This window comes from Haloechinothrix halophila YIM 93223 (assembly GCF_000504245.1).
GTDB lineage: Bacteria > Actinomycetota > Actinomycetes > Mycobacteriales > Pseudonocardiaceae > Haloechinothrix_A > Haloechinothrix_A halophila.
On sequence record NZ_KI632509.1, the window covers coordinates 371,723 to 485,556 of the forward strand.

Annotated in this window: 106 protein-coding genes, 1 tRNA gene and 1 pseudogene (1 of these 108 cut by a window edge); 57 read left to right on the top strand and 51 right to left on the bottom strand. The window is 67.3% G+C overall.

What is annotated here, in order from left to right; genetic code table 11:
- Positions 1-44: 44 nt before the first annotated feature.
- From AMYHA_RS01820 to AMYHA_RS01845, 6 genes are all read right to left on the bottom strand, one after another.
- Complete coding sequence (locus AMYHA_RS01820) at positions 45-1,607, bottom strand: choice-of-anchor P family protein (RefSeq protein WP_034267315.1); 1,563 nt, start codon at positions 1,605-1,607, stop codon at positions 45-47.
- Between the two features lie 367 nt (positions 1,608-1,974).
- Positions 1,975-2,205, bottom strand: a complete 231-nt coding sequence (locus tag AMYHA_RS01825) for a hypothetical protein (protein WP_034267319.1) — start codon at positions 2,203-2,205, stop codon at positions 1,975-1,977.
- Positions 2,206-2,304: 99 nt separating this feature from the next.
- Positions 2,305-2,694, bottom strand: coding sequence for an STAS domain-containing protein (locus tag AMYHA_RS01830; RefSeq protein ID WP_034267322.1), 390 nt, complete (start codon positions 2,692-2,694; stop codon positions 2,305-2,307).
- A gap of 192 nt (positions 2,695-2,886) precedes the next feature.
- On the bottom strand, positions 2,887-3,630 hold the full coding sequence (locus AMYHA_RS01835) for an ANTAR domain-containing response regulator (protein WP_034267325.1): 744 nt from the start codon (positions 3,628-3,630) through the stop codon (positions 2,887-2,889).
- A gap of 349 nt (positions 3,631-3,979) precedes the next feature.
- A tRNA-Ser gene (locus AMYHA_RS01840) sits at positions 3,980-4,064 on the bottom strand.
- A 680-nt stretch (positions 4,065-4,744) separates the two neighbouring features.
- Positions 4,745-6,298, bottom strand: coding sequence for a M28 family metallopeptidase (locus AMYHA_RS01845; protein ID WP_051399427.1), 1,554 nt, complete (start codon positions 6,296-6,298; stop codon positions 4,745-4,747).
- A 199-nt stretch (positions 6,299-6,497) separates the two neighbouring features.
- On the opposite strand from AMYHA_RS01845, the gene AMYHA_RS01850 reads away from it, so the two are divergent.
- On the top strand, positions 6,498-7,472 hold the full coding sequence (locus AMYHA_RS01850) for an NAD(P)H-quinone oxidoreductase (protein WP_034267328.1): 975 nt from the start codon (positions 6,498-6,500) through the stop codon (positions 7,470-7,472).
- Here the strand turns inward: AMYHA_RS01850 and AMYHA_RS01855 are convergent, their stop codons facing one another.
- Complete coding sequence (locus tag AMYHA_RS01855; protein WP_034267330.1) at positions 7,473-8,672, bottom strand: cysteine desulfurase-like protein; 1,200 nt, start codon at positions 8,670-8,672, stop codon at positions 7,473-7,475. It abuts the gene before it with no gap.
- A 134-nt stretch (positions 8,673-8,806) separates the two neighbouring features.
- Between AMYHA_RS01855 and AMYHA_RS01860 the strand changes: the two genes are divergently transcribed.
- Both AMYHA_RS01860 and AMYHA_RS27490 read left to right on the top strand, forming a co-directional pair.
- Positions 8,807-9,391 carry a bacterial proteasome activator family protein gene (locus AMYHA_RS01860; RefSeq protein WP_034267333.1) on the top strand — a complete coding sequence of 195 codons (585 nt, stop codon included), beginning with the start codon at positions 8,807-8,809 and terminating at the stop codon, positions 9,389-9,391.
- Between the two features lie 341 nt (positions 9,392-9,732).
- A complete protein-coding gene (locus tag AMYHA_RS27490; RefSeq protein WP_196776817.1) occupies positions 9,733-11,454 on the top strand; it encodes a lytic murein transglycosylase in 1,722 nt (573 codons plus the stop codon).
- Between the two features lie 22 nt (positions 11,455-11,476).
- On the opposite strand, the gene AMYHA_RS01870 is transcribed toward AMYHA_RS27490, so the two are convergent.
- From AMYHA_RS01870 to AMYHA_RS26725, 4 genes are all read right to left on the bottom strand, one after another.
- On the bottom strand, positions 11,477-13,219 hold the full coding sequence (locus tag AMYHA_RS01870) for an acyl-CoA dehydrogenase family protein (protein WP_051399429.1): 1,743 nt from the start codon (positions 13,217-13,219) through the stop codon (positions 11,477-11,479).
- Positions 13,220-13,375: 156 nt separating this feature from the next.
- Positions 13,376-14,539: a polysaccharide pyruvyl transferase family protein gene (locus tag AMYHA_RS01875; protein ID WP_051399430.1), complete on the bottom strand. Its 1,164-nt coding sequence runs from the start codon at positions 14,537-14,539 to the stop codon at positions 13,376-13,378.
- A 9-nt stretch (positions 14,540-14,548) separates the two neighbouring features.
- Complete coding sequence (locus AMYHA_RS01880) at positions 14,549-15,751, bottom strand: spore coat protein (RefSeq protein ID WP_330759011.1); 1,203 nt, start codon at positions 15,749-15,751, stop codon at positions 14,549-14,551.
- Positions 15,748-15,885 carry a hypothetical protein gene (locus tag AMYHA_RS26725; RefSeq protein ID WP_157361715.1) on the bottom strand — a complete coding sequence of 46 codons (138 nt, stop codon included), beginning with the start codon at positions 15,883-15,885 and terminating at the stop codon, positions 15,748-15,750. Before AMYHA_RS26725 ends, AMYHA_RS01880 begins: the two co-directional genes overlap by 4 nt.
- A gap of 294 nt (positions 15,886-16,179) precedes the next feature.
- On the opposite strand from AMYHA_RS26725, the gene wzm reads away from it, so the two are divergent.
- The 3 genes and pseudogenes from wzm (at position 16,180) to glfT1 (ending at position 19,100) form a co-directional block, all read left to right on the top strand.
- A complete protein-coding gene (wzm, locus tag AMYHA_RS01885; RefSeq protein ID WP_034267336.1) occupies positions 16,180-17,085 on the top strand; it encodes a galactan export ABC transporter permease subunit Wzm/RfbD in 906 nt (301 codons plus the stop codon).
- A 3-nt stretch (positions 17,086-17,088) separates the two neighbouring features.
- Positions 17,089-17,835, top strand: a pseudogene (gene wzt / locus AMYHA_RS01890) (galactan export ABC transporter ATP-binding subunit Wzt/RfbE); the annotation flags it as partial.
- A 350-nt stretch (positions 17,836-18,185) separates the two neighbouring features.
- Complete coding sequence (gene glfT1 / locus AMYHA_RS01895) at positions 18,186-19,100, top strand: galactofuranosyltransferase GlfT1 (protein ID WP_034267338.1); 915 nt, start codon at positions 18,186-18,188, stop codon at positions 19,098-19,100.
- A gap of 347 nt (positions 19,101-19,447) precedes the next feature.
- On the opposite strand, the gene AMYHA_RS01900 is transcribed toward glfT1, so the two are convergent.
- The 5 genes from AMYHA_RS01900 to AMYHA_RS26730 all read right to left on the bottom strand — a co-directional run bounded on the left by AMYHA_RS01900 (position 19,448) and on the right by AMYHA_RS26730 (position 25,559).
- Positions 19,448-21,451, bottom strand: coding sequence for a glycosyltransferase (locus tag AMYHA_RS01900; protein WP_084036705.1), 2,004 nt, complete (start codon positions 21,449-21,451; stop codon positions 19,448-19,450).
- A gap of 94 nt (positions 21,452-21,545) precedes the next feature.
- On the bottom strand, positions 21,546-22,046 hold the full coding sequence (locus AMYHA_RS01905; RefSeq protein ID WP_084036707.1) for a GtrA family protein: 501 nt from the start codon (positions 22,044-22,046) through the stop codon (positions 21,546-21,548).
- A gap of 182 nt (positions 22,047-22,228) precedes the next feature.
- Positions 22,229-23,455, bottom strand: a complete 1,227-nt coding sequence (locus AMYHA_RS01910) for a hypothetical protein (protein ID WP_034267340.1) — start codon at positions 23,453-23,455, stop codon at positions 22,229-22,231.
- A gap of 230 nt (positions 23,456-23,685) precedes the next feature.
- Positions 23,686-24,024 carry a DUF6752 domain-containing protein gene (locus AMYHA_RS27495; RefSeq protein ID WP_196776818.1) on the bottom strand — a complete coding sequence of 113 codons (339 nt, stop codon included), beginning with the start codon at positions 24,022-24,024 and terminating at the stop codon, positions 23,686-23,688.
- Complete coding sequence (locus AMYHA_RS26730) at positions 24,021-25,559, bottom strand: class I SAM-dependent methyltransferase (RefSeq protein WP_157361719.1); 1,539 nt, start codon at positions 25,557-25,559, stop codon at positions 24,021-24,023. The genes AMYHA_RS27495 and AMYHA_RS26730 overlap by 4 nt, the downstream gene beginning before the upstream one ends.
- 455 nt (positions 25,560-26,014) lie before the next feature.
- Here AMYHA_RS26730 and AMYHA_RS01925 point away from each other — a divergent pair, with 455 nt between their 5' ends.
- From AMYHA_RS01925 to AMYHA_RS01940, 4 genes are all read left to right on the top strand, one after another.
- A complete protein-coding gene (locus tag AMYHA_RS01925) occupies positions 26,015-27,274 on the top strand; it encodes a hypothetical protein (protein WP_034267343.1) in 1,260 nt (419 codons plus the stop codon).
- Between the two features lie 81 nt (positions 27,275-27,355).
- Positions 27,356-28,729 (top strand): FAD-binding oxidoreductase, encoded by a 1,374-nt coding sequence (locus tag AMYHA_RS01930; RefSeq protein ID WP_231104597.1) that lies wholly within the window; start codon positions 27,356-27,358, stop codon positions 28,727-28,729.
- Positions 28,730-28,804: 75 nt separating this feature from the next.
- The gene (locus AMYHA_RS01935) at positions 28,805-30,013 is read left to right on the top strand and encodes a hypothetical protein (protein ID WP_157361721.1); all 1,209 of its coding nucleotides are present in this window, start codon (positions 28,805-28,807) and stop codon (positions 30,011-30,013) included.
- Positions 30,014-30,091: 78 nt separating this feature from the next.
- A complete protein-coding gene (locus AMYHA_RS01940; RefSeq protein WP_034267347.1) occupies positions 30,092-30,847 on the top strand; it encodes a decaprenylphospho-beta-D-erythro-pentofuranosid-2-ulose 2-reductase in 756 nt (251 codons plus the stop codon).
- A 63-nt stretch (positions 30,848-30,910) separates the two neighbouring features.
- Here AMYHA_RS01940 and AMYHA_RS01945 read toward each other — a convergent pair whose 3' ends face one another.
- The 4 genes from AMYHA_RS01945 to glf all read right to left on the bottom strand — a co-directional run bounded on the left by AMYHA_RS01945 (position 30,911) and on the right by glf (position 34,689).
- Positions 30,911-31,825, bottom strand: coding sequence for an SDR family oxidoreductase (locus tag AMYHA_RS01945; RefSeq protein ID WP_157361723.1), 915 nt, complete (start codon positions 31,823-31,825; stop codon positions 30,911-30,913).
- A 77-nt stretch (positions 31,826-31,902) separates the two neighbouring features.
- A complete protein-coding gene (locus tag AMYHA_RS01950) occupies positions 31,903-32,826 on the bottom strand; it encodes a decaprenyl-phosphate phosphoribosyltransferase (protein ID WP_034267350.1) in 924 nt (307 codons plus the stop codon).
- Positions 32,827-32,837: 11 nt separating this feature from the next.
- Positions 32,838-33,467 carry a phosphatase PAP2 family protein gene (locus AMYHA_RS01955; RefSeq protein ID WP_084036711.1) on the bottom strand — a complete coding sequence of 210 codons (630 nt, stop codon included), beginning with the start codon at positions 33,465-33,467 and terminating at the stop codon, positions 32,838-32,840.
- Complete coding sequence (gene glf, locus AMYHA_RS01960) at positions 33,460-34,689, bottom strand: UDP-galactopyranose mutase (RefSeq protein WP_034267353.1); 1,230 nt, start codon at positions 34,687-34,689, stop codon at positions 33,460-33,462. The genes AMYHA_RS01955 and glf overlap by 8 nt, the downstream gene beginning before the upstream one ends.
- Before the next feature lie 142 nt (positions 34,690-34,831).
- Here glf and AMYHA_RS01965 point away from each other — a divergent pair, with 142 nt between their 5' ends.
- Positions 34,832-36,814 carry a DUF6541 family protein gene (locus AMYHA_RS01965; protein WP_034267357.1) on the top strand — a complete coding sequence of 661 codons (1,983 nt, stop codon included), beginning with the start codon at positions 34,832-34,834 and terminating at the stop codon, positions 36,812-36,814.
- 99 nt (positions 36,815-36,913) lie between these two features.
- Here AMYHA_RS01965 and AMYHA_RS01970 read toward each other — a convergent pair whose 3' ends face one another.
- From AMYHA_RS01970 to AMYHA_RS01980, 4 genes are all read right to left on the bottom strand, one after another.
- On the bottom strand, positions 36,914-37,522 hold the full coding sequence (locus AMYHA_RS01970) for a DUF559 domain-containing protein (protein WP_084036713.1): 609 nt from the start codon (positions 37,520-37,522) through the stop codon (positions 36,914-36,916).
- Complete coding sequence (locus AMYHA_RS27740) at positions 37,519-37,812, bottom strand: hypothetical protein (RefSeq protein ID WP_157361725.1); 294 nt, start codon at positions 37,810-37,812, stop codon at positions 37,519-37,521. The genes AMYHA_RS01970 and AMYHA_RS27740 overlap by 4 nt, the downstream gene beginning before the upstream one ends.
- A gap of 213 nt (positions 37,813-38,025) precedes the next feature.
- Positions 38,026-38,772, bottom strand: a complete 747-nt coding sequence (locus tag AMYHA_RS01975; protein ID WP_169732884.1) for an alpha/beta fold hydrolase — start codon at positions 38,770-38,772, stop codon at positions 38,026-38,028.
- 113 nt (positions 38,773-38,885) lie between these two features.
- On the bottom strand, positions 38,886-39,776 hold the full coding sequence (locus AMYHA_RS01980) for an LLM class flavin-dependent oxidoreductase (RefSeq protein WP_034267363.1): 891 nt from the start codon (positions 39,774-39,776) through the stop codon (positions 38,886-38,888).
- Between the two features lie 139 nt (positions 39,777-39,915).
- On the opposite strand from AMYHA_RS01980, the gene AMYHA_RS01985 reads away from it, so the two are divergent.
- Complete coding sequence (locus tag AMYHA_RS01985) at positions 39,916-40,749, top strand: HAD family hydrolase (RefSeq protein WP_034267365.1); 834 nt, start codon at positions 39,916-39,918, stop codon at positions 40,747-40,749.
- Between the two features lie 41 nt (positions 40,750-40,790).
- On the opposite strand, the gene AMYHA_RS01990 is transcribed toward AMYHA_RS01985, so the two are convergent.
- From AMYHA_RS01990 to AMYHA_RS02005, 4 genes are all read right to left on the bottom strand, one after another.
- On the bottom strand, positions 40,791-41,771 hold the full coding sequence (locus AMYHA_RS01990; protein WP_034267367.1) for a Gfo/Idh/MocA family protein: 981 nt from the start codon (positions 41,769-41,771) through the stop codon (positions 40,791-40,793).
- A gap of 1 nt (position 41,772) precedes the next feature.
- Positions 41,773-42,864: a DegT/DnrJ/EryC1/StrS family aminotransferase gene (locus AMYHA_RS01995; protein WP_034267370.1), complete on the bottom strand. Its 1,092-nt coding sequence runs from the start codon at positions 42,862-42,864 to the stop codon at positions 41,773-41,775.
- Between the two features lie 131 nt (positions 42,865-42,995).
- The gene (locus tag AMYHA_RS02000; RefSeq protein WP_034267373.1) at positions 42,996-43,724 is read right to left on the bottom strand and encodes a lysophospholipid acyltransferase family protein; all 729 of its coding nucleotides are present in this window, start codon (positions 43,722-43,724) and stop codon (positions 42,996-42,998) included.
- 55 nt (positions 43,725-43,779) lie between these two features.
- Positions 43,780-44,607, bottom strand: a complete 828-nt coding sequence (locus tag AMYHA_RS02005; protein ID WP_051399436.1) for an SGNH/GDSL hydrolase family protein — start codon at positions 44,605-44,607, stop codon at positions 43,780-43,782.
- Between the two features lie 241 nt (positions 44,608-44,848).
- Between AMYHA_RS02005 and AMYHA_RS02010 the strand changes: the two genes are divergently transcribed.
- On the top strand, positions 44,849-46,948 hold the full coding sequence (locus tag AMYHA_RS02010) for a DUF6541 family protein (protein WP_196776820.1): 2,100 nt from the start codon (positions 44,849-44,851) through the stop codon (positions 46,946-46,948).
- Here the strand turns inward: AMYHA_RS02010 and AMYHA_RS02015 are convergent.
- Genes AMYHA_RS02015 through AMYHA_RS02025 form a run of 3 tightly spaced genes read right to left on the bottom strand, consistent with a single transcriptional unit; the run spans position 46,908 to position 49,803 of the window.
- Positions 46,908-47,888: a lysylphosphatidylglycerol synthase transmembrane domain-containing protein gene (locus AMYHA_RS02015; RefSeq protein WP_034267376.1), complete on the bottom strand. Its 981-nt coding sequence runs from the start codon at positions 47,886-47,888 to the stop codon at positions 46,908-46,910. The genes AMYHA_RS02010 and AMYHA_RS02015 overlap by 41 nt on opposite strands.
- Entirely contained in the window at positions 47,885-48,613 is a 729-nt protein-coding gene (locus AMYHA_RS02020) for an acyl-ACP--UDP-N-acetylglucosamine O-acyltransferase family protein (RefSeq protein WP_034267379.1), read from the bottom strand. The genes AMYHA_RS02015 and AMYHA_RS02020 overlap by 4 nt, the downstream gene beginning before the upstream one ends.
- Before the next feature lie 8 nt (positions 48,614-48,621).
- Positions 48,622-49,803 (bottom strand): glycosyltransferase family 4 protein, encoded by a 1,182-nt coding sequence (locus AMYHA_RS02025; protein ID WP_034267382.1) that lies wholly within the window; start codon positions 49,801-49,803, stop codon positions 48,622-48,624.
- A gap of 57 nt (positions 49,804-49,860) precedes the next feature.
- Here AMYHA_RS02025 and lhgO point away from each other — a divergent pair, with 57 nt between their 5' ends.
- The gene (gene lhgO, locus AMYHA_RS02030) at positions 49,861-51,111 is read left to right on the top strand and encodes an L-2-hydroxyglutarate oxidase (RefSeq protein ID WP_157361728.1); all 1,251 of its coding nucleotides are present in this window, start codon (positions 49,861-49,863) and stop codon (positions 51,109-51,111) included.
- Between the two features lie 116 nt (positions 51,112-51,227).
- On the opposite strand, the gene AMYHA_RS02035 is transcribed toward lhgO, so the two are convergent.
- The 3 genes from AMYHA_RS02035 to AMYHA_RS02045 form a co-directional block, all read right to left on the bottom strand.
- Positions 51,228-51,638 (bottom strand): hypothetical protein, encoded by a 411-nt coding sequence (locus tag AMYHA_RS02035; protein WP_034267388.1) that lies wholly within the window; start codon positions 51,636-51,638, stop codon positions 51,228-51,230.
- Between the two features lie 238 nt (positions 51,639-51,876).
- On the bottom strand, positions 51,877-53,145 hold the full coding sequence (gene serS, locus AMYHA_RS02040; RefSeq protein WP_034267391.1) for a serine--tRNA ligase: 1,269 nt from the start codon (positions 53,143-53,145) through the stop codon (positions 51,877-51,879).
- 97 nt (positions 53,146-53,242) lie between these two features.
- Entirely contained in the window at positions 53,243-54,160 is a 918-nt protein-coding gene (locus AMYHA_RS02045; protein ID WP_034267394.1) for a haloalkane dehalogenase, read from the bottom strand.
- A 163-nt stretch (positions 54,161-54,323) separates the two neighbouring features.
- Here AMYHA_RS02045 and AMYHA_RS02050 point away from each other — a divergent pair, with 163 nt between their 5' ends.
- Entirely contained in the window at positions 54,324-55,478 is a 1,155-nt protein-coding gene (locus AMYHA_RS02050; RefSeq protein WP_051399438.1) for a septum formation family protein, read from the top strand.
- Positions 55,479-55,493: 15 nt separating this feature from the next.
- Positions 55,494-55,844, top strand: coding sequence for a metallopeptidase family protein (locus tag AMYHA_RS02055; protein ID WP_034267397.1), 351 nt, complete (start codon positions 55,494-55,496; stop codon positions 55,842-55,844).
- Positions 55,845-55,874: 30 nt separating this feature from the next.
- On the opposite strand, the gene AMYHA_RS02060 is transcribed toward AMYHA_RS02055, so the two are convergent.
- The 3 genes from AMYHA_RS02060 to pheA form a co-directional block, all read right to left on the bottom strand.
- The gene (locus AMYHA_RS02060) at positions 55,875-56,552 is read right to left on the bottom strand and encodes a DUF4232 domain-containing protein (RefSeq protein ID WP_051399439.1); all 678 of its coding nucleotides are present in this window, start codon (positions 56,550-56,552) and stop codon (positions 55,875-55,877) included.
- An 86-nt stretch (positions 56,553-56,638) separates the two neighbouring features.
- Positions 56,639-57,256 carry a histidine phosphatase family protein gene (locus AMYHA_RS02065; protein ID WP_034267401.1) on the bottom strand — a complete coding sequence of 206 codons (618 nt, stop codon included), beginning with the start codon at positions 57,254-57,256 and terminating at the stop codon, positions 56,639-56,641.
- Between the two features lie 117 nt (positions 57,257-57,373).
- Positions 57,374-58,282: a prephenate dehydratase gene (gene pheA / locus AMYHA_RS02070; RefSeq protein ID WP_034267404.1), complete on the bottom strand. Its 909-nt coding sequence runs from the start codon at positions 58,280-58,282 to the stop codon at positions 57,374-57,376.
- Positions 58,283-58,457: 175 nt separating this feature from the next.
- Here pheA and AMYHA_RS02075 point away from each other — a divergent pair, with 175 nt between their 5' ends.
- From AMYHA_RS02075 to AMYHA_RS02095, 6 genes are all read left to right on the top strand, one after another.
- On the top strand, positions 58,458-59,060 hold the full coding sequence (locus AMYHA_RS02075; protein ID WP_034267407.1) for a macro domain-containing protein: 603 nt from the start codon (positions 58,458-58,460) through the stop codon (positions 59,058-59,060).
- Positions 59,061-59,247: 187 nt separating this feature from the next.
- Positions 59,248-60,180, top strand: coding sequence for a type I pantothenate kinase (gene coaA / locus AMYHA_RS02080; protein WP_034267410.1), 933 nt, complete (start codon positions 59,248-59,250; stop codon positions 60,178-60,180).
- A gap of 42 nt (positions 60,181-60,222) precedes the next feature.
- Entirely contained in the window at positions 60,223-61,056 is an 834-nt protein-coding gene (locus tag AMYHA_RS02085) for an alpha/beta hydrolase (protein ID WP_034267413.1), read from the top strand.
- Between the two features lie 180 nt (positions 61,057-61,236).
- Entirely contained in the window at positions 61,237-61,395 is a 159-nt protein-coding gene (locus tag AMYHA_RS27325; RefSeq protein WP_169732885.1) for a hypothetical protein, read from the top strand.
- Positions 61,396-61,529: 134 nt separating this feature from the next.
- Entirely contained in the window at positions 61,530-62,033 is a 504-nt protein-coding gene (locus AMYHA_RS02090) for a general stress protein (protein WP_034267416.1), read from the top strand.
- Between the two features lie 440 nt (positions 62,034-62,473).
- Entirely contained in the window at positions 62,474-63,358 is an 885-nt protein-coding gene (locus tag AMYHA_RS02095; protein WP_051399440.1) for an SUMF1/EgtB/PvdO family nonheme iron enzyme, read from the top strand.
- A 17-nt stretch (positions 63,359-63,375) separates the two neighbouring features.
- On the opposite strand, the gene AMYHA_RS02100 is transcribed toward AMYHA_RS02095, so the two are convergent.
- Positions 63,376-64,152, bottom strand: a complete 777-nt coding sequence (locus AMYHA_RS02100; RefSeq protein WP_051399441.1) for a crotonase/enoyl-CoA hydratase family protein — start codon at positions 64,150-64,152, stop codon at positions 63,376-63,378.
- A gap of 88 nt (positions 64,153-64,240) precedes the next feature.
- Here AMYHA_RS02100 and AMYHA_RS02105 point away from each other — a divergent pair, with 88 nt between their 5' ends.
- Genes AMYHA_RS02105 through AMYHA_RS02120 form a run of 4 tightly spaced genes read left to right on the top strand, consistent with a single transcriptional unit; the run spans position 64,241 to position 70,252 of the window.
- A complete protein-coding gene (locus AMYHA_RS02105) occupies positions 64,241-64,852 on the top strand; it encodes a TetR/AcrR family transcriptional regulator (protein WP_034267421.1) in 612 nt (203 codons plus the stop codon).
- Positions 64,836-66,470, top strand: a complete 1,635-nt coding sequence (locus AMYHA_RS02110) for an acyl-CoA dehydrogenase family protein (RefSeq protein WP_034267425.1) — start codon at positions 64,836-64,838, stop codon at positions 66,468-66,470. Before AMYHA_RS02105 ends, AMYHA_RS02110 begins: the two co-directional genes overlap by 17 nt.
- On the top strand, positions 66,463-67,314 hold the full coding sequence (locus tag AMYHA_RS02115) for a crotonase/enoyl-CoA hydratase family protein (protein WP_034267428.1): 852 nt from the start codon (positions 66,463-66,465) through the stop codon (positions 67,312-67,314). The genes AMYHA_RS02110 and AMYHA_RS02115 overlap by 8 nt, the downstream gene beginning before the upstream one ends.
- The gene (locus AMYHA_RS02120) at positions 67,307-70,252 is read left to right on the top strand and encodes a type II toxin-antitoxin system Rv0910 family toxin (RefSeq protein WP_084036717.1); all 2,946 of its coding nucleotides are present in this window, start codon (positions 67,307-67,309) and stop codon (positions 70,250-70,252) included. The genes AMYHA_RS02115 and AMYHA_RS02120 overlap by 8 nt, the downstream gene beginning before the upstream one ends.
- A 107-nt stretch (positions 70,253-70,359) precedes the next feature.
- On the opposite strand, the gene AMYHA_RS02125 is transcribed toward AMYHA_RS02120, so the two are convergent.
- Positions 70,360-71,028: a DUF2461 domain-containing protein gene (locus AMYHA_RS02125; protein ID WP_034275438.1), complete on the bottom strand. Its 669-nt coding sequence runs from the start codon at positions 71,026-71,028 to the stop codon at positions 70,360-70,362.
- 152 nt (positions 71,029-71,180) lie between these two features.
- Here AMYHA_RS02125 and AMYHA_RS02130 point away from each other — a divergent pair, with 152 nt between their 5' ends.
- The 5 genes from AMYHA_RS02130 (at position 71,181) to AMYHA_RS02145 (ending at position 75,758) form a co-directional block, all read left to right on the top strand.
- Positions 71,181-71,972: an ESX secretion-associated protein EspG gene (locus AMYHA_RS02130; protein WP_051399442.1), complete on the top strand. Its 792-nt coding sequence runs from the start codon at positions 71,181-71,183 to the stop codon at positions 71,970-71,972.
- A 99-nt stretch (positions 71,973-72,071) separates the two neighbouring features.
- Positions 72,072-72,509 carry a hypothetical protein gene (locus AMYHA_RS02135; RefSeq protein ID WP_034267431.1) on the top strand — a complete coding sequence of 146 codons (438 nt, stop codon included), beginning with the start codon at positions 72,072-72,074 and terminating at the stop codon, positions 72,507-72,509.
- 2 nt (positions 72,510-72,511) lie between these two features.
- Positions 72,512-73,090: a DUF3558 family protein gene (locus tag AMYHA_RS26170; protein WP_084036719.1), complete on the top strand. Its 579-nt coding sequence runs from the start codon at positions 72,512-72,514 to the stop codon at positions 73,088-73,090.
- Between the two features lie 56 nt (positions 73,091-73,146).
- Complete coding sequence (locus AMYHA_RS25455) at positions 73,147-74,694, top strand: T-complex 10 C-terminal domain-containing protein (RefSeq protein WP_051399443.1); 1,548 nt, start codon at positions 73,147-73,149, stop codon at positions 74,692-74,694.
- 59 nt (positions 74,695-74,753) lie between these two features.
- Positions 74,754-75,758 carry a zinc-binding alcohol dehydrogenase family protein gene (locus AMYHA_RS02145; protein ID WP_034267434.1) on the top strand — a complete coding sequence of 335 codons (1,005 nt, stop codon included), beginning with the start codon at positions 74,754-74,756 and terminating at the stop codon, positions 75,756-75,758.
- A 144-nt stretch (positions 75,759-75,902) separates the two neighbouring features.
- On the opposite strand, the gene AMYHA_RS02150 is transcribed toward AMYHA_RS02145, so the two are convergent.
- Positions 75,903-77,624, bottom strand: a complete 1,722-nt coding sequence (locus tag AMYHA_RS02150; RefSeq protein WP_231104598.1) for an SDR family oxidoreductase — start codon at positions 77,622-77,624, stop codon at positions 75,903-75,905.
- Between the two features lie 177 nt (positions 77,625-77,801).
- Between AMYHA_RS02150 and AMYHA_RS02155 the strand changes: the two genes are divergently transcribed.
- The 3 genes from AMYHA_RS02155 to AMYHA_RS02165 all read left to right on the top strand — a co-directional run bounded on the left by AMYHA_RS02155 (position 77,802) and on the right by AMYHA_RS02165 (position 81,117).
- Positions 77,802-79,133, top strand: a complete 1,332-nt coding sequence (locus tag AMYHA_RS02155; protein ID WP_084036721.1) for a molybdopterin-dependent oxidoreductase — start codon at positions 77,802-77,804, stop codon at positions 79,131-79,133.
- Positions 79,133-79,636, top strand: coding sequence for a hypothetical protein (locus AMYHA_RS02160; protein WP_034275444.1), 504 nt, complete (start codon positions 79,133-79,135; stop codon positions 79,634-79,636). The genes AMYHA_RS02155 and AMYHA_RS02160 overlap by 1 nt, the downstream gene beginning before the upstream one ends.
- 257 nt (positions 79,637-79,893) lie before the next feature.
- Positions 79,894-81,117: a lipase family protein gene (locus AMYHA_RS02165; RefSeq protein ID WP_034267443.1), complete on the top strand. Its 1,224-nt coding sequence runs from the start codon at positions 79,894-79,896 to the stop codon at positions 81,115-81,117.
- Positions 81,118-81,176: 59 nt separating this feature from the next.
- On the opposite strand, the gene AMYHA_RS02170 is transcribed toward AMYHA_RS02165, so the two are convergent.
- The gene (locus tag AMYHA_RS02170; protein ID WP_051399444.1) at positions 81,177-82,025 is read right to left on the bottom strand and encodes an alpha/beta fold hydrolase; all 849 of its coding nucleotides are present in this window, start codon (positions 82,023-82,025) and stop codon (positions 81,177-81,179) included.
- A gap of 455 nt (positions 82,026-82,480) precedes the next feature.
- On the opposite strand from AMYHA_RS02170, the gene AMYHA_RS02175 reads away from it, so the two are divergent.
- The gene (locus AMYHA_RS02175) at positions 82,481-82,744 is read left to right on the top strand and encodes a hypothetical protein (RefSeq protein ID WP_157361731.1); all 264 of its coding nucleotides are present in this window, start codon (positions 82,481-82,483) and stop codon (positions 82,742-82,744) included.
- Between the two features lie 152 nt (positions 82,745-82,896).
- Positions 82,897-83,892, top strand: a complete 996-nt coding sequence (locus AMYHA_RS02180; protein WP_034267450.1) for an LLM class flavin-dependent oxidoreductase — start codon at positions 82,897-82,899, stop codon at positions 83,890-83,892.
- Positions 83,893-84,065: 173 nt separating this feature from the next.
- On the opposite strand, the gene AMYHA_RS02185 is transcribed toward AMYHA_RS02180, so the two are convergent.
- From AMYHA_RS02185 to AMYHA_RS02195, 3 genes are all read right to left on the bottom strand, one after another.
- Entirely contained in the window at positions 84,066-87,353 is a 3,288-nt protein-coding gene (locus tag AMYHA_RS02185; RefSeq protein ID WP_034267453.1) for a DEAD/DEAH box helicase, read from the bottom strand.
- Positions 87,354-87,446: 93 nt separating this feature from the next.
- Complete coding sequence (locus AMYHA_RS02190) at positions 87,447-88,067, bottom strand: L-threonylcarbamoyladenylate synthase (RefSeq protein ID WP_034267456.1); 621 nt, start codon at positions 88,065-88,067, stop codon at positions 87,447-87,449.
- 57 nt (positions 88,068-88,124) lie between these two features.
- Positions 88,125-88,787, bottom strand: a complete 663-nt coding sequence (locus AMYHA_RS02195; RefSeq protein ID WP_034267459.1) for an alpha/beta hydrolase — start codon at positions 88,785-88,787, stop codon at positions 88,125-88,127.
- A 141-nt stretch (positions 88,788-88,928) separates the two neighbouring features.
- On the opposite strand from AMYHA_RS02195, the gene AMYHA_RS02200 reads away from it, so the two are divergent.
- The gene (locus AMYHA_RS02200; protein ID WP_034275448.1) at positions 88,929-89,744 is read left to right on the top strand and encodes an alpha/beta fold hydrolase; all 816 of its coding nucleotides are present in this window, start codon (positions 88,929-88,931) and stop codon (positions 89,742-89,744) included.
- 63 nt (positions 89,745-89,807) lie between these two features.
- Here AMYHA_RS02200 and AMYHA_RS02205 read toward each other — a convergent pair whose 3' ends face one another.
- Complete coding sequence (locus AMYHA_RS02205; protein WP_034267462.1) at positions 89,808-90,686, bottom strand: hypothetical protein; 879 nt, start codon at positions 90,684-90,686, stop codon at positions 89,808-89,810.
- Between the two features lie 78 nt (positions 90,687-90,764).
- Entirely contained in the window at positions 90,765-91,031 is a 267-nt protein-coding gene (locus tag AMYHA_RS02210; protein ID WP_157361733.1) for a DUF7715 family protein, read from the bottom strand.
- A gap of 520 nt (positions 91,032-91,551) precedes the next feature.
- Here AMYHA_RS02210 and AMYHA_RS02215 point away from each other — a divergent pair.
- A complete protein-coding gene (locus AMYHA_RS02215) occupies positions 91,552-91,815 on the top strand; it encodes a DUF1905 domain-containing protein (RefSeq protein WP_034267468.1) in 264 nt (87 codons plus the stop codon).
- A 22-nt stretch (positions 91,816-91,837) separates the two neighbouring features.
- On the top strand, positions 91,838-92,257 hold the full coding sequence (locus AMYHA_RS02220; RefSeq protein WP_034267471.1) for a nitroreductase/quinone reductase family protein: 420 nt from the start codon (positions 91,838-91,840) through the stop codon (positions 92,255-92,257).
- A gap of 51 nt (positions 92,258-92,308) precedes the next feature.
- Here the strand turns inward: AMYHA_RS02220 and AMYHA_RS02225 are convergent, their stop codons facing one another.
- Positions 92,309-92,950 (bottom strand): hypothetical protein, encoded by a 642-nt coding sequence (locus AMYHA_RS02225; RefSeq protein ID WP_034267474.1) that lies wholly within the window; start codon positions 92,948-92,950, stop codon positions 92,309-92,311.
- A gap of 17 nt (positions 92,951-92,967) precedes the next feature.
- Between AMYHA_RS02225 and AMYHA_RS27330 the strand changes: the two genes are divergently transcribed.
- On the top strand, positions 92,968-93,138 hold the full coding sequence (locus AMYHA_RS27330) for a hypothetical protein (RefSeq protein WP_169732886.1): 171 nt from the start codon (positions 92,968-92,970) through the stop codon (positions 93,136-93,138).
- Positions 93,139-93,223: 85 nt separating this feature from the next.
- Here the strand turns inward: AMYHA_RS27330 and AMYHA_RS02230 are convergent, their stop codons facing one another.
- Positions 93,224-94,597 (bottom strand): hypothetical protein, encoded by a 1,374-nt coding sequence (locus AMYHA_RS02230; protein WP_034267476.1) that lies wholly within the window; start codon positions 94,595-94,597, stop codon positions 93,224-93,226.
- A gap of 174 nt (positions 94,598-94,771) precedes the next feature.
- Here AMYHA_RS02230 and AMYHA_RS02235 point away from each other — a divergent pair, with 174 nt between their 5' ends.
- From AMYHA_RS02235 to AMYHA_RS02270, 10 genes are all read left to right on the top strand, one after another.
- Positions 94,772-95,257, top strand: coding sequence for a hypothetical protein (locus tag AMYHA_RS02235; RefSeq protein WP_034267479.1), 486 nt, complete (start codon positions 94,772-94,774; stop codon positions 95,255-95,257).
- A gap of 41 nt (positions 95,258-95,298) precedes the next feature.
- A complete protein-coding gene (locus tag AMYHA_RS28150; protein ID WP_269189729.1) occupies positions 95,299-95,421 on the top strand; it encodes a hypothetical protein in 123 nt (40 codons plus the stop codon).
- On the top strand, positions 95,418-95,738 hold the full coding sequence (locus AMYHA_RS02240) for a hypothetical protein (RefSeq protein WP_034267482.1): 321 nt from the start codon (positions 95,418-95,420) through the stop codon (positions 95,736-95,738). The genes AMYHA_RS28150 and AMYHA_RS02240 overlap by 4 nt, the downstream gene beginning before the upstream one ends.
- Positions 95,731-96,024 carry a hypothetical protein gene (locus tag AMYHA_RS02245; protein WP_034267485.1) on the top strand — a complete coding sequence of 98 codons (294 nt, stop codon included), beginning with the start codon at positions 95,731-95,733 and terminating at the stop codon, positions 96,022-96,024. Before AMYHA_RS02240 ends, AMYHA_RS02245 begins: the two co-directional genes overlap by 8 nt.
- 178 nt (positions 96,025-96,202) lie before the next feature.
- A complete protein-coding gene (locus AMYHA_RS02250) occupies positions 96,203-96,712 on the top strand; it encodes a hypothetical protein (protein WP_034267489.1) in 510 nt (169 codons plus the stop codon).
- 262 nt (positions 96,713-96,974) lie between these two features.
- Complete coding sequence (locus tag AMYHA_RS02255) at positions 96,975-97,658, top strand: ERCC4 domain-containing protein (protein ID WP_196776821.1); 684 nt, start codon at positions 96,975-96,977, stop codon at positions 97,656-97,658.
- A 161-nt stretch (positions 97,659-97,819) separates the two neighbouring features.
- Positions 97,820-98,188 carry a hypothetical protein gene (locus AMYHA_RS02260; RefSeq protein WP_034267492.1) on the top strand — a complete coding sequence of 123 codons (369 nt, stop codon included), beginning with the start codon at positions 97,820-97,822 and terminating at the stop codon, positions 98,186-98,188.
- Position 98,189: 1 nt separating this feature from the next.
- Positions 98,190-98,834, top strand: a complete 645-nt coding sequence (locus AMYHA_RS26175; protein WP_084036723.1) for a DUF3558 domain-containing protein — start codon at positions 98,190-98,192, stop codon at positions 98,832-98,834.
- Positions 98,835-99,037: 203 nt separating this feature from the next.
- On the top strand, positions 99,038-100,162 hold the full coding sequence (locus tag AMYHA_RS27335; protein ID WP_169732887.1) for a hypothetical protein: 1,125 nt from the start codon (positions 99,038-99,040) through the stop codon (positions 100,160-100,162).
- A 28-nt stretch (positions 100,163-100,190) separates the two neighbouring features.
- The gene (locus tag AMYHA_RS02270) at positions 100,191-100,937 is read left to right on the top strand and encodes an ESX secretion-associated protein EspG (protein ID WP_034267496.1); all 747 of its coding nucleotides are present in this window, start codon (positions 100,191-100,193) and stop codon (positions 100,935-100,937) included.
- 36 nt (positions 100,938-100,973) lie between these two features.
- Here AMYHA_RS02270 and AMYHA_RS02275 read toward each other — a convergent pair whose 3' ends face one another.
- Positions 100,974-104,003, bottom strand: coding sequence for a DUF3427 domain-containing protein (locus tag AMYHA_RS02275; RefSeq protein WP_034267498.1), 3,030 nt, complete (start codon positions 104,001-104,003; stop codon positions 100,974-100,976).
- 297 nt (positions 104,004-104,300) lie between these two features.
- On the opposite strand from AMYHA_RS02275, the gene AMYHA_RS02280 reads away from it, so the two are divergent.
- Positions 104,301-104,612 carry a hypothetical protein gene (locus tag AMYHA_RS02280; protein ID WP_034267500.1) on the top strand — a complete coding sequence of 104 codons (312 nt, stop codon included), beginning with the start codon at positions 104,301-104,303 and terminating at the stop codon, positions 104,610-104,612.
- A gap of 22 nt (positions 104,613-104,634) precedes the next feature.
- Here the strand turns inward: AMYHA_RS02280 and AMYHA_RS02285 are convergent, their stop codons facing one another.
- Both AMYHA_RS02285 and AMYHA_RS02290 read right to left on the bottom strand, forming a co-directional pair.
- Positions 104,635-105,054 carry a type II toxin-antitoxin system VapC family toxin gene (locus AMYHA_RS02285; RefSeq protein WP_034267503.1) on the bottom strand — a complete coding sequence of 140 codons (420 nt, stop codon included), beginning with the start codon at positions 105,052-105,054 and terminating at the stop codon, positions 104,635-104,637.
- Positions 105,051-105,362, bottom strand: coding sequence for a type II toxin-antitoxin system prevent-host-death family antitoxin (locus AMYHA_RS02290; protein ID WP_034267506.1), 312 nt, complete (start codon positions 105,360-105,362; stop codon positions 105,051-105,053). Before AMYHA_RS02290 ends, AMYHA_RS02285 begins: the two co-directional genes overlap by 4 nt.
- Positions 105,363-105,679: 317 nt before the next feature.
- On the opposite strand from AMYHA_RS02290, the gene AMYHA_RS02295 reads away from it, so the two are divergent.
- From AMYHA_RS02295 to AMYHA_RS02320, 6 genes are all read left to right on the top strand, one after another.
- Complete coding sequence (locus tag AMYHA_RS02295; protein ID WP_051399445.1) at positions 105,680-106,891, top strand: glycine cleavage T C-terminal barrel domain-containing protein; 1,212 nt, start codon at positions 105,680-105,682, stop codon at positions 106,889-106,891.
- A 7-nt stretch (positions 106,892-106,898) separates the two neighbouring features.
- Positions 106,899-107,759 (top strand): methylenetetrahydrofolate reductase, encoded by an 861-nt coding sequence (locus AMYHA_RS02300; RefSeq protein WP_034267509.1) that lies wholly within the window; start codon positions 106,899-106,901, stop codon positions 107,757-107,759.
- A gap of 19 nt (positions 107,760-107,778) precedes the next feature.
- On the top strand, positions 107,779-109,470 hold the full coding sequence (locus AMYHA_RS02305) for a formate--tetrahydrofolate ligase (RefSeq protein ID WP_034275452.1): 1,692 nt from the start codon (positions 107,779-107,781) through the stop codon (positions 109,468-109,470).
- 14 nt (positions 109,471-109,484) lie between these two features.
- Complete coding sequence (locus AMYHA_RS02310) at positions 109,485-112,031, top strand: GcvT family protein (protein ID WP_051399446.1); 2,547 nt, start codon at positions 109,485-109,487, stop codon at positions 112,029-112,031.
- Positions 112,032-112,106: 75 nt separating this feature from the next.
- A complete protein-coding gene (locus AMYHA_RS02315) occupies positions 112,107-112,919 on the top strand; it encodes an electron transfer flavoprotein subunit beta/FixA family protein (RefSeq protein ID WP_034267512.1) in 813 nt (270 codons plus the stop codon).
- Positions 112,916-113,834 carry the 5' portion of an electron transfer flavoprotein subunit alpha/FixB family protein gene (locus AMYHA_RS02320; protein WP_034267516.1) on the top strand. It continues 44 nt past the right edge of the window, so only the first 919 of its 963 coding nucleotides appear in the window; it begins with the start codon at positions 112,916-112,918; the stop codon falls past the right edge of the window. Before AMYHA_RS02315 ends, AMYHA_RS02320 begins: the two co-directional genes overlap by 4 nt.

Genomic DNA, 113,834 nt, shown 5'->3' on the forward strand with positions numbered 1-113,834 from the left:
GGCGGGCCCCTCCGGACCCGCCCCGCCCGTTGTACTACATGGTGTTAGCAGGGGTTTCCGCTGTAGTCGGCGATGGCTTCGCCGATGATCACGTCACCCGTTGCCGGCTCGAGTTCGCCCGCGTCCAGATACAGCGCCCGGAAGGTCGCGACCTCGCCGTCCTCGGTCTGGGTCGTCTCAGTCCAATTGAGGTGCAGCGTTGCCAGCGGCCCGAGCGGGATCTCGACGTGCTCGTTGTCCGGCGGGAGCGCCACCGGGTTGCCGTTGAGATTCAGCGTCGCGACGGTAGACCCACCGCTGAGCACCGGCTGACCACCCTCGCACCGACCCGATGCGTGGGCATCCAGCACGGTGGCCTCGACGAAACCGGGGTCACCTTCGATCAAGACGTGGGCAACGCCCGCGTTGGCGTCAGCGCCCTCGGAGTCGTCGGTCGTGGCGTAGGCGGCCTTCACTGAGCCGCTGCCGAAGTCCTGCTCCGAACCGCCTTGCAGCGGGCTGCTGCCGTCGTCGGTCACGCAGGGATCTTGGTCAGCGTTAGCCACGAACGGCTCGAACGGGTCGCCGATGATTGGAGCCAGCGGGCTACCGTCGATGCGCAGTGCGCTCGCGCGGCAGCTGAAGGCACCATCGCCGGTGCCGCCGTTGGACTCGTCGTCGTCACGCGGGTCGTACGAGTCCGGGTTGGTCGCGTCACCATCGGTGTGGCACTCCGGGTCATCGGCATCGACCTTGTTGTCGCCGTCGTTGTCAACGCCGTCCGAGCACTCCGGGTTCGGGGCCTCGCTGTCGTCCTCAGACGACTCGCAGCCCGGGTCGTCCGGGAAGTCGATCTTCTTGTCGCCGTCGTTGTCAACGCCGTCCGAGCACTCCGGGTCACCGGTGCCGCCGTTGGACTCGTCGTCGTCACGCGGGTCGTACGAGTCCGGGTTGGTCGCGTCACCATCGGTGTGGCACTCCGGGTCGTCCTCGTCGACCTTCTTGTCACCGTCGTTGTCAACGCCGTCCGAGCACTCCGGGTTCGGGGCCTCGCTGTCGTCCTCAGACGACTCGCAGCCCGGGTCGTCCGGGAAGTCGGTCTTCTTGTCGCCATCGTTGTCAACGCCGTCCGAGCACTCCGGCTGCTTCGGGTCATCGGACTCGTCGTTGTCCTCAGGAGAGTCGCAGCCCGGGTCCTCTGGGTGGTCGATCTTCTTGTCGCCGTCGTTGTCAACGCCGTCCGAGCACTCGGGATCGTCGCCACCGTTACCGCCACCGTTGCCGTCGCAGTCGAACCGCTCGGTCGTGGTGCCGGACTTGACGAAGACATGCGTCTTCTCGTCGCCTGGCCCTTCGTCGATCTCGTAGTGCGGACTGTTGACATCCTCGTCCTTCACCACTCGCCCGTCCGCGTAGTGGAGCTCGACATACGAGATGTCCTTAGGCTTGCCGTCTGGCTTCTCGGCATCGGCTTCGAAGTCACGACACTCGTCACTGAACGAGCCGGTGATCACTGCTTCGCTGTTACTCGAACTCGAACCGGGCGGGTCAGCGAAGGCTATGGCACCGGACACGGCCAGCGCGAACGCTGAAAGAAACGCCAGTGCTGCGTAGCGTTTCTTCCTCATGTCAAACGGGGCTTTCATAGTTGTCCCTCCAGAGCTATCTGGTCTGTGGCCCCCCGACAGCCCCTATGACTGGCCACGTTGGTAGGTCGACAACGCGCAGCGGGACGTTACGAGCTTTGGAGTACAAATTTCATTTCTTCTGCCTGCGATCAATGCGACGTCCATACCAGTAACGAAGCGTTAGCGGTTTAGCCTGTTCGTGCCACTGATCGGAATAGAGACTTTAAAGCAAACCACCGACCGTGATGTGGTGCCGCAGCGTCTTCGCCGGGCAAGCCAGCGTCCGGCACGCCGTGTGAGACCCAGCCGTCCGGAACAGTCAGCCGGTCGTCAGCGAAGCAGCCTGCGCGCTCGAACTTTGGTCCAGTTAGGACACCGAATCAGTGGGCTTCCGCCACATCAGCGCCAAGACAGCAAGCAACACGATGGCCGAATGGACGCCGAAGCCAAGCAGGCCCATGCCCACCAGCTGCGTCGTCGTGAATCCGCTGGATGACGAGTCGCCAGCCACGATGGCGAGCACCCCCACGAAAGCCCCCACGATCGACAAGGACATGATGCCCGCGACGTAGGGATTGTGGATCGGCTTCTCGTACATACGCCCCTCCGCTACCCGCTCCCAGCCGCGACGGCGTAGCCGATCGCGCCACGCCAGCCTAGCGAGAACGCGGCGCCGTCGATGCCGTTATGTCGCAGTTCAGTCGGCGTCCAGCGCTTCCGCCACGGTGGCGTAGACCGCGATGGTCTCGGTGAGACCAGTCATCTCGATCGGCCGGAAGGTGTGCTGATCGCTCGCCACCACCCGGATGCGCGTGCCTTCTCGTGACGCCTGCTGCGCGGCGACCAGCAGCTTCAACCCGGCCGATGCGAGGAAGGTAACCCCGGACAAGTCCACCACCAGCACCGGCGGCCGCTCCCGCAAGAGCGGCGTCATCGCCTCCTCGACGCGTGGCGCCGTCAGCAAGTCAATCTCGCCGGTAACCTGCAGAATCACCACGCCATCATGACGTCGCACATCCACAGTCACGTGTGAACCGGACAGCCCATCGGTGTGGGGATAACTACTAACCACGGCACTCGCCTCCATCCCGTCGTGGCGTGGCGGTGCACTTCGGCCAGTACATCGACAGCTCAGCAAACGATCACAAGAGCGCACCTGCCCGCGACGTTTCGTGTCTCGGACCGGCGGCACTTGGGCTGAACCGCGCACCCGATCATAAGCGACAAGGGTGCTCATCGGTCAACTAGCAGCCCCATCGATCGTGTGGCGGATGGATGGTCATGACTCACGCAGGGAGACCAGGAGCTGGCGACTGAGGTCCCGCAGCTTGACGTTGGAGTCTTGCGACAGCTTGACCAGCCGTGCGAAGGCCTCATCAGCGGAGATCTTGTTGAGCGCCATCAAGACCCCCTTAGCCTGTTCGATCTCCGCCCGGGACGTCAGCGCCTCGTCCAGCTGATCGATAACCTCGCGGGCTCGCCGCAACCGATGCCAGGTACTGATGGTCGCCGATGCGGCCAGGGTGAGAATCCGCAATAGAGCGGTGTCGAGCGGATCGAACGCCCCGTCCGTCCACCCGTAGACGTCCAACGCGCCCACGAGTTCGCTGTCGCCTTCCGCATCGATCAACAGCGGCGCGGACAGATAGGAGCGCACGCCGAGTCGTTCCGCGGCGCCGACGAATTCGGGCCACCGTTCACGCGCCTCCCGCACCAGAGCGCGGACTGGTTGCTTCGTTCGAGCGGCCTCAAGGCACGGGCCGTCACCAGCCGCGTACTGCGCCTCGTCGATCTGGACCACCCGCAGGTCGGTAGCGGCCGCGGTGCGCGGCTCATCGCCGTCCAGCGTCGTCACGCTCACCGCGTCCGCGCCGTCGATCGTGTCCCGCGCGGACTCCGCGAACTGCTGTAGAACCGCGTCCAACGACTCCCGGACGTCATGGATCCCGCGCAGCCGTTCCAGCGCACCGGCGACAGCGTCGAACCGGTCAGACTCCGTGTGGCCCACATTCTCGGAGGACATGCGGATGGAGTACCCCGTGCCCGCCTGCGAAAACGAGGTTCACGTGCAGCGGCAGGCCCGATGACCCCCGCATCCGGCAGGTGCCAAGGATTGCGAGAGCCACCGGGTCCCTCCCCGTGGGAGTCCACCCTGCTCCGGCCCCACAGCAGAAGTCGCCGCAGTAGCGCCAGAGGTTACGCCTCCATCGAATCTCCAAGAACTGGCCAGACCATCCCGCAAAGGCTCCAGGCAGACGGGCCAGCCACGACCCTCCTCTGGCGTCGTGGATCAATGACTTCTTAAGGTTCGGATCCTCGCTGCGGTCGCCGCCGTGCCAGCCGATGCTGGCAATGCTGCCTGGTCACAAGAGCGGAGGCGGAGGGATTTGAACCCCCGGTCCCTTGCGGGACGCTCGCTTTCAAGGCGAGTGCATTCGGCCGCTCTGCCACGCCTCCCTGCTGACGTCGAGCCTAGCTGGTCGCCTGAGCGCTGGAGCCGCCTGGTCGGTCCCTTGCCAGTTGCCGACGACAGCCAGGGCCAACGACGCAGCACGGCCGAGGCAGCGAAAGCGCAGAAGAACCCGCCAAGACACTCATAAACACGCCTAGTTCCCAGGAGGAGTGAACGTGCTTGTCAGTGCGGACTTAAGCGCGCATGCTGGAGGGTGAACGGATGGCTCAGCCCGTGCGATGGTGTGCGCCGTTCCGGGGCGCCAGCGGGCTGGTCTTCCCGGGAAAGGCCAGGTGATGCAGTGTCAGGTAATCATCCGCGATTGACTGCCAGCTGTGTACCCGCGCCTGGTACGGGCTAAACGGACCAGACGGGATCGTGAGCAGTTGTTGCGCGGGCGTCCTTTCCGTGCGCCCATCCTCGCGCACTTCGGCGGTGGTCCGGCACTACCTCGGTACGGTCTCTGCACCCATGCCGGCAGTGCCAGCCGTCGGCCCGCCAGCAGTCGATCGCCATAACAACTCGTCAGAACCTGAGTGCGGCTTCCGACCAGACAGCGCGGAGCCGCACTCAGTTATGTGCACCGTTATCCACAATGGTGCGAAGTTATCCACAAGCTAGCTACACCGCAGACAGCACAGTGGGGGTGAGGGCGGATGCCGCCCTCACCCCCACGTGCGCATGACTACCGCGAGTCGCGATTACACGCGTCGTGGTCGGTGTCGTGACCGTGCTGGTTGGTGTGCGTGTGCGAGATCTGCACCCGCTCGTTGGAGCGCTGCTGCGCGACCATCTTCTTGGACTTCTTCTTGCCGGGCTCGACGTTGTTGACGTCCTCAGTGCTCAGCGCGTACGTGCCGATCGTGGCCGCCATCGCGTCGGCGTTGACGTCCAGGGCTTCGTAGTTGACGTTGCCAAGGTTGTCGCACGCCTGGTGGTAGCACTTGTCGTACGCGACGCCTGCTTCGCCGTCCCACTTCTCCGCCTGCGCCTCGGTCATGATGACCTCGGCACCAGTGAACAGACCGCCAGCCGGGATGCCGACCTCGATGAACGGACCGTAGTCGGAGCGGCCGGTGAAGTCCGTGCCCTCCGTCGGGGTGCCGTTGTCCTCGATGTACGAGGCGAATTGCTCCTCGATCGCGGCCGAGCCGTACGGGCCGGGACCAGCGCCGATGCCGTCGGAGTCGTCACCGTCGTAGACGAAGTAGCCCGCGTTCGGCGACGCGATCATGTCGAAGTTCAGGTACATCGAGATGTCGAGCTGCTGCTCGAACGACAGCTGGTCGACGTAGTACGTCGACCCGACGAGACCCAGCTCCTCGGCGCCCCACCAGGCGAACCGCACCGCGTTCTCCACCTTCGGCTTACCGCCGAGCGCGAGCGCGGTCTGCAACAGCGCCGCCGAGCCGCTGCCGTTGTCCTGGATGCCCGCACCAGCGGCAACGCTGTCCAGGTGCGCACCGGCCATAACGACGTTGTCCTTGCGGCCGGTCTTGGTCTCGGCGACCACGTTGTACGTGGTGCGGTCCTCGGTGATGCCCTGGATGTTGAAGGTAGCGTCCTGGCCAGCCATCGAGACCAGTTCCTCACCCTGCGCCTGCGTCAGCCCCGCCGTGGGGATCTGCCCCGGCGCGCCGAGCGTGCCGTTCACCGGACCGGACGAGTGGTTGTAGATCACCGCGCCGACCGCACCGGCCTCACCGGCGAACTTCTGCTTGTCGAAGAACGTGCAGGCGCCGCGCTTGATCAGCGCGATCTTGCCGTCGACGTCGACGCCGTCGTAGTCACTCGCCTCGCAACCCGGCGTGTCATCGACAGGAACCTCGGCGAGCGGCGCGGTGACGCCACCCTCCTGAGTGGACGGGCTGTAGCTCATCCTGATGACGTCGTAGTCGTTCCCGCCACTGGTCAGGCTCTCGGCGATCGTCTCGTCGTAGATGAATGGGAACTCCTGGCGAGTGACCTTGAAGCCTTCCTCGTCCAGCTTCCGCGCGATGTACTCGGCCGAACGGTTGTAGCCTTCCGTGCTCGCGGCGCGGTTGCCGCCGGTCTGATCAGCGAAGCGCTGGAACGCGATCAGATGGCGGTTGATCTTGTCAGCGTTCACCGCCTTCGCCAGATCCTGTGGCAAAGACTCCTTCGGTTTCGCGACCGCGCTCGATCCCATGGTGAGGACAAGGGCGGCGCTCGCACCGACCGCGATGGCAGCGGCGAGCCGGTTCCTAGTTCGTGACATGAAAGGAACTCCCCTGATAACTGGATGCGTGGCAGGTGCGAGGCGCCACCCCGAACGGACACCTCGCACCTGGTAGCCGATCACATTGCATGCGCATGCTCGAATAGGTCAACCGTTCTTTCGTCGGTTGTCTCCGCTTAGCGACACTCCCCATGATTGCCCGAAGCCGCGCGAAACCGGCGATGACACACTGAGGGGCATGCACGCGATCACGATCAGCGAGCCCGGTGGGCCCGAGGTACTGCAGTGGACTGAAGTCCCGGACCCCGCCGCGGGGCCCGGCGAGGTACTCATCGACGTCGCCGCGTCGGCGGTGAACCGCGCCGACCTGCTGCAACGGCAAGGCCTCTACCCGCCCCCTCCCGGCGCGAGTGAGTATCCGGGGCTTGAGTGCTCCGGCACGATCATCGAGGTCGGCGAGGGTGTCGAGGACTGGCAGGAGGGCGACGAGGTATGCGCCCTACTGGCGGGCGGCGGCTACGCGGAGAAGGTCGCGGTGCCCGCTGGTCAGCTACTACCGGTGCCGGGCGAGGTTGAGCTGATCGCCGCGGCTGGCCTGCCCGAAGTGGCGTGCACGGTGTGGTCCAACGTCGTCATCGCCGCCGATCTCGCCGAGGACGAGCTGCTGCTGGTGCACGGCGGCGCGGGCGGCGTCGGCACGCACGCGATCCAGGTCGCCAAGGCACTCGGCGCGCGGGTCGCGGTCACGGCTGGCGATGACGACCGGCTGGAGCGGTGCCGCCAACTCGGTGCCGACGTCACGATCAACTACCGCACCGAGGACTTCGTCGAGCGCGTCAAGGAACACGGCGGGGCTGACGTGATCCTCGATGTCATGGGCGCCAAGTACCTGGAACGCAACGTCAACGCGCTCACCACCGGCGGCAGGCTGGTGGTCATCGGCATGCAGGGCGGCCGCAAGGCGGAGCTGGACATCGCGAAGCTGCTGGTCAAGCGGGCCAGCGTGATGGCGACCAGCCTGCGGGCGCGGCCGGTCGAGGAGAAGGCGGCGATCGTCGCCGACGTCCGCGCCAGGCTGTGGCCGCTGGTCGAGCAGGGTTCGGTCGCCCCGGTCGTCGACGAGGTCATCCCGATGTCGAACGCGGCGGAGGCGCACCGGGCGCTCGATGCGGGTGGCATCTTCGGCAAGATCTTGCTCGCCGCGCACAGCTGATCAGCGCAGCTGATAGAGCGCACGCACCAGCTGGTTGACGTCGAAGTCGTTGCTGTAGTGCGCGAGCCCGATGCGTACCACGCCGCCGACCTCGGCGACGCCGAGCGAACCGAACAAGCCGTCCGTGCCGTCCGCCGTGAACGCGCAGATCCCCTGCGACGCCAGGTGGGCGGTGACCTCGGACGCCTTTCTGCCCCGCACGGTGAACGCCAGCGTTGGGATGCGGCGGATGGCGTCACCGATCACCGTGACGTGCGGCATCGCGCGCAGTTCGGCAAGCATCCTGTCGTGGAGTTCGCTGGTGTAGGCCTTGACCGAGCCCATCGACGTCAGCAACCGGTTCCGCCGGGAGCCCTTCGCGGCGTCGTCCAGGTTGGCGAGGAAGTCGATCGACGCGACGAGTCCGGCCAGCATCGGATACGGGTGCGGGCCGAGCTCCAGCCGCTCCGGACCGACCGCCGAGGAGTCCAGCGCGACCGGACGAAGCTGGTCCAGCATGCCTGGGTCGCGGAAAACGAGCGCGCCGACGGCGGGTCCGCCCCAAGTCAGCGCGGACAACGCGAGAACGTCCGCGCCGGAGGCCGTGATGTCGAGTGGGACGAACGGGGCGGCGTAGGTGGCGTCGACAAACACCATCGCACCGACACGTTTGGCGAACTCCGCCACCGTTGGCAGATCGGGCCGGGTGCCGATGGTGCCAGCGGCGGCCGTGATAGCGACGACCTTGGTGCGCGCGGAGACGAGTCGTTCGTACTGCCATGCGGGCAAATCGCAGGTCTCGATGTCGATCTCGCCCCAGCGCAGAGCGCCTCCGATGCGGCGCATGGCCTGCTGCCACGGGCGTTGGTTGGACACCTCGTCCAGCCGGGACACGATCGCTTCGTCGCCGAGGGTCCAGGTCTCGGCAACGACGTCGGCGAACCGTTTAGTCAGCACCGCGGCATTGGGGCCGAGCACCACGCCGTCTGGGTGGCCGCCGACGAGGTCGGCTACCGCTCGGCGAGCGGCGGCGACGATGCTTTCCGCGCGGTGCGATGCGGGAAACGCCGCGCCAGGGCCGGAGACCGGCGCACGCATGGCCGTGACGACAGCCGACGCGACCTGCTCAGGGACCAGCATCCCGGCCGCGCCGTCGAGGTGAATCCACCCGTCACCCAGTGCGGGGTACAGCCCGCGAATCCGAGCGATGTCGAACGGCATGATGACACCGTACGGACGTCTAGATAGCGCGAGTCTCCGGGTCGACCAATAGATGCAGCCATACGGAGGAGGGCCGACTACCCTCGGAATCAGGTACCGCGACGGCACGGAGGACACAACTCCGACATACCAGGATGGAGCACATGACCGAGGCGAACACCCCGGAGCCCGACCCGACGAACAGCGGCGACCAGGACCAGTCACATCACGTGGTCGTCGTCGGCCCTGACGGCTCGCCGGTCGGCACCGCACGCATCCCGAACGACGCCGAGTCCGACGAGAAGAACGGCGTCGGCGACCTCGTCGAAGAACCGGCGAAGGTCATGCGTATCGGCACCATGATCAAGCAATTGCTCGAAGAAGTCAGGGCCGCGCCGCTCGACGACGCCAGCCGCAACCGCTTGCGGGAGATCCACGAGACGTCGATCAAGGAGCTTGAGCAGGCGCTCGCGCCCGAGCTGCAGGAGGAGATGGAGCGCCTCGTCGCGCCGTTCACGGCCGAGACCACACCGTCAGACGCCGAGCTGCGGATCGCGCAGGCACAGCTGGTCGGCTGGCTGGAGGGACTGTTCCACGGTATCCAGACGGCGCTGTTCGCCCAGCAGATGGCGGCACGGGCACAGCTAGACCAGATGCGCAAGGGCCTTCCCCCTGGCAGCCACGGCATGCAGGCAGGCGAGCACCACCATGGGGTGACGGGCACGGGTCAGTACCTGTAGGACTCCGGCGGGCTGGCGGCGTCTGGGCGCCGCCAGCCGTACCTGGTGTGGTGCCCAGTTGCACCGTCGGAGTGTGCCCGCCTGATAGTTGATCAGCCTCCCTCGCGATGTTGCGCGAGAACGTCCGCTTTGACCGATTCTGCGAACAACACCGCGACGGGGCCTGATCAACGACGCGACGTTACGCCACCCGGCGTAACAGTTGTTCCTGCGCGGCCGTAACGGTGAGCAGCCTGGGCCGAACGGCCCCAGCAGGACTACGCCCCATGACGGGGTGTCCTTGACACGGTTCGTCAACGCTGCGTAACTGTCTCCCGGCTCAGTTCATGGGAGGGGAACGGTTGACGCCACGAAGCGAGCGGGAGCAACGTCGCTCCACCGTCACGACGCTGGCATGTGTGTGCGGACTGGCCGCGACGTCACTCGCGGCAGGCACGCAACCGCACGACGCGGCGGCAGTCCCGCTCGCGCTTCCCGGTTTCGCCGCGCATCCGTCGTCGCCGCAGCGTTACCCGCTGCCCACCGACAGCCAGGACGACGAACCCGCCGACATCAAGACGTCCAGCATCGGCGCGCGGCTCGCCCGGCTCGTCCCACACACGGCGAGCGATGCCCAGCCATCGCACGACATCGTGCTCGACAACGGCACGATTCCGCAGCATGTCCTCGACGCGTATCGACAAGCCGCAGGCACGCTGAGCAGGCGCGATGCGACATGCCAGCTGCACTGGTCGGTACTCGCGGGCATCGGGCGCATCGAGTCAGGGCATGCGCGCGGCGGCGCGCTGCTCAGCGACGGGCGCACGGCGAGTCCCATCCTGGGCCCGCGACTCGACGGTTCGCTCGCGGGCACGGCGACGATCCACGACAGCACCGGCGGCCAGTTCGACGGCGACACGGTGTGGGAGCGCGCCGTCGGGCCGATGCAGTTCCTGCCGTCGACGTGGTTGCAGTACGGGCAGGATGGCAACGGCGACGGTGTGCGCGACCCACACAACATCTACGACGCCACGCTCGGATCGGCGGTCTACCTGTGCGCAGGAGCGCGCGATCTTTCCGATGCGTCGCAACTGAATCAAGCGCTGTTCAGTTACAACCCGTCACTGGATTACGTCCGCGCCGTGCTGGCCTGGGCCGACCACTACGCCGGTCTCGGGCCACGGCCCGGCACCGGCCGCCAGGTTACACACACGCTCGCGGCGTCGCGCGGTCCTGACGAGGCAACGAAGCCCGGCAAGCCAAAGCAGCAGCCTGGCAAGGAACCGGCGCAGGAGCAGCCGCCGAAGCAGGACTCGAAGACGCCGGAGAACCCCGACACAGGTTCGGACGCCGACCACGACAACGGGGAGCGCGCGGGCGACACCGACGACTCGTCGACACCAAACACCAACGAGGACACGAAAACCCCAGGCCCGACTGACGACTCGCAGTCAGAGCCGAACGATGACGCGAGCACGGAAAGCCCGGAGCGCCCAGCGCCTACCAAGCCGTCGGAACCAAGCGAGCCGCCGGAGCCAGCAGAACCGACCGAGCCCTCGGAACCTTCCGAACCAACGGAACCCTCAGAGCCAGCGGAGCCTTCGGAACCGACAGAGCCGTCAGAGCCAGCCGAGCCAACCGACCCGTCAGAGCCAACCGAGCCAACGGAACCTGCGGAACCAGCAGAACCCTCGGAGCCCTCGGAGCCCTCGGAGCCAGCGGAACCCGGCGAGACCGACGACCCGTCGTGCGAACAGCCGGACAACACCGATGACGCTGGCGAAGGCACCGATTCCGAAGACCGCGACAACGACACCGCTGAGGACTCCGAACGCCCGGCTGAGGACTCGAAACGCCCGGCCGACCGTGAAGACTCCGACCGCCCGGATGACAGTGAGGACGGGACGCAGCCGGACGACGGCACGTCCTGCGAACAGCCGGACGACAGCGACGAGAACACCGACCGCAGCGGCGACAGCAGCGCCGATGATGACAACGGCGGCGACCGCACGGATGCCGGAGGCGATACCGGGCCGGACGAGCCCAGCGGCACAACCGAACCGACCCAGGCGACCAAGCCGTAAGCCCGGCCCGGCCGAACCGTCGTCAGTGCAGCCGAGGTGAGTACCCGCCCCGGTTGTACGCCAGCCGCGCGATGGAGTGCATCTGCTCGTCGTCGTTGCGCTCGACCAGCCGCAGCTGCGTGCCGACCCGGTGTGCCGCGCGGTCGCAGAACGACGACGCGATGTAGCGCTCCTGCCCGGACGCCTCGACGCCTTGGTCCTCGAACAGCGCCGTGGTGCGCGAGATCGTCGCGACCTGGGCGTAGATGTCGCACGCGGCGTCCGCGATCCGCTTCTGCTGCCGCTGCCGGAACTGGACGTCCTTGCCGTGTGTGCGCAACAACGTCTCCACCGCGCCGCGTAGCTGCTTCGTCTGGTTGGCCACCGCGTCGGCTTGCTTCTCCAGTTTCGGGTGCGCCGTCTCCAGCGACGCAGGGCGTAGGCGACGACTCACCCGGCCGCGCACGAACTCCGCCAACGTCCCGATCGACCCGATCGGATCGGACAGGTTGATCGACCGCAACTCCTCGAACTCGCCCGCGACGGTCTTCATGCCGGACAGCGCGATGAACGCACGCAGCACGTCGTTGGCGCCCTCGAAGATCGGGAAGATCCTGGTGTCGCGCAACGTCTTCGAGATCGACGAGTCCGCCATGTACGCCTCGCCACCCATCAGCTGGAACACCCGGTTGACGGCGTACCAGTTGAACTCCGTCGCGGCGACCTTCGACATCGCGGACTCCACCGAGTAGTCGGGCACGCCAGCGTCGACCAGTCCAGTGGTGAGGTACGCAAGCGATTCCAGGCCGTACAGGTACGAGACCATCCAGCCGACCTTGTCCTCGACCAACTCGAAGTCAGCCAGTGGCATGCCGAACTGCTCGCGCCGCGTCGTGTGCTCGATGGCCTGCTTGATCAGCGCCTTCGTGCCACCGACGACGCCGGTGCCCAGCGACATCCTGCCGTTGTTCAACGTCGACATCGCGATGCGGAAGCCGTCGCCAGGCTCACCGAGGACGTTCTCCTTCGGCACCCGCACGTTGTTGAACGTCAGCTTGCGCAGGTCGTTGCCGAGCAGGCCGAGGGTGTCGAACCGGTGCGGGGCCTCGAAGCCGTCCATGCCCTTCTCGACGATCAGCGCGACATGACCGTTTTCGCAGCGCGCGAACACGCAGACGACGTCCTTCGAGCCGTTGCCGATCCAGCGCTTCTCGCCGTTGAGCAGGAACGACCCGTCCGCCTGTCGCTCGGCATACGTCTCGACGTGGTAGGCGTCCGATCCAGCATTCGGCTCGGTAAGGCCGAACGCGGCGAGCTTGCGTCCGGCGGCGAGATCCGGCAGGAACCGGGCTTTCTGCTCTTCGGTGCCGAACATGTGGATCGGCTTCATCCCGATGGACTGGTGCACGCCCATCACGACCGACAGCGTCGCGTCGTAGCCGCCGAACTCCTCCATCACCCGGCAGTAGCCGGTCTGCGACAGGCCTTGGCCGCCGTACTCGGGCGACACGTACAGCCCGAGCAGGCCGCGCTCGCCGAGCCCCTTGATGATGTGGTCGCCGACCCAGCGTTCCTGCTCGACCAACGCGGGATCGTAGGCCTCGTCCAGGAACTCGTGCGCCGAGTCGATCAGCCCATGGACTTTCCGCGACTCGTCGCGCCCCAGCCTCGGGAACGGGAAGACCAGCTCGTCCGGCAGCTCACCGGCGAACATCGACTTCGCGAACGACGAGACCGGCTCGTCCCGTTCAGTGGTCGTCCGGTGGTTCGTGGTGTCGTCGCTCATGCCCCGATCATGGCTGAACTGAGCGAATCACGCCCGTCAGCGGCGCGCCGGGAGCGGAAATGACCATTCGGCGATGGTCGATCTTGATGCTGTTTGGCGATCCGGATCGCCAAACAGCATCAAGATCCAAAGCATGGGAGCGGGTGGTAGCGCCTCTCACACCGCGTAGACCGCCTCCGCCAGTTGGCGCTTGCGCTTGCGATAGCCGTCCAGCGTCTCCGCGTCGAAGCCACCCCTGCCGGGCCGGGCGGGAAGCTCGCCGAAGTCGGACAGCAACGTCCAGCTCGAGCCGAGGTCGAGCAGCGCACGGTGCTTCGTCGTGTAGTAGTCCTCGCTGATCGGCACGGCGACACCGGACGCCCCAGCGGCGGCAGCGGCCAGATGCAGGTGAAACCGCGTCGACACCCAGGTCTGCGCGGACGTCACCGGCAGGCCGTTGTCCCACAACTCCGCGAACGAGTAGAACCGCGCGCCGGGCAGTTCCTGGTTGATCAGCCCCACGATCCGGTTGTCGACACGCGGGATGCCCTCGACGAAACACACCGTCTCCGGTCGCACTCGCCACACGCGCAACAGCGACAGCACCGCGCCCGCGAGCGCGCCGGGACCGGAGTCGTTGCGGTCGGACTGCACACACACCATCACCTCGGGCGGCGCCTGGTCCGGCCACACGTCCTCCGGCGCGACGGTGGGCTGCTGCGCGATGGTGAGGAACGCGTCGTCCAGGCCGGGCTCGATGCCGAGGACGTCGGCTGACTCGGCGTCCCTGACGTCAACGACGTCGAACCGGTCGGTGAGCGAGCGCAGCAGCGGCGTCGCGTCATCCGGGGCCGGGACGAGTCCCTGGCCGGTCATCGCGGTACGGGCACCGGTCGTTCGCGCGACTGCCGCCGCCCCGCCGAGTAGACCGAAGTGGTGCGGCCAGATGCCGTTCACGTACCCGCCGCCGAGCACGTGGAAGACATCGACGCGGTGCAGCAGTGCGATGCCGTGCAGCCGTGCGGGCGCCATTCCGGGGTCAGCGACCGCCCGCTGCACCCACGCCGCGACCTCCCACGGGTCGTGCGAGTCCAGCTCTCGGGTGGCGTCGCCGCACAGCCGCCACAGCGTGTCGACGAACCGCACCTGTGGATGCGTCTTTCCGTGCAGCAGCTGCGCGGGGCCGGGCGAGTGGGTGTCAACCCAGACCTCGGCGTCCGGCGCGACCTCGGCGAGATAGCGCAGCCAGCCGTCGGCGATCAACTCGTCGCCGTAGTTGGGAAACCCGGCTGGGGTGATCAGGTAGTAGACACGGTCTTGCGGAGCATCCCAGGGCGCCATGCCGACATCCTAGGGCGCATCCTCCGTCAATGACGGGGACGAATCGGGCGACTTCGCGAGCGGCTCGGCGATGTCCGCAGGGTCTTCGCTTGCCGCGGCGTCCTCGCTCGCGGCAGCGAGGTCCGCGGCCTCCGCGGGGGCTTCGCTCACCGCGGCGGGAGCCTCGCGCGCCTTCGCACGCTCTGCCGCGGCCGCTTCCGCCTGCTCGCGCACCTCAGCTAGCCGCTCGCTGATCGCGTCGAGCACCCGCGCCCTGCCCTCGCCGTCGACGGCATCGGCCGCACGGTCGCCGTAACCCGCGCGCAGCTCGGCGTCCGCGAGCAACCGCCGCAGCTCACCGACCGCGTCGGAGCCGTCCGCCGCTAGGTCCTCCGCCGTACCGAGGCCAGCCGCGACGCCGAGGTCGACCGCCGCCTCGTAGTTCATCGCCTGGTTGTCCACCAGCCGCACCAGCGCGGTGGGCACCCCGATGCAGCACAGCTCAGTCAGCGTCACGCCTGCCGCGCTGATCACCAGATCCGCGCCCGCGAGCAGCTCGGGCAGCCCGCCGTGCGGTGTCGTCAGGTCGAACCGCTGCCCTGTGCCCTCGGTGGGAATGTCCGGATCGCCGTGCGCGAGGACGTCGGCGTGGAACGGCTGCTCGGTGTCGCGCAGCGCGGTCAGCAGCGCCGTCACGGTGTCCCGCCACACCGACCCGCCACCGAGCACGACGACGACGCGGGGCGGGTCGCCATCCGGCGGCGTCGCGCTCCTGCTTTCGCGCGCGTCGCGCACGGCCTGGCGCACTGGCGCGTAGCGGGACCCGGTGAGCACCGTCGGCGAGTCGTCGTCCGGACGTTCCTGCGGCCGCAGTCCGGTGTCGACGACGATGTCCGCCGACCTGCGCCCGAACGTGCCGCCTTCGAGCGAAACGAGCAGCGCGCCAGCCGCGTTGATCGGATCACGTAGCTCGTCGAGGTCGTGGTGGTCGACAAGCACGGCGTCCGATTCGGCGGCGAGCACACCCAGCGCGGCGGGACCGTCGGCTGCGGGCACCCGCTTGACGCCGAGCTCGTCCAGCCTGTCGGCCAGCCAGTCCGCGCCTTCGACGGTGCCGGAATGGGTGACCTGCCAGCCCCGCGCCGTCGCCTCCTCCGCGAACGCGACAGCCCGGCCCACGTGGCCGATTCCCATGGCGCCCGACGCATCGGACCGCAGCAGCAGCCGCGTCACGGCCGCACCTCCTTCTGTTCGACGTTCGCGTTCAGCGCGACGAGATCGGGGCGTGCGCCGACGTCGTCGAGCGGACCACGGACGACGTCGGCGCCGTATTCACGCGCGTCCTCGGCGACCGGAGCACCACCCATGGGGACATGATGTCCGACTGACATGACGCGGGACACGGGAGGGCGACGATGAGTGAGTCGCACGGTCGGCTACCAGCGAAGCTGTGTCCGAACGCCGCCACCAAATCGGACGACTACCCCACAGTGCGCATGCAAGGCGGAACTCAGATTCCGCCAATCAAAACGAATACGTGCGCATGGTAAGCGTCCACATCAGCTATCGCACGTCACGCTGCCGCCTGCCATGAAGGTCCCGGCGGCGGGCCGGTACCCTCATGGCTCGTGCAGCAAACAAGCACGACGGAGCCGCCCGTCATGACCCACCCAGCCGCGGTCGACACGAACACATCCCGGACGTTCAAGCGCGCGTTCGGGGATCTCAGTGCTGGCCTGCGCAGCCGCCAACTGTGGAGTCACCTTGGCTGGCAGGACATCAGACAGCGCTATCGCCGGTCAGCGCTCGGGCCGTTGTGGATCACGCTCAGCATGGGCATCACCGCGATCGGCCTCGGGATGCTGTACTCGCAGCTCTTCAACGCTCCCATCAGCGCGTATGTCCCGTACATCACGACAGGCTTCCTGGTCTGGAACTTCATCATGTCGTCCCTCAACGAGGGATCCAAGACCTTCATCAGGAACGCCGGACTCGTCAAACACCTGCCTGCCCCACTGACGGTCTACGCGCTGCGCACCACCTGGCGACTGTCGATCATCTTCCTGCACAACCTCGCGGTCTACGTCATCGTGATCGCGGTGTTCTTCACCAGCCTGAACCAGCCGTACAAGCTGATCTCCCACGAAGCGGCGATGGAGCACCCCGGGCTCAGCTGGACCTCCCTGCTCGCGATCCCCGGCCTTGCGTTGTTGCTGATCAACGGCGTGTGGGTGGCGCTGCTGTTCGGGATCATCTCGACCCGGTTCCGGGACGTCCCGCAGTTCATCGATTCGATCAGCAGCCTGCTCTTCTTCATGACGCCGATCGTGTGGTCCGTCGACACCCTCATCGCGAGATTCGGCGAGGACGCGGGCACCGGCCCGCGCACGCTGATCTACCAGCTCAATCCGATGTACCACTTCCTGCAAACCGTGCGAGCGCCGCTGATCGGTGGCGAGCAGAGCTGGACGCACTGGTACATCGCTCTCGCTGTCACCGTCATCGGCTGGTGCCTCACCCTGGTGGTGTTGCGCAACTACCGTGCCCGCGTCTCGTATTGGGTGTGACTCATGGTCAGTATCGAGGTCAAGAACGCCTACGTCGACTTCCCGATCTTCGACGCGAAGACCCGTTCGCTGAAGAAGCGCATGCTCGGCAAGGTCGGCGGCCACATCGGCATGGACAGCAAGGTGCCCGTCATCGAGGCGCTGCACAACATCAACCTTTCGCTGTCAGAGGGAGACCGTGTCGGCCTAGTCGGGCATAATGGCGCGGGCAAGTCGACGCTGCTGCGGCTGCTGTCCGGGATCTACGAGCCAACAAGGGGCACGGCGAAGATCCGGGGCAGGGTCGCGCCGGTGTTCGACCTCGGTGTCGGCATGGACAACGAGACGTCCGGCTACGAGAACATCATGGTCCGTGGCCTCTACCTGGGGATGACCCGCAAGCAGATGGAGAAGCGGGTCGACGACATCGCGGATTTCACCGAGCTGGGTGACTACCTGCAGATGCCGCTGCGCACCTATTCCACCGGTATGCGGGTGCGGCTCGCGCTCGGCGTCGTGACGTCGATCGACCCGGAGATCCTGCTGCTCGACGAGGGCATCGGTGCGGTCGACGCCGCATTCCTCAAGAAGGCGCGCTCCCGGCTCGTCGACCTGGTCAACCGTTCCGGTCTGCTCGTCTTCGCCTCCCACCAGGACGGCCTGCTGATGGATCTGTGCAAGTCGGCTGTCTGGATGGACGGTGGACAAGTGAAGCAGCAGGGCTCGGTGCGTGAGGTACTGACGGAGTACAAGGGCGTAGACCCGTTCGAGAAGCGGGCGGCCCGGCGCGGCATGAAGAAGGGCCCTGGCGGCAAGGGCAAGGGCGGTCCCGGTGCTGGCGGGCCTGGTGGCAAGGGCGGACCTGGTGGCAGGAAGGGCGCCGGTGCCGGTGGTCCCGGCACTGGCGGTCAGGGCGGTGGCGGCGCTGGCCGCACAGGCCCTGGGCAAGAGAAAGCCGCAGGCGGTGGCAAGCCTGGTGGCGGTAACTCCGACGGCACCACCCAGCCCAACGCGGACAGCAAGTCCACCGCGAACGGTGGCGACACCAACTCAGCGGCCGCCAGCAATGCGACGACCGGTAATCCCGCGAGCGCCAGCAACCCCGCGGCTGGCGGTGGCCAGTGACTGAGTCGAGCGAGCGGCAGGGACTGCCAGCCGCATCAGTGGTAGCGGTCGTCGTCACCCGGCATCGGCGCGAGCTGCTCGCCAACTCGCTCAAGATCATCGCGGCGCAGACCCGGCCCGTCGACCACCTCATTGTCGTCGACAACGGCCCGGACGAACCGGCCAAGGACGTCGTCGAGGCCGTGGGTGTGCCGCACACCTATCTGCCGTCGCACCACAACCTCGGCGGGGCGGGCGGCTTCGCGCTGGGCATGCTGCACGCACTCGCGATGGGCGCGGACTGGGTCTGGTGCGCCGACGACGACGGCAGGCCAGCCGACGAGCACGTGCTGGAAGTGCTCCTGGACGAGGCGACGTCACGCGACCTTGCCGCGATCTCTCCGATGGTCGTCAACATCGACACCCCGGACCAGCTCGCGTTCCCACTGCGGCGCGGACTCACGTGGAAGCGCACCTCGGCCGAGCTCGGCGAGGATTTCCTGCCCGGCATCGCCTCGCTGATGAACGGCGCGCTGTTCCGCGCGTCGACGTTGGACGTCGTCGGGGTGCCCGACCTGCGGCTGTTCTTCCGGGGCGACGAGGTGGAGGTGCACCGGCGGCTGGTGCGCTCCGGCCTGCCGTTCGGGACGTCGCTGAAGGTGCGCTACCTGCACCCGGACGGCTCAGACGAGTTCAAGCCGATGCTGTGGGGCAAGTTCCACGCGCAGGACCCGGAGAACGACGTCAAGCGCTACTTCACCTACCGCAACCGGGGCTACCTGCTCTCCCAGCCAGGGATGCGCAAGCTCGGCATGCTCGAGGTCATCCGGTTCGGGCTGTACTTCATCGGCCACAAGCACAGCCCGCGCGAGTTCCTGCAGTGGCTGCGGCTGGTCCGGCAAGGCCAGCGCGAGCGCTTCTTCCGCTACTGAGTCCTGGGTGTCCTGGGAATGTTGCACGCCCATCTCTGCATAACGGACAAAATTTCGTCACAGCCCCAGGAGCCTGGCCTCCTGCCCCTGCCATGACAGCGCGGGTCGCCGCGTCAGCGACGACCCGCGTTCGTGTGTCCGTTTTGTGTTTATCGCGAAGGCTGCTGAGTGGATCTTGAGGCGTCGTGGCGATACGTATCGCCAAACGGCATCAAGATCATCCTAGAGCCAACCAGCGCGAGCAGCGACAGGCATAGCCGGGCCGCAGCGTGCCCGGCCACAAAGGCCCGGCCGCAGCGCGCCGAGCCCCGGCCGCAGATCCGCGACGCCGCCGCGTCAAGCCCGGCTCACAGCCGGTACAGGCGCTGCCAGTTCTCCCTGCTGGTCAGCTTCGGCATCGCCTTCTTGTACTGCTCCCGCACGACGGGGCCTTCCTTGCGCAGACGGCGGAGCAGCTTGAAGCCACGCTTGGCCAGCCGGATCGTCTCCTTCTTGTCGTACTTGCGCAGCCGCACACCTTCCTGCGACATGTCGGTGACGACGGCGGTTTCGAACAGCGCAACGTGCCACCACTGCGCGTCCGAGACCGGGATCTGGCCGATCTTGTAGCGGTGCTTGCCGCGCAGCTTGTCGATGATCCGCTTGATCATCACCAGGTTCTTCCTGGTCGGCGTGGGACCCGCGTTGACGATGGCGATCCGGTTCGAGCCGACACCCGGCACCTCAATGGCGTCGTGGCGCTTCGACTCCGGGTAGTGCGATCGCAGCTCGCGGATCTCCTGCATCGCCTTGACGCCGCCGTCGTGCAGGACGTCCGGCCCTTCGAGGAAGTCCTCGACCGCCTTGAACAGCGTCGCGGTAAGCGCGTACTGCATGCCGAGGAGGTACCGGATCATGTGCCCCGCCACCGTCTTGGCAAGCAGGTTGATGTCGAAGGGCGTATGCAGCGCCGCGGTGATCATGGCGTTACGCAGGTTGAAGTAGCGGTGCCACTCATCCCAGTCCTTCCAGTGGAAGTCCGCGTGCCAAACACCGGCGCCGGGCAGCGTGACGGTGCGGAAGCCCTTCGACTTCACACGGAAGCCGTACTCCTGGTCGTCCCACTGGAAGAAGAACGGCAGCGGGTACCCGCACTTCGCGACGATTTCGTACGGGATGAGGCAGGCCCACCAGCCGTTGTAGGCGCCGTCGACGCGACGCTCCTGCTGCCTGGGTTTGCCGGTCCGGGGATCAATGCGCAGCATGTCGGCGCGAGCGAGCGCGTGCTTGACGACCTGGCCGGTCTCCAGCGTGTTCGGCAGCGCGTACTCAGCACTCCGGTGCAGCTGATGCGGATGCAGCAGGTTCAGCATCTGACCACCGATGATGGCGGGCGCGGCGGAACGGTTGGAGAACGCGGTCAGCCGGACGATGATGTCGGGCTCAAGCAGCACGTCGTCGTCCATGAACAGCACGTTGGCGTGCTCGGTCTCGGTGTGGCTCGCGACCTCGTAGAGGCCACGGGTGAAGCCGCCAGCGCCGCCGAGGTTGGGCTGCTGGATGTACTCCAGCTTGGCGCCGAGGTCCGTGGCGACCTCCGCGAAGCCATCGCGCGAGTCGACCGTGTCGTTGCCCTGGTCGGCGACATAGATGACGTCGAGCGTCTCCATCGAGTCGATGTCGTCTGCCAGCGCGCGCAGGTTGGACAGGCAGTCATCGGCGCGGTTCATCGTGCAGATGGTCACCGCGGTCGGCCGGATCTTCTCCGGCGCGTCGACAGTCCAGCGCACATTCTCGACCGTCAGGGACTCGCCGGAGCCGGTCTCGATCTCCAGCCACATCGCGCCGCCGTCGAAGAACTTGTCGATCTTCGTGTCCAGCGTGACCCGCTGGGCCGCGGCATCCTCCAGCACACAGGAGGTGACCCGGCGCGGCTCGCCCTCGTAGTCCGATGCCGCGATGAAGACGCTGCCGCTGCCGGTGACGGTCAGCTCGACCGTCACCTCCCGTGCGGTCGTCCAGCGCTGCCAGTAGGACGCGGGGAACCTGCCGAAGTAGGTGTTGGTGGCGACCTTGGCGTTCGGACCGACCGTCATGGTGTGGCGGGTGCGGGAGACGATGCCCTTGCTGTGTTCGGACACCTTCGCGTAGAGGTCCCGGCTCACTAGGTCGGACGGCCCGACGAACAGGCCACGCTGGGCCAGCAGGCGTCCGTGCGACACATGCTCGGCGAGTATGGGCTCGTTGTCCGCCTTGGCCTTCGCCAGATCATCGGCGGTCGCCGTTACGGAATGACCATTGGCCGATTCGGTCTGCGTAGCCTCGGCCACGTCCTCGGCCTTCTTACTCTCCGGAACTGTATTGCCGGACATCGCGCCTCATTCCTGAATACTGTCTGCCATGCAACGCGGGGCTTCGGTTCGCGAGGCCAAGGTACATGGTGCGATTTCCCCGCCTTCACCTACATCAGCCACGTAGCGAATCTTTACTTTCTACTGACCGATCTGTTTGCTTCGAGCGTTCTCGAAACACGACGAGCCGGAGCATGATGAAGTTGATCGTCGTGGCCGTTCCTTGCGAGATTACCCAAGCGATGTCTTCGCGCCACTCAGTTGTTGGCAACGTGTGCAATAACGTGGAGTTGACACCGACCGCGACCGTGAACGTCGAGCCATAGAGAATCATGAAGCTGCTGAGTTGGCGGATACCGCCGGTGGCGTCGAAGGTGAACCGCTTGTTGAGCGCGTAGGCCGTCGTCGTGCCAACGATGAAACTGATGCCCCGCGCGACATCGACCCACGGTGAGATGTCCATGCCGAATGCGAGCAGCGCCTTGTAGGTGCCGAAATCGAGCACGGCGCAGAACACGCCGACGATCCCGAAACGGATCAACTGCGCAAAGATTGATCGAGAACCGGTGTCGCGCTCCGAAATCCCCGATCCACTCGCCACGGATTCTGCCACCACCGCTTTACCTTTTCATTGCACTCTCTTTGACCGAACATGGTCTGCTTCCGGCCCCGGTCGTCTGCACAGTCTAAACGCGGTACCCATTCAGGTCGCCAGGAGACGGCGGAGGAGCCCTGAATAGCACAGGCGCACCCAGCGACGTCGCCAGGTGCGCTGCTCAGGCCCATCGGCCGCTGCGGCTAATCCTTGTGGGGGTGGAGCTTCCGGTATACGTCGAGCATGCGCCCAACCACGCGGGACTGCTCGCCTAATTCGACGACGCAGCGCTTCACTCGTTCCCTCGGCGGCAGGTTCCGATGCTCCCGTAGAGACGCCCAGGCCCGTGCCGCCATACGCTCCTTGGTCTGACGCCGCTTGCGCTCCTCGGCGAGTTCACCGCGTGTCTTGCGCAAGTCATCGTGCAGTTCGCTGATGTGCAACATCAGACCGGCGATGCCGTCGACGGCAGCGGGGACGAGGTCCGACGAAGTGAATGCGTCATCACGTTGCGTGTTCACGCCTCGCAGCTCATTCAGGTCGCCGACGATCTCACAACCGCAGTCCTTGATATCGGATATCAGCTGCTCGGCGTACCGCTCGACCTCCTCTCCCCACTGCTCGGGCACACGAATCGATGTCTTCTCGCCGCGGGGAGCCAGGATGCTGTGAGCGAGGATCTCACGAGTAACGCCGATCCGATGCCACTCGGGAAAATCGACCGGCATGAGTTCGTTCGCACGCCGCAGGACCTCGGCTCCTTCGACGCCGAGTGACACGTTCGACTGCACGTCCGTGTCCACGTCGTCCGGCGAGATCCCAAGCACCGAACAGAACCGATGCCACAGCAGGTCAGGATCGGCATCACGCTGTGGAAGTGTCATGACGTGCATCTGACTGCTAGGGACCGCCGATCCCCATCGGCGCAGCACGTCGCCCACGCCGTGAACCTGCCAGTACCACCCTTTGCCTCGGGAGCCGAGCGTGTCCGCGAGCCAGCGGTCGAAGGTACGACGATCGCCATGCTTGACATGTTCCTGCCACTCGGCCGACAGCAGCCCCGCCGGCTCCCTCGTGGCGTAAATCACATGCACGTCAGCGAACTCGAACGAGGAGACGGCACGCTCCACCTCCTCAACGGTGCACGCCGCTAGGCGCTCGTCGGAGACGACGGCGATCTTGCGACCCGACTTCCGGATCTTCTCCACCATCGCGTCCCATGCGCCGTCCCAGCTAGGAGCTGGGTGACCTGGCTCCTGTTGCACACCACGCAGGTCATAACCCGCCCGGAAGTGGTGTAGCGGCCTCGAGCCGGGTACGAACACCCCGCGTGACGCCAACAGGCCACGATTCGCGAAGAAAATCCGTTGCAAGTACGTCGTGCCTGTCTTGGGGGCACCGACGTGCAGGAATACAACACGCCTGCTCATGACGCAGAACATTACATGAGCCACACAGAGCGACCGACACCGAGCCTTGGCACGCCTAACCGTCGGTAGCTTCGGGAACGACAAGTACCGCACCAGCCGGAGACGACAAACGCCGGGCAGCCCGTCGCTGGCTTGCCCGGCATTCTTGCCTTGTTAACGAGAGTGGTCTTGTACTGGATTCGCTCCGTGAGCAGTGCGGTAACGGACACTGCTTCACTGATCAAAGCGTGCTAGAAGCTGTCCTTGTAGCGGGTAAGAACTTCCTTGAGCCGGTCGTCGTCACGGTTGGCGGCTGGCAGCAGGACCTCCTGGACGATGTCGGTCACTTCCGCGACATGCCGGTTGAGTCGACGTGTTTCCTGGACCTCGGCTTCCAGGCGTGCGACTCGATTACGAAGCGCCTGCGTTTGCTGCGTAGCTTTGGTCGCGCGTTGCTGCGCCTGCTGCATTTCTGCGCGCAGTCGTGGCACTTCCGCACGCAGTCGTGACGCGTCGGAGATCGAAGCCATTACCGTCGGGGCGAGTCGATCGGCGAAGCGGCGACCAGCGGCCCTGATCTGCCGTATCACTGGTCCCACCTCACGACGAGCCGGCACACGTGGGGATCCTCGTCCTTGTACACCGCCAAGCCGTGGCCTTCCTCCCGATGTTCGACATGCCCGCCGCGAGATTCGATCTCGTCAACCACGACGTCTGAGGGGAGAAAGCGGCGGAAGTGCTCCCCGAAGGCGTGCTCCGCTGTGGCGTCCTTACCGGTACGGAACTCGACGTAGAGGCGTCCGCCCGATCGCAGCGCCATCTCAGCGAATCGCCAGAGGTTATGGCGGCCCTCATCTTCCAGCGCATGCACAAGAAAGCGCCCATAAAGGACTCTTGGCCGCTCGTCGTGCGCCAGCTCCGCTCCTGTCGCTAGGACCTGCCGACGCTCATAGAGATTGAACACGTCGAACTTCGCCGACAAGCCTTCTTTTCTGGCAGCGTCTTCAGCGTGCTTCACGGCGGCAGGGACGTATTCAAACCCTTGAACCTGGTACCCGGTGCGGGCAAACCACAGTGCGTCTCGACCAGTACCGAAGCCGATATCTACGAGGGGCTGCGGCGTCGACTCACGTTCGTGAACCCATTGCGCGAAGGCGGAAGGCTCATCCGGAACAGCCGCGCTGTCCTTACTGTTATAGAACGACTCCCAGTAGCGAATGTGTTGTCTCAATCCGCGCATCCATCCGTGTAGGCGTCGACGTGTCGACGGAGGTGGTTGGTGCTTAAATGACGGGTCTGGAACCCGCCAGTTTTTCCCATATTTTGCTTCGAGGAGGGCTTCTGGATCGGCTGGCGCCGGCAGCTGCCGACCATGCAGGGTCACTTCGCCCAGCGGGAAGATCGCCGAGCGAGGCAACGGCGCCCTGACGGTAGGCATCAAGTGGAAATAGCCGTCGACAAAGAACCCCCCGAAGATGTCAATGCCACGTGTTCCACCGTCCGGGTCCCTGATCCGCGCCTTGAAATCTGCCGCAGAGAAACGATTAACCTTGTACCCGCGCCGGTGAAGCATCCGCTGGAGGTGGAACGACTCTCGAGCTACGTCGAGCGGATGCGTATAGGCACTGACGTACCCAATATCAGCGTCAACGTCATGTCCGATGAGCTTGCCTTCGCGGATCGCGCCGAGCAGTCCACCGAACGCGAGGAACGCCTCGATCCCACACTCCTCGCGGATGTCCTTGATGAGTGTCTCGATACCGTCGAGGAGGGAATCCACCATCGCGTCGGTTCCGGCCTCGAAAGCGCGATCCAGTCGACCGGCCTTGTTGACGGACAACGGGTGACCGGCCGCGTTGACAATGCGGACTTCGCCCTCACCAGTACCGAAACGGTGGTTCCGGTCTAGCAGGACGCGTCCACTGACATGTTCGCGGATGACGACATGCGCGCTCCCATTCAGATAGGGAAGCAAGATCGGGGGCCACGAGACACGGCGCGATGTACCTGCGGCGGCTTCCTCCCAAGAAGGAGGCGCGATAGACCACACCCGGTGTCCACCGATACACACATCCAATACCGCGTCGCAGTCGCTCGGCAGGCACAATGCATCGTCGCCGATCATGGGAGGCTCGCCAGAGGGACTCCCCATCGCGGGGTCGGCCATAGGATTTGCGGATGCCACCAGAGTTAACCTCACGTTCATGACGAATGTCATGACGGTACCACCGTCGTTCACCCCATCGTCCCATGGATTAACGGGCGCGCATCCCTTGAGTCGCATGTGCCCATACCTTGCTGATCTCGAAGGGGCGGGTTCAGTGCGAACGCGACACCACTGGCGAGAAGAGTGGGCGCCGGATGCTGCGTGACTATGTCGACCAGCAGTGGCATCGCAGCGGTTGCGCGGGTGGCAGGCGAGGTGTACGACTCGCCAGCTACAGTAAAATCCGTCACTATCTCGGGCCCTCAGCGACGTTGAGGCATGCGTTTAACCACGCAGTTGATCGGGCTGAGCCGCAACGGCTGCCGCGCTGCTTCAGCCCCCACAAGACACACATCATGAGCAGGGAGTAGGCGTTGACCGAGGAAGCAGCGGCACAAGCCCGCGGCAAGACCGTGTACCTCCACATCGGCACGCCGAAGTCGGGCACGACGTATCTCCAGGGAGCGCTGAAACGCAACAAGGAGCGACTAGCCGCACGGGGAGTGCTGTGGCCTGGCCGCAACTGGGGTGATCAAGTTTTCGCGGTTCGGGACCTGGCGAACATGCATCCCCATAACCACCGCCCCGCAGACGTCGCCGGGGCGTGGCAACGCCTCGTCGACGAGATCCACGCATGGCAGGGACACAGCGCGATCGTGTCCATGGAATGGCTCGTCGGCGCTAAGCCACAGCAGATTCGACGCGCAGTAGAAACTCTGGCTCCAGCCGAGGTCAGTGTCGTGCTCACTGGGCGCGACCTCGCACGCACCATCCCAGCTGACTGGCAAGAGGCCATGCAGAACTGGGACACCTACTCATGGGACGAGTACCTCGCCGCTCTGGTCGACCCGGAGTTGGCCGACGCTCCTCCCGCACGGCGGCTTTGGCGCCAGCAGGATCTCGGGGCGATCTTGAGCCGGTGGAACGAGGTCGTCCCAGCCGCCCGGACGCACGTCATCACAGTCCCGCCGCCGGGCACCCATCCGCACGTGTTGTGGCAACGTTTCGCTGCGGTGCTCGGCATCGACCCGGACGACTACGACACGGCCGCGAAGGGTGGCAACACGTCACTCGGAGTGGTCTCAGCGGAATTGATGCGGAACATCAACGTCCGAGCGCGGGAAGCCGGGCTTAGCTGGAAGGCCAATGAGAAGCTCCTCAAACACGTACTCGCCAAGCAAGTGCTGACCAAGCGCAGCGGGCTTGAGCCAGCGCTAGCGTTGCCAGCAGAGCACTACCCCTGGACCATCGAACACGGTAAACGCATCGTCTCCGACGTGGAAAACGCCGGTGTGCGAGTGTGGGGCGATCTTGACGAACTCATCCCCGACCCCGCGCACGCGCGCGAAGGCACCACCCCGGACGCGATCAGCGACCGCGACCTACTAGATGCGGCGCTCGACGGGATCGTCGGCCTTGTCGGCGATGTCAACGGCAAACTCGCCGCGCAGCAGCCGGGACGGGGGGCAGCTAGGGCCCAACCCGCAGGGGCTGAGCAGGCTCTTCAGAAGCTTCCCACTCGCGACCTGGTGAAACGCTTCCTTGTCGAGCTAGCAAGCCGAGTGGGCTGGCTCGGCACGTTGCACCGCGGCTGGCGGGCGCTGCGGCGACGAAACCAGCCAACAGACCGGTGAAGTAACACCTTCCTAACGCGGCTTCCCAACGCGCTGCTCACCAACAACTCGATGATCAAGCCCGCTCGCTACCCTGAGTACGTGGACACGCCGAACTATCCCGCGCACCGGACCGAGCTGACCGGATGGGCACGCACCGCACCCACCGCCGCAGACGTCGTGCGAGCGGAGAATCCCGACGTCGTCATCGACGCCGTCAGGCGCGCGGGTGATCGCGGGGTGATCGCGCGCGGTCTCGGCCGGTCGTACGGCGATCCGGCGCAGAACGCGGGCGGCGTCGTCATCGACATGACCGCCCTGAACCGCATCCACTCCATCGACGCGGACAGTGGCCTCGCCGTCGTGGACGCGGGCGTCAGCCTGGACACGCTGATGCGTGCGGCGCTGCCCTTCGGGCTATGGGTTCCGGTGCTGCCCGGCACGCGCCAGGTCACCGTCGGCGGCGCCATCGGCTCGGACATTCACGGCAAGAACCACCACAGCGCCGGCAGCTTCGGCAACCACGTGGTGTCGATGGAGCTGCTGACAGCGAACGGCGAGGTACGCACCCTCACCCCGGACGGGCCGGAGTCGGAGCTGTTCTGGGCCACTGTCGGCGGCATGGGGCTGACCGGAATCATGCTGCGCGCGACGATCGCGATGAAGCACACCGAGACCGCGTACTTCATCGCGGACACCGACCGCACCGAGGACCTGGACGAAACCATCGAGCTGTTCTCCAACGGCTCCGACGACCAGTACGACTACTCCTCAGCGTGGTTCGACTCGATCTCGACCGACTCCCGGCTCGGGCGGGCCGCCCTGGGCAGGGGCTCGCTGGCCACGCTGGACCAGTTGCCGAAGAAGCTGCGTGCCAACCCGCTGAAGTTCGATGCCCCCACACTGCTGACCCTTCCCGACGTCTTCCCAAATGGCCTTGCCAACAAGCTGACCTTCAGCGCTATCGGCGAGCTGTACTACCGCAAGACGCCGAAGCGCGGGCGGGGCATGGTGCAGAACCTGACGGCTTTCTACCACCCGCTTGATCTGTTCGGGCACTGGAACCGGGCATATGGGCCGAACGGGTTTCTGCAATATCAGTTCATTGTGCCGTTCGGTCAGGACGACGAGTTCCGCGCGATCGTGCACCGTATCGCTCAATCGGGTCACGTGTCATTTCTGAACGTTTTTAAACGTTTCGGAGCGGGCAACCAGGCACCGCTGTCGTTCCCGATGCCAGGCTGGACGATCACCGTCGACTTCCCGATCAAGGACGGCTTACACCAGCTGTGCGCTGAGCTGGACGAACGGGTAATCAGCATGGGCGGGCGGCTCTACCTGGCGAAAGACTCCAGAATGAGCCCGGAGGGCTTCGCCGCGATGTACCCACGACTGAATGAATGGCGTAAAGTTCGCGATACCGTCGATCCGGCCGGAGTGTTCAGGTCCGATCTTGCCCGACGACTCGGGATCTGACGGCACTTCGGACATAACGACTCCATCACAGACCCACTATCAATCGTTGCGTGGGCGTCATTATCCTCTTGTGCCATGGCTGAGAGTTCGCGGCGTGTGTACCTGCACATCGGCGCACCAAAAACGGGCACTACGTACCTTCAGCACGTGATGGCGCAGAAGCGATCAAGATTACGCGAACTCGGCCTCCTTTATCCGAACTCAGGAGGAAGCGCCCATTTCCTCGCCGCCCACGATCTACGCGGTTTGAGCTACTACGGGGTGTCTGGCCCGAAGATCGCGGGAGCTTGGGGCGCGGTCGTCGGAGCTGTCCGCCAGTGGGATGGCCCGTCGGTCATCTCGCACGAGATGTTTTCACTCGCGGACGCCGACTCCGTCCGGCGCGCGATGCGCGACCTGGAGGACATTGAGGTCCACATCGTGATGACCGCCCGCGACCTGGCGCGGCAGATTCCCGCCCATTGGCAGGAAGACATCAAGAACCGCGGCCTGCTGACCTACGCGGACTACCTGCACTCGCTGAAGCGAATCGACGACACGGTCAACCCGTTCTTCGCCAATATCTTCTGGGACTATCAAAACCTGCCAGCGGTACTCCGAACTTGGGCGGCCGATATCCCACCGGAACGGGTACACATCGTGACCGCGCCGCCACGCGGCGCAAGCGATCGGGATGATCTGTGGTCCCGGTTTGCCCGCACCGTCGGCGTCGATCCCGAGCAATGCCCTGCTGACGTATCGGCCCGTAACCCGTCGATGGGGCTGGTCGAGACGAACGTGCTACGCCGTCTCAACTCCAAGATCATCGACGAGATGAACGGGCCAAGCTACCACAATTTGATCAAGCACTACCTTGCCGTCGACGTGCTCGCTCAGCGGTCTGATGCGGAGCCGTTGCGACTACCCGTCGAGGACAGGGAGTGGGTCACCCAGCGGGCCAAGGAGATCGTGGAAGAGCTGCGGGACGCCGGCTACAACGTCGTCGGCGATCTGGAAGAACTGATCCCCACATGGGATGTCACGCAGCCCGCTCCACGCCACCCGGACGGTGCAGGCGACGCCGAGATGCTCGAAGCCTCACTCGACGCGCTCGCCAGCGTGCTGTTCCGGATGGACAAGATGCGGAACCAGCTGCAGGACGTCACCGAGCGGGAGAACGCGTCACCTCTGATGCTCAGCGCCAAGTGGGCCGCCCGGAAGTACCCCCGGCTGGCCGACAAGGCGCGCGACGCGCTCAGCGTCGTCGGTCGGGTGCGGGGACGGTTGGCCGCACGGCGGCGCTGACGGCGAGCGGCCATCGTTTCCGACCTGTCTGGCTGACCGGGGGTTTCGCGCCTGCGACGGATGGATAAGGTAGCCGGTGTGATTGACGCTGTTGGCAACCCCCAGTCGCTGCTGTTGCTCGGCGGCACGTCCGACATCGCGCTGGCCATCGCCGAGCGCTACGCCGCGCGGCGTCCGCTGCGGATCGTGCTGGCCGCACGGCAATCCGAACGCCGCACAGCCGCGGCGAAGCGGCTGTCCGACGCGGGCAACGACGTCGTCGAACTGGACTTCGACGCCACCGACACCGGCTCCCACCCCGTCACGATCGAGCAGGCATTCGCCGGCGGGGACATCGATGTCTCGGTGGTCGCGTTCGGGTTGTTGGGCGACCCGGAACAGGCCTGGCGGGACCACGCAACCGCGGTCCAGCTGGCCACGGTGAACTACACGGCGGCGGTCTCGGCTGGCGTCGCGCTGGCAGAGCGGCTGAAGCGGCAGGGCCACGGCTCGGTGATCGCGCTGTCGTCGGTGGCGGGCGAACGGGTGCGCAGGTCGAACTTCGTGTATGGCTCAACCAAGGCCGGGTTCGACGGCTTCTACCTCGGGCTTGGCGAGGCGCTGGCTCCGCACGGCGTGCGGGTGTCGGTGGTGCGGCCCGGCTTCGTGCGGACGAAGATGACCGACGGCCTCGACGCCGCCCCACTCGCGGTGTCGGCCGAGCAGGTCGCGGAGATCGCCGTCGACGCAGCCACCAAGGGCAAGGAGCTAGTCTGGGCGCCGCCGCCGATGCGCTTCGTGATGTCGGCGCTGCGCCATGTCCCCCGGCCGCTATTCCGCAAGCTGCCGCTGTAGGGCAGGACTGGCCAGGGAGACCACTACGCCCCTGGCCAACCCCCTTACTGCGCCCCTGGCTCATCAGCGATAGCCGGTCGCGTCTGCCGGTTTGTCCTTGCTCTGGACTTCCTCCATGTAGCGCCAGGCGTCGGGGCGGCTGCCGTCGGCATCGGTGAAGCCGTAGACCGTCGCCGCGTGCCCGGACGACAGGGTTTGTCCAGACCAACGCGACACATCTGGGTCCGCCGCGAGCGCAGCCGCCGCACGGCCGACGAGGGTCGGAGACTCCGAGATCACGAAGTGGGGTTCGTTGTCGGTCGCGTCGCGCCAGTTCTCCTCGGTCACACCGAAGTGCTCCAGCATGGCCTCGGAGCGCAGCCAGCCCGGAGTCAGTGCGACCGCCGTGCCGCCGTACGGGCGCAGCTCTTCCGACTGCGCCAGCGCCATCCGCTGCACCGATACCTTCACCAGGTCGTAGAAATACCCCGCATCGGCCCGATAGTTGACGTTGAATTCCGTGGTGCCGTCGGTCATCTCGATCACCAGTCCGCCCGGGCGACGGATCAGCAGTGGCAATGCGAAATGGCTGGTGATGGCGTGGGTGTCTATTCCGAGCCGCATCATCCGCAACCCGCCATCGAGCGAGTGCTCCCAGAGCTTCTTCTCGAACTCCATGTAGCGGTCCCCGCCCCAGACGTCGTTGACCAGCATGTCCAACCGGCCCTGCTCACGCTCGATCCGCATCACCAGCGCCGACACCTCGTCCGGCACCAGGTGGTCCACTCGCACCGCGATCCCGGTGCCGCCCGCGGCGGTCACCAGCTCCGCGGTCTCCTCGATTGTCTCCGGCCGGCCCATCTCCGACCGCTGTTCCCGAGTCGTCCTGCCCGTGGCGTACACGGTCGCCCCTCGTCGGCCCAACTCCACCGCGACCGCCCTGCCCGCCGCGCGCGATGCGCCCGCGACGAGCGCTACCTTGCCCCTCAGTTCATCCATACCGACAACCATGCCGTACCCCACCGACAAACGACGGGGCCTGACCAACCCGACCAGGTTGCGCTGATTCGCGTCCCTCAGAAGTAGAACGCCGCGACAAGCGTCGCGACCCAACCGAGGCCAAGGATCTGCAGCACCCGGTCGTTGAGGGCGATTTCCTCCGGCTCACCCGCGTTGCCGCCGTCGACGTCAACGGCGTAGCGCAGGATCGCGACGACGAACGGCACCATCGACACCACGGCCCATACCGTGCCGTTCGACTCCTGCCGGATCTCGAACGCCCACAGGCAGTACGCCATGATCACTATCGCGGCCGACGCCGCCCAGACGAACCGCAGGTAACTGGCGGAGTACTTCTTCAACGATGACCGGATCTTCGCGCCGGTGCGCTCGAACAGCACGATCTCGGCATAACGCTTGCCGGACACCATGAACAGCGAGCCGAACGCCGTGACCAGCAGGAACCACTGCGACAGTTCGATGCCCGCCGCCGCGCCGCCCGCGATGGCGCGCATCAGGAACCCGGACGCCACGATGCACAGATCGACCACCGGCTGGTGCTTCCAGCCGAAGCAGTAGCCGACCTGCACCGCGGCGTACACGCCGAGGACGACGAGCAATTCCCACCTGGTCAGCGTCCCGACGGCCATGCCGCCGAGGAAGAACACCACCGCCGCCCCGTAGGCGAGCGGAATGGGCACCGCGCCCGCCGCGATCGGACGTCTGCACTTTGTGGGATGCGCGCGGTCAGCCTCGACGTCGACCGCGTCGTTGACCAGGTACACCGCCGCGGCCACCAGCGAGAACGCGATGAACGCGATCCCGGCGTCGATCAACACCGCCGTGTCGCCGAGCTTGCCCGCCGTGAACGGCGCGGCCAGCACCAGGACGTTCTTCACCCACTGCTTCGGCCGCGCGGTCTTGAGCAATCCCGCGATCGCACTCGGCGCCCCGCCGCGCGTCGCGGTCGTCGTCACCGTTTCCTCAGCGGTCTCGCTCACGTCGCACTCCTCTAACTGGGACCGGCGAGCCTGCGGCGCACTATCGCGCCAATCGCACCACCGAGTGCTGCCCCTGCCAGCACGTCAGTCGGATAGTGCACACCAAGCACCAACCTGGAAGCAAGCATCGGTGGCACCACCACCGGCACAAGGGTGCGGCCGGTCAGTTTCGAGTACACCACAGCCGCCGTTGTGGTCGACGTCGCGTGCGAGGAAGGGAAACTGAGCCTGCTCGGCGTCGCGACGCCAACCTCGACGGCAGGATCCTGCGGCCGCCGACGTCGCACCACCCGCTTGACCACGATGGACGCCGCGTGCGCACCGACAACGCTCGCCGCGGCCGTCAGCCACTGCCCCCTGCGACGCCGATCGACGGCCGCCCCGGCGAGCCCGGCCGCGAACCAGCCGATGCTGTGCTCACCGAAGTGGGACAGCCCACGTGCCGCGCTCATCACGGCACGCCGCTGCCGCCCGCTCGCGCTCGGCCGCACCAGCGCCTGCTGGATAGCGACCAGCAGCGCGACCTCAGCCGCCGCAACGCTTGCCGAGCCTGACCCCGCGGCGGCGCCGGCCTGCGAAGCCGCCGCAGTGCCCACCACCGTGCCGCCCGGAGAACCGGACGCGCTGGGCGTGTCAGACATCGAGCGAGCCGTCGAGCGGGGCCCCGTCCGTCAGATGCGGCGCGATCTTGTTGTCGAACGCGGACAGCGCGGACCCGATCGCCATGTGCATGTCCAGGTACTTGTACGTGCCGAGCCGACCGCCGAAGAGGATGTTGCGCTCCTTGGCCTCGACCTTCGCCCGCTCGCGGTACCGCTCGAGCATGGCGCGGTCCTCAGCGGTGTTGATCGGGTAGTACGGCTCGTCGTCGTCATTGGCGAACCGGGAGTACTCGCGCAGGATGACCGTCTTGTCCTTCGGGTACCGGTCGTCGCGCTCCGGGTGGAAGTGCCGGAACTCGTGGATCCGGGTGAACGGCACCTCTTCGTCGTTGTAGTTGACCACCGCGGTGCCCTGGAAGTCGTAGGTATCGACGACCTCGCGCTCCAGGTCGATGGTGCGCCAGCCGAGGCGACCCTCTTCGTAGTTGAAGTAGCGGTCCACCGGGCCGGTGTACACGGTCGGCGTGCCAGCGGGAATGCGCTGACGCACGTCGAAGTAGTCGACGTTCAGCCGCAGCTCGATGTTCGGGTGGTCGGCCATCCGCTCCAGCCACGCGGTGTAGCCGTCAACCGGCAGACCCTCGTAGGTGTCGCTGAAGTAGCGGTTGTTGAAGTTGTAGCGAACCGGGAGCCGCGTGATGATGCTCGCGCTCAGCTCCTTCGGGTCGGTCTGCCACTGCTTGGCCGTGTAGCCCTTCACGAACGCCTCGTAGAGCGGACGGCCGATCAACGAGATCGCCTTCTCCTCGAGGTTCTGCGCATCCTTGGTGTCGATCTCACTCGACTGTTCCGCGATGAGCTCGCGCGCCTCGTCCGGCGTGTGCGACCGGCCGAAGAACTGGTTGATCAGCGCCAGGTTCATCGGGAAGGCATAGACCTGTCCCTTGTACTTGGCGAACACCCGGTGCTGATAGTCGGTGAAGTCGGTGAACTGATTGACGTAGTCCCACACCCGCTTGTTCGAAGTATGGAACAGGTGCGCGCCGTACTCGTGCACCTCGATCCCCGTGTCAGGGTCGGGCGCGGAGTACGCGTTGCCGCCGATGTGCGGGCGCCGTTCGAGGATGAGGACCCGCTTGTCCAGCTGGGTCGCGGCACGTTCGGCAACGGTCAAACCGAAGAAACCGGACCCAACGACGATCAGGTCGTAACCCTCGTACGACGCTTGAGTATCCTGGGATGCGTTCGTGTGCAAGCTCACGGGCGCAGGGTACCCGCTGGGCTTGCGCCTCCGTGCCGATGGGGCCACCTACTGTGGCGACCGCGTGGCGGTTTGGTGTACCGCCATGCATAGCGGACAGGCCTGACATCCGCGACTCACACCACTTCGAGGACCGAAACGCATGCCTACCTTGGACCCACTCTGGCTGAGCGCCGCCAGCGTCTGCGCCTATATGGCTGTTTTGTTCGGTCCTGGGCTGGTTCTCGGCGTCGCCGCTGGCATCCGTGGCTGGGCGCTCGCCGGGATGGCACCGCTGCTCAGCTACACCGCGCTCGGCCTCGCCGGGCCGTATCTGAACCAGCTTGGCCTGCCATTCAACCTCGTCACGGCGCTGGTGGCGACGTTGGTGTTCACCGGGGTCGTGCTCGCGGTCAGGCTGGTGGCGAACCGCACCCGCTTCGGCGGGCGGGCCGCTGACCCCGCCCCCATGGCGCTGACCTGGTCCCGCAACGCCCACCTGGCCGTCATCGCCTGCGTCGTCGCGGCGTTCGTGGTATCGATCATCGTGGTCGTCGGCGCCACCGGCGGCGCGCTCGACGCCGTCTTCCAGCGCTGGGACCCGGTGTTTCACGCCAACGGCATCCGCTACATCACCGAGACCGGCGACGGCGGGCTGTACGGCGTCAGCAGCGTCAACCGGTACGGACCGCAGGGCTCGCTGTTCTACCCGAACGCCTACCACCTCGCGGGCGCCTTGGTGCAGCTGATGACCGGCGCGTCTATCCCGGTGGTGCTCAACGCCATCACCATGCCGCTGACCGGCATCTTCGCGCTGTCCATGACGGTGCTGGTGCGCGAGTTCGGTGGCCGCGCGATGTTCGCGGGCGGCACGGCGCTGCTCGCCGCCACCGTCACGTACGCCATGCACGAGTCCATCGCCAACGGCCTCGTGCCGTTCGCACTCAGCGTCGCGCTCACACCACTCGGCGCGGTGGCGCTGCACCGGTTCCTCACCATGCCGAACGTCGGCAATGGTCTCGTCCTGCTGCTCGGCGCGGCCGGACTGCTTTCGGTGCACTCCAGCGCGCTGTTCGCCGCGATCCTGCTCGCCGCGCCGCTGCTGGTGCAGCGCTGGCTGCGCCGTGACGGCAAGCCCCGCATGGACCTGGTGCGGCTCGCGCCGATCGCCATCGCCGGTGGCCTGCTCACGCTGCCGCACCTGCTCGGGGCGCTCAGCCACGCCAACGGCGACTACACCTACACGCCGTGGGCCTCGAACATGCCGCTGTCCGAGGCGTTGTGGTCGCTGGGGCTCTTCTGGCACAACCAGGACAATCCACAACTGCTTCTCGCGGGACTACTGCTCATCGGTCTCATCCGGTTCCGCACGCTCGGCTCGCTGCGCTGGGTCGGGGCGGCAGCGCTGCTGTTCGGCGTGTTCTGGGTGCTGGTTGCCAGCTACGGCGGCGTCGACTGGGTCGTAGCGATCTCCCGGCCGTGGTGGAACGACCGGTTCCGCATCATCGCGCTCGCCGCGATCCCGCTGTGCCTGCTTGCCGCGCATGGCCTCGCCGAAACGCAGCGCTGGCTCGCGCGGCTCGCGGCGTCGAACGTCATCCGCAGGCATCCGCAGCGCGCGACCGTGGCCGGAGCGCTGTCGGCCGTGGTACTGCTCATCGCCGTCGGCGTCACGACGAAGGGCTTTTACGCGACCACGAACAGCGTGATCGTCGCGCACGCGTACCACAAGAAGCCGGAGGACAGGGCCGGGCTCGCGCAGCCGATCACGGTGAGCCAGGCTGAGCTCACGGCGATGCGGAAGATGGCCGCGTTTGCCGAGCCCGGCGAGCGGGTGCTCAACGACAGAGCGGACGGCTCGGTGTGGCTGTACGCGATCACCGGGGTGAAGTCCGTCGCCGCACACTTCGACGACAAGGTGCCGCCGCCGGACGCGCAGTACCTCGCCGAGCACTTCAACGACTACGAGACCGATCCCGAGGTGCGCGCGGCCGTCGAGCGACTGAACGTGCGGCACGTGTTCATCGGTTCTGGTCTGTGGCCTGGCTTCGGCAGAGCGCCCGGGCTCACCGGTCTCGCCGACGCCGACTTCCTCGAGGTCGTCTACCGCAACCAGGACGCCGTCATCTACCGCATCACGGACTGACCAGGCGGGGCGGTCGCGAGTCGCACCTTTGTGGGCGCGAGTTGCACCTTTTTGGGAGCGAGTTGCACCCTTCTGGTGGCGAACTGCACCTTCATCGTGTCACGCCGCCATGCCGCGAGCCCGAAACGCCGCTGCGATCTTGTCGAGCAGGCGAGATGGCTCGGACAAGTCAGTGCTGGTCGCTCTGATCACGATCCAGCCGCGTCTGCGTAGGTCGTGATCCCGCAGCCTATCCTTCTCTGCCCGGTTCTCGTGCGCCTCGTACCCGTCGTACTCAACGGCGATGCGCAGTTCGGGCCACGCGAAGTCAAGCCGGTAGATCTCCCTGCCAGACAGGTCATAGACCACATACTGTGGTGTCGGACGCGGCAAGCCGGCGTCGTCGAACAGCAGCATCGTCCAGCTCTCCGGTGGCGATTCGGCTAGTCCGGTCGCGAGCCCCAACAGGCGTCGCGCACGACGTCGACCACGAGGGTCACGGCGAGCCAGGATCCGCTCCTCGACGGCCGCGCGGAACTCGGCGCGCCCCCGTTCTGCTGTGAGGGCGAGCGCCTGGTCCGCGCAGGCAAGCGCGTCCCGCCTGTCACCGCGACACAGGACCTCGGCCAGTGCGAAATCCAGAGCCATGGTCGGCAACCCAGCGACATTGTGGACGTCCTGCCGCTCGAACGATCCATTGTGGACGACAATATCCCGGCGCCACTTCATGCGGCGATGGTACGGCAGCAGGACGTGGATTGGTCCCGGTCGTGCGGCGGAGCAGCCCAGACGGCGAGGGCAGTGTACCCGGTCAGCGCCACGTCCGGTCCCGCGAGCAGGATCGTCGCGGCAGCGCGGGTGTGCAGCGCGACCACTCGACGCGCGTCGACCAGCACGCCACGTCCGAACAACGTCAAGGTGCCGTCGGCCAGTGCGTCGCGGACGACGTCGCTGCCTAGCTTCCGTTCAAGGTCGGATCGGCGGTAGGCCCCATGCGGGCTGCCGGGGAGGGCGATCATGGCGACCACGGTGCACGCGATTCACACGCGCCAACACCGTCAAGTTCGCGCTGTGGACAACCTCGCGCGGTGGATAGCTAAGACATCCGCCCAGTGCACGAAGCTAACCGTGCGGCGTCGATCAAAGCACTGCGGTGCGAATCGCACGACGAGAGGTGCAACTCGCGGCGAATAAGGTGCAACTCGCGCACATTATGGTGCGACTCGCGCGACTCAGACGCGGATGTGGCCGATCAGCGCGGAGGAGAACGCCTCGGGGTGGGTCAGGTGCGGGGCGTGGCCCGCGTCGGGGAGCCGCACGGTGCGCAGGAACGGCAGCCGCTCCACAAGCTCGTCCGCGACCAGCTCGTTCATCGGGTGCGTCCGGTCGCCGACGAACAGCGTGATCGGGAAGCGCGCCCAGGCGAGCGTGGTGATGTCGATGTTGTGACCGTTCGGGTCAGTGTACTGGTCAAGCCAGGTGTGGGCGTTGGAGATCATCGTCGCTCGCTGCTCGCGGGTGAACAGCCCGTGCCAGCTGCCCTTCCCGTAGCCCACCTTCTCCGCGAACACCCGGACGCCACCGGCGAGGTTGCCGTTGCGGATCAGTTCGGCGGCGTGGTCGAGCCACACCGACACCTCGGCGCCGAGAACCTTGGCGAACGGGTTGCTGCGCAGCAGTCCGTACATCGGCGGCTCGTGCACCGCGATGCTACGGACGGCGTCCCTGCGCATCGTCGCGGCGAGCATGGCGACCGACCCGCCGTAGCCATGCCCGACGAGGTGTGCGGGCGCGCCGATAACGGTGTCCACTATGGACAGCAAGTCCTCCGCGTCCTGCGTGATGCTGCCCTGGCTACGCGGGGCGGTGCTGAGGCTGTGGCCACGCCGGTCGTAGGCGACGACGTCCGCGTGCCCACCGAGCTGCGGCATGACGGCCGACCAACTGTTGTGGTCGTCGAACGAGCCGTGAATAAGCACAACGGGCTCTCCCTGCCCGCCGCGCCACCACCGGATCATCGCTCCGTCGGCTCGGTCGACGTTGCCTGATGCCTCTCCGCGAATCATGGTGTCTGGCGCAATGCTTGCATTGTTCACAGCTCCTGGACCTCCGCGAGTACTTCCTCTGCGATGCGCTCCAAGACCGCTTCCCGCCCGCAGTACGGATCGGTGGCGCGCGGCCAGTGCACCACGATGTCGGTGAACCCCAGTTTCCGCGCGCGCTGCGCGGCGTCCGTGAAGGTGTCAACGCTGGTCAGCGAGTACACCGGCCCGGCATCGAGGCTCAGATACCTGCGCACCCGCGCCGGGTCGCGGCCCGCGTCGTCGAGCGCACGGTCGAACTGCTCGCTCAGCTCGGCGACGCCGCGCCACCACTGCTCGTTGTCATCGCTCGGTCGGCCGGTCGTGATCCAGCCCTGCCCGTACCGCGCGGCGATCCCCAGCGAGCGGGGGCCGTTGGCGGCGATGGCGAACGGTATCCGCGGCATCTGCACGCAGCCTGGCAGGTTGCGTGATCCCGACGCGCGGAAGTAGGTGCCGTCGAAGCTGTAATTGTCCTTGGTTAGCGCACCGTCGAGCGCTTCGACGAACTCGCCGAACCGGTCCGACAGTGCTGCGGGGGACCAGTCCTGCTCCCCGAGCATGGCGCGGTCGCCAGCGCCGCACTCGCTCACGCCTGCGCCGAGCCCGAGCAGCAGCCTGCCGTCCGAGATGTCGTCAAGCGTGATCAGTTCCCGCATGAACGGCACGGGATGCCGGTAGTTCGGGCTGGCGACGAAGGTGCCCAACATGATCGTCTCGGTCACCATGGCGGCCGCGGTCAATGTGGGCAGCGCGCTGAACCAGGGGCCGTCCGCGAGTGAGCGCCAGTTGAGGTGATCGTAGGTCCAGGCGTGATCGAACCCGAACTCCTCGGCGTTGCGCCACTTGGGCTCGCCGGACCACCACCTGTCTTCCGTCAGAATCACGATGCCCGCCCGCACGGCCGTAACCGTATCGCTTTCAAGATCCGTTGTGACGGCGGCCTCTCTCTCAGTCGGAAATTTGCGGAGATCGGGCGGTTTGACTACGCCGTTCAGTGCAGCCCGGCGAACAACGTCCGGCATCGGGGATGATGGGAGGGTGGACAGGCCCGACTTGATCGCATCGGACGTAGACGGCACGTTGCTGACGCCGCTGGAACGGATGAGCAGGCGCACACTGGCCGTGCTCGGCCGGGTACTCGGCGCCGAGGTGCCGTTCGTGCTCGTCAGCGGCAGACCGCCGCGCTGGATCCCGCCTGTCGCGGCGCAAGGGGACATCACCGGCTACGCGGTGTGCGCCAACGGCGCCGCGCTCTACGACATCGGCTCCGACAAGGTGCTGAGCGTACGCGGGCTCGACGTCGTCACGCTGCACGATGTCGCCGACGCACTGCTCACCGCTCTCCCCAGCGCACACCTCGCCGCGGAGCGGGTCGGCGAGACCGCGCACGATCAGAGTGTGCCGCAGTTCGTGGCAGAGCCGGAGTTCCGCAACCCGTGGGACGGCGCGACACCACCTCATGGCGAAGGTGAGAGCGAGCCGGTGAGCAGGGCTTCGGTGCTCGGCAGGCGTGCGATCAAGCTGCTGGTCAGCGACGGCGCGATGACGTCGGACGAGATGGCACACGCCGCCCGCGAAGTGCTCGGCGACGCCGTCGACATCACGTACTCCACCAATGCGGGGCTGATCGAGATCTCCGCGCCGAACGTCACCAAGGCGAGCGGGCTCGCGGAGGTCGCTGAGCTGGCCGACGTCGCCCAGCGGGACATCATCGCGTTCGGTGACATGCCCAACGACGTCGAGATGCTGCGGTGGGCGGGGCACGGCGTCGCGATGGCGAACGGGCACCCCGTCGTGCTGTCAGCCGCGGACGAGATCGCGGCCCCGAACACCGAGGACGGTGTGGCGCAGGTGCTCGAGCGCTGGTTCTAACCAGGGGCGACGGCGCGGCCGCACAGCATGGCCGCCCGCGCTCAGACCGCTGCCGACTGCAGCGCGGTGTGCAGCAGCTCCTCCGCCGTGCGCAGCGTGGCCAGCCCTTCCCGCAAGCTCACGACATCGGACGACACCCCGAGTACGGCGTCGCGGAACTTCTCGATCTCCACCCGCAGCGGCTCCCGCTTCTTGATCGCGAACCGGGTGACGTCGCCCTCGGAGACGCCCCGGAACGTCGCCATGGACATCCAGTCGGTGTTGAGCACGCCGTTGGCGTAAAAGGTGAGGTCGGCGGTGAGCGTGTCCGCGACGAACGCGCCGGTATCGCCGGTGACGACGGTGACCCGCTCCTTCATCGGCGACAGCCAGTTCACCAGGTGGTTGGTGATGGTGCCGTTCGCCAGCCTGCCGGTCGCGGCGACCATGTCCTCGTGTGGCCTGCCGGAGCGATTGGTGACCTGCGCGGCGATCGAGGCGTAGTCCGACTTCGCCAGCCACGCGGTCAGGTCGATATCGTGGGTGGCGAGGTCCTTGACGACGCCGACGTCCGCGATGCGCGCCGGGAACGGCCCCTGCCTGCGGGTGGCGATCTGGTAGATGTCGCCCAGGTCGCCGGACGCCATCCGCTCCCGCAGCGACTGCAGGGCGGGATTGTAGCGCTCGATGTGGCCGACCGCGCCGAGGACGCCGTTCGCGGCGAACGCGTCAACGACACGCTGACCTGCCTCGACGCTGTGCGCGATCGGCTTCTCGATCAACGTGGGGATGCGCGCGTCGGCAAGCGCGAGCGCGACCTCCTCGTGCAGCGCGGTCGGGACGGCACAGACGGCCATGTCGATCCCGGCGCCGATCAGCTCGTCCACCGAGCCGAGCACCGGCAACGAGCCAGCCACGCCATGCGGATCGCCCGTCGCGTCGGCCACGGCGGCCAGGGTCAGCCCGTCGACCTCGCGGAGCACCCGCGCGTGGTGCTTGCCCATCATGCCGAGGCCGATCAGCCCGACTCGCAGCTCTGCCATCTCATCCACCTGCCTTGGCCAGCGTGTTCACCGCCGTGACGATGCGCTCGCGGTCCTCATCGTCCAGCGCGGGATGCACCGGCAACGACAGCACGGTGCTGGCTGCCCGCGCCGTGTTGGGGAGGTCCGCCGTGCGCGCGAACGACGGCAGTTCGTGGTTCGGGATCGGGTAGTACACGCCGGAGCCAACCTGGTGCTCCTCGCGCAGCGCGACGGCGAAGCCGTCTCTGTCCTCGGGCACCGTGATCGTGTACTGGTGGTAGACGTGCTCGGCGCCATCGGCGACCTCGGGAGTGCCGACGCCGTCCAGCGCGGCGTCGAAGTACCGGGCGTTGGCCTGCCGTGCCGTGGTCCACGCCGCGAGCCGGGTCAGCTGCACCCTGCCGATAGCGGCGTGCAGGTCGGTCATCCGCGCGTTGAAGCCGACGACCTCGTTCTCGTACTGCCGCCGCATGCCCTGGTTGCGCAGCAGCCTGAGCGTGCGCTCGATGTCGGCGTCCGCCGTGGCCACCATGCCGCCCTCGCCCGACGTCATGTTCTTCGTTGGGTACAGGCTGAACATCCCGAACGTTCCGAATGTGCCGACCGGCTGACCATCGAGCCGCGCACCGTGTGCCTGGGCGGCGTCCTCGAAGAGCGCGAGCCCGTGCCGCTCGGCCACCTGGCGCAACGCGGGCATGTTCGCGGGGTGCCCGTAGAGGTGCACCGGCATGATGCCCTTGGTCCGCTCGGTCACCAGGCTCGCGACGTGGTCCGGGGCGAGGCAGTAGTGCGCGAGCTCGATGTCCGCGAACACCGGGGTAGCGCCGGTCAACGCGACGGAGTTGGCGGTCGCGGCGAACGTGAACGACGGCACGATCACCTCGTCGCCCGGCCCGATGCCAGCGGCGAGTAGCCCGAGGTGCAGCCCCGCGGTACCGGAGTTGACGGCGACCACCTGCCTGCCATCGAGCAGAACGTCGCTGAACTCCCGCTCGAACTCGGCCACCTCGGTGCCCTGCGCGAGCATGCCGGAGCGCAGCACGGCGTCGACGGCGTCGCGCTCGGCGTCACCGATGATCGGTTTCGCCGCCGGGATGAAGTCCTTGCTCACACGGTCCTCGCAGATTGGGCTACTGGGCCGGCAGATACCAATCCGGCCGGAAGTAAGCCGACTGGCAGGTACTGGGCCGCTTCACCCTATTCGTGTGCCATGTGGCACCGATGTCCCACTCCCGGGTGCGGCTACCTCTCGTTGTCCATCGCGGCGGCTTCCTCCGGCGTGGGCGCGGTGCCGCCGAGGTGCGCGGGCAGCCACCACGGGTCGGCGCCTGGCGCGGGCGAGTCCGGATAGTCGGCCTGCATCTTGTCGAGCAGGTGTTGCATCCGTACCCGAAGGTCGGTAGTGACCTTGTCGACGTCGCCCTCCTCGGGGTAGAAGGCCTCGCCAGCCAGGATCGAGACCGGGACGTGCCGCTGCGTGAGGTTCTTCGGGCGGCCCTTGGTCCACAGCCGCTGCGTGCCCCACACCGCCATCGGCACGACCGGCACGCCAGCCTCCGCCGCCATCCTGACCGAACCCGACTTGAGTTCCTTCACGGTGAAGGACCGGCTGATGGTCGCTTCCGGGAACACGCCGACGACCTCGCCGGCCCGCAGCCGATCGACCGCCTCGTCATAGGACGCCTTGCCGGCCGCGCGATCCACCGAGATGTGTCGCATGCCGCGCATCAGCGGCCCGGCGATGCGGTTCTCGAACACCTCACGCTTCGCCATGAACCGCACCAGCCGGTCAGCGGGCAGCGCGCCGAGCCCGCAGAAAATGAAGTCGAGGTAGCTCACGTGCGTGCACGCGATCACCGCCCCGCCTTGCGGCGGCACGTGCTCGGTGCCGTTGATGTCGAGCTTGAGGTCGAGCACGCGAAACATGGTTTTGCAGGCGGCGACGACCGGCGGGTACACGAGTTCTGCCATGCCGCCAGGTTACGCGACCGTAGGTTCAGTGACCTATGCCGTCACCCACACCTGGTCACCGCGCGGGCGACACTGGTACCGGCTCAGCGATCTGCTCCGTAACCACCGGCGTGTAGCCGACCCGCTGCCCCCTCCGATTCGGGTGGTACGACTCCAGGATCGGATAGGACAGCCCGTTCACCCACTCGACGTCGTCGCATACCGCGTGACCGGTGAACTCCTTACGGACGTCGACGTACTCGATGCCGCGCGCCCGCGCGCTCGACTCGATCGCCCTGGCCAGCCGGTCGGCGGACTTGTTCAGCTCGCGCTGCTCGCCGGGGCTGATCCGAGCGCCCGCGTTGCACTGTTCGCCGTTGAACAATCGGGGGTAGCCAACCGCGACAACCTGCGCCTGCGGCGCGCGGGTGACGATGTCGGCGTAGAGCGCGTCGAGCCTGTCTGGCAGCACATCGCGGATCTTGCGGTTGGCCTCGTCGATCTCGTCCCAGCAGGTGTAGGGCCACGGCCGCGCGCAGGCGGTGAGCACCGATACGAAGCCGATGTCGTTGCCACCGACCTGCACGGTGACGTACTCGGTGTCGCCACCCACGCTGCCGAGCTGCTTGTTCCGCACGTCAGCGACCCGGGAGCCAGAACAGGCCGCGAACGTCAGCGCCGCGCCGACCTCGGCAGCGACCCGCACCGGGTAGGCGTGTGGCGAGCGATAACAGTCGCCGCTGTCGTCGTAGTACGCCCTGGTGCCGACGCCGGACGCGTAGGAGTCGCCGAGCGCGGTGTAGTCCACCGGCTCCGCCGCGCCCTGCCCCGGCAGGACGAACATCGATCCGACTACCGCCATCACCGTGAGGACCACCTGGTAAGCGCGTCGATGTGTGCCCATATCGGCCCCCTCTAACGGCGTTAACGCGGCAGCGCCTTCTCAGCGTGCGCCCCCGTTCGCGGCAAGGCAATCGTCCGAACGCCTGACGTCACCCGGCGCGAGCCAATCTCTTTTCACCCGTTCGTGCGGACCGATTCGACAAACCAATGTAGTTCCGCAATCTTGGTCTAACTGGCGTAATACTGCGTCCTTCTAGACGCGTCTCATGGCGGCCGTAAGCACTAACCCCGATGGAGCTGCGTTGCCGATCGCACTAAGCCCTGGCGTGGCCGTGGTGGTCATCGCGCTCACCATCGCGCTGCTGTTCGTGCCCGGGCTCCTCACCGCAGCGGCGCTCGGGCTTCGCGGCTGGCTACTCGCCGCGAGTGCCCCGCTCATCACCTACGCCTCGGTCGGCATCGCTGGTCCGTGGCTCGCGATCGCTGGCATTCCGTTCACCGTCACGACATTCGTGCTCGCGGTGCTCGTGATCGTCGCGGCCTGCGCCGGTATCGGGTTGCTGCATCGCAGGCGAGCGGCGATGTTCCGCTGGAGCAGGGGCGACGACGCAGGCTCGCCGTGGCAGCACACGGCGCACATCGCCGTCCTCGGCTGCGTGCTGGCCGCGGCGGCCATCGGCGGATACACCGTGTTGAGCGGCATGGGCAGCCTGGCGACTATTCCGCAGGACTGGGACGCCGCTTACCACGCCAACGGCATCCGCTACATCGCCGAGTCACACGACAGCAGCCTCATCGGCATGGGCGCACTGAACAAGTACGGCGACGGCACCGCGCTGTTCTACCCGAACGCCTACCACCTCGTCGGCACGCTGGTGTACCAGCTGAGCGGCGTCTCGATCGCGGCAGTGCTCAACGCACACGCGGTGCTGCTGCCGGGGCTGCTCGCGCTCGCACTGGTCGCGATGATCCGGCAGTTCCGGGGCAGGGCGGTATTCGCCGGGTTCACCGCCTTGCTCGTGATCGCCCCAGTGACGCTGCTGTACGCCTCGCTCGAGCGAGGACCGCTGCTGACCTTCCTGACCGGACTCGCGCTGCTGCCGGTCGGGATCGCCGCGCTGCGACGGCTCCTGACGCACCCTGGCCTCGCCACGGCGGCCGTCAGCGTGCTCGTGCTGATTGGCCTGCTCGCCATCCACCCGTCGACGCTGTTCACCGGGTTGGTGTTCGGCGTGCCACTGCTGGTGCAGCACTGGCTCACCACGCGGCCGCAGCGCATGCGGGCGCGAACCATCGCCACCGATCTGGTCGCACTGGGCGGGGTCGCGGCGATGACCGCGCTGCTTGCCGCGCCACACCTGATCGGCGCGCTGACCCGGCCCTCCCCCAACGGGCCCGTCACCTGGCCCGCGGACCTGGACATCCAGGGCGCGGCAGGCGCGCTGCTGGTGTTCCAGCACGACCAGCCGTTGCCGCAACTGTGGCTCGGCGCGGCTCTCCTGCTCGGGCTGGTCCTCATCCGCAGGCTCGGCGAACTGCGGTGGCTCGGTGCGACCGCGCTGCTGACGAGCCTGGCCTGGATCGTCGTCTCGACGTCGGACGCGCCGACTGTCATCGCGCTCAGCCAACCGCTGTGGAACGACCCATGGCGGTTCATGGCACTGGCGGCGCTGCCGCTCACTGTGCTCGCGGCGCACGGGCTCGCCGAGTCGCAGGCGATGGCACGCCCGGTCGCCATGCGGGTGGCTGACCGGATCGCGGCGGGCGTCCGGCGCGGCGTCGCAAGCATCCGGCATGGCAACGGCGACGCGAGCGTCGGCACGGCCAGCGTCCCGCGTGCCTGGGTCGCCGGTGGCCTCGCGGTCGCCGTGCTCGCTGGCTTCGCCGGAGTGACCGGGCTCTTCTACACCGCACCGAACGCCACGGTCGTCGGCAAGGGCTACGACATGGACGTCAGCGAGCGCGTGAGCACGGCCGAGGTGGCCGCCATGCGAAAGCTCGGCGAGCTGGCCGCCCCAGGCGAGTGGGCGATGAACGACCGGTTCGACGGCACGGTGTGGACGTACGCGATCAGCGGCGTGCGCACCGTCGCGGCCCACTACGACAAGCGACGCGCCCCGAGCGAGGCACGACTTCTCTCCCAGCGGTTCAAGGACTACGGCACCAGCCCCGCCGTGCGGGCGGCGGCCGCGGAGTTGAACGTGCGGTGGCTGATCATCGGCAAGCGCGGCTTCGTCCGCGAGGAGAAGCGCAGGATCGATGGGCTCACCGGCCACGCGGCCCTGCCGTTCCTGACGAAGGTGTACGAGAACGACGGCGCGGTCATCTACCGACTGGACCGCATGGACACCCCGTACGAGTTCACCTCGGCGCGACTTGGCGCAACGCCGACCGTGCGCTGATCGCCGCACCACCCGCGGTGATCAGGTCGGCGACCAGGAACATCACCCGGGAGACGGCGGCGAACGCGAGCGCCTCCACCTGACCGATACCGGCCGCCACCAGCACCGCGACGATCACGACCTCCCTGGCACCGGCTCCGGCAGGGAAGATGAACGCGACGGTGCCCGCCGTCATCGCCAGCGCCATCGCGCCGACGCACAGCGCGAGCCCGGTCCAGCCGGGCGCACCAACGGAGTTCGCCAGCAACCACAGGTGCACACCGTGCAGCACCTTCGCGACACCGGACGCGCCGAGCGTCTTCCCGACCATCGCGCCGCTGAGCGTGTACTCCAGCGCTGGCTTGCGCAGCAGCCGCAGCATCAGCGACGTCCCGAAGGTCAGCACGCGCGGATGCAGCGCGACCAGCCCGATCGGGATCAGCGCGAGCATCCAGCGCGCGTTCGGGCTGGTGTCGAAGATGACTGGCAGCGCGATCAGGCCAGCGACCATCGCCGACACCATGATCACGCCGAGGTGTAGCAGCGAGGCCACGAACACCCGCGTCCGTGCGAGACCGGCCTGCTTGCCGAGCTCCATCTGCAGCAGGTAGCCCCACACCGAGCCGGGCACGTACTTGCCGAGCTGGCCGACCAGGAAGATTTGCGAGCACCGCCGGTACCCGACCGGGGTGCCAAGGTGGTCGATGATCACCTGCCAGCCGTAGACGGTCGCCGCGAGCGAGGCCATCACCATCAGCTGCGACAACACGGCTGATTCCCACGGAATGTCACCGAGCGTCGCCCAGAACTCCGTCCAGTGCTGGCTGAGCTGGTAGACCGCGAACCCGATGACAACCGCGATGGCCAGCCAGCGCAGCCCGTTGACGACCTGTGTCCTGCCGAGGGACACCTGGCGGGTCTTCGGCGCCGCCCCCTTCGATGTGGCCGGTCGCTCGGTCATTCCGCTAACGCCTCCCCGGTCGACTCCCACTTTCTGACCAGGGCGGTCACCTCGGCGGGCAAGTCACCGTCCGCGACGTCCCACGGTCGCTGTTCTTTGATGCACGACTCCAGCCGCGTGCTCACGTCGTCGGCTACGCCGCTACGGGACAGCCCGACGGTGTTCACGCCAGTGACTCGCGCTGGCACACCGACGCTGACGCTGAACGGACCGATGTCGCCGCGCACGACAGCGCCCATGCCGACCATCGCGCCCGGCCCGATCTTGCCGCGCTGATGCACGGTCACGCCGAGCCCGAGGTTGGCCAGCGACCAGACCTCGCTGTGCCCGCCGACGACGACGTTCGAGCCAAGGGTGACGTCGTCACCGATCACGCAGTCGTGGGCGACGTGGCTGCCGCGCAGGAAGTACCCATGGCTGCCGATGTCCGTGCTGTGCTGGGTGCCCTGATGCGCGCTGAAGTACTCGCGGATGCGGTTGCCGTCGCCGATAGTGACGCCGTGGCCATCGACGTCCGGGTCGCCGGTCAGCTCGTCGTCCCACGCGGCGGGGTGGGAGGCAGCGCGGTGCGACGCCGGGGTGCCGATCGTGACGTGCGGTCCGATCCAGTTGCCCGAGCCGATGACGGCGGGACCGACGATGACGGCGAACGGGCCGATGACGTTGTCGTCGCCAAGCGAGACCCCGTCACCGATGACGGCGCTCGGGTGGATGCGGTTACCCACGCGATCCCCTAACGTCCAGCGAGGCCGGTCAGTACCTCGATGTGCTTGTCGATGATCGCGGACATCGTGAAGTGCTGGTCGACGATCGAGGAGCCTTCTGCCGCCATGCGCCGCGACTCCTCCGGGTTGCGGATGGCCTCGACAAGCCGATCCGCGACGGGCTGCGGCGAGTCCTTCGGCACGAGGTGCATGTGGACCCTGTCGATGATCTTGATGTCGCCGAAGTGGTCCTCCTCGATCGCGGCCACCTGGGGTACCCCTGCCGCCAGTGTCTCAAGGCAGGCGGTGCCGAAACCGATGCCCTGCAAGCTGTGGCATTCGACGTCGGCGGCGGCGAGGTAGTGCGGCACGTCGGCCTTCGGCACGGCGCCGGTGGTGATGATCGCGTCGCGCACGCCCAATTCCTCGGCGCGGCGCAAGAAGGCGTCGTAGTAAATGCCGCCAACGATGACCAGCTTCGCGTCCGGGAGTTCGGCGAGCACCTGCGGCATCGACTCGACCAGCGTGACCCGGTCCCGCAGCGGGATGACATGACCGACGGACAGGATCATCGGCGCGTCGCCGATGCCCAGCTTCTCCCGCATCCGCCGCTGATCGCCGCCGCGTGTCCACTCCGGGTCGAGCCCGACCGGGATGTCCACGGTGCCGGACACCCCGCGGGCGTACCTGCGCTTGATGTAATCGTCCATCAGGGAGTCCATGACGACGTGCATCGGCTTGTAGCGGCGCAGGATCGGGGCGACGAGGCAGGCATCCAGCGTGCTGAACACCGCCTGGTACATCGGCTTCGGGCTCTCCAATCTGGTGTGCACACTGAGCAGCACAGGAACGCCATTGCGCCGGGCCCACATGCCGGTGGCCCAGGTCAGGTCGAAGAACTGGCCGTGCTGGTGGATCACGTCGGGCTGGAAGCCACCGAGCAGTGTGCGGAGCCTGCGTGGCAACGACGGGCGGGTGGCGAAGGTGATGTCGAAGTTGACGGCGAGCTTCGTCTTGGGCAAGCGCGCGGCGGGCAGCCGCACGATCCGGACGCCGTCGACCTCCTCTTCGGCGGGCGCACCCGGGTACTCGGCGGTGATGACCAGGACGTCGTGGCCCCGCGCGACGTAACCCTTCGCGAGCGACTCAGCCATGTGCGCGCTGCCGCCCACCCGTGGCGGGTAGAAGTTGTTGACGACGGCGATCCTCATGCGCGCTCCGAATCTGCTCGATTACGGTTCTGTCCGATAAACGCCCAGGCAGACGATATGCGTCATGGTCACGACAACCACACGCGGGTCGTGGCACCTCGGCCTCTCGCTATAGGCTGCGGTGCCGTGCGCACCATCGCAGTGATCGGCGGCGGGATCATCGGGCTCGCGGTCGCGCGCGAGCTGACGCGACGTGGCAACCAGGTCACGGTGCTGGAGAAGGAAGACCGGCTCGCCACGCACCAGACCGGCAACAACTCCAACGTCGCGCACGCCGGGTTGTACTACCCGCCTGGGTCGTTCAAGGCGCGGATGTCCGTCGCTGGAAATCAGTCGATCGTGCGATACGCCCGCGAGCGTGGGGTCGACGTCGACGTCTGCGGCAAGCTCGTTGTGGCGACCTCCGATGCCGAACTGCCCGCGCTGCACCGGCTCGCGGAACGGGCGAACGCCAACGGCGTGCCCGCGAAGCTGATCGACCCCGCTGAGGCGAGCGAGTACGAGCCCGAGGTTGCCTGCGTCAAGGCACTGCGGGTGGAGTCCACCGCCGTGATCGACTTCCCTGGCGTGTGCCACGCGCTCGCGGCCGACCTGGCGGAGTCCGGTGCGGACGTCCGACTCGGTACCCGGGTGCATGCGATCAGCAGGCGAGTATCTGGCGGCGTCGAACTGCACACGTCGTCCGGCCCGGTGAAGGCGGACGCATTGGTCAACTGCGCCGGGCTGCACGCGGACCGCATCGCCCGGCTCGCGGGGCTCACCCCGCGCACCCAGATCGTGCCGTTCAGGGGCGAGTACTACGAACTGCGGCCGGAGCGCAGGGACTTGGTGCGGGGGCTGATCTACCCGGTGCCCGATCCCGCGCTGCCATTTCTTGGCGTGCACCTGACCCGGATGCTGGACGGTTCGGTGCACGCCGGGCCGAACGCGGTGCTCGCGCTGCGTCGCGAGGGTTACCGCTGGAGCGACGTCAGCGTCCGGGACACCGCGGAAGCGCTGCGGTTTGGCGGGACGTGGCGACTGGCGTCGCGGTTCCGCGGCACCGCCGTCGAGGAGGTGCGGCGATCGCTGTCCCGGCGTCGGTTCGCGTCGAGCCTGGCGCGACTGGTGCCCGCGATCGGTCCGGACGACATCGTGCGGTGCGGGTCAGGGGTCAGGGCGCAGGCGCTACGTCCCGACGGCACGCTGGTCGAGGACTTCCTGATCGAGCGCGTGTCGTATCAGGTTCACGTCCTCAACGCACCATCCCCGGCAGCCACCTGCGCCCTGGAAATCGCGAGCCACATCGCCTCCACCCTGGACAGCTGAGCGCCCACCGCTACCCCGGCGAGTCGCACCGTATCCCGCGCGAGTCGCACCTTGCTGGCCACGAGTTGCACCTTATTCAGTGCGAGTCGCATGGTGCGGTGCCGTGCGTTCCGCGATCAGCCGAGCACCGCGACGAACGTGCCGGAAATGTGGATCGTGCCGAACGAGACGTGGAACTGACCGTGAGCGTTACCGCTGATGAACGACGAGCCGCTGAACGTCCCGGTCAAGGTGGTGCCGGACGTGCCTTCAGCTGACCTGTCCAGGCCCTTGAGCTTGAGCTTCATCGTGCCCTTGCCGTTGCCATGCAGCTTGACTTTGCCGGAGAACGGCCCGCTGAGCGCGCCGAGGTGGCTGTTGCCGTGGCAGTGGCCGGACAGCTTGTGGTGGTGAAGCTGGTAGTTGCACATCAGCTGCGTACCCGCAGTCGGCCCGGCGGTCGCGGCGCTCGCGGACGGAACCAGCCCCGCCAACACGAGGACAAGCGCACCGAGCAATGCGGTCAAAGCGCGGTTGACGTTTCGCATGGCTGCCTCCAGGCTTGTGAGCTGCGGAAATCGATTTATCGAATGCCGCAAGCGTAGGTCGCACAAGCCGTTCGGTTGCCTGAAAACCGCAAGATACACTCCGTAGAGTAAGACGACCACTCCTGTGTGTGACGGTCGTCCGCCGTAACAGGCGCCGAGATGCTGCGCGCTGGCCGCGCAACGTCATTGACCGCACGGAAGGAAACGGACTGTACGGACTCCTGGCGGGGCGCCGCCTTCAGCCCGCGACAGACTCGATCACCTCGCGGCCGCCAAGGAACGGGCGCATCGCCGCTGGCACCCGGACCGAGCCGTCGGCCTGCTGGTGGTTCTCCAGGAGCGCCACGATCCACCGCGTCGTGGCGAGCGTGCCGTTCAACGTCGCCGCGATCTGCGGCTTACCGTTCTCGTCGCGGTAGCGGATACCGAGCCTGCGGGCCTGGAACGTCGTGCAGTTCGACGTCGACGTCAGCTCGCGGTACGCCTGCTGCGTCGGGACCCACGCCTCGCAGTCGAACTTGCGCGCCGCCGACGTGCCGAGGTCGCCGCCCGCCGTGTCGATCACCCGGTACGGCACCTCGATCTTGGCCAGCATCTCCTCTTCCCAGCCAAGCAGCTTGGCGTGCTCAGCTTCGGCGTCCTCCGGGCGGCAGTAGGTGAACATCTCGACCTTGTCGAACTGGTGCACCCGGATGATGCCGCGCGTGTCCTTGCCGTACGAGCCAGCCTCACGACGGAAGCAGGACGACCAGCCCGCGTAGCGCCGGGGGCCGCCGGAGAGGTCCAGAATCTCGTCGGAGTGGTACCCGGCGAGCGACACCTCTGAGGTGCCGACCAGGTACAGGTCGTCCGCCTCAAGCCGATACACCTCGGCGGAATGCGAGCCGAGGAAGCCGGTGCCCTGCATGACTTCGGGGCGAACGAGCACCGGCGGGATCATCAGCTGGAAGCCGTTTTCCACCGCCTGCGCGGCAGCCATGTTCAGCAGCGCGAGCTGGAGCTGCGCGCCGATGCCGGTGAGGAAGTAGAACCTAGCGCCGGACACCTTCGCGCCGCGCTCCATGTCGAGCGCGCCGATGCGCTGGCCGATCTCCAGGTGATCGGCCGGCGTGAAGTCGAACTCGGCTGGCGTGCCGACGTGCTTGAGGATCTCGAAGTCCTCTTCGCCACCTGCTGGCGAGTCAGGGTGGACAATGTTGGGCACGCTCAGGTGCAGCTCCGAGAACTCCTCAGAGGCCTGGGCCTGCTCGGCCTCCGCCGCCTTGACCTCGGCGGCCAGTTCCTTGCCCCGCGCGAGCAATCGCTCACGCTCATCGCCCTGTGCCTTGCCGATCTGCTTGCCGAGCTGCTTCTGCTCAGCCCGCAGCGTGTCGGCGCGGGAGATGGCGGATCGCCTGCGCTGGTCCAGGTCGAGCAACTTGTCGACAACGCCCTCGTCCTCGCCACGGTTGCGCTGCGATGCGCGCACGAGGTCCGGGTCTTCGCGCAGGATCCTTGGGTCAATCATGGCTGTTCAGCCTAGAACCCCCGGTCATCGCCCGAGTGTGCGACCCCGGCAGGCGCCCCGCGACGATGCCGCGCCTGCCGGGGTTCCATCACTCAGCTCACCGCGGCGTGGCGCGGATGAACGACGCGATCTCCGTCGCGAGCTGGTCGCCCGCGTCTTCCTGCAGGAAATGGCCCGCCTCGGTGATGGTCGGGTGTTCCCTGCCAGCGGCACCTGCCATGGCGCGCTGCAGGATCGGCCCCATCGGCCCGGTGATCGGGTCGCTGTCGGAGAACGCGCACAGGAACGGCTTGTCCAGCTCGCTCAGCGTCTGCCACGCCGCCCGGTTGGCCTCGGTCGCCGGGTCGTCGGTACTGGTCGGCACCAGAGTCGGCATCGCCCGTGCCCCGGCCTTGTAGGACTCCTCAGGGAAAGGCGCGTCGTAGCCCGCGATGACATCGTCGGCTATGGACCGTTTGCACCCTGATGCGACGAACCGCCCGATGTCCAGCTTCTCTGCCTTCTCCACCGCCTCGCGGAACATCCACCACACATCGGGCATCGGGTGATCGCCGGTGGGCAGGCCAGTGTTGGCGGCGACGACGCGGGCGAACCGGTCGGGGTTCTCCGCGACCAGCCGCAGGCCGATCAGCCCTCCCCAGTCCTGACCGACGAGGGTGACATCGCGCAGGTCGAGAGTGTCGAACGCGAGCGAGCGCACCCACTCGACGTGCCGGGCGTAGCTGTGGTCACTGACCTCGGTCGGTTTGTCGGAGCGGCCGAAGCCGACTAGGTCGGGCGCGATCGCCCGCAGCCCGGCGTCGGCGAGCACCGGCATCATCTTCCGGTACAGGAACGACCAGGTCGGTTCACCGTGCAGCAGCAGAACGGGCTCCCCGTCAGCTGGCCCCGCCTCGACGTAGGCCATGCGGATCATCCGATCGCTCTCGGGATCGGCTACCTCTGCGTAGCGCGGTTCGTAGTCGAAGTCAGGCAGGCTGGTGAAGCACTCATCAGGTGTCCGAAGGATGCGCATGAATGCACCCTAATCCCTCACCGCGCGGGATCCAGACCTCTTCGCTTGGTTGGCCCGCGAGTGGAACCATTGGCGGCCAATCAGCCCGCGAGTGGTACCACTCGCGGGCAAGAGTCGGACTTCCAGCCAGAGGCAACTGCCACCTCAGGCATCATGAGACGTGATGTCGACAGCGATCAGCCGGTTTCTCGCCTTGGGCACGATCTCAGGCGCCCGCTACCTCATGGCGGGCGCTGTCCTTGGCGCGATCATCGCGTTGACGCTGAACATGGCGCTGTCCTCAGCCGAGCCGCGAACGCCGTCCCGGCCTGGACCTATGGGCGGCGGCATGCCCGCGACCAACGGCGAAACGACGTCGCCCTACGACGTCCCGGTCGGAACCTGTCTGAACTGGACCGAGTCCGACGGCAGCGACATGACCGCGGTGGATTGTGATGAAGCACACGTCTTCGAGGTCACCGAGATCATCCAGGTCGGCAACGACTTCCCACAGGACGCCGAACGCCCCAGCGTCGAGCGATGGCGCAAGATCGCGGGCAAACGGTGCAAAGACGGCGTGGAGGAATACCTCGACGACCCGCTCGACCCGGAGGGTAAGTACTCGATCACCGCGCTACTGCCCAACCAGCCTGAATGGGACAGCGGCGAACGAACGCTGCGCTGTGGCCTCTGGCGGATCGGACCGGGCGGATCACTGCAGGCCACGACCGGTTCGGCCAAGGACCAGAGCCAGTCGGACATCTGGGCCAAGGGGACGTGCCTCGGGTTGCAGGACAAATCGGTCGGCGATCCGGTCTCCTGCGACAAGCCGCACTCCTACGAGATGATCGCGATAATCAAACTGAGCAATCACTTCGACGGGGGCTACCCGCCGAAGAAAAAGCAGAACGCCTTCCTCGACAAGGTGTGCGCCAAACGCATCCAGGGCTACACCGGCGGCATCAACCTGGAAAAGAAGAATCTGATCGCCACATGGGACACCCGGAGCAAAGCGAGTTGGAAAGCCGGGTCGGTGTACGTCAACTGCAAGGTGGCCAGGCTGCTGAAGGACGAATCGGGACTGGCCCCGATCACCGGCAGCATCGCCAAGGAGCCACCGGAGGAGAAGAAGCCCGATTCGGACAGCGGTGGTGACGGCGATTCCGGTGGCGGCTCCGGCGACGACAAGGATGCCGATGGTTCCGACGGCGGTTCCGGGGATGGGGACAGCGACAGCGATGGCAGCGGGAATGGCTCCGGTGACACGAACGGCAGCGGCGATGGGGACACCGCTAATGGCGCTGACGAGAACGCACCCGACACTCCCGCAGGCAGCTGACGTCGGGGTGCCCGCATGACGGTGTCGATGACCGAGGAGCGGTTCGAGGAACTGGTCGCGGACGCGCTTGACGAGATCCCACCGGAGTTCGCCGCGGCGATGGACAACGTCGTCGTGCTCGTGGAGCCGCACAACGAGGAGGAGCCGGACATCCTCGGGCTGTACCACGGCGTCGCGCTGACGGAGCGCACCCACGATTACAGCGGCCAGCTACCCGACCGGATCTCGATCTACCGGGATCCCATCCTCGCGATGTGCGAGTCCGAGCAGCAGGTCATCGACGAGGTCGCGATCACCGTGGTGCACGAGATCGCGCACCATTTCGGCATCGACGACGAGCGATTGCACGAACTCGGCTGGGCGTGAGAACCCGGCGGGCGGCTGGCGTCGCCCGCGTCAGGCAGGCCCCGTGCCCTGCTCGATGGTCCGCACCCGCAGGTGGTGGCTGCGCAGGTCCTCGTTGGCGCAGCCGGTCCGCTCGTAGCGCACGAACTTCGAGTGCGTCTCCTGCGGTGGGTACACGCGCAGGCCGCGCACCTTCGTCGGCTGGCAGTCCTTCGGGTCGTAGTTGCCGACCTGGGTGAAACCCACCGCGGCGAAGGCGGTCTCACCAGCGGTGAGCGTCACCGCGGCACCCTTGCTGCCCTCGCGGTAAGCGGCGGCCCCGACCTGATGGCCGTCGTCACCAGCGACGTAGGACACGCCAGGGAAGCCCTGGATCTCGCATGGCCCGCCGCTGACGTTGGTGAAGCGCAGCGGACGCCATACTGTGCCGGCCGCACCGCTCGCCGGGCCAAGCGACAGCTCCAGGTCCCCCGACGTGCACAGCCCGGGATTCGCCTGCGGCTTTGAGTCGCCCTCCCCCGCGTCCTCCCCTGCGCCGTTCGGGGTCGACGCGGTTGTACTCGGTTCCGGCGACGCCGTGGCCGGACTGGGCGATGTCGTCGCGGAGGTCGTCTCCTGCCCACCGACGGATGGCTGTTCGGCATCCCCACATCCCGCGAGCAACGCGGCCATGATCACGACCGCGCACGTACCGAACGGACCGGAGCGTCGTGCCGGTCGGTGAGCCATTCTCAGTCCTCCCCTAAACGGGTTACCGCATGCCGTCCTAGGGACGCCTCACGCTCAGTGGAGGTTGCGTGCGATGCCGGGACCGATCACATGTCAACGCCCGCCCAAGAGTGGCAGTGCCAGCCACCACCGTCCATCGCCTCGAGGACGATGCTGCCGGTGTTCGGGATCAGCCCCGCATCGGCGAGGTTAGGCGGGACGTTGTCCGCGAGCAGTTCGGCGCACAGCCGCATGGCAGCGCCGTGGCTGACGACGACCACGGTGCCGTCAGGGTGCTCCTGCTCGTGCTTCGAGCGGATCTGCGCGATCGCGCCACGGAACCGTTCCGCGACATCGTGCCCGCTCTCCCCGCCCGGCATCGCCAGATCGAGCTGGCCGCGCGTCCAGGGGTGGAAGACCTCCGCGAACGCGGTGAGGGCTTCGGTGTCCCCACGATCCTCCAGATCACCGACGAAGATCTCCTGCAGCCCGTCGACCACCCGGACGTCGAGGCCGTGGCGGGCGGCGAGCGGCGCAGCCGTCTGCTGCGCGCGGACCGCGACCGAGGCGTACACCCCGACGATCCTGGCATCGACGAGTTGGTCGGCCAGGGCGTCGGCCTGTTGCCTACCGAGTTCGGTCAGTGGCGGACCCGGCATCCTCGTGTTGAGCGTCCGCAACACGTTCGACGTGCTCTGCGCGTGCCTGACCAGCTGTAGCTTCACTAAGACGTCCCATACCCTCGCACCTGTCCCCGACCGATTACCACTGTGCCGTAACTCGGCCCCTCGGGGCAGCGACGATCCTCGGGCGATATCGCCCTGTCAGGCGAGATCGCCCTGTCAGGCCGTATCACCCTTGCGGACCGACTCGACCCAGTCCGCCGCGTTGACGAAGTCCTCATTGCCAGCGGTGGGCTGAATGCTTGGCCTCACCCCGTCCGCGCGCGGGTGCGAGCCGAGGAACCGCACCTGGCAGCGCCTGCGCAGCGCGGCGAGGGCGTCTCCGATACGCGGCTCAGCGACATGGCCCTCGAAGTCGATGAAGAACCGGTACTCGCCGAAGCCAACCTTGCACGGCCGCGCGTCGAGCCGGGTGAGGTTGATGCCACGGAACGCCAGCTCGGTCAGCAGCTCGGACAGCGCGCCGGTGCGGTTGGCTGTCGCCGCGACGACCGACGTCCGGTCGGAGCCGGTCGGCGCTGGCAGCTCGCCGGGGCGCCGCAGCAGCAGGAACCGCGTGCGGGCGTCCGGGATGTCGGCGACCTCGGTGGCGATCGTGCGCAGCCGATAGTGCTCGACGGCGACCGGGGCGACCACCGCGGCGTCGTACTCGCCGTCGGCGACAGCGACAGCGGCCGCCGCCGTTGACGCGGCGGCGACGTGGCGAGCGCCAGGCAGGTTCTGCGCGAGCCACCGCCGCACCTGTGCCAGCGCGTGCGGGTGGCTGGCGACCGTGCGGACGTCGTCAGCGTCGATGTCCGGCTTGGCGAGCACGCTGAAGTGGATGGGCAGCAGTGCCTCCGCGACGGCGACAAGCGGCTCGTCCTCGGCGAGACCGTCCAGCGTAGCGGTCACCGGCCCCTCGACCGAGTTCTCTACCGGCACGCACGCAGCGTCGGTCTCGCCCTTGCGGACAGCGGAGATCGCGAGGCCGATGGACTCGTACGGCACGAGTTCGCCCTCGACGAGCGCGCGAGCGGCCTGCTCGGTGAAGGTTCCTTGCGGGCCGAAATAGGCAATCCGGGTCACGTGCAAAGGTTACGCAGCGGAAGCCGAGAACGCTAAGGCCGGATGGCCATCAGGCAGACCCCGGGTGGAGTAGCCGCGCTAGCGCCGGTTACGTGGGGTACCTCACCCGGTTGCCAGATCAACGAGGGGCATGTCACCGGTTACACCCTGTGCAAATTTTTGTCACACTAGACCTGTGACCACCGAATCGGGGACAACCCACAGTGGTACGGAGGACCGGGTACACCGGATGTGCCCGGAGTTGGTGTTGTGCGCTCTTGATGCGGCCATGACCGAAGCCTGGCAGTCCGTCGCGACAACGGAGCGTTCCCGGGTACGCGTGCACAAGGGTTCGGTACTCGACGTCGCCGCGCACGCCGTCGTCAGCCCCGCCAACTCGCAAGGCTGGATGCGCGGCGGCATCGACGCGATCTATTCGCGCGCGTTTCCCGGCGTTGAGCAGCACGTTCGCAGCGCCGTGCTGACGTATCACGGCGGCGAGCTACCGGTCGGCCAGGCCGTCGTCGTGCCGACGGGCGAGCCACAGCCCGCGTGGCTGATCAGCGCGCCGACGATGCGCAACCCCGGCGAGTGGCTGCCGGCCGACACAGTGCACCCCTATCTCGCCGCCCGGGCGGTGTTCGAGTTCTGGCGCGGTGGCGAAGTGGAACACGGCGTCAGCGCGCGTGGTGCCATCGACGTCATCGCGATGCCAGGCCTCGGCACCGGCGTCGGCGGTGTCGAACCGGCCAACTGCGCACGTCAGGTGGCGGCGGCCTGGGACGAGGTCTTCGGCTGAATACCGCCTACCAGACGTTGCGATACCCGGTGACCAGCTTGCGGATCACGACGAATCCGGCGGACACTCACGTGTGAGTATCTTGTGAGTTCGGTGCCGTTGGTCACAGCGCCTATGCGCCAGGGCAGCTTGCTGTTTTCATCGAGTCCCATCGCAGTGTTGATCGGTGAGGCCAAGGGAGGCTTCGATGGCGAGGGTGCGCGAGCTGACCCCGTACGTCGAGCTTGACCGAAACCAGTGGCGGGAGCTTCGCCGGTCGACCCCGCTGCCGCTGACGGCGGCGGAACTGGTCCGGTTACGCGGACTCGGCGAGCAAGTCGATCTCGCCGAGGTCGCCGACGTCTACCTTCCGCTGTCCCGCCTGATCAACCTGCAGGTCGCCGCGCGGCAGCAGCTCTACGAAGTCACCACGACCTTCCTCGGCGAGGACACCCAGGGCACCAAGGTCCCGTTCGTGATCGGCATCGCGGGCAGCGTCGCGGTCGGCAAATCGACCACCGCCCGCATCCTGCGGACGCTGCTCGCCCGCTGGCCAGACCACCCGCGCGTCGACCTGGTGACCACCGACGGCTTCCTGTACCCACGGGCAGAGCTGATGCGGCGCGGGATCATGCACCGCAAGGGCTTCCCGGAAAGCTACGACCGCAGGGCGCTGCTGCGGTTCGTCACCGAGGTCAAATCCGGTGCGGACGAGGTCAGCGCGCCGGTGTACTCGCACAAGCTCTACGACCGGCTCGCAGGCGAGGAGCAGGTGGTGCGGCGGCCGGACATCCTGATCGTCGAGGGCCTGAACGTGCTGCAGCCGCACCCCAGGCTCGCGGTGTCCGACCTGTTCGACTTCTCGATCTACGTCGATGCGCACACCGACGACATCAAGCAGTGGTACATCGACCGCTTCCTGACGCTGCGCGATACCGCGTTCGCCGACCCAGATTCGCACTTCCACCACTTCGCTGGCCTCGACGACGAGGAAGCCCGCGCCGAGGCGGAACACCTGTGGTCGACGATCAACGAGCCGAACCTGATCGAGAACATCCTGCCGACTCGCCCACGCGCGACGCTGGTGCTGCGCAAGGACACCGATCACTCGATCAATCGGGTGCGGCTGCGGAAGCTGTAGCACGTTGCGGCCGAGGCGTGCCACGCGTGAGACTCTGCCGTAATGCGGCGGGTTCTCCTCGTGATTGTGGTGCTGATGGGCGTCTTCGGTGTGATCGTCGGTGGTATGTACGCCCTGCAGCGCAGCCTGATCTACCAGCCGTCGCCCGGGCCGCTGCCGAGCGCGTCCGACGTGCTGCCCGGCGGGCAGGACGTCACGCTACGCACCAGCGACGGGCTCCCGCTGTCGGCGTGGTTCTTCCCCGCGAACGGCGCCCCTGACGACGCCGAGACAGCGCCGGTGGTGCTGGTCGCGCAGGGCAACGGCGGCAACCGGGGCGGACGCGTCGACCTGGCCCGCGCGGTGACGCGGCACGGCATCTCGGTCCTGCTGTTCGACTACCGGGGCTACGGCGGCAACCCAGGCGACCCCACCGAGGACGGCCTCGCCCGCGACGCAAGGGCCGCCCACGACTACCTGGTCTCCGAACGCGGCGTGCCGCGCGAGCGGCTGTACTACTTCGGCGAGAGCCTTGGCTGCGGTGTCCTCAGCGAACTGGCGACCGAGCACCCGCCCGCAGGGATGCTGCTGCGCTCGCCGTTCACCGATCTCGCCGCGGTCGCCTCCGAGCACTACCCGTGGCTGCCCGTGCGACTGCTGCTCAAGGACCGCTACCCCGTCGCCGACAACGTGGCCGCGCTCCACGACGTCCCGGTGGTCGTCGTCTACGGCACGGCTGACTCGATCGTGCCGGCCGCGCTGAGCGAGCAGGTGGCCGAGGCGGCGGACGCACGCCGGGTCGTGGTCGAGGACGCCAACCACAACGACCGGGTGCTGTTCGACGGGCCCGAGGTGGTCGGCGCACTAGTGGAGCTTGTCGCGTCGACTGCCGATTAAAGCGCCGCCCTGGTCCAGCCGAGGGAACACGGTAGTTCGAATGGGGGAACTTAGTCCCTGATTTCCAGTCCTTTGGCCTATACCGGAGGCAAGGTGTGTGGCCTGACTCTTGAGGCTGCACCCGGTCGTGCACATGCTGATAGGTGCACGACCACCTATCCCCGATCCTGGAGGAAGCCGATGTTCAGCGCCATCCTGACCTGGGCAGGCGCCATGCTCGGCATCGCCATCCTGCTCGCCATGGCTTTCGGTCCTGTCGTCGCCGACTTCGACCTAGCCAAGTTCAAGCGCCACTTCCGGCGTCGCACCCACCGCGAGAGCCACTCCGAGGTCGGCTGACCAGCGCCAGCGAGCATCGCCGTAACCTGCTGGTCCCCGATACGCGCCTGTGAGATCGCGCGCATCGGGCATTTACTGCCGCGCTCGCACGTTGGAATGGGTGAAGCACCCTTTCGCTGAAAGGCGGACAACCTATGACAACCGCATTCGCACAGAACCAGCCGAGGAACCTGCCCTCGCTGCCGAGCGGCTGGCCCATCGGCTCGTATGAGACGTATGCGGAAGCCCAGCGTGCCGTTGACCACCTCGCCGACGAGGACTTCCCCGTCGCGGACGTCACCATCGTCGGCGTCGAGCCGATGCTGGTCGAGCGCATCGCGGCACGCCTCACCTGGAGCAAGGTGCTGACGCGCGGTGCGCTCTCCGGCGCATGGTTCGGGCTGTTCGTCGGGTTGTTGCTGAGCCTGTTCTCTCCCGGTGCTGGCCTCACCCCCATCGTGATCGGTCTTGTCGCCGGTATGGGCTTCGCGATGGTGTTCGCCGCCTTCGGCTACGGCTCGCAGCGCGGTCAGCGGGACTTCACCTCGACGAGCCAGCTCGTCGCGCAGCGCTACGACGTGCTGTGCCAGCCGCGCAACGCCGAACGCGGAAGGGACATGCTCGCCAACCTCGCGGCGCGCAACCCGTCGAACTGGTAACAGAACTGGTAACTCCTTCGCATCCGGTGTTCCTGGCCCGTCGGGGAAAGCCAGGAACACCGGATGCGCTCAGCCTGGCACTTCGGGACGTCCAGCACACCCCGGAAACTACGACTCTCCCTACGTATGGACCACTCGTGAGCCGCTGACCCCCAGATTGCCCGCGAGTGGAAGCGCTCGCGGATCAATTCGGCCGACCCGCCCGGCGATCCGCCCTGATGTCGGGGCCGCTTCCTACGCTGATGCCACGCAAGCGCGACCGGCGCCCGGGTGCCCCCGCACCGTCACGCACCTCCGCCGACCCTGCGTCGAACTTCCGCTGAACTTGCCGGAGCGTCGGCCCGCTTGATGTCAGGCAAGCCCGTGACCTGGTGCTTTACTGGCGCGTGCAATAGATCGTCATCACCTGATCAGCGTGGATCAGCGGGCCAAGGGGGCACATGACAACGGTTCGGCACTGGACCGGCAAGGAAGTCCGTGCGCTACGTACGGCCAAGCGGATGAGCGTCCGGGAGTTCGCGGCGCACCTCGGCGTCAGCGCCCGTATCGTCTCCCGCTGGGAGGCGGCAGGGGAACGCATCCACCCACGCCCGGTCAACCAGGCCGCGCTCGACACGTCGCTCGCGCGGTCCAACGCCGACGTCCGCGCTCGGTTTTCGCTGCTGGTCGCGACGTCGACCGGACTGGAGGACAGCGAAGCACCAGGCGGGCGGGTGTTCCGCCACCCCGCTGACGGCAAGCGAATGTTGCTCATACCAGCGGGCACCTTCCTGTCAGGGCCAGACAACCAGCCGATGTGGCTGCCGGGGTTCTACATCGACGCGCACCCGACAACCAACGTCGAGTACGCCCGGTTCGTCGAGGTGACCGGGCACCGACCGCCGCTGCACTGGGACGACGGTCCCGACGCGCGCGCCACGCACCCCGTCGTGTCGGTGAACTGGCACGACGCGCAGGCATACGCGATCTGGGCAGGCAAGGCGTTGCCAACCGCCGCGCAGTGGGAGAAGGCGGCACGCGGTGCCTACGGCGACGTCTACCCGTGGGGCGGGCACACGGGCGCGCGGTACTGCAACACGCGGGATTCCGGCGTGGGCACCACGACGCCCGTTGACGCCTACCCCGCGGGGACCAGCCCGTTCGGCGTGCTCGACTTGTGCGGCAACGTCTGGGAGTGGTCGACGACGGTCGGCTCGCCAGGCAGCTACCTGCGTAAGGGCGGGTCGTTCGCGCACCCGATCAGCGACTGCGCACCGTTCCGCGCCAGCGAGGCCGCCGCCGACGTCATCGCCGACGACACCGGGTTCCGGTGTGTTGTGGGGTGAAGCGCGCCGCACCACGCTCACAGGTCCCCGAACGACCCGTGCCGCCCGGCACCCGCCGCGAACCGTCCCGCGCCCTCGACCGCTTCCGAGAGCACGCCGACGCCGTGCCGCAACTCGTTGCGAATCGCGTCGTCCTCGGACATCCCCTGCTGCTCGAGCAGCGACGTCCGGTCGCTGCGCAGGCACGCCTGCGGGAAGGACGCGATTTCGGCGGCGAGCCGTTCGGCAGCCGCGCGCGACTCGCCCGGCTCGACCACGCGATCGGCCAGCCCCATCGCCTGTGCCTCAGCCGCGTCCACGGGGCGTCCGGTGAGCACCATGTCCAGCGCGCGGCCACGCCCGATCAGCCGGGGCAGCCGCACGGTGCCGCCGTCGATCAGCGGCACACCCCAGCGGCGGCAGAACACCCCGAACACGGCGTCCGACTCCACCACCCGCAGGTCGCACCAGATCGCCAGTTCCAGCCCGCCCGCGACGGCGTGTCCTGATACCGCCGCGATCACCGGCTTGCTGAGCCGCATCCTCGTCGGCCCCATCGGACCGTCGCCGTCCTCGGTGACGGAGTTGCCCCGCTCACTGCCGATCGCCTTGAGGTCAGCTCCGGCGCAGAACGTGCCGCCCTCACCCCACAACACCGCGACCCGCGCCTCGTCGTCGGCGTCGAACGACCGGAACGCATCGGCGAGCGCCGCGGACGTCGGCCCGTCGACGGCGTTGCGCGCCTCCGGCCGCGACAGCACCACCGTCGTCACCGGCCCGCTGCGCTCACTGCGCACCGCTGGTTGCTCTGTCACCGCTTCACTCCTCCCGTCACCGGAAACACCGCTGACCACTGTGCCATCAGTCTTGCATGAAGCAGTGAATCTGTGCTTCACTTCTTGCATGGCCTACCGGCGCACCCCAGCGGTCCAAGCCAGATTGGACGCCCAGCGGCAAGCCATTCTGGATGGCGCCATCGCCGTGCTCAGCAAGGACGGCTATGCGGGCTGTTCGATGTCCGCCGTCGCGGCGCAAGCAGGCGTCGCGACCGGCACCCTCTACCGGCACTTCCCCAGCAAGTCCGCGTTGGCCGTCGAACTGTTCCGCACCGTCGTGAGCCGGGAGGTCGCCGCCGTCGAGGAGGCGGCCAACCGCGACGGCGACCTGACCGAGCGCATCGTCGCGGTGATGGAGACCTTCGCGCGCCGCGCGCTCAAAGCGCCCCGGCTGGCGTACGCGCTACTCGCCGAGCCGGTCGACCCTGCCGTCGACGCCGAACGACTGGTTTTCCGCAAACGCTTCCGCGACATCTTCGCCGAGCGCATCGCCGAGGGTGTCGCCGCTGGCGTGCTGCCACCGCAGGACGCCCAGGTCACCGCCGCCGCGTTAGTCGGAGCAGGCGGCGAGGCACTGATCGGGCCGCTCGTGGACGGGGCGGCCGAACCCGACGTCATCCCGGCATTCGTCACCTTCACTATCCGGGCACTAGGAGCAGCTGATGCCACCCACGCATGAGGTCACCAACCAGGCACGCCCCCTGTACGGCTTCGATGCCGCCGCCTACCCAGCGATGTGGGATGGCCTGCGCACCGTCGAGGTCGACTGGGCCACCGACGAGCTGCACCAGCTCGGCAGGCTCGCGGGCAGCGAGCAGGCGCAGGAGTGGGGCCGCCTCGCCGAGCAGCACCCGCCGGTGCTGCGTACGCACGACCGCTTCGGCCACCGCATCGACGAGGTCGAGTTCCACCCGCACTGGCACGATTTGATGACCGTCGCCGTCGAGAACGGCCTGCACGCCGCGCCATGGGCGGACCTGCGCCCCGGCGCGCACGCCGTGCGCGCCGCGAAGAACTTCGTCTGGACACTCACCGACCCTGGCCACGTCTGCCCGATCTCGATGACCTACGCGGCAGTGCCCGCATTGCGCGAGCAGCCGGACCTGGCGAGGGTGTATGAGCCGCTGCTGGCGTCCCAGGTCTACGACTTCGGACTCCGCGAGCCGACCAGCAAGCGCGGGCTCATCGCAGGCATGTCGATGACTGAGAAGCAGGGCGGCTCCGACGTCCGCGCCAACACCACCACCGCGCGCCCGAACCCGGACGGCAGCTACCGCATCATCGGGCACAAGTGGTTCACATCGGCGCCGATGTCAGACGTCTTCCTCACGCTGGCGCAAGCGCCCGGCGGGCTCTCCTGCTTCCTGCTGCTGCGCGTGCTGCCTGACGGCACCCGCAACGCGATCCACCTGCAGCGACTCAAGGACAAGCTGGGCAACCGCTCGAACGCGTCGTCCGAGATCGAGTACGACGGCGCACTCGGCTGGCTCGTCGGCGAGGAAGGCAAAGGCGTCAACACGATCATCCAGATGGTCAACCTGACCCGGCTGGACTGCACCCTCGGCAGCGCGGCTGGCATGCGTGTCGGAGCGCTCCAGGCGATCCACCACGCCCAGCACCGCAGCGCGTTCGGCGCGCGACTGATCGAGCAGCCGCTCATGACGAACGTCCTCGCGGACCTCGCCATCGAGGCGGAGGCGGCCACCGTGTCCGCGATGCGACTGGCTGGCGCGGTCGACAAGTCACTCGCTGGCGACGAGCACGAGTCACTGCTGCGCCGCATCGGGCTCGCTGTGATGAAGTACTGGGTGTGCAAGCGGGCGCCCGCGCACGCGGCCGAGGCGCTGGAATGCCTCGGCGGCAACGGCTACGTCGAGGAGTCCGGCATGCCCCGGCTGTTCCGCGAATCGCCCCTGATGTCCATTTGGGAGGGTTCCGGCAACGTCGCCGCGCTGGACGCATTGCGTGCCATGGCGAAGCAGCCGTCCTCGGTGGAGGCATACTTCGCCGAGCTCGACACGGTGTCCGGTGTGGACAGCCGGCTGGACGACGCGGTCGCTCGGCTGCGCAAGGAGTTGAGCAACGTCGACGATATCCAGTATCGGGCGCGGCAGGTCGTCGAGACGATGGCGATGGCGCTGCAGGGCGCGTGGCTGCACAAGCACGGCAACCCAGCCGCGGCGGACGCGTTCTGCGCGTCCCGGCTTGGCGGCGACTGGGGCGTCGCGTTCGGCACCCTGCCGACCGGGGTGGACACCGCGACGCTGATCAACCGCGGAGGTCCCATCGGTGCCTGACACGCTGCGCACCGAAACCGAGGCCGGAGTGCGCTCGATCGTGCTCGCTCGGCCCGAGGCGTACAACACCATCACGCCGCGGCTACGCGACGAGCTGGCGCGGGCCATCGACGACGCGGATGCCGACCCGGACGTGCGAGTGATCCTGCTGCGTGCCGACGGTCCCGCGTTCTGCGCCGGATATGGGCTCGACTGGTCCACCGAAATGCAAGCCGAGGAGTCCACATCGGACCGCGTGTGGGACTCGGCGATGGACATGCGGGTGATGTCGACGTTCGTGGACACGTACATGAAGCTCTGGTACGCCACGAAGCCGACGATCGCCGCGGTGCACGGCTGGTGCATCGCGGGCGGCACCGACATGGTGCTGTGCGCGGACATGGTGATCGCGGGCGAGGGCGCGTCGTTTGGTTACCCACCCTCGCGTGTGTGGGGGGCGCCGACCACGGCCATGTGGGTGTACCGACTCGGCTTCGAGCGCGCGAAGCGTTACCTGCTGACCGGCGACGAGATCCCCGCGCGGGAAGCCGCCGACGTTGGGCTGATCTTGGAGTGCGTGCCGGACGACGACCTGCTCGACCGCGCGACGGCGTTGGCCCGGCGGATGGCGCGGGTGCCGGTGAACCAGCTGCAGATGTTGAAACTGCTGTGCAACCAGACGGCGGAGAACATGGGGCTGTCGTCCAGCCGCACGCTCGGCACGCTGTTCGACGGCATCGCACGGCACACCCAGGAAGGCAGGGACTTCGTCACGCGGGCTACCGAAGCAGGCTTCCGGCAGGCCGTCCGGGAGCGCGACGACCCGTTCGGTGATTACGGCTCACGAAGGAGGACGGATGGTTAACACCCGGGCGCGGCTGCGCACGGCGGTCACGGTGGCACGGGCGCTGGTGTCATCGCTCACCACCAAGCGGCAGGCATCACCGCGCGGGGAACACACCGTGCCCGCCTCGATCGCCGCCTACGACCACACTCTCACCGCTGGCATCGAGATCGCGGCCCCGCCCGCCGAGGTGTTCGCACTGGCCACGGACTTCGCCAGGTACGACGAGTGGCTGACAGTGCACGGCGGCTGGCGCGACGGCGCGCCGGGACGTCCTGAACTGTCGGCGTCGTTCGTGCAGAAGACCAAGATCATGGGCATGCCGATCGACGTCAGGTGGACCATCACCGGCCTGACCGACACATCGATCGAGCTGACCGGCACCGGCCCGATGGGCGCGCTGGTTGGGCTCAGCTACGCGGTGGAGCGGTCCGCGCAGGGCAGCACGGTGTGGGTCGACTGTGGTCTCGGCGGCGACCCGCTCAAAGGCCCGATGGGGACGTCGGCCGCACGCAGCTTCTCAGCTGAACTGGACACCTCGCTGCGCCAGCTCGCAGGACTACTCGGCGGGGCGAAAGCGTCCGCTGCAGACAGCGGGCCCGCCGAGGTCGAGCCACTGTCAGTGCTGCGACCCGAGGGCGGCGAGCCGGTGCGGCACCACTCCGGTGCGCTGCTCGACCCGCGCACACCGGTGATCGTCGGCGTTGGGCAGGTCGTGCACCGGCCGTCCGCGGAAGGCGAGCTGCCCGACCCCGCGACGCTCGCGGAGCGGGCGCTGCGCAAGGCCGCCGAGGACAGCGGCGCGGGCGAACGGCTGCTGGCGCAGGCGGACTCAGTGCGGTCGGTGTCGAGCGCGTCCTGGGCCTACAACGACCAAGCCCGCCTCGTCGCCGACGCCGTTGGCGCGTCACCACGGGAGACAGTGGCGTCGGCGCGGTTCGGCGGGGACGGCGCGCAGCGGCTGGTCAACGACAGCGCGCAGAGCATCGCGGACGGCCTCGCGGACATCGTGTTGATCTCTGGCGCGGAGTCCGGTGCGTCCATTGTGGAGGCACAACGCCAGGGAGCGTCGCCGGACTGGCCAGAGCAGCCCAACGACGTCGCACCCCGCCGGGTGATCGGCACCGAGCGGGAAGCGAACAACGATGCCGAGACGGCCGCGGGCCTGATGGCGCCGATCTACGTCTACGCACTGCTGGAGAACGCGGTGCGGGCGCGGTTCGGCGTAGCGCCAGACGCCCACCTGCGTGAGATCGCCGCGCTGTGGTCGCGGTTCTCCACGGTGGCGGCGCGGAACCCGTACGCATGGCAGCCACAGTCGTTCACCGCGGACGAGCTGATGTCCACATCGAACACCAATCGTCCGGTGTCGTCGCCATATCCGAAACTGCTGACGGCGAACTTGCAGGTCGATCTGGCCAGCGGCGTCATCATGTGCAGCGCGGCAGCCGCACAGGAGGCCGGGATCCCATCCGAGCACTGGGTGTTCCCCCACGCGGGCGCGCACGCCGCGGACGAGTGGTTCGTCTCGGAACGCGCCGAGCTGGCGGCGTCCCCTGCGATCAACGCCATCGGCCGGGCCGCACTAGACCACGCTGGACTGTCCATTGCAGACATACAGCACATCGACCTGTACTCCTGCTTCCCGTCAGCGGTGCAGATCGCGGCGCGGGAGCTGGGCCTGTGCCCCGCCGACGAGGACCGGCCGCTGACCGTGACCGGCGGGCTGACGTTCGCTGGCGGGCCGGGCAACAACTACACCGGCCACTCGCTGGCGACCATGGTCGGGATCCTGCGAGAGAACCCGGACGACTACGGCCTGACCACCGGACTCGGCTGGTACGTCACTAAGCACGCCATCGGGATCTACTCCGCCCAGCCGCCGAAGCAGGCGTTCCGGCAGATCGATGCCGAGCCGCTGGTGGAGCGCCCGCAGCCGAGACCGGTCGCGTCGCAGTACACCGGGCCTGCCGTCGTCGAGTCGTACACCGTTCCGTACACCAGGGACGGTGAGCCGGAGGCCGTGATCATCAGCGCGCTCACTCGCGACGGCAGCCGCGTGCTGATGCGCAGCAAGGACCCCGAGGTCGTCGACGTCATGGCGGAGGCAGACCCGCTCGGCTGGACGATCGAGATCGATGGCGCCGATACCTGTCGCGTCGTCGATCGGATGCCCGCACCGCTGCCGCAGCCGCCACCGCCGCCGGTGCAGGTCGAGCGGGCTGACGGCGTCCACGTGATCACGCTGAACCGGCCGAGGGCACGCAATGCCATCAACCTGGCCACGGCGAAGGCGCTGGAGCGGGCTCTCGACGCGTTCGAGGCGGACGACGATGCGCGCGTCGCCGTGCTGACCGGGGCGGGCGGCACGTTCTGCTCCGGCATGGACCTCAAGGCAGCGGCGAAGGGCGAGTACCCGCTGACCGAGGGCAGGGGCCCGCTCGGCATGACGCAGCGACCGCCGAGCAAGCCGGTGATCGCGGCCGTCGAGGGCTACGCGCACGCGGGCGGGTTCGAGCTGGCGCTGGCATCCGACCTGATCGTGGCGGCGGAGGACGCGGAGTTCGGCATCCCAGAGCCGAAGCGCGGGCTAGTCGCGGCGGCCGGTGGGTTGTTGCGGCTGTCCGAACGGCTGCCGCGCAACTCGGCGTTGGAGCTGGCGCTGACGGCGAACCCGCTGCCCGCGCGGCGGTTGTACGAGCTTGGGCTGGTGAACCGGCTGGTCAAGCGTGGGAACGCGAAGGACGCCGCGCTGGAACTCGCCGCGACGATCGCGGCCAACGCGCCGTTGGCCGTCGAGGCGAGCAAGCGGATCATCGACGAGCGGCCCGAGTGGAGCGGTGCCGACGCGTGGGACAAGCAGACCGACGTCGCGTCGGTGGCGCTGTTCTCCGAGGACGCGACCGAGGGCGTCCGGGCGTTCGCGGAAGGCCGCGACCCGGTCTGGCGCGGGCGGTAGCGGCGCTGCGCGGCGCCCGCTACCGGGCGCCCGCGGCCGTGATCTTGAGGCGTTGTGGTTGCTATATAGCGACCACAACGTCTACACGTCACGGGGACACTGCCCACTCACCGCCTGCGCGGCTGCTCGCTCACGCCGACGTGGTCCGCCGCCCAGGTGTTGAAGTCCCGCACCTCGCGCCACGCCTGCCGGACACGGTCCAGGCAGGCGGGCTCGTGCAGCGTGTCGTCCGGTTCCCACCGCTTCACCGCGTACAACGACTTGTGCCGGAGCAGGTCGATGCGCGGATGGTCGTCCGAGTAGCCGCGCGGCTTCGTCTTGAGCTGTTCGCCCTTGATCTCCCAGCCAGCCTCGCACAGCGTGGCGACGATCCGCTCCAGCTCGGGTCCGTGCAGGTCGGTGTCGATGGCCTGTCGGAACCGCGCGATCTGGTCGGACTGCAGGTGGAAGCACCCGCCGCCGACCAGCATCCCGTCGGCGGACACCTCGACGTAGTACGCGCCGCCGCCCCTGCCCGCCTCAATCACCGCGCCGCAGTGCGTCTTGTACGGGCTCTTGTCCCTGGCGAACCGCACGTCACGGTTGGGGCGGAACACCTTTCCCGTGCCGAAGTCGGGTGCGAACTCCACTTCAAGCTCGGCGAGCAGTGCCTCCATCGGCGCCCGGATGTCGCGCCGGTAGATGGCAACGTTGTCTTCCCAGTACGCCTTCGAATTGTCCGCGAGCAGGCCGTCGTAGAAGTCGACGACGGCTTCGCCGAAACCGGTGAATGCCACGACGTAACGATAGGCGGTCGGCGTCGACGTCACACACCGATCGTGTGGTCACTTGCCGAGGTGACGTTCCTACCGTTCGGGACATAACGAACGCTACGGTGCGCTACCGTGCACCCTGGCGGGTGATCAAGTCTATGGAGTGGGGGACTCTGGTGTCGGTTCCGACGCGACTGTCGTTGCCCGCGGTGGACATCCTCTTCGAGGATCTCGGCCTCGGTCAGCCACCGCAGCCGTTCGAAGTACCCGTTGTGGGTGACACCATCGACGAACGCGCCCGGCTCCGCGAGGCCACCCACGGCATGTTGGAGCAGCAGGGGCTGATGCGCGCCGGACGGGTCTACCCAGCGCTGGAACATCACCTCGTGCTGCTCTCGCAGGCACCGTTCGCGCTCGTTCTCACGGGTGATGCCAACGGCACGGTATTGCTGGCGCGCGGGGTGTCCGACGGCCGTGACGCGGTAGTCGGCAGACAGGACGGTAACTACATCGTCATGACACCGGTGCGCGCCACCGCCGTCATTCCGGCGACGCTGGACGTGCTGCCGAGGATTCCCGCTGGGCGCGGCACATCGGCCACGATGCCGATGCCGGGCCAGCAACGTCACCGTTCGGATGACGACGAGAACTACAACCCACTCGCGGCCGCCCGGGACAACCCCGCCGCGACAGGACGTCACGAGCGCACCATCGCTCGCGTGTTTGAGCAAGACAAACTCGGCCTCGGGTCGCTGACAGCTTCCATCCGCTCCGGTAACCAACCCAGGTGGCAGCGGCTGTGCCAGCTGACCTGGTGGGATTTCGACCAAGAACGCGGTGCTGGCCCTGGCCGCTGGTTCACGTCGACGACTGGCGACCCACCGCAGTTGAGCCTCCACCCTGGCGACAGTCAGCGGCTGACACATTTCGTACAGCAGCTCGTGGGCCCGCACCTGCCATGGAACTAGCGGGAACCCACAACGGCGATCAATCGTCAGAACCACCGTGAGCAGGACACCAGACTGTTAAGGTCGATCTGCAGGGCTGGGGCCAAGAAGGGGGCTATCGTGGCGCTACTACGCGACCCAAACCTTGGGGGAAGTTCAACCGACAGCGGCTCACTCGCGGCGTCATTCGGCAACGAGAAACAGCAGTCCGAAGCCATCAAGAGCGCCAAGGCGTTCAGCGCCGCAGCGAAGTCAGGCAAGTTCCGCATCGATCCAGAAGTCGCAAAGGCGGCGATCAAGGAGATCGCACGGGCGGAAGAAGCAATGCGGCAGATCAGACATGACGTAGGAATCGTGACACAAAGCCCGAAAATCGGCAGCAGTCCTTACGCAGAGCGAGCAGTTGGCTGGTATGAGGACGGTGGACAGTCGTGCCGTAAGGCCGTGTTGAATTTCGAGAAGGTACTCAGCTACACGCGCGAAGGTTACGAATACGCCGTTGAGTCTTATGAACGTATTGACGCCGACCGCGCCCAAACATTCGACCGAGGATTGTGAACATGCGGATCTTATTTCGCAAAAAAGCAGCGGCATTTGCTGCGATTGGTTTCTTCGCTCTGACAAGTTGCGGTGAAGAACAAGGCGAAGCTGTGACGGGCAACGCCGAGTCACAAATCCCTGCTACGTCACAACCCACAACCACCACGAGCCAGAACGGACTATCACAGATCAGTGGATGCGACCTTCTCTCCGAAGAGGAGGCCGCTACTATCAGTAAAGGACTCAAGTCTGAAGATAAAGATTCGTTTGCTGGCGCAGCGAGTGTCTGCACTTGGAACACGAGCATCGACCGAGGTGTGCCCATCGAGAAGGGCATCACGTTCGGAATCTCCATACGACCCTCGCAATCAGTCGCCGAGGTGTCAGTTCGTGGCCAAGCCCAAGTCAGCGACGAAGAATTCGCAAGTCGAACCGCGAAACTAGTCGCGGAGAATGATGGAATCGAAGGCTCCTGCCTGTTCTCTTTCGCAGTCGCCGAAGGCAGAGTTGACATCACCGCTGAATCCAAAAACACCAAACGGTCCTGCACAGCTGTCGAGGATGTCGCGACAATCATCGAGCCAAAGCTGCCTGATTAGGGGGAGGCGGTCATGTCCAACGAGGGGAAAAAGCCGAGCCTAGAAAACTAGCGCGCATGCCTGCGGATGAGCAGGACCAGTACATCATCAATGAGGTTCCACCGTCGGAACGTACCCAATTCATAAGCACGCTCCAGACGGCGGCTGCGATAGACGAAGGCAAGTTCGGCGGACTGCTGGACCTCGCGATGCGGCACATCAACTCGCATACCCGCGCGAGCGAATTATCCGACCAAGCGATCAAGCAGGCTTCATCAGAAGTTACCGAGTATGTGGAGGGTGTCGAGGCACCGAACGGCAATTACCTCGCAATACCGCACGAAGAACTCAAGCGATGGTCAGTTGACAACAACGAACCCAGCAGAATTGGCGAGATTTCCTCCGGATACACCAGCATCCGCGAAGCATTCGAGCAGGCCAACGAGGCACTGTCCAATGCGGTAAGAACCACCCGCGATTCCTGGGAAGGTGAGGCAGCCGACCAGGCCACTCACTTCGTCGACGGTCTCGCCAAGTACTCCGAGACCAGCACGAACAACGCGCGACTCGCGGCTGAAGTGACCAACCAGCAGGCGGAGGCGTCGTCGTCGTTCAAGAACGCGATGCCGGAGCCGATCCCATTCTCCTACGAGGAGGAAATGGCGCGGGCCAGAGCAGCGAGCGGCCCAGAGGGCGTCGCCATTCTGGAGCAAGCACAGCAGAAGCAGGCAGAAAGTCAACAGGCGCACGAAGAAGCAGCCCGGATCGCGCAAGAATTCGAACAACAGACTTACGCCTCCGCCTCGAAGCAGCCGGTCTTCGCCGAGCCACCGAAGTTCGGCAGCGGAGGCAGCAGCGGCGGCACCGCTGGCGGCAGTGGAGGGTCCGTCGCAGGCGGCGGCACCGCTGGCGGCCCCAGCGTGGGCAGCCCTGCTGGTTCCGGTGCCGCGTACTCACCCAGCTACAGCGGCGGTGGGAGCACCGCAGCGCCGTCGACCCAGCAGCCATCGACGCACACGCCAAGCGGCAGCGGCGCAGGGGAACCTGTCCGGCTCCCGGACGGTTCGTTGCGGTATCCGGACGGCTCCATCCATTACCCAGACGGGACAGTCCGACTTCCGGACGGCACCATCATCAAGCCCGACGGCACCAAGATCTTGCCGGATGGCCGCGTGATCCCGCCAGGCAACACGACTGCGGCGGGCTTCGCGTCCGACAACAACTCTGCTCTCGGTGGCTATGGCCCCACCGGCGGCGCCCACGGGAGTGGTGGCGCACACGGCGGCGGAGCGCTCGGCGCCGGTGGTGCCGGTGCCGGAGCTGCCGGTGGCGCGCTTGGTGCGGGCAAAGGCACGGGCGTCGGTGGCTTCGGGCCGACCGGTGGTGGCGCTGGCGCCGCTCCTGCCAAAGGCATGGGAGCCATGGGCCGAGGCGGCATGGGCGGCATGATGGGCGGCGCCGGTGCCGGTAAGGGCCAAGGTGGCGACGACGAAGAACACCAGGACAAGTATTACGTCAAGCAGGAAATGGACCCCGGCCTGCATGTCGAGGAAGACGAATACGGCGAGAAGCTAGTCGACGACACCACCGGCATGACGGTCGTGCCACCCGTCATCGGCGACTGACGTCTACCCGCAGCGCCAGCACTAGCACCACCAGCCACGACGCCGCGACACTGGACGCCATGACGACCCAGCGCGTGTGGCGCGTGCACCAGCCCGGCCCGGTCACCGGCGACCCGCTGCGGCTCGACGACGAGCCCGTGCCCGCCCCTACGGACGGCGAACTGCTGCTGCGGGTGCGTGCGTGCGGTGTGTGCCGCACCGACCTGCACGTCACCGAAGGCGACCTTCCGGTCCACCGGCCGGACGTCGTGCCTGGGCACGAGGTCGTCGGCAAGGTGGTCGCGACAGGCGACGCATCCGGTTTCGAGGTCGGTGACGCCGTCGGCGTCGCCTGGCTACGCGGCACTTGTGGACATTGCCGGTACTGCGTGCGCGGTGCGGAGAACCTATGTCCGAACTCGACCTACACCGGCTGGGACGCCGACGGCGGCTACGCCGACTACGTCACGGTTCCCGCCGACTACGCACACCCACTGCCATCCGGGTACTCCGACGTCGAACTCGCACCGCTGTTGTGTGCGGGCATCATCGGCTACCGCGCGTTGCGGCGTTCCGGGCTGCCGCCGGGTGGACGGCTCGGCGTGTACGGCTTCGGCGCAAGCGCGCACCTGGCCACGCAGGTCGCGCTGGCGGAGGGCGCCACAGTGCACGTGCTGACTCGCAGCGAAGCGGCCCGACGTCTGGCGCTGGAACTCGGCGCGGCGTCGGCGGGCGCGGCGGCCGACGCACCACCGGAGTCGCTCGACGCCGCGATCCTGTTCGCCCCGGTCGGATCGCTCGTCCCGCCCGCCCTGGAAGCGCTGGACCGGGGCGGCGTGCTGGCCATCGCGGGCATCCACCTCACCGACGTCGAGCACCTGAACTATCAGCGGCACCTGTTCTACGAGAAGGAACTGCGCAGCGTCACCGCGAACACGCGAGCGGACGCGCGGGAATTCCTGGAGTTCGCCGGACGACACCGGCTGTCCGTACGCACCACACCGTACCCGCTGGACGACGCACTCCAGGCGCTCCGCGACCTGGCCACCGACCGCGTGAACGGCGCGGCGGTGCTGGTGCCATGAGACGCGAAAGCCCCGCCTCGCGACTCGTGCGAAAGGCAGTCGAGCAGCACTGTGGTCGGGCCAGCGGATTCACCAAGACCACGCAGTCCTCCTCGAGCCAGGCCGCCCCAACCGGCCCTGAGCAACAACACTCTCGCGGCGACCTCACCCCGCCTCCCCCGGCGTGAGGTCCAACCGCGCGGCTGCCCGAACGGCGGCTGGCGTCATCCGGGACAGCGCGAGTCCGATGTGGGCCTCCGCCGCGGCGGGTGCCACCGGCGTGTCCCGCTCGATCGCGCGGAGAATCCGCGCCGCGACTTTCTCCGGCGGGTAGTTGCGCCGCTGATACGCGGCCGTCGTCACCCGCTGCCTGCGTAGCTGCTCGCCTTCGTCCACCCCGACGAACCGGGTCGTCGCGGTGATGTTGGTGTGCACGAATCCCGGGCACACCGCCGTCACGCCGATGCCGTCAGCGGTCAGTTCCGCGCGCAGGCACTCAGAGAGCATCAGCACCGCGGACTTCGTCGTCGCGTAAGCGGGCAGCAGCTTCGACGGCAAGTACGCGGCAGCCGAGGCGAGGTTGACGATGTGCCCGCCCTCGCCACGCGCGATCATCTGCTCCGCGAACAGCTTGCAGCCGTGGATCACGCCCCACAGGTTGACGTCGATGACGCGCTCCCAGTCAGCGAGCGTGGTCTGGGTGAATGGCCCCGCCATACCGATCCCGGCGTTGTTGACGACGATGTCCGGTGCCCCGTACTCGGCGGCGACCTGCTTAGCGAGGTCGGCCATGGCACTGGCGTCGGAGACGTCGCAAGCGACGGCCTGCGCGCGGGCGCCGTGGCGGCGGGCCTGCTCCGCAGTGCGGTTGACGGCGAGCTCGTCAACGTCGGTGAGCACCAGGTCGGCGCCCTCCTCGGCGAGCGCGATCGCGGTGGCCGCGCCAATGCCGTTCCCGGCGCCGGTAATCACCGCGACCTGGCGCGCGAACCGGCCGCGTTCCTCGGACGTCACCTTCGCGCGACGCAGAGATGGTACGGCGGGCGCGCCCTCGATGTGGTCGATCAACTCGCTGGTACAGCGCGCGACGACGTCCGGCCGGTTGCGGGGCAGCCAGTGCCCACCCGCGACCCGGCGCGTCCACAGCTCAGGCACCCAGCGGCTGATATCGGTCTGCACCAGCGGCGTCACGAAGCCGTCCGCCTGGGGCGCCAGCACCTGCACCGGGACATCTGCCTCCCGCCGCGCGGGCCGGGTGAAGCGGGTCAGCATGTTCTCCCGGTACAGCGCGAGGCCGCGGATGGCGTCGCCGGTATCGGGCGGGGCGCCGGAGCCGTCGAGCCGCTGCAGCGCACGGCCGGCGACCCCACTGCGCCAGGCCAGCTCGGGAATACGAGGCAGCTGGAAGAACGCGATGTACCAGGAGTGCAGCACCTGCCGAAGCAGCTCACGCAGCCCGCTCGGCCGCAGCCGGGAGCGCAGCCACGCCCCCGCGTGATCGAGGCACGGCCCAGAGATCGACGTGAACGACGCGACGCGCCCGCGCAGCCATTCGCCGGTGACGGCGTGCCAGGTCTGGATGGCGCCCCAGTCGTGCGCGAGCAGGTGCACCGGCCGGTCAGGGCTGACGGCGTCCACGACGGCTGCGAGGTCGGCGGCGAGCCGGTCCAGGTGATAGGCGCTCTGCGCGGCCGGTTTGTCCGACTCGCCCGCTCCTCGGACGTCGTAGACGACGACGCGGTAGCGGTCGCTCAGCGCGTCGACGACCGGCTGCCACAGCGAGCCGTTGTCCGGATAGCCGTGCACGCAGACCACCGTCACGTCCCCGGAACCGCTCTCCGTCACGGCGAGCGACACGCCGTCTTCGGACACCACACGTCGAGTCACGTCGCTACCTTCCCTTCGGGCCGCGTTGCCCATGAGTGTTACTAGAGGTAACAGGTACCGAACACTAGCACGGTGTGCTTGCTATTGGTCAAGCCTTGCAAGCACCCCTGATTAAGGGTTCCTTACCGACCACCGCTACGCAGAGCCGAACGGCGACGCCCGCCCTACCGTGACGGTATGGCAAGGCCGCCAGCACCGACCGACAAGGAGCCCCGCTACGGCTTCCCCGCCCCGCTGTGGCGGGCACTGGAACGACGCCCGCCGCCCGGTATGGGTAGCACCCGACGCTGGCGCAGCCCGCTGCGCGGACCGTGGCTGACATCGATCTTCGGCCTCGTCCTGCTCGTGACGATCCCGATCGTGTTCCTCACCGGGCTGCTCAGCTACGCCGCCTACGGCCCGCAGTTCGGGCAAGCCATCCCCGGCGGTGTCGGCTGGCTGCGGCTGCCGCATTTCGCCTGGCCGACCAGCCCCGCCTGGCTGTACCAGCTCAACCAAGGCTTGCACGTGATCCTCGGGCTGATGCTGATCCCGGTGGTGCTCGCGAAACTGTGGTCGGTGGTGCCGAAGCTGTTCAGCTGGCCGCCCGCCCGCAACATCGCGCAGGTCATCGAGCGGCTGTCACTGCTGTTACTGGTCGGCGCGCTGCTGTTCGAGATCGCCACCGGCGTGCTCAACATCCAGTACGACTACGTCTTCGGCTTCAACTTCTATACCGCCCACTACTACGGCGCATGGGTGTTCATCGGCGCGTTCGTGGCGCACGTGGCGATCAAACTGCCGACGATGGCCCGTGCGCTGCGATCCCGCTCGCTGCGGGCGGAGCTCCGGACGTCCACAGCGGACACCGAGCCAGAGCCACCGGACGAGCACGGCCTCGTCGCGACGCACCCGGACCGGCCGACGCTGAGCCGCAGGGGCGCGCTCCGCTTGGTCGGCGGCGGCGCGCTGTTCATCGGCGTGATCACGATCGGGCAGAGCATCGGCGGCACGGCCCGGCCGCTGGCGTTGCTGCTCCCCCGTGGCAGGTCGCCGGGCGATGGCCCGAACGACTTCCCAGTGAACAAGACCGCCACTGCCGCGGGCATCGAGCCGGCGAGCACCGGCGGCGCGTGGCGGTTGAGACTGTCGGGCTCGGAACAACTGGCGCTGAGTCGAGACGAACTGCTGGCGATGTCACTGCACACCGCACGGCTGCCGATCGCCTGCGTGGAGGGCTGGTCCACCACCCAAGACTGGACCGGCGTGCGGCTGCGCGACCTCGCCGCACTCGCCGGGACACCGCAGCCATCGTCCGCTCACGTGATGTCGATCCAGCAGGCTGGCGCGTTCCGCGGCGCGGTGTTGCAGGCGAACCAGACGCTCCACCCGGACTCGCTACTTGCACTGCGGGTCAACGGCGTGGACCTGAGCTCGGACCATGGCTTTCCCGCCAGGATCATCGTGCCCGCGCTGCCCGGCGTGCACTGCACCAAGTGGGTCGGCTCGATCGAGTTCCGGAGTGCGTGATGCTCAGGCGATGGACATCCTTCTACGGCGCGAACCCCCTGCATCTGCTGGTGCTGATCGGGTGTTTCGCGCTCGCGGGATACGCGGTGTGGCGAGTGATCGACAACCCGTCCCTGCCACGGATGGCGTTGTGGTTCGTCGGTGCGGTGATCGCCCACGACCTGATTCTGTTCCCGTTGTACGCGCTAGCTGACCGATCGCTGTCCGGCGCGCTGCGGGCGCTGCGGGCGCTGCGGCGTGGCCGCGACGGTCCGCGGGTGCCGGTGCTGAACCACGTCCGGGTACCCGCGCTCGGCGCCGGCCTGACGTTCCTGCTGTTCTTCCCCGGCATCGTCGGCCAGGGCTCCGGCACGCATCGCGCCGCCACCGGGCTCGCGCAGGAGGGTTACGCCGCGCGGTGGCTGTTGCTGGTCGCGGCGTTATTCCTGGTGAGCGCACTGGTGTACGCGATCCGGGCTCGGCGCTACCGGGCGGGCAGCTCCAGCCGCGCGACGACGCCGTAGTGGTCGGATGCCCACAGCTGGGCTACCAGGAACTCAACTCCATGCGTGACTGGACGACGTCGTCACGCTGGAACCGGTCCTGGCTGCGGTTCGTGCGCCGCTGATGCCACCTATTCCCGTGCGCTACACGTGTACGCAGTGCCAACCCGAAATATTGTGCGAAACGAATAAATACTCCTCTGCTGCAGCGAGGTGTGTTGACGACATACATCTCCCACAGCGAGTGTGTCTCACATTCCGCTCAGAGAGGAACTACCGTGCGTACCCCACCGCGCAAGGCACTTGGCGTCGCACTGGCGGCACTACTCGCGACGCTCGTTGTCGTGACCACTCCCGGCTCAGCGCTGGCGACATCATTCTACGAGCCACCATCGCCACTGCCAGCGGGCGAACCGGGCGACGTGATCCGGCACGAACCGACGTCGTTCTACCTCGATCCGCTGACGCTGAAGGAAGCGAACGCCGAGGCTCACCGGATCATGTACCTGTCCACGGACACCCACGGCGAGCCAATGGCCGTCACGGGAACAGTGCTGAAGTCGCGCTATCCGTGGATCGGCGCCGGTCCGCGTCCGATCATCGGTTTCGCCGCCGGCACGCAAGGCCTTGGCGACCAGTGCGCGCCGTCGAAGCGGATGGCCGCCGGACTGGAGTACGAGGGCGTGTTCCTCGAAGGGCTGCTGCAACGTGGTTACGGCATCGCGTTCACGGACTACCAGGGGCTCGGCACGCCGGGCAACCACACCTACGTCAACCGCGCGGCCGAGGCGCACGCGGTGTTGGACGCCGTCCGAGCAGCGCAGCGGCTGCCGGAGGCAGGGCTGCCAGACGCCGGTCCGGTGCTGACGGCGGGGTACTCGCAGGGCGGTGGGGCCTCGGCCGCCGCTGCCGAGGTCGCGGCGTCGTACGCGCCCGAGCTGCGGTTGGCGGGCTCCTACGTCGGCGCGCCACCCGCTGACAAAGGCGCTGTGGGTGAGCACCTGGACGGCTCGCACGCGGCCGGGCTGCTCGGTTACGCGATCGTCGGCCTCGATGCTGCCTACCCCGAGCTGGGGATTCCTGACGTGCTGAACGAGCGGGGACGCGAGCTGTTCGCGCAGATCGAGCAGGAGTGCGTCGAGGAGACCATCCTCAAGTACCCGTTCATGCGCTCGGACGAGCTGACGGTCGACGGCAGGCCGGTGGGCGACTATCTGGACGAGGAGCCATTCAAGTCCGTCGTCGCCGATCAGCGGCTCGGCAACCGCGCGCCGTCGGTGCCGACGCTGGTCGCGCACAGCAGGCTGGACGACATCGTGCCGTACGCGCAAGGGCGGCAGATGGCGCGCGACTGGTGTGATCGCGGCGCGAACGTGCGGTTCAAGACGATGCTGACCCCGACCCACATCGGCGGCATCCTCGAAGCGTCAACCACGGCGTTCTTATGGATGGAGCAGCGGGTAGCCGGGCTGCCGCAGCGCAGCGACTGCGGATCATTCTGAGGCCGTGTCGAGAAGAGCCCCTTTGGGACACCAGGCGTCTCAAAGGAGCTCTTCGTCGCTCACGCTGCTGGACGTCGCGCGCTCGCGTCATCCCGCTCGGCGAAGAGGTCAGGGAGCACCTGGCCGAACAGCGTGGCGTCGTCGATGAGCCAGCCGTGTCCACCGGAGACGATCACGCTGTGCGGATCACCGAGCGCGGCTCGTAGTGCGGCGAACGAAGCGAACGGGATGACCGTGTCGCGATCGCTCCAGGTCACAGTGACCGGCAGCCGGCGACGTCGCAACGCGGCGAGTTCGGTGGCGAGGTCCGCCGCGCGCGCCATGCTGGCGACCCGCCACACCACGCCGGGATTGCGAGCCAGGTTGGGAACGGCTTCGCGCACGATCCTCGGCATCGCGAGTGCGGAACGCCTGCTCGGCCGGACTTCGTTGCGGAGCTGGAAGCCCCAGTCCCACAAGGGACGCTCGGCCATCGGCCGGACGACACCCCTGCCGTCGCGCCACGCGGACCCGCCGATGGCGTTGACGAGGATGAGACGTTCGACCAGGTCAGGCGCGTCGTGTGCGAGCCGGACGCCGACGCCACCGCCGAACGAGTGGCCGAGGACGTCGATCGGTGTCTCGATGCCCACATCGCGGACATAGTCGGCGACCCACGCCGCGTACGATCCGAGGCTCAGGTCTTCCCGCTCGAGCGGGGCGGTTCCGCCGAAACCGGGCAGCGACGGCGCGTACACCCGGCGACCCGCCGCGAGCAGACGTCGCAACGCGGGTTCGTAGCTGCGCCCGCTCAGGCCCCAGCCGTGCAGGAACAGCACCGGACGTCCGGTGCCTCCGACGCCGTACTGCGTGATTCCGCCCGCGACGTCGTCCTTGCACCACACCAGGCGTTCCGCATCCTTGGTCATCGCGCGTCCTCTTGTCGACGGTTGGCTTGATGTCCGGCCGCCCCGGCTGGAGGCGGTTTGGCGAGGCGGAGAACCGGACATCAAGAACCCTCTCAACTACGAGACGCACCTGGAGCGGGAAAATTACGGACGTGACTACGTATCTCCGTACGGGTGGTGGTGTGTGAGGAGTAGCCTTGCATCACTGAGCGTTGCGAAAACGCCTTTCACGCCACCGCGTCGCGTGCGGGACGCGGGATACGACGTCCGGAGCGAAGGACACGGCGGCGCGAACGAGGGACACGATCGCGCCACCCCGGCGCGCCCTGGTCGACATAGCCATCGGCGAGCGGGATGCTCTCCATAGAACACCTCATCGTGGTGGTGCGAATCACACCATTGTGAGCTTAACTGGATATGTGATCGCGTCATGCCCGCACGATCACCTTGAGTACCTGGTGAAAGTGGTGACGACCATGTCAGAGACAGTGGAGAGGGACTACGCCGATTTGGCGCACGTGCTGTTCTGCACCGAGCTGCGGGCCGAGGGCACGCCATCGCCAGACGACCTCCGTTCCGCCATCGAGGCCGAACTTCGGCTGCACGACCCGACGGCCTGCCGCTGCGAAGTCGCGCAGGAGGCGGGTGACCACCCGGACAGCTACCGCGATCGGATGCGCTGGTGCCTCAACGCCGTACGCGCTGCCTTCCCGTCCCCACGCACGTCGAACGGAGCGTGACGCGCCGGGAGGTCTCGTACTCAGCGTGACGCCGGCCGGGCGCTCACCGCGCCGCTCGTGGTCTCGGCGACGCGCGGGAGCCGGTCCCGGAAGGCATGTGATCTCTGCGGTGCGCGGGAAGATCACGCCGCCCGCGCGCGTTGGCAGCGGGTATGGCCGCATTCTCTGGTGTACCGCTGTCCGTGCTCGACCTCGCACCGGTCTCGGAGGGCTCCGACGCCGCGACCGCGCTGCACAACACCGTTGACCTCGCCCAACACGCGGAATCGCTCGGCTACCACCGCTACTGGCTTGCCGAGCACCACAACATGCCGGGTATCGCCAGCTCGGCCACCGTCGTGATGATCAACCAGGTCGCCAACGCGACGAGCACGCTGCGGGTCGGCTCCGGCGGGATCATGTTGCCCAACCACGCGCCGCTGGTCGTCGCCGAACAGTTCGGCACGCTTGAGGCGTTCCACCCCGGCCGCATCGACCTCGGTCTCGGCCGCGCGCCGGGCACCGACCCGCGCACCGCGGCGGCCGTCCGGGGCAACTCGGCGCTGTCAGCAGCCGACTTCCCGCACCAGCTCACCGAGCTGATCTCTTACTTCGAACACGACGAAGCGCGCGGCGTCAACGCGGTCACCGCCGAGGGCAATCAGCCGCCGGTGTGGCTGCTCGGATCGAGCGACTACAGCGCGCGGCTCGCGGGGATGCTCGGTTTGCCGTTCTCATTCGCGCACCACTTCGCCGCCGCCAACACCCTGCCCGCGCTGGCCGCTTACCGGGAGAACTTCCGGCCATCGCAGGTGCTGGACAAGCCGCACGCCATGGTCGCGGTGTCGGTGATCTGCGCCGACACCGACGAGCAGGCGCAGTGGCTGGCCGGGCCGGGGCTGTTCGCGTTCCTGAGCCTGCGGCGAGGCAAGCCGATCGCGCTGCCGACGCCGGAGTTCGCGGCGAACTATCCGTACGACGAGCAGGAGCAGCGGTTCATGACCAAGCGGCGCAGGGGCAGCGTCGTCGGGTCGCCGGACACCGTCCGCCGCGAACTCGCGCAGCTCGTTGAGGACACCCAGGCGGACGAGCTGATGGTGACGACGATGGTGTACGCGCACGAGAACCGCCGCCGGTCGTTCGAACTCCTGGCGAAGCTGGCGCAGTAGAGCCGCGTACCACGCACCGACCGGTGAGGATCCCGGCAAGTCGTTGTGGATCATGAGGCGTTCTGGTGATACGTGTCGCCGCGATGTCTGATGATCCACTTGACAGGTGGGGCGAACGCGACATTCCAGCACAAAAGCGCGCGACTGGCGCGGCTCGGCCCACGGTCGCGCCGCTACTCGAACAGGGCGCGGATGTCGTCGGCGTCCAGCGCGGAGCTGAACGCGCCGCCGTCCTCCATCACGCTGGCGAACAGCTGGGCCTTGCGCTCCTTGAGAGCCATCACCTTCTCCTCGATGGTGTTCGAGGAGATCAGGCGGTACACCATGACGTTGCGGGTCTGGCCGATGCGGTGTGTCCGATCGACGGCCTGCGACTCGGTGGCGGGGTTCCACCACGGGTCGAGCAGGAAGCAGTAGTCCGCTTCCGTCAGGTTGAGGCCGAAACCGCCAGCCTTGAGACTGATCAGGAACACCGGCGCGTCGCCGCTCTTGAACTGATCGATCACATCGGCGCGGTTGCGGGTCTTGCCGTCGAGGTAGGTGTAGGCGATGCCTTCGTCGATCATCCGCTTGCGCACCTGGTCGAGGAACCCGGTGAACTGCGAGAACACCAGCGCACGGTGCCCACCGTCGATGACCTCGTGCAGGTGCTCGAACAACGCGTCGAGCTTGCCGCACGGGACGTCGGCGTACTGCTCGTCGACCATCGCAGGGTGCAGGCTGAGCTGCCGCAACAACGTCAGCGACCGCAGGATCGTGAACCGGTTGCGGTCGACGTCGTCCAGCAGCTTGAGCACCTTCTGCCGCTCCCGATGCAGGTGGCGCTCGTAGATCGTGCGGTGCCGCTCGTGCAGCTCAACCTCGAGCACCTGCTCCTGCTTGCGCGGCAGGTCCGCGACAACCTGCTCCTTGGTCCGCCGCTTGACCAGCGGCTTGATCCGCCGCCGCAGCTGTGCCAGCAGTTCGGGCGACTCGCCGCGCTCGATCGGGCGGGAGTAGTACTCCTTGAAGCGGGTCGGGTTCGGGAACAGCCCTGGCGCGGTGATCGACAGCAGCGACCACAGCTCCATCAGGTTGTTCTCCATCGGCGTACCGGTGATCGCCAGCTTGAACGGCGCGGGCAGCCGCCGCGCGCACTGATACACCTTCGACTTGTGGTTCTTCGCGAACTGCGCCTCGTCCAGCACCAGACCCGACCACGCGACGCTCTCGTACTCCTCGAAGTCCAGCCGCAGCAGGGTGTAGGACGTGACGACGACGTCCGCGCCCGCCGAGACGTCGACGAGTGATTCGCCGCGCCGGGCCAGCGTCTCGCCGACCGGCACGACGTTGAGGTCGGGCGTGAACCGCTGCGCCTCGGTCGCCCAGTTGGACACCACGCTAGCGGGGGCGACGATCAGGAACGGCGGAATGTCCCCACCGCTGCTCTCTTTCGCATGGCTGGCCAGCGCCAACGTTTGCAACGTCTTGCCGAGACCCATGTCGTCGGCGAGCACCCCACCGAGCTGGTGCCGCCATAGGAACGTGAGCCAGCCGTAGCCGTCCTCCTGGTACGGGCGCAGCTGCGCGTTGAGGTTCGCGGGCAGCTTGGGCGGGTCGAGCGTACCGAGCGCGAGCAGCCCGTCGACCTGTCGCCGCCACTCCGACGCCTGGCTCTCCACGACGCCGAGCTCGGTCAGCTCACCCCACAAGTCGGCCTGGAACCGGCTGATCTGCAAGATGTCGCTGTCGACGTCCTGCAGCGAGCGGGCCTCCTCGATCAGCCGCCGCAACGACTGCAGCTCCGGCTTCTCCAGCGAGAAGAACGCGCCATCCGGCAGCAGCAGATGCGACTCGCCGCGCGCGATGCCCTTGAAGACGTCGCTGAACGGCACCTCGCGACCTTCGACGGTGATCGATACGCCGAGGTCGAACCAGTCCCTGCCGTCGGATTCCTCTGTGGATAGTCCGATCCGCAGCGACTCGCCCGCCTCGCGGTAGTCGGGCTGCTCGCCGGTGATCGTGACCTCGAGCCCCGGCGTGTCGGACAGCAGCGGCAGCAGCTCGGTGGTGAACCGCATGGTCTCGACGCCGCTCAGCCGGGTGTCGCGCAGCATCCGCGCCTGGCTCTGGCCGCCGCGCGCGAGCGAGAACCGTTCGAGACCGGTGTCGAGTCGCTCCACGATCGCCTGCTCGGCGGGCAGGTCGCGCACGCCGCTGTCCGCCAGCGGCCCATCCAGCCGGATGGTCAGCGGTGCGTCGCCGATGTGGTACCGCCACGCCCAACTCAGCTCGAGTTCGTGGCCCTCGCGGTAATCCGCGGTCAGCACAAGCTCCGGCTCGGAGATCTCCGGCGGCGCGAACGAGTCGTCCGAGGACATGATGGTCGCGGTGTGGCGCAGCTGCGGATAGAACTCGTCGCGGAATCGGTCGACGCCCGCCGCGGGGATCGGCAGCTTGCGACCATCAAGCACGAGCTGTTGCAGCTGCTCCGACGCCGGTTTCGCCAGCTTGGCCAGCCACAACGGCCAGCCGCTAGGGTCGCCCTTCGCGGCGGCGCGGTCGGTGAAGACGAGGCCGTGACCGTTGCGGCCGATGAACCGCAGTGGCCGAGGCTGGACGCGGTCGAGGAACCCGGCGTCGCCGTCGTCGACTCGCAGCAGCGGCGTGACGTCGAGCCCACCGGATTTCGACCGGGTGACGTCGAGACACACCTCGGCGTCACACACCGGGTCGAGTTCGCCGCGCCGCGAGCCGTGCACCAGCCGCACCCCGGCGGAACGCGCCTGGTCAAGCAGCGGCCAGAGCTGCCGCGAGCCGAACGTCGACAAGTCGATGTACTTGTCGTCGGCCGAGGAGTAGCCGTGGTAGCGGCCGGGGTACCGTGCGCCGCCCGGCGGTTGCGCGAGCGCGTACAGCTCCTGCAGCAGTCGCACCTGCTCGTCGTCGTAGTCGCCGTAGAGGTGCAGCGAGTCAAGCCTGGTCCAGCTCAGGTCACCGGCCACCCAGCCGTCGCGTTTACCCGGCCGCACCAGCCGCGCGGAGACGTTGTGCTCCCTGCCGCGCAAGCCACGCGACGCCATCAGCTCGATACCGAGCGGCGGGTGGGTGGCCGCGGTCTGCTTCGTGCCGCACAGTTCCTGCAGCGGCTGCTCCCAGCTACTCGACGTCTGCTCGCCATTGCCTTCGCCGTCATCGCCAGCGGCGAGCACCAGCGCGACGACATGCTTGCAGTTGAACCCGACCGGGCAGCTGCACTCGCCGTGGGCGAACCCGCCTTCCGGGGCGAGCCGGGCGGTGGTGGTGTAAGGCTTGCGGGCGTTGCCGTTGACCGTTCCGACGATGGCGCCGGCCCGCGCGCGGTAGACCGCCCGCTCCACCTTGCCCTCACGTGCGTATTTCAGGCCGCGGGCATAGGTGTCCGGACCGACCGCCTCGATGATCTCGGCCGGATCGATGTCCAGGGGCACCTCGTAACGCACCCCGCGAGGATATCGGCCGGGACCGACAAGCCGGTGGCTCGCCCACCGCGAGTGACGTCCCAGTTCGGCGAAATGCGCCGTGCGGTGCTGTTGCTACTCGAAACGAGTGGTGTCGCCCGCGCCATAGCGGACGATCTCCGGCTCACTGTGCGAGAAGTCGATCACCGTGGTTGGCTCGGTGCCGCACTCCCCCGAGTCGATCACCGCGTCGACGACGTGGTCCAGCTCCTCCTTGATCTGCCAGCCGTCCGTCATCGGTTCTTCGACGCCTGGCAGCAGCAACGTCGTCGACAGCAGCGGCTCGCCGAGTTCGTCCAGTAAGGCGGTAGCGACGGAGTGTTGCGGAATCCGCGCACCGACCGTTCGCTTCTTCGGGTGCATGAGCTTGCGCGGCACCTCGCGGGTGGCGGGCAGGATGAAGGTGTACTGGCCAGGCGTGGCCGACTTGATCGCGCGGAACGCCGTATTGTCGACCTCGGCGAACTGCCCGAGCTGGGAGAAGTCGCGGCACATCAAGGTGTAGTGGTGCCGGTCATCGAGCTGCCTGATCTCCTTGATCCGGTCGAGCCCTTTCTTGTTGCCGAGCATGCAGCCAAGGGCGTAGCAGGAGTCGGTGGGATAGGCGATCAGGCCATCGTTGCGCAGCAACGCGACGACCTGGCCGATCGCGCGCGGTTGGGGGTTGACCGGGTGGACGTCGTAGTACCTCGCCATCCGGCGAGAGTAATGGCCACGTGGCGCCGCGTGCACACCGCCGCGTCGCTAGCCGCGTCAGAGGCCGGTGAACCAGTCGATGATCTCGGCGAGGAACGCGGCGTTGCTGGCGTCGTCGGTCAGGGCATGCCGCGCGCCCGCGAGCACGCGGTGAGTGCCGTGCCGGGCGGCGTGCAGGTATGCCTCGATAGAGCGCTGCGAGATCACCTCATCGTGTTCAGACTCCAGCACGAGGGTGTCGCCGTCGAACGCAGCCAGGTTGGCGAGTGCGGCGTTGGTATCGATCAGCGCGCGCAGGTGCTGCCGCGATTCCGGGTCCGGTCCTTCCGCGTCGATATAGAGCGCGGGCGCGCGGAGCAGTAGTCGCTCGATGGGACGTTCGCCGAGCAGCAGGCAGGACAGGTATGCGCCATAGCTCGCGGCGCACACGCCGATCCGCTCCACATCCTCGGCGGCGGCCAGCGCGTCGTAGGCGGCAACGACGTCGCGTAGGTGATCCTGCCGGGTGCACTGCCGCAGGTCGCCGGGGCTGTCACCGTGTCCGCTGAGGTCAACGGCGAGCCCCGTGTGGCCGAGCCGCTGGCTCACCTCCGTAGCGCGGAGAGTCTGCCTGCGGCGGTCGCTGCCGTAGCCGTGCACGAACAGCAAGCCGGCGCCGCTTGGCTCGGCGGGCGTGACGAGGTCGGCGGCGAGTGCGGTGTCCCCGGAGTGGATGCGCATGTCACCATCCTGACGTGTGTCGCACGCACCGCACCGGGCGGTGCGTGCGGCGTCGTGGCCGTCCGGATGACACGATGTCTCGAGATCGCCACGCACCCGTCGGCGGGTGCACAACCGCCTGGCCCCGTACGCTTGATCGCCATGGGGCTGACGGAGACGTTCGAGTGGCAGGGCAGGCACGTCCGATGGGGACGGATCGGCAGCGGGCCCGCCGTCGTGTTCTGCCACGGCACACCCTGGTCGAGCAGGCTGTGGCTGCCATACGCCGAAGCGCTGTCGGCGGAGTTCACCTGCTACCTCTGGGACATGCCGGGGTACGGGGAGTCCTCAATGGACCCAGACCACCGGGTGTCGCTCGATGTGCAGGGCGAGTTGTTCGCCGACCTGCTGCGGCACTGGGGACTGGCCGCGCCGCACGTCGTCGCACACGACTACGGTGGCGCGGTGTCGCTGCGGGCGCACCTGCTGCACGACGCGATATACGCCTCGCTCGCACTGGTCGATGTCGTCGCGGTCGCGCCATGGGGTTCGGAGTTCTTCCGGCTGGTGCGGGACAACGCCGAGGTGTTCGCCACACTGCCGCCAGCGATCCACGAGAGCGCGGTACGTGCCTACGTCGACGGCGCCAGCCACGTCGGGCTCACCCTGGACCAGTCGGACATGCTGGTCACGCCGTGGCTCGGAGACGTCGGACAGACCGCGTTCTACCGGCAGATCGCCCAAGCCGACCAGGCCTACACCGACGAGATCGAGCCGCGGTACTCCGACCTGAACCTGCCGGTCGCCGTGATGTGGGGCAGGGAGGACACCTGGATCCCGCTCGACAGGGGCCGCGCGCTCGCCGAGGCGATCCCCGACGCCCAGTTCGAGGTGATCGAGGACGCCGGGCATCTGGTCCAGCTCGACCAGCCGGTGCGGCTCGCGACGCGGCTGCACCGCTGGCTGGCCGAGCGTTAAGGTCGGGGCGTCCGGACAGGTACCGGTGCCCATACCCGAGCGGGTCCGAGGGCAAGCCCCGCGCTACGCCGGTGCCAGGGCCTCCACCCTGCGGCGCAGCAGGTCGCGGTAGTCCAGGACGTCCTCCACCTGCTCGGCGTGCTCGGCGCACGACGGCTGCTCCAGCGCGGACGCGAGGATGAGATGCGCCTGCTCGCGACCGTGTTCGCGCAGCTCACAGCCCATCGCCTCGGACGCGCGCTCGTACTCGCCGCGGATCACGTCGGTCTGGTCGCTGAAGAAGACGTCCTTCACGCCGCCGCCCATCGCGTGATCGATCAGCACGACGACCGCGTGCTCGGCGGCGTCGTAATGGAACACGGTGGCGATGGCCTCCTGCCCGCCGTCGTCGTCGCGGTAGCCGAACGACCTGTCGAACTCCGGTTTGCCGAGGCGGTCGTGCCACGGCGGCTCCACCACGCCCGCTGCGGCCAGCTTCGCGGCGCTCTCGTTCGCGGCTTCACGCACGCCGGGCGCGCCAGCGGCGGCGACCGCGCGCAGCATGGCGAGACTGTGCGGCTCGGCGGACTTCTCCGCGCTCGCGATCAGGTCGGAAAGCAGTTCGCGCGTGACGTCGACGTCAGGGGCCGCCCTGCGCACCATGCCGAGGAAGTCCGCGCCCGCGAGCTCAGCCTCGAGCGGTGTCGTCTCCGGCGTCAGCAGGTCGGCGAAGCCTTCGATCACGGCGTCGGGCGTCGTGTCCGGCTCCGGCATGGCCTCAGCGATCCGCTGGACGAACTCATCCGGGTCAGTCACGCCGTCGAGGGCGCTCAGCAGCTCCGCTGGCGCACCCGCCTCTTCGAGCTGCCTGCGCATGGCGTCAAGGTCGATATCGTCCTGCTGCGATTCATCCGGCACGGCCCGCAGGTGCCTGCCGTCGTCGGACTGTTCGGGCTTGGGCATGGCGCACATGGTGCCACGGCGGGGCGTGGTCCGAAGAAATAGGCACGTCAGTGGCACCCGTGGGAGTGAAGGCGCAGGTCAGTTCACCGGTTCCCGCAGGCGCAGCTGGTCCGGCCGGTGCTCGGTCACCACACCGTCCGGCAAGTCGGCCACCAGGTCGAGCATCGCGTCCGCGACGAATGGAGCGGCAGCTGGGTCGTACCCCTGCGCGGCCATGCTCGATCCGATCGCCGTGACGTAGTCGTCCCTATTCAGGTCGGCGATCGCGACTACCTGGCTCCCACGTTCCTTCACCCACACGCAGCTACCTCCGTACGTGCCGTACTCCATAAGCTTAGTTTCCATGAAGAAGTCGACCAAAGCCACGCTAAAACGATCCTGGGGATACCTACTACTCGGATTCATTGTGTATGCCTGGTTCGGGCTGACGCTTAATCCGGCTGTGCTCGCGGCAATGTCTGGGGCCGTAGTCATTTACACCTTGTTTCAAGCGCCCATGTGGTGTTGCGCGGAGACACGTGGCGGCGGACTGTGCAGGAACAATGCGTATGGGATCCTCATGGGGTGCTATCTACGAGAGCACAAGTGGCAAAAACTGAATATGACCCTGCGCCTAAGCTCGTGGCGAGGGCTCGGCCGCCGAGTTCTGTCAAGCATCGGCGGGCAAGCTGCCACCATTTCAGCACTTGCCGCATCTGTATCAGCTTCCGTAGCAGTAATCACTCTTGCCAGTGGCGGCACTGCATAGCTCGGAAACAAAATCAAATGACGTAGAATTCCCGCCAGCATCGGTCAGCGCGGCTTTCCAACTGATCGCGGTCGACCAGCCACCAAAGCTGTCGGCCTCTCGCGCCATACTGCCGCCATGCAGTGGACCTTCACCGGCGAGGTCGAGCGGTTCGACGGCCCGGGCGGCTGGTACCACGTCGACGTCCCGGACGGCATCAGCGACGAGTTCGAGCACGACGGGTTCATCCCGATCGTTGCCGAGGTCGGCGTCAGCCGGTGGGAGACGTCGGTGATGCCGAAAGGCGACGGCACCCGCTTCGTCGCGATCAAGGCCGCCGTTCGCAAGGCCAACGACGTCGACGAGGGCGACCCAGTCACCGTGACCATTCGCCGTCGCTGAGCAACAGCGGCACAATCCACCGATGGACAAGTACCAACTGGTGACGTTCGTGCAGCGCCGCATCGCGAACCCCGTCATCCGTAGCGCGTTACTGCGAGGCGTGCCGCTACCCGGCTTCGCGCTGCTGGAGACCACCGGCCGCAAATCCGGTCAACCGCGCCGAGTCCCCGTCGGCGAAGGGCTGGACGGCGACGTGTTTTGGATCGTCGCCGAGCACGGACGCCGCTCGGCCTACGTGCGCAACATCGAAGCGAATCCACGAGTGCGCGTGCGGGTGCGTGGCCGCTGGCGTAGCGGCACTGCGCACGTCCTCGCCGACGACAATCCACGCGAGCGCCAGCGCAAGCTCGGCCAGCTGCGTCTCAGCGCACGGCTCAACGCCGCAGCGGTCCGATCATTGGGCACGGACCTACTGACGATCCGCATCGACCTCGACGCTTGAACCATTCGAGGCGTACGCCCGGGTCCTGCACGAAGGCGACACGCTGAACTCCTAACGCCCCGGCGGAACTGCCACCGCGATCTCCTCACCAAGCCGCGCGCCCAGGGACAAGGCGAGGTCGTCGCCGCTCCAAAACCGTCCAGGGTCGTACCAGTTTGGCCGCCGCCCACCGGGGAGAAGCCCCATCGCCTCGTATGTGATGGCGACGATCTCCGCGCAATAGGCCGTCTCCAGACCGCCTTCCCCCGCAGGCCGTTTTCGGGTCGGTACCCGCCCGCGAAACCACCGCGATGCCAGCTTCGCTGTCGATGGGAACGGCGTGCCGTCCAGCCGTGCGATGGTGCGCAGCACGGCGTCCTCCGTCTCCCGCGTGACGTCGTGGTCGAGCTGCCGCAACCACGCGCGCTGGCCGTACCGGTTACCCCAGACGACGACCGCTTCGCGCAGATCGTGCAACTGAGCACCGCGCTGTCGGGTGCCTGTCCACATGTCGGGCAACGACCGGCCGAGCTCGGCATGCCACATCAACGGCGGCAGGTCCTCGATGACCACCGACATGCCGACGTGGTTCACCGGACTGTTCGTCGTCACGCGGATGGCACGGTCGGCCATTTTGTGGCCACGGAACAGCCACACGTCGCCGGTACGCGTCTGGTTGACGGCCTCGTCGAGGCTGATCCGCGCGTCGGGCACGGTTGTAGCCTAGGCACATGCGCTGGTGGAAGATACTCGGGCTGGCAGGTATTGCCGGTGTCGCCGCGACCGGCGTGGTGATCACCAGGGCGGAACGACGTCGACGGGCCTACACCCCGGAGGAGATCCGGGAGAGACTGCACGCCCGCTTGGCCGAGGCGTCGCAGGCCGAGGACAGTCAGCGATAGTCGTGAACTCGGTCGCCAGGGCTCACGGACCGGTCGGTTCGTCGCGCTCCACGCATCGGCCGGGAGCAGGAGATCGCCACTCGGCCTATCGACTCCCGACCGAGCCGCACGCCATCAGGTACGGCCGGGCCAGCACCAGCGCGATCGCGGTCAGCAGCATCCCAAAATACACCGGCGCAAGGTGCCAGAAGTCGGTGTAGCCGATGACCGCATGCACCAGGACGGCAGGCAGGAACCCTGCACACGCTGACGCCAGTAGCGTCCACCACACCCACGATTCGCCACGCCGCCAGCCCCATGCGCTGAGCAGCGTGATGGCGGCAGCCGCCGCCATCAGCGCGCCGCCGAAGCCGGCCCGGTCATGCGTGACGAACGGCAGCAGCCGCGCGTTCACCGCCCGGAGCGTGTCCACGTCGACACCGAGAAACACCAGGTCACTAGGCACGAACACGGTGGTAAGGCCGACCACGGACACCACGAAGCCGCCCACGAACAATCCGCAGCCGGTCACCACCAAGAGCAGTTGCCCGACTAACGCCCTGCGCCGCACCACCTCGGATCCCTCGCCGCGGTATGTCCACTTCGGATGGTGGTCGCGACGCCATACCGCCGCCACGAACATCGGGAACAGCACTACGACCACCGCAGTGTGCAGCGGCTCGATGAAACCGGTGCCGAGGAAGTACAACAACGTCGGGAACCCGATCAAGCCAGACACCAGCAGTGCGTCGCGAGCCCAGGGCCAACCCTGCCGCATCCCGCCGTAGGCGAGCCCGGCGTAGAGCGAGCCGATCGCGACCATCGTACCCGCCATGGTGATCCGGTCGTGCTGAAGGAACGGCACCAACTGGTGGTTGAGCGCGTGCAGGTCAGCCAGTCCCACGCCGAGGTAGTCCTCGTCGTACCAGAGCAGCACCGGTCCGAGCGTGATCGCGGCCGCGCCAACTCCCGCGCCGATCATGCCGGGCCCAACCAGCAGACCCCACAGCCACGCGGGCCACCGGCGGGGATCGCGCGGCACATCCCGGAGTCGTGGCGCTGGTTCGGTCGGCGTGACCGCTTCGGTCACCCGCTGGAACCAGCCCGGCCCAGCCGTTGTCAGTACTTGTGGCGTGACGATCAGCGTCTTCGCCGGATCGGCGAGTACTCCTGCGGCAGCGTCGACGTCGGCCGAGGAGGTGTATACCCTGCCATCGCCCGGCTGTGGTTCCGTCTCCACGAAGCCAGCCCCGATCGGCGGCAGCGCCCGCCTGGCGTCGTCGGCGACCTCCGCGGGCACGACCGCACCCAGCCGCTCTGCGACATCTACCGGCGGATGACGATGGCCGAATGCCCGTACGACAAGACGACGGCCACCGGGCACCCCCACCAGCAGGCGCAGCGCCATGCGCTGTGACCGTCGCTCCCCCAGCACCGTGCTCGCGATGCCCCGCAATGGCTGATATGTCCAGTCCGGCACCGAACCATTACAGCCGCCGCGAGTGAAGCGCCGACAACCGGGCTGCCGCATTACGACCGGACGTAACCCTGACTCGTCACCGTGTTCGGTGTCATTGTTAGATCACGCCCCACCTAGTGGCACTCCTCGCTACCCTGATCGCGATGTGACAACACTGTGGGGAGGACGTTCGCGATGCCGGACTTCACGGTCGACATCGGCGGACTGGACGCGCTGGGGAAGAACCTCGATCGCACCAACGAAAACCTGGACCATGCCACCAAACGGCTCGCTGACCTCGGCCCCGATTCGATCGGTCCGGACATATTAGACGAAGCGTGCGCGGGCTTCCGAGATGACTGGGAAGAGGGCGTGGACAAGCTCCGCGAAGCCGTCGCGGTCTATGCCGCACTCTGCGTGTGCCGATCCGAGGCGAATCCCGCGACGCTGAGCGCCGCGCAGTTCGCCATCTTCGTCAAGAACATCAAACTCAGTGGTGAACGTCCACTCGCAGCAGTCGCTGGTGGGCTCAGGAAACCTGGCGAACCGCGCGAGACCGCCTTCGTGCGGTTTCCCTCCGGGGACGGCCTTGTCGTCGGCGAAGAAGTGCGGGGCGACTCCCCGTTACCATCGCAGGCCGAACCACACGAAATACGAACACCGTACGGCAGGCACAAGTGATCATTCCTTTTCCCAGCCTGCGGAGGATTGCCATCCTCTCGATGTCGAGCACCTTTCTCGCCGACTGGCCCTACTACGCGGGCATTCTCAACGACATCGCACATAGCGTGAGCTTCACCGAGAAGAACGAGTCCTTCGCCGATCATCTCAGCGGGGCACTATGAGTCCACTCGCCACGTTCATTTTCGTCCTCGATCTGGCTGTCCTGGCAACATACACGATCATCTGGCGGGTCCGGTTGAATCGACGGGACCTCGACAAAGCGATCGCGTACGTCGTTCAGGCGCTCAATTCACCGCGAAACGACAGCGTGTCTGAGGTGGTCCTCGGCCATGCGTCACCCCTGTCCGATCACATGGTTAAAGACGTCGCAAGCTCTCGAGGATACCGGTTCCTCAAGGAGGGTTCGCGGCATTCGAACACGATTTTGCGGTTCGCGCCGCGCGAGGGAAAGCGCAGGAAGCTGTCGCTCGATGACTGACGAAGCCCTCAACACAGCCAGCATCGTTCTGATCATCTGGTCCGTGCTCGTCGTGCTCTGGCTCGCGCTCGGAACAGGGAACACGTCGAATCTTCGCAGCCGGGCAAAGCAGTTGAAAGCGTTCGAACAAATGCTGCCGTCGGCTACCGACCAGGTTCTGCGGATCGACTGGATGCACTACAAGGCGGTCCCCAAAGAACGCATCGTCAAGGCCGCTAACAAGCACGGCTGGCATCACGTCGGAGACGAGGTCAAGGGGCGTTTCCTGGTTTCTGAACTTCGATAGGAACCCACACGCGGCGGTTCGTTCGGCCCAGGAGAACGACCCCTACAAGCAGTTAAGGGCGGAACTCGCGGCAGCGACACCCGACGTCAAGGGCCGCTACACCCTGGACACATCGAAGTACGGACAGCTCGGCGCAGCCGCGATCAATGAGGCCGCGAGATCGGCAGGCTGGCAGGCCGTGAATGATGACGTGCGCAATGAACTGACCCTTGCCCGTCCCGGAACGACCACTGCTGAGTTGAACCACGGTCCTTTCCTCGAAGGCGAGTCACCGGACACGCTCCGCAGCGATCCCGCCGTCGTTGAGCGTGCCCGTGAGATCGAGCGCGCCAAAGGCTTCGACCCGCTGTCGGAAACCACGCTCAACCATGCGCGAGAACGCAACAAGTACCGGTCCAAGTCGTTCAACCGGCAGGGCCTCCTCGCGACATTCTATGCGATCGTCGGCTTCCTGGCGCTCGGTATCAGCATCGGCAGCGTTCCGGACGGCTTCCCCAACAGGTGGATAGCGTTCGCGATAAGCGGCATCATCCTCGCACTCTGCGCCCTCGCGATCACGAAGGCACGGATCATCCGCAAGAAACGCAAGAGCGAAATCGGCGACGTCATTGCCGCATACCAGGAACTGCAACAGCTCTACCGGCAACGGCACACCGAGTCACGTCGTCCACGTGGGCACCCGCGATAGCCCTGCGGTCACCGCGTGGAGTGGAGCAACGCGCCGTCCTGCGACACTGCCGCTGTGGACCTGCTGATCGCCAGCAACCCTGACCCAGACTCGCGGTTGGGCTACCTGCTACGGCTGCCTATCGAGGGTGGCCTGGTGTTTCGCACGTCGGGGACCTGGCCACGCACCAAAGCGTTGTACTGCTATCCGGTGTCGACGGACGAGTGGCCGGACAATCCGGACATCGTGGAACGCACGCCGCTGCGGACCTGTCGACGTCGAGGTGCCGCGATCGACGTCGTGCTGGACCGTTACCGAGAGAGCCGCTCGCAACTGGTGTTCACCACGGCGCGCGTCCGGGATCGCCGACCTGGACATCGTCGTCGACGGCCGCGAGCGGTACCCGTACCGATTCAGCACCCAGCAGGTGAACGTCGAAAAGCGGTCGTTGCCCTGCGGGGACTACGGCCTGATCCTGGATGAACGGCTGGTCGCGGCGGTCGAGCGGAAGTCATTGGGCGACCTGGTGACCAGCCTGACCAACGGCACGCTGCGCTACGCCCTCGGCGAACTCGCCGCACTGCCCCGCGCGGCCGTCGTCGTGGAGGACCGCTACTCGGAGATCTTCAAGCTCGACCGGATGCGCCCCGCCGACGTCGCCGATGGCCTCGCCGAACTTCAGGTGCGCTGGAGCGAGGTACCGATCGTGTTCTGCGAGAACCGTCAGCTCGCGGAGGAGTGGACGTACCGCTACCTCGCCGCCGCGCGGCAGTGGGCCGACACCGAACGGGACGCGCTCCCCCGCATCGTCCCGGCCGCCGACAGCGAGACCAGCGGCGCCCCCGCGGCGCCCGAACCGTCGACCGCCGAAGTCCGCGCGTGGGCCATGAACCAGGGACTTCCCGTGTCCGACCGGGGCAGGCTGCGGCCCGAGGTGTGGCAGGCTTGGCGCGACGCACACCAGTAGGGAACCCGATTAGTGGTCGGCCTGAACCCAGACGTGGGAGTCACCGTCGACGATGTGATGGAACCGATTGTGACCGCATCACCGGTTGGCTACGGTGACATGGCGTCGACTGCGGCCAGGGTGGGGCCGCGTCGCATGGGGACGAAAGGGGATCTGCTGTCATGGTCAGGATCGATGGCTATCTGGCGAACACATCGGCCGCAGTCGGTGAGGTCGAGGACATCGCGTTCGATGCCGACGGCATCCAGCGCATTATCGACGACACGAACGACTTGATCCAGCGGGAGCTATACCGCGCCAGACGCGACGCGGAACTGTATTTTCAAAACATGCTCAAACCGCCAGATCATCCAGCAGGGGACCAGTTCGTATCATTTGCACGCGAGCACGCTGAACGCTATCTGGAGTTTAACAGAAGTTACATTGACGCCCTGAGTGATTTCGTCCGAAAGCTCGAGAAGTTGCGAGCCGATTACTTGAATCGCGAGGAAGATCTACAATGGGGCTTCGACAAAGGGGTAAAGCACTGACATGACCGGGGCGAAAAGAACGATACTGGCGACACTAAGTGTAGTCGCCGTCCTTCTGACTGGATGTTCAAGTAGCGAGGCCGGGGATCCAGATCCATCTGACAACCCCAATACAGTCACGGAAACCTCGGACAACTCCGCTGGCGGCCTGCCACACAGCGGCGCACCTTCCGTTTCTCAGCCGATCAACGCCGAAGAGTGGTTGCCGAATCCCTGCTCAGTGATAACGGCAACGCAGTTCAAATCAATCGGATTCGAAGACGTCGACGCCGAGCCAAACCCTGACGCTACGTCTGGCCCCACATGCGACTGGTATCCAGCCGAAGCAACTTTCGCCGGTGTCAGTGGGGCCTTCGGTACTGCGGACCCGCCACCGGAAGGCCTGAGCCGAATCTACGAACGACACCAGGCTGGTGAATACAAGGTATGGCAAGAACTTGCCCCAATCGCGGGACATCCAGCTGTACGGGCAGAATTCGAAGATGGAAGCGATAAGGGCGATTGCGGCCTTGCGGTTGGCCTTCGCGATAACCTGGTTTACGGCGTCCAGGTACTAGACGAGAAGAAAGAAATAACCGACGACCCCTGCGGTTTAGCTCGCAAGATCGCTACACTCGCCGTGAAAACAATGAAGGGGGAAGGGTGATGCTGCCCTACTGCATAAGCGGATACGAAATCTATAAAAGAGTCCACCCCAAAGAATACTTCGACAAACAGCTCAGCGGCGGCGCGCAAGCGTTCGAAGATCTGCACAAATCTCACTATGAGGTCGACACTGAGTTGTCGCGGATCGTCAAGTCACTTGGTGACGCATGGAAGGGCGAAGCCGCTGAGGCCGCCAAAGCAGAGATGAATAAACTGCAGCAGGTGTCCGCGCAGGTCGCGACAAGCAACATGCAGCCTGCGCAGTACAGCTACGACGACGAGTCCTCGAGTCACGCGAACCTACGCAACGAGCTAGAACCGGTGGGTAAAGAGCCGGAAGATGCCGGTTGGTACGGCGTCATCCCCGGCTTGGATAGCCAAGAGGACAAGAACCAGCAGTGGCAGAACGCCCTCAACCACAACATCCAGAAGTACGACGACTTTTACAACCGCTCGCAGCAAAATCAGCGGTTGATGAACCAGCCCTTCCCGGAAATCAAAATCGGCGACGATGTGAACTCCGGCGACAAGGGCCGGACGGGCGGGGTTGCCGGCGGTGGCGGCGCGACGAGCCCGAGCTTCAGCGGATCCACGGCAACCCCCACCGCACCGGCGGGATACAGCGGCGGCGCCTACGGCGCGGGCGGCTCAACCGGCGGCCCGCAGGTGCAGTCACCCGGAGGCGCGGGTGGTTACTACGGCGGCACCGGCCCGGCTGGCTCCAGCGGTGGCGTCACGGGCCCATCCGCGAACGGCCCGTCGGCGAGTGGCCCCTACACCGGTCTCCCACCAGGCGCGGAGCGGCTCCCGGACGGCTCGATCCGCTACCCGGACGGCACGGTGCGCACCCCGGACGGACGTCTGATCCGTCCCGGCAGCACGACGACGTCGGGCCTCGGCACCGGGCGACCCGGCTCCGGAGGCCCTGATGGCGGCTATGGCCCCGGCGGCATGGCCGGCCCAGGCATGGCAGGCGGCGCCGTCGCTGGTGGCGGTGCCGCGGCAGGCTCGGCGGCTGGCATGGGCGGTCAACCGCTCACCGGCGGCAAGGCTGCCGGTGCGATGCCGAGCCAGGGTGCGGCACCCGGCGGCATGGCCGCCAAGGGCGGCGCTGGCTTCGGCCCAGGTCGCGGCGGCATGGGCGGCATGATGGGTGGCGCTGGCGCCGGTAAAGGCCAAGGCGGCGGCGAGGACGAGGAGCACCAGGACAAGTACTTCATCAAGCAGGAAATGGACCCGGGGCTGCACGTCGAGTACGACGAGCACGGGGAGAAGCTGGTCGACGAGAACACCGGCTTCACCGTCGTCCCGCCGGTCATCGGCGAATAGCACGTCACTCAACAGGGGGAGTCTCGACGTGATCAGGCATGCCGTCTCCATCACGGTGGAGGCGTACACGAGAGCCATCCAATGGCTCAACCTCGGCGAACCACACCCGACGCTGGTCGGTGGCATGCTGTGGTACCCGCCGGACGCGGCCGCGACCGTTGACCGACAGATCTTCGCCCAGTTCGCCGAGCAGGGCCTGACCTCGCGCAACGCCGTCTCGGACGACTTCCAAGAGACGCTTGCCATCATGCAGCGCGCGGCCCGCGAGCACTACACCATCGCGAAGGTAGAGGGCACCTCGATCACGGTGCGGGCGGCGGTGGTCGGCCGCGACGCTGTCCTGGTCATCGCGGGCGGCGGCATGATCGACATCGAGCCGATCCCGTACGACCAGCTTGGCATCCGGGTGGCGAACGCGCTGCCGGAAACGCCAGCCGCCCGCATCCGGTCGATGAGCTGCGATCGCGCCATCCTCGAAGCGATCGAGCAGGGTGAACGCCCACCCCCTGGCCCTAGCGTCACCGACGCCCGCCACATGCAGCGCTGGCTGCACCTGGAGCGGTTCAACGTCGGTGAGATGCACGCGGCCATCCGGCACGAGGCGAACGGCACTCGCATCACGACGAAACCGCCGCTGACCTGCTGGATCGACAACGAGACCGGACGTGGCCTGCTGACGCACACCGATAGCGGGTGGATCAACCTCGGCCCCGCCGGACCCAGCGAGCTGGCCAAGCGGTTCGCACAGCTAGAAGACGAGCTACGCGGCCGCTGAGCGGTAGCCATCCAGGGCCGCCCGACGGGCCCGGGCTCACCCGCCCCTGACCAGATCCGACGGCATCGGGCGGTGCAGTCGCCACGTGATCGAGACCGGATCGTCCTCGTGCTCGACGTACGACACCCGGCCGAGACACCGGAACGGCGTGGGACCGTCGCCGGTCGACGTCTCCCGCACGAACAGCACGACGTGGCTGCCCTGCTCGTGGTGGCGCAGGTAGCGCCGCCCAGCGGCCGACGACGTCGACAGCCGGTGTCGTGGCCGCCAACGAAACAGCTCGGTGCTCACCGGCTCGCCAGCACCCGGCGTCACCAGCAGCGCATCGGTGTGGGTCGCCGGGCACCACGCTGCGCCAGCCGTGTGGCCACCGGGTGGACGCCGCAACGTCGCGTAACCGAGCGCGGCCAGGATCTCCTCCCGCAGGTAGCTGGCGTGGCTGGCCAACGGCACCGACGCCAGCTCGGCGTCCAGCGGCGCTGACACGTGGCGCGCCCGGTCCAGCGCGACGTCGATCAGCTCGGCGATCTCCGCACACACCGCCCGGTGCCGCCGCAGGTGCGCCAGTCCAGCCGGATACGACGCGAACCCGCCGCGCTTCGGCCACACCATGAACAGCAGCATCCGGGCCACCCGCTGCTCCCGCTCGGTCAGCTGGCCGTAGCGCGGGCCGTCGACGTCGACCAGCCGCCGGTACACGTCCGCGCGTTCGGCGTCGTCGACGTGCACGAACGCCGCCACCCGCCGGAGCAACACGTCCTCGTCAGGGCCGCCGGACGGCGTGGCGAACCCCGCCGCGCGCCGGGCGGACGTCCACGAGCCGCCGTTGCGGTAGACGTCGGACAGCTCGCGGTCGGCCTCTCGCAGATAGGTGGCCAACGACAGGTCGCCGTGAGACCGGACATCGGCGGCGAGCTGGCCTCGGGACAGCCGGGACGGCGCGCCAAGGTTGGCCAGCACGATGCGCCGCGCGTCGTCGTCGAGCACCGCGCGGGAACCGGACGGCAACGCGGGAAAACCCTGCTCCACCTGACGTCGCAGCGCACGACGACTCGCGCCGGTCAGCGCGCGATACCGCAGGTCGAACCGGAACTCCTGCCGTTGCGTGCCGATGAAGTCGAGCACGGTCAACGCGGCCTTGCCTGGCGCCCGGCGCAGCCCGACGCCGAGCTGGCGCAAGAAGCGCGCGGGGTTGTCAGTCGGCCAGAGCAGCAGCACGGTGTCGACCTCGGGGACGTCCACTGTCTCCTCGTTGGCGGTGAACAGCACGCGGACCTCGCCAGCCCGGAGCGCCGCGACCGCCTCATTCGCCGCAGCCACCAACGCCGTCGCGTCGTCGTGCTCGGACCCGCCACCACCCCGCACCAGGTTCGCCCCGTCACGCTCGCCACCAGCGAGCGCCAACGCCGGAATGCCAGACTCAGTGGCTACCCGTGCCATGTACGCCGCGTGCGCATCGGAGACGCACCACCCCACCACCCGCATAGTGTCCACATCGGACACGTGCTCCCGCAGCGCGGTGAGCACGACGTCCGCTCGTGCGTCGTTGCCGATGTAGCGCGCGTCAAGGGTGCCAGCGTCGTACGCGCCAAGCTTCCAGTCCGCATCGGACAGATCGGCGCCGTCCGCGACCCCGTGGTACCGCACCGGAACCAGCAGCTCGGCCGCCACCGCGTCGCACAGCGGCAGCTCGTAGGCCACACGCCCGTCGAAGTGGTGCGGCAGGTCGTCGTCGGACGTGACGGTGAGGCCCAGCAGTTCCTTCGGCCGCAGGTGCGCCAGCAGCCGCGTGTACGCCTGCGCCGCAGCGGGATCGAAGCCGTCCACGACAACGACGTCGAACCGGGCGGCGGGCAATTCTTCGATGCCATGCTCGGCGAGACCATCGATGCTGGCGAACAGGTGCCGCCGCCTCGGCCGCTTCCCCGCAGCGTGGATCGCACCGAACTTCTCGTCGCCGAGGGTTTCGCGGAACGTCCGCAGCGTCGGCCCCAGCGCCGCGTCACGCGCCACGACGACAAGCAGGCTCGCATCGCGCCTTTCCCTCAGCCGCCGGTAGTCCAACGCGGCGAGCACCGTCTTGCCAGTCCCAGTCGCGGCGACGACCAGGTTGCGATGCCGGTCGTGTGTATCGCGCTCAACGTCTAGCGCGGCGAGGGCTTCCTGCTGGTGTGGCAGCGGGCGGACGTCGAGCCCTGCCTGGCTGATCGTGGGCGGCGCGCCATCGCCGTTGGTGAGCGCGGCATCGAGCCGGGTCGCGTCGCGGGCTGGGTCATACGACAGGAACGCATCGGACGTCCAGTGGCCCTCGAAGGTGGCCTGAAACTTCCGCAACAGTCCGGGCGTCGCGATGCCGGACAGCCGCAGCGTCCACTCCATGCCCTCGGTCAGCGAGGCGCGGGACAGGTTCGCACTGCCAACGAACGCCGTGTCGTCGCCGGACGTGCGGTGGAACAGCCACGCCTTCGCCTGCGGTCGCGTGGACTCCGTGCCGTAGCCGATGCGGACCTCGGCGCCGACGTGCTCGACCAGATGGTCGATCGACGCGCGGTCGGTCGCGCCCGGCTGCGCGGTGGTGATCACGCGAAACGGCACACCTCTGCGTCGCAGGTCGTTGAGCGCGTCATCGAGCAACCGCAGACCATCGCGGCGGATGAAACCGCACAGCAGGTCGACCCGGTCGGCGCTGGCGAGTTCGGTGCGCAACGCCGTGGCCAGCGACGTCGCCCGCGCCGCGTCCGCGACCACCGGACTCAGCTGGCGCGGCACCGTCCCCGAGTCGAATCCAGTGAACGCCATGAGTCGGTTGAGTGACCCGGGCACGTCCGCTTCGAGCAGCGCTAGCACGCGGTTGGCCAGCGCGATGCGGCGTTCGTCGTCCGGTTCGGTCTCGATGCGGCTGCGGACGGCGTCAGCGACGTGCCGCGCGATGACCTCGGGGGATTCGACCGGTTCGACCGCCTCGGTGGCTGCGTCCGGCCGGAAGCGGGTGCGCAGGACCGCAAGGGTGCGCTCAAGGCGAATGGTGCGGACGGCGTCGGGGATACCGTCGGCCAGCGGGTCCATGCGCCAACTTTGCCACGCGACCTTCGCTAACACCCGCGAGGTTGGTCCTGGCCCCGCGCCTGAGCCCGGCCTGGTCCCCACGGAGTGTTCACGAGAACGATCATCATACGGCCAACCGGGTGGAACACACCCTCGTGTGACGCCTACCAGGAGTAAGCGCGAGGGTCAATTCGTCACGCAGCGAAACGTATCGGCACCGTGATGCGATGACCAGGCAAGAGGGCTCGTAGAACCGGCACCCAGCCGTCCCGTCCTGCGAACGCCCACAACCGCTTCGGCAGGGCTCGGAGGCATGTCATGGCAGAACAGCACGGACTGCACACCGCACTGATCGTGCACGGCATCGAACCATCGGGCCAGTCGTGTCCGGTCGTCGTAGGACTGGCGCAAGCCAACGGCAAGCTCAATATCGCGCTCCGGGTAGGCGAGAACAGCGAGACCGTATACCTCGAACCCAACGACGCCGCGCGCCTGATCGTGAACTTACGGAAGGCGATCGCCGCGGAGTACCACTACAGCTGGCCGTCTCAGCCGCCGTTCGCCAGGAATGACCAGGCTGAACCTGGGCTACCCGGACGCCCGGTGCCTACGCGGACCCGCTCGGCATAGGGGCGCGCAGTCGCCGCGCCCCTCACCGAACCGCGGCGTACGGGTTCAGCACCCGCGCGCCTGCCATGGCGACGTCGCCACTCCTGCGAGTGACGACGACGAGGCCGTTGACGCTGGCCGTCGCGGCGATCAGGCCGTCGAGCACCGAGACGCTCTCCATGGTGTCCTGCCTTCCCCACGCGCTGGTCACCGCCGCCGTCACCGGCAGGATCCGGTCACCAAACCGCGTCGTGATCACGGCCAGCCAGTCGTGCAGCAGATCCGCCTGTCTGTCGTCACGACGTTCCCGCAGCCGTTCGACACCGCGCTGCAGTTCGCCGATGGTCACCGCGCTCAGGAACAGCTCATGCGCGGGCACCCGCTCCCACCACGCGGCAACACCCCGGTCCGGCTCCGGCTTGCGGATTTCCACGATGACGTCGGTATCGACCAGGTAGCTCATCGCCCGCCATCCGAATCCAGGTCACGCGGCTGCTCCCACCTGCGCTTGACCACGTCGCCAAGGACGTCCGCCACCTCGCGAGACGCCTCACCGCCCGCTGCCTCCTCGGACAACACTGTGCCAGCCAGCGCCTGCTTGAAGTCGGCCTCGGCGTCGATACCCACCAGCCGCCGGTACTCGGCGACGTCGAGTACGACCGCGACCTCCTCGCCGTGCTTGGTCACGACCTGCGGACCGTCTTCCCGCGCCGCGCGCAGCAGCTCGCTGAGGCGCTGCTTGGCGTCCTGGATCGGCCATCGACCTTTCATCTAGACAGACTAGACAGCGGACTCGGAGAACGTCCACGAACCGCGCCACTCGAACCACGGACGTCTCCGGTGAAAAGCGCTCCCGAACTGCACAGTCAGCCTGCGATGCCGCTCCAATGGAGTAGCTGTCAACACTTGACGCCGAGAAGGTTTCAGCTACACACTGGTGTTGCGTAGAACACAACGAATGTGCGATACGCAACGACGTCGTGAGCGTGACGCAAGGCTCGTACCGCGCATCAGCTACGGCACCCGTCCTCCCAGTCTTCACATCTCCCGATTTCGGACATCCCAGGCGCAACAGCGAGGTGCCCCCAATGACAGACCTACTACACCCGTACCCAGCGGCCCACCAGGCAACCACGGTGGACCAGCCAGCCGTGATGCTCTACACGCGGCTCAGGAAGTCGCCGTACTTCTGGAAGTCGCGGGCGCACGGCGTCGCCGCCTACAGCGTCTACAACCACACCTATCACCCGCGCCACTACGGCGACCCCGTCGGCGAGTACTGGGCACTTCTGCAGGGCGTAACGCTGTGGGACGTCGGTGTCGAGCGGCAGGTCGAGATCTCAGGGCCGGACGCATTCGACTTCACGAACATGCTGGTCCCGCGCGACCTGAGCAAGTGCGCCGTCGGGCAGTGCAAGTACGTGTTCATCACAGCGCCGGACGGCGGGATCATCAACGACCCTGTGCTGCTGCGGCTGGACACCAACCGGTTCTGGCTCTCGCTCGCGGACAGCGACGTCGGCCTCTGGGCGATGGGCCTCGCCCACGCTGGCGGCTGGAACGTGCGCATCCGCGAGGTCGACGTCGCGCCGCTGCAGGTCCAGGGGCCGAAGGCGAAGCAGGTCATGGCCGACCTGTTCGGCGCGGAGATCCTGGACGTGCCGTACTACGGGCTCCGCGACTTCACGGTCGACGGCATGGACGTCGTCGTCAGCCGCACCGGCTACTCCGGCGAGATCGGCTACGAGATCTACCTCTACAACGCATCTCGCGACGCCGAGCGCCTGTGGGACGCGGTGTGGCAGGCGGGCGAACCGTACGGCATGCGCCCCATCGGGCCGTGCCACATGCGCCGGATCGAGGGCGGCATGCTCGCCTACGGCAGCGACATCACGCTCGACACCAACCCGCTCGAAGTCGGCTACGACTACCGCTGGATGGTCGACCTCGACCAGGAGGCCGACTTCATCGGCAAGGACGCGCTGACCCGCATCAAGTCAGAAGGCATCAGCAGGCGCATGGCCGGTGTCGAGATCGACGGACCACCGCTCGGCACCTACAACGACGGCTCCATGATCGAACCGTTCGACATCTACGACAGCTCGACCGAGTCGGTCGGACAGGTGACGAGCGCCTGCTTCTCGCCACGGCTAGAGCGCAACATCGGCCTGGCCATGCTGCCGCTCGAGCTCACGGAACTCGGCACCACCGTCTCCGTGCGCACGCCGACGGGGATGCGGACCGGCACCATCGTCGAGAAGCCCTTCATCGACCCGCGCAAGGAAACCCCGAAGGGCTGACGCCGGTATGACCTTCCAGCCGCTCACGAGAGCGCCACGCACGCGGCGGGCCGTAGCTCCGCTGCTTACCGCGCCGCGTTACGAAATCCTGCCGCTGCCGGGAGCCCTTGAGGCGACCGAGCAGCTCCCGGCGGGATCGGTCGTCACGGTCACGGCATCGCCACACAAGGGCCTGCACGCGACCATCGACATCGCCGAGGACGTCATGGCGCAGGGGATGCGGGCCGTGCCGCACCTCGCTGCGCGGCAGTTCCGCGACAGCGGCGAACTGTCCGAAGTGCTCGATCGGCTCGACGCGGCTGGCATCAGCGAGGTGTTCGTCGTTGGCGGCGACAGCCAGCACCCGGCTGGCGACTTCGCGGACGGCCTCGCCCTGCTGCGCGGCATGGCCGACCTGGGCAGGCTGCCCGCCGAGATCGGTGTGCCGTCCTATCCGGAGGGGCACCACGCCATCGACGACGAGACGTTGTGGACGTCATTGCACGCCAAACAGGACTACGCCACCTACACCGTGACGCAGCTGTGCTTCGACGCGGACGCCATCTGCCGGTTCGCGGCGGAAGCCCAGCGGCGCGGCATCACGCTGCCGGTCGTGGTCGGCACGCCCGGCGTCGTCGACCTGACCAAGCTGCTGCGGGTCGGGCTGAAGATTGGCGTCGGGGACTCGCTGCGGTTCGCGCGCGGCAACTACTCGGTCGCGGGCAAGCTGCTGCGGCCCGGCGGCTACCGCCCGGACGGGCTGGTGCGCAAACTCGCCAACCGGGTCGCCGACGGCCACTGCACCCTCGCTGGCCTGCACTTCTACACCTTCAACCACGTCGCGGAGACTGCCCGCTGGGTACGGCAAACCCACCGGCGGGCGGCCTGAGGAGGGCCCTATGGCAATCATGCCTACCGACATCGAGATCTCCCGCAGCGCAACACTGAAACCACTCACCGAGGTCGCCGCGGACATGGGAATCGGTGAGCACCTGCTGGAACCCTACGGCCGCTCGGTCGCCAAGATCTCGCTCGACGCGATCGAGGAGCTGGCCGACCGGCCGCGCGCCCGCTACGTCGTCGTCTCGTCGCTCACCCCGACCCCGCTCGGTGAGGGCAAGACGACGACCACCGTTGGGCTCGGCCAGGGCTTCGGCCACATCGGACACCGCGCGGTGATCGCCATCCGGCAGCCGTCCATGGGGCCGACGTTCGGCATCAAGGGTGGCGCGGCAGGTGGCGGCTACTCACAGGTGGCGCCGATGGAATCGGTGAACCTGCACCTCACCGGCGACTTGCACGCGGTCAGCTCGGCGCACAACCTGCTCGCCGCGATGATCGACAACCACCTGCACAAGGGCAACCCGCTCGACATCGACCCGTTCTCGATCTCCTGGCGGCGGGTGCTCGACGTCAACGATCGCGACCTGCGGGAAATCGTCACCGGGCTCGGCGGCAAGCTACACGGCATCCCCCGGCAGACCGGCTTCGACATCACGGCGGCCAGCGAGGTTATGGCGGTGCTCGCGCTGGCGGACTCGCTGCCCGACCTGCGGGCACGGCTCGGCAGGATCGTCGTCGGCTACGACCACAACGGCATCCCGGTCACGGCGAACGACCTCCGCGCGGCTGGTGCGATGTGTGTGCAGCTTCGGGAGGCGATCAAGCCGAACCTGATGCAGACCGTCGAGCAGACACCCGCGATCGTCCACTGTGGACCGTTCGGGAACATCGCGCACGGCAACTCCTCCGTCGTGGCCGATCTGATCGGCATCCACAGCGGCGACTACCTCGTCACCGAGGCCGGGTTCGGCGCCGACATGGGCGCGGAACGCTTCTTCAACATCAAGTGCCGCGCATCGGGACTGGTGCCGGACGCCGCCGTGATCGTCGCGACGGTGCGCGCGCTCAAGGCGCACTCCGGCAAGTACAAGGTGGTGGCGGGCAGGCCGCTGCCTGCCGAGATGCTCGCCGAAAGCCCGGACGACGTGCACGCAGGATCGGCCAATCTGCGAAAGCAGATCGCCAACATCCGCGCGCACGGCATCACGCCCGTCGTCGCGGTCAACGCCTTCCCCAGCGACTACGACAGCGAGAAGCAGGCCATCCTGGACATCGCGAACTCGGAGGGCGTGCGGGCGGCGGTGACCTCGCACGTCGCCAAGGGCGGCAAGGGCGCGGCCGAACTGGCCGAGGTCGTCGCGGAAGCCTGCGAGGAGCCGTCGCACTTCCACTACCTCTACGACGACAGCCTGCTGCTCGAAGACAAGATCGACGTCGTCGCCCGCCGCATGTACGGCGCTGACGGCATCGACCTCTCCAGCACCGCACGTAAGCAGCTCGACAGCTACCAGAACAACGGCTTCGGCCGGATGCCCGTGTGCATCGCCAAGACTCACCTGTCGCTGTCGGCCGACCCGTCTCGCAAGGGCGCGCCGACCGGGTGGCGGCTGCCGGTGCGTGAGGTCAGAGCGTCGGTCGGCGCTGGCTTCATCTATCCGATCTGCGGGGACATGCGCACCATGCCCGGCCTGTCCTCGCGGCCGGCCGCCGAACACATCGACATCGACGAGACCGGGCAGGTCGTGGGGTTGTCCTGAAGGAGTTGATCGCCATGAGCACGGATACAAGCGGCGTAGGAAGCACGCCATCCACCACCGTGCCTAGCAGCGCGGACGTCGTCGTCATCGGCGCCGGGATCGTCGGGAACTCGGTCGCCTATCACCTCGCCGAACTGGGCTGGCGCAATATCGTGCTGCTCGACAAGGGGCCGCTGCCCGATCCCGGCGGCTCGACGGGGCACGCGTCGAACTTCATCTTCCCGGTGGACCACTCCAAGGAGATCACCGCGCTGACGCTGGAGTCGATGCGCCAGTACGAGAAGCTGGGCACGATCACCACCTGCGGCGGCATTGAGGTCGCCCGCAACTCCGAACGCGTCGAGGAGCTGCGGCGGCGGCTCGCGTCGTCGAAGGCGTGGGGCATCCCGTCGGAGCTGATCACGCCGGAACGGGTGGCGCAGCTGGTGCCGTTCATCGACCCCAGCGTCATCCTCGCCGGGTTCTGGACGCCATCGGTCGCGGTGGTCGACCCGCTGCAGACCGGGGCGCTCATGCGGGAGCAGGCCGTCGCGCATGGCGCGCTCACGGTGTCGGCGAACACCGAAGTCACCGGCATCAGCACGGAACGCGGCCGGGTGACGGCCATCCACACCGACCGGGGCGACATCAGCACCGACCGGATCGTCGTCGCCTGCGGGGTGTGGAGCCCGCGCATCGCCCAGATGGCCGGCGCGACCATCCCGCTGACGCCCGCGGTACACCAGATGATGGACGTCGGGCCGATCCCAGAGCTTGCCAGCACCGGCACCGAGATCGCCTACCCGATCGTCCGCGACATGGACACGCTGATGTACGAGCGGCAGAGCGGTGCCGACCTGGAGATCGGCTCCTACGCGCACCGCCCGATCCTGCACGAGCCGGACGAGATCCCGTCGATCGAGGCGGCGGCACTGTCACCGACGCAGTTGCCGTTCACCCAGGACGACTTCGACCCGCAGCTCGAGGACGCGCTCGAGCTGTTCGGCTCCATCCTCAACGAGCCGGGCGCCGGGGTGCGGCACGCGATCAACGGGCTGCTCTCGGTCACCCCGGACGGCGCGCCGGTGCTCGGCGAGTCGCCCGAAGTCGGCGGGCTGTGGTCGGCCGCGGCGGTGTGGATCAAGGAAGGCCCCGGTGTCGGGCGGATGCTGGCTGAGTGGATGTCCGGCGAGACACCGGAGATCGACCTGCATGGCGCGGACATCGCGCGGTTCTACCCACACCAGCGCACAAAGCACCACGTCGTCGCCCGCGCCAACGAGGGCTTCAACAAGATCTACGGCATCGTGCACCCGCGCGAGCAGTGGGAGTCCAACCGGCGGCAGCGGCTATCGCCGTTCTACGCCCGCGAGGTGGAGCGGGGCGCGAAGTTCTTCGAGGTCGGCGGCTGGGAACGGCCGCACTGGTACGAGTCGAACCGGCCACTCGTCGAGGAGTTCGGCGTGCCGGATCGTCCGCACGAGTGGGACGCCCGCTGGTGGTCGCCGATCAGCAACGCCGAGCACCTGGCGATGCGCGAGCGGGCCGCGATGATCGACCTGACCGCGTTCGCGCAGTTCGACGTCTCCGGGCCCGGCGCGCTGGACTACCTGCAGCACATGGTCATGGCCCAAGTGGACAAGGCGGTCGGGCGGCTGATCTACACCCCGGTGCTCGCCCCCAACGGCGGATTCCGCAGCGATCTGACCATTATCCGGCTGGATGAGGACTCCTTCCGGGTGATCACCGGCGGCGCGGATGGCGCGCGGGACTCCTCGTGGTTCCGCTCGCACCTGCCATCGGACGGCTCGGTCGCGTTCGAGGACATCACGTCGGCGGTATGCACGCTCGGACTGTGGGGTCCGAAGGCCCGCGACATCCTCTCCGCGACCACCCCAGACGACGTCTCCAACGAGGCATTCGGCTTCGGCACCGCGAAGCGGATCGTCGTCGACGGCGTGCCGGTGCTCGCACTGCGGGTGTCCTACGTCGGTGACCTCGGCTGGGAGTTGCACGCGCCGTTCGAGCACGGGCAGCGACTGTGGGACGCCATCGCGGCGGCTGGCGAGCCGCACGGCATCGTCCCGGCGGGCATCGGCGTCTACGGCACCACCGGGCGGCTGGAAAAGGGCTACCGGCTGATGGGCGCCGAGCTGGACTCGGAGTACAACGCCGTCGAGGCTGGCTTGGCGCTGCCGAAGGTGAAGTCGGCTGACTTCATCGGCAAGGAGGCCTACGTCGCGGCCCGCGAGTCGGGGCCAGCGGCGACGCTGTGCACGCTCGCGGTGGACGACCACACCAGCGCGTCCGGCATCGCGCGGTACCCGCAGGGCGGCGAGCCGATCATGACTCGCGACGGCGAGCGGATCGTCGACCGCAAGGGCAGGGGCTCCTACGTCACGACAGCAGGGTCGGCTCCCTCGCTCGGCACGTATCTGCTGATGGCGTACCTGCCGCCGGAACACGCCGCCGAGGGCGAGCGGCTGCTGGTGGAGTACATGGCCGAGCAGTACCCGGTAACCGTCGCCCGTGTCGGCCGCACCCCGCTGTTCGACCCGGACGACACCCGCATGAAGTCCTGAGCACCGGTCGTGAGTGCTGATGGGAGTTCTAACTCTGATCAGCACTCACGACCCCCACTGGAAGGGAGGTAGGCGATGGAGGTGCTTGTCTGCGTCAAGCGGGTACCCGCGCCTGGTGCGAAGGTGCCGCTGACCGACGACGCGACCGAGATCGACACCCGCTATCTCGGCCACACCATCGGCCCGCACGAGGAATGCGCCGTCGAGGAGGCCGTACGGATCGTCAAGGCACACGGCGGCAGCACGACTGTGCTGGCTGTCGGGCCTGGCGCGGCCGACGAGCAGCTGCGCTACGCCATCGCGATGGGCGCCGACCGCGGCGTGCTCGTCGACGTCGGCGCGGCGGAGCTCGACCCGCAGGCCACGGCCGCCGCCATCACACACGCCATCGGCGACACCCGGTACGACCTGGTGCTGTTCGGCACCGAGTCGGCGGACGCCAGCCACTACCAGGTCGGCATCCGGGTGGCCCGTGCCCTGGGGCTGCCGATCGTCGGCGGCATCAAGGGCATCGAGTTCGACAGCGACGGCGACGGCACGGCTGACAGCGCCGCCGACAGCGCTGACAGCGATGCGAGCAGCGACCACACCGTGCGGCTGCGCAGAGAGGTGGCCGACGGTGTCGAGGTTTACCGGGTGCCGCTGCCCGCGGCAGCCGCCGTCAAGGAAGGCCTGAACCTGCCCCGCTACCCCAGCATGCCGGGCAGGCTCAAGGCCAAGAAGGCACGCATCGACGTCGTGCCGTACACGCCGGAGCCGGGCGGGCTGCGCAAAGTGCGGCTGCGGCAACCGAACGACGACCGCGAAGAGGCGATCGTGCTCGGCCACGGCGCGGCCGCCGCGCCAGCGGTCGTCGACACGCTGGAACAGATCGGGGTGATCTCATGATCCTGGCAGTGTTGGACGACTCGCCAGCCGCGCTGGACATGCTGGCGTTCACGCAGTCACTCGGGCGGCAGGTCGAGGTGGCGACGTTCGCGGCGTTCGACACTGGCGACCCGGACGACTTGGCCAAACGCGGTGTACGGACGCTGCACCGGATCACCCACGACGAGCTGGCCGACCGCGCCCCCGCGGCCAGTGGCGACGCGCTGGCTCAGCTGATCGGGCACCTGCGCCCTGACGGGGTACTCGCGGTCAGCTCCGACGGGATCACCGAGGCCATGGCGCACGTCGCCGCGGTGACCGGGTTGCCGCTCGCCACGAACTGCGTCGAGGTCAGCACGGGCGATCCGTGGCTGCTGACCAGGGTGCGCGGTGGCGGGATGCTGCTTGAGGAGTCCGAGTTGCACGTCGGTGCGGCGGACAGCGCAGCCAGCATGGCGCTGCTGACCATCGCCCAGGGCGTCACCGGCGATATCGGAGCTGGCCCTGTGGAGTCCTGCGAGGTGCGGGAGTTCGTCCCGGACCTGTCGGAGACGACGCAGGCCCGCGTCGTGGAACGAGCCAGCCGTGGCAGCGGAATGACGCTGGCGACGGCGCCGGTGATCGTCTCTGGCGGGCGCGGTGTCGGCAGCGCGGAGGGCTACCGGGTGCTCGAGGAACTGGCCGAACGGCTCGGCGGCGTCGTTGGCTGCTCGCGGGTGGCGACCAACAACGGCTGGCGCCCGCACAGCGACCAGGTAGGCCTCACCGGCACCAAGGTCACGCCGGACCTCTACCTCGCCTGTGGCATCAGCGGTGCGACACAGCACTGGGTCGGCTGCATGGACTCAAAGGTGATCATGGCGATCAACACCGACCCGGAAGCACCCCTCGTGCGCAGGGCAACGTACGCCGTGATCGGCGACGTGCACGAGGTGT

What these genes read in the sequence shown, in the direction of transcription:
- AMYHA_RS02275 (WP_034267498.1), bottom strand. Translation starts at nt 104,003, where the DNA reads ATGGACCCGCTGGCCGACGGTATCCCCGACGCCGTCCGCACCATTCGC.
- AMYHA_RS26170 (WP_084036719.1), top strand. Translation starts at nt 72,512, where the DNA reads ATGCGGATCTTATTTCGCAAAAAAGCAGCGGCATTTGCTGCGATTGGT.
- AMYHA_RS02280 (WP_034267500.1), top strand. Translation starts at nt 104,301, where the DNA reads ATGGCAGAACAGCACGGACTGCACACCGCACTGATCGTGCACGGCATC.
- AMYHA_RS02160 (WP_034275444.1), top strand. Translation starts at nt 79,133, where the DNA reads ATGCTCAGGCGATGGACATCCTTCTACGGCGCGAACCCCCTGCATCTG.
- AMYHA_RS02060 (WP_051399439.1), bottom strand. Translation starts at nt 56,552, where the DNA reads ATGGCTCACCGACCGGCACGACGCTCCGGTCCGTTCGGTACGTGCGCG.
- AMYHA_RS26175 (WP_084036723.1), top strand. Translation starts at nt 98,190, where the DNA reads ATGACCGGGGCGAAAAGAACGATACTGGCGACACTAAGTGTAGTCGCC.
- AMYHA_RS27330 (WP_169732886.1), top strand. Translation starts at nt 92,968, where the DNA reads ATGCGCTGGTGGAAGATACTCGGGCTGGCAGGTATTGCCGGTGTCGCC.
- AMYHA_RS02180 (WP_034267450.1), top strand. Translation starts at nt 82,897, where the DNA reads ATGGCCGCATTCTCTGGTGTACCGCTGTCCGTGCTCGACCTCGCACCG.
- AMYHA_RS02315 (WP_034267512.1), top strand. Translation starts at nt 112,107, where the DNA reads ATGGAGGTGCTTGTCTGCGTCAAGCGGGTACCCGCGCCTGGTGCGAAG.
- AMYHA_RS26725 (WP_157361715.1), bottom strand. Translation starts at nt 15,885, where the DNA reads ATGGGTGGTGCTCCGGTCGCCGAGGACGCGCGTGAATACGGCGCCGAC.
- lhgO (WP_157361728.1), top strand. Translation starts at nt 49,861, where the DNA reads ATGCGTCATGGTCACGACAACCACACGCGGGTCGTGGCACCTCGGCCT.
- AMYHA_RS02090 (WP_034267416.1), top strand. Translation starts at nt 61,530, where the DNA reads ATGACAACCGCATTCGCACAGAACCAGCCGAGGAACCTGCCCTCGCTG.
- AMYHA_RS01850 (WP_034267328.1), top strand. Translation starts at nt 6,498, where the DNA reads ATGCACGCGATCACGATCAGCGAGCCCGGTGGGCCCGAGGTACTGCAG.
- AMYHA_RS02145 (WP_034267434.1), top strand. Translation starts at nt 74,754, where the DNA reads ATGACGACCCAGCGCGTGTGGCGCGTGCACCAGCCCGGCCCGGTCACC.
- AMYHA_RS25455 (WP_051399443.1), top strand. Translation starts at nt 73,147, where the DNA reads ATGCCTGCGGATGAGCAGGACCAGTACATCATCAATGAGGTTCCACCG.
- AMYHA_RS01970 (WP_084036713.1), bottom strand. Translation starts at nt 37,522, where the DNA reads ATGAAGTGGCGCCGGGATATTGTCGTCCACAATGGATCGTTCGAGCGG.
- AMYHA_RS02155 (WP_084036721.1), top strand. Translation starts at nt 77,802, where the DNA reads ATGGCAAGGCCGCCAGCACCGACCGACAAGGAGCCCCGCTACGGCTTC.
- AMYHA_RS26730 (WP_157361719.1), bottom strand. Translation starts at nt 25,559, where the DNA reads ATGATCGGCGACGATGCATTGTGCCTGCCGAGCGACTGCGACGCGGTA.
- AMYHA_RS02055 (WP_034267397.1), top strand. Translation starts at nt 55,494, where the DNA reads ATGACGGTGTCGATGACCGAGGAGCGGTTCGAGGAACTGGTCGCGGAC.
- AMYHA_RS02195 (WP_034267459.1), bottom strand. Translation starts at nt 88,787, where the DNA reads ATGCGCATCCACTCCGGGGACACCGCACTCGCCGCCGACCTCGTCACG.
- AMYHA_RS02240 (WP_034267482.1), top strand. Translation starts at nt 95,418, where the DNA reads ATGAGTCCACTCGCCACGTTCATTTTCGTCCTCGATCTGGCTGTCCTG.
- AMYHA_RS02200 (WP_034275448.1), top strand. Translation starts at nt 88,929, where the DNA reads ATGGGGCTGACGGAGACGTTCGAGTGGCAGGGCAGGCACGTCCGATGG.
- AMYHA_RS02045 (WP_034267394.1), bottom strand. Translation starts at nt 54,160, where the DNA reads ATGCGCATCCTTCGGACACCTGATGAGTGCTTCACCAGCCTGCCTGAC.
- wzm (WP_034267336.1), top strand. Translation starts at nt 16,180, where the DNA reads ATGACCCACCCAGCCGCGGTCGACACGAACACATCCCGGACGTTCAAG.
- AMYHA_RS02260 (WP_034267492.1), top strand. Translation starts at nt 97,820, where the DNA reads ATGGTCAGGATCGATGGCTATCTGGCGAACACATCGGCCGCAGTCGGT.
- AMYHA_RS02205 (WP_034267462.1), bottom strand. Translation starts at nt 90,686, where the DNA reads ATGCCCAAGCCCGAACAGTCCGACGACGGCAGGCACCTGCGGGCCGTG.
- AMYHA_RS01875 (WP_051399430.1), bottom strand. Translation starts at nt 14,539, where the DNA reads ATGGCGCCCTGGGATGCTCCGCAAGACCGTGTCTACTACCTGATCACC.
- AMYHA_RS02220 (WP_034267471.1), top strand. Translation starts at nt 91,838, where the DNA reads ATGGACAAGTACCAACTGGTGACGTTCGTGCAGCGCCGCATCGCGAAC.
- AMYHA_RS01835 (WP_034267325.1), bottom strand. Translation starts at nt 3,630, where the DNA reads ATGTCCTCCGAGAATGTGGGCCACACGGAGTCTGACCGGTTCGACGCT.
- AMYHA_RS02210 (WP_157361733.1), bottom strand. Translation starts at nt 91,031, where the DNA reads ATGGAAACTAAGCTTATGGAGTACGGCACGTACGGAGGTAGCTGCGTG.
- AMYHA_RS01825 (WP_034267319.1), bottom strand. Translation starts at nt 2,205, where the DNA reads ATGTACGAGAAGCCGATCCACAATCCCTACGTCGCGGGCATCATGTCC.
- AMYHA_RS01870 (WP_051399429.1), bottom strand. Translation starts at nt 13,219, where the DNA reads ATGAGCGACGACACCACGAACCACCGGACGACCACTGAACGGGACGAG.
- AMYHA_RS01820 (WP_034267315.1), bottom strand. Translation starts at nt 1,607, where the DNA reads ATGAGGAAGAAACGCTACGCAGCACTGGCGTTTCTTTCAGCGTTCGCG.
- AMYHA_RS01990 (WP_034267367.1), bottom strand. Translation starts at nt 41,771, where the DNA reads ATGGCAGAGCTGCGAGTCGGGCTGATCGGCCTCGGCATGATGGGCAAG.
- AMYHA_RS01900 (WP_084036705.1), bottom strand. Translation starts at nt 21,451, where the DNA reads ATGTCCGGCAATACAGTTCCGGAGAGTAAGAAGGCCGAGGACGTGGCC.
- AMYHA_RS02295 (WP_051399445.1), top strand. Translation starts at nt 105,680, where the DNA reads ATGACAGACCTACTACACCCGTACCCAGCGGCCCACCAGGCAACCACG.
- AMYHA_RS02215 (WP_034267468.1), top strand. Translation starts at nt 91,552, where the DNA reads ATGCAGTGGACCTTCACCGGCGAGGTCGAGCGGTTCGACGGCCCGGGC.
- AMYHA_RS01855 (WP_034267330.1), bottom strand. Translation starts at nt 8,672, where the DNA reads ATGCCGTTCGACATCGCTCGGATTCGCGGGCTGTACCCCGCACTGGGT.
- AMYHA_RS02000 (WP_034267373.1), bottom strand. Translation starts at nt 43,724, where the DNA reads ATGGCAGAACTCGTGTACCCGCCGGTCGTCGCCGCCTGCAAAACCATG.
- AMYHA_RS02170 (WP_051399444.1), bottom strand. Translation starts at nt 82,025, where the DNA reads ATGACCAAGGATGCGGAACGCCTGGTGTGGTGCAAGGACGACGTCGCG.
- AMYHA_RS28150 (WP_269189729.1), top strand. Translation starts at nt 95,299, where the DNA reads ATGTCGAGCACCTTTCTCGCCGACTGGCCCTACTACGCGGGCATTCTC.
- AMYHA_RS02005 (WP_051399436.1), bottom strand. Translation starts at nt 44,607, where the DNA reads ATGGGCACACATCGACGCGCTTACCAGGTGGTCCTCACGGTGATGGCG.
- AMYHA_RS01935 (WP_157361721.1), top strand. Translation starts at nt 28,805, where the DNA reads ATGGCTGAGAGTTCGCGGCGTGTGTACCTGCACATCGGCGCACCAAAA.
- AMYHA_RS01910 (WP_034267340.1), bottom strand. Translation starts at nt 23,455, where the DNA reads ATGAGCAGGCGTGTTGTATTCCTGCACGTCGGTGCCCCCAAGACAGGC.
- AMYHA_RS02050 (WP_051399438.1), top strand. Translation starts at nt 54,324, where the DNA reads ATGTCGACAGCGATCAGCCGGTTTCTCGCCTTGGGCACGATCTCAGGC.
- AMYHA_RS02310 (WP_051399446.1), top strand. Translation starts at nt 109,485, where the DNA reads ATGAGCACGGATACAAGCGGCGTAGGAAGCACGCCATCCACCACCGTG.
- AMYHA_RS01845 (WP_051399427.1), bottom strand. Translation starts at nt 6,298, where the DNA reads ATGTCACGAACTAGGAACCGGCTCGCCGCTGCCATCGCGGTCGGTGCG.
- AMYHA_RS02095 (WP_051399440.1), top strand. Translation starts at nt 62,474, where the DNA reads ATGACAACGGTTCGGCACTGGACCGGCAAGGAAGTCCGTGCGCTACGT.
- AMYHA_RS02300 (WP_034267509.1), top strand. Translation starts at nt 106,899, where the DNA reads ATGACCTTCCAGCCGCTCACGAGAGCGCCACGCACGCGGCGGGCCGTA.
- AMYHA_RS02015 (WP_034267376.1), bottom strand. Translation starts at nt 47,888, where the DNA reads ATGACCGAGCGACCGGCCACATCGAAGGGGGCGGCGCCGAAGACCCGC.
- serS (WP_034267391.1), bottom strand. Translation starts at nt 53,145, where the DNA reads ATGATTGACCCAAGGATCCTGCGCGAAGACCCGGACCTCGTGCGCGCA.
- AMYHA_RS02025 (WP_034267382.1), bottom strand. Translation starts at nt 49,803, where the DNA reads ATGAGGATCGCCGTCGTCAACAACTTCTACCCGCCACGGGTGGGCGGC.
- AMYHA_RS02105 (WP_034267421.1), top strand. Translation starts at nt 64,241, where the DNA reads ATGGCCTACCGGCGCACCCCAGCGGTCCAAGCCAGATTGGACGCCCAG.
- AMYHA_RS02175 (WP_157361731.1), top strand. Translation starts at nt 82,481, where the DNA reads ATGTCAGAGACAGTGGAGAGGGACTACGCCGATTTGGCGCACGTGCTG.
- AMYHA_RS01945 (WP_157361723.1), bottom strand. Translation starts at nt 31,825, where the DNA reads ATGGATGAACTGAGGGGCAAGGTAGCGCTCGTCGCGGGCGCATCGCGC.
- AMYHA_RS01965 (WP_034267357.1), top strand. Translation starts at nt 34,832, where the DNA reads ATGCCTACCTTGGACCCACTCTGGCTGAGCGCCGCCAGCGTCTGCGCC.
- coaA (WP_034267410.1), top strand. Translation starts at nt 59,248, where the DNA reads ATGGCGAGGGTGCGCGAGCTGACCCCGTACGTCGAGCTTGACCGAAAC.
- AMYHA_RS02290 (WP_034267506.1), bottom strand. Translation starts at nt 105,362, where the DNA reads ATGAAAGGTCGATGGCCGATCCAGGACGCCAAGCAGCGCCTCAGCGAG.
- AMYHA_RS02035 (WP_034267388.1), bottom strand. Translation starts at nt 51,638, where the DNA reads ATGCGAAACGTCAACCGCGCTTTGACCGCATTGCTCGGTGCGCTTGTC.
- AMYHA_RS02285 (WP_034267503.1), bottom strand. Translation starts at nt 105,054, where the DNA reads ATGAGCTACCTGGTCGATACCGACGTCATCGTGGAAATCCGCAAGCCG.
- AMYHA_RS27335 (WP_169732887.1), top strand. Translation starts at nt 99,038, where the DNA reads ATGAATAAACTGCAGCAGGTGTCCGCGCAGGTCGCGACAAGCAACATG.
- AMYHA_RS01955 (WP_084036711.1), bottom strand. Translation starts at nt 33,467, where the DNA reads ATGTCTGACACGCCCAGCGCGTCCGGTTCTCCGGGCGGCACGGTGGTG.
- AMYHA_RS01860 (WP_034267333.1), top strand. Translation starts at nt 8,807, where the DNA reads ATGGAGCACATGACCGAGGCGAACACCCCGGAGCCCGACCCGACGAAC.
- AMYHA_RS27325 (WP_169732885.1), top strand. Translation starts at nt 61,237, where the DNA reads ATGTTCAGCGCCATCCTGACCTGGGCAGGCGCCATGCTCGGCATCGCC.
- AMYHA_RS02085 (WP_034267413.1), top strand. Translation starts at nt 60,223, where the DNA reads ATGCGGCGGGTTCTCCTCGTGATTGTGGTGCTGATGGGCGTCTTCGGT.
- AMYHA_RS02245 (WP_034267485.1), top strand. Translation starts at nt 95,731, where the DNA reads ATGACTGACGAAGCCCTCAACACAGCCAGCATCGTTCTGATCATCTGG.
- AMYHA_RS02120 (WP_084036717.1), top strand. Translation starts at nt 67,307, where the DNA reads ATGGTTAACACCCGGGCGCGGCTGCGCACGGCGGTCACGGTGGCACGG.
- AMYHA_RS02190 (WP_034267456.1), bottom strand. Translation starts at nt 88,067, where the DNA reads ATGGCGAGGTACTACGACGTCCACCCGGTCAACCCCCAACCGCGCGCG.
- AMYHA_RS01830 (WP_034267322.1), bottom strand. Translation starts at nt 2,694, where the DNA reads ATGGAGGCGAGTGCCGTGGTTAGTAGTTATCCCCACACCGATGGGCTG.
- AMYHA_RS27740 (WP_157361725.1), bottom strand. Translation starts at nt 37,812, where the DNA reads ATGATCGCCCTCCCCGGCAGCCCGCATGGGGCCTACCGCCGATCCGAC.
- AMYHA_RS02110 (WP_034267425.1), top strand. Translation starts at nt 64,836, where the DNA reads ATGCCACCCACGCATGAGGTCACCAACCAGGCACGCCCCCTGTACGGC.
- AMYHA_RS02305 (WP_034275452.1), top strand. Translation starts at nt 107,779, where the DNA reads ATGCCTACCGACATCGAGATCTCCCGCAGCGCAACACTGAAACCACTC.
- AMYHA_RS02235 (WP_034267479.1), top strand. Translation starts at nt 94,772, where the DNA reads ATGCCGGACTTCACGGTCGACATCGGCGGACTGGACGCGCTGGGGAAG.